Below are 115,343 nucleotides of genomic sequence, written 5' to 3'. Positions count from 1 at the left end.
CATGCCACCGGGCTGGGACGGCCTGGAAACCATCGAACAACTGTGGAAGGCCGATCCTCACCTGCAAATCGCATTGTGCACGGCCTATTCCGATTACACCTGGGAAGACATGGCCGAACGGCTGGAGTTCGGTGACCAGTTGCTGGTGCTGAAAAAACCCTTCGACAGCCTGGAAATCCGCCAGATGGCCAGTGCCCTGACCTGGAAATGGCAGATGGCGCAGGACGCAGCGATGAAGGTCCTGAGCCTGGAGCAAACCATTGAGGCGCGGGTCCACGAATTGCTCAAGGTTTCGCACTTGTTGCAGTACGACGTACTGACCGAGCTGCCCAACAGCACGTTGCTCGGTGACCGGCTGAACCAGTCTCTGGCCCTGTCCCGGCGTCATGACAAGCAACTGGCCGTGATGTTTCTGGGCCTCGATCGCTTCAAGCGCATCAACAACGCCCTGGGCCATCCGGCCGGTGACGAGATGCTCAAACAGGTCGGCCGCAATCTGGTGGCGACTATTCGCGAGTCCGATTCGGTATTTCGCTACGGCTCTGACGAATTCGTGGTGATCCTCGCCGATGTCCGCCACCCCCAGCAGACCAAGGGCATCGCCGAAAAACTCTTGAACGCCATCCGCGCGCCCCAGCACATTGCCGGCCACGACCTGAGCGTGACCGCCAGCCTGGGGATCAGCATCTACCCCGAGGACGGCCTCGATGCCATCTCGCTGATCAAGAAAGCCGAAACCGCGATGCGCAACGTCAAGGAAAGCGGCCCGAACGATTACAGTTTTTTTATCGACGACATGAACCAGCGCGCCCGGGATCAGCAAAGCATCGAGTCTGGCATTCGCCTGGCGCTGGAGCGCAACGAATTTGTCCTGCATTACCAGCCCAAGCTGGACCTGGGCAGCGGCCAGGTGGTCGGTGCCGAGGCGCTGATCCGCTGGCAAAAACCGGGGCACGGGCTGGTCTACCCGTCCAAATTTATCGGTGTGGCCGAAGACAGCGGTTTGATCGTGCCGTTGAGCAAATGGGTGCTGGCCGAGGCGTGCCGACAAACCTGCGCCTGGCAAGCCGCTGGGCTGCCGCAAATCTGTATGTCGGTAAATATATCGGCGATTGACTTCCGTCAGCGGGACTTTGTCGACGGCATCGAACAGACACTCAAGCAAACAGGTATGGAACCGACCTTGCTGGAGCTGGAAATCACCGAAGGCGTGTTGATGCAGAACGTCGAAACCACGGTGACCGCGCTGACCCGGCTCAAGGCCATGGGCGTGCGACTGGCCATCGATGACTTCGGTACAGGTTATTCCAGCCTGAGTTACTTGCAGCGTTTTCCCATCGATGTGCTGAAAATCGACCAGTCATTCATTCGCGGTTTAAGCAGCGACAGCAACGACGCTGCCCTCGTCAGCGCCATCATCAGCCTGGGCCGGAGCCTCAAGCTGACCATCATTGCCGAAGGGGTGGAAACCCTCGAACAACTGGATTTCCTCAAGGCCCATCAATGCGAGGAAGGCCAGGGTTACTACTTCAGCAAGGCCGTGGAGCCGGACGCCTTCGTCCGGTATCTGGGGTCGGTGCAGCCCTCTTCATCCGCAGCCACGTGAACGATGCGCAACGACACACAGGCCCCAAGCCAAGGAATCATCAGATGTCGCCTTCCTCCTTTCGCCGTCTGCTGCTGGTGCCACTGTTCGGGTTATGCCTGAGCGCCGGCGCCGCGCCGCTGAATGAACCACTCAAACCACTGCCGGCGGTGCCACAGCAGAATCCGCTGCGGGTTGATCTCGGCCGCCAGTTGTTCAATGAGAAACGCTTGTCGGTCAACGGCAGTCTGTCCTGCGCCAGTTGCCATCGACTGGAACACGGCGGGGCCGACAACAAGGCGTTTTCCATCGGTTTCGCCGGCCTGCCGGTGACGATCAACACCCCCAGTGTGTTCAACGCCAGCCTGAACTTCCGGCAATTCTGGAACGGCCGCGCCGACACCCTGGAAACCCAGATCCACGGAGTGGTGCAGAGCCCCAGTGAAATGGGCAGTAACTGGGAGCATGTAGTGGAGGTGCTGTCCGTTGACCCCACTTATAAGACCTCGTTCAGTCAGGCCTACCCCGACGGCGTGACCATGAACAATGTGCAAAACGCCCTGGCCACCTACGAACGCACGCTGATCAGCGCCAACTCGCGCTTCGACCAATACCTGCTGGGTGATACCGACATTCTCACCCGGGAGGAAAAATACGGTTATCAACGCTTCAAGGATTACGGCTGCATCGCTTGCCATCAAGGGGTGAACATCGGCGGCAACATGTTCCAGAAGTTCGGGGTCATGGGCGACTACTTCAAGAGTCGGGGCAACCCCACCGAAGCCGACATGGGCCGCTATCTGGTCACCCAGGACGAAGAGGACCGCAATGTGTTCAAGGTCCCGAGCCTGCGCAACGTCGCCGTGACCGCGCCGTACTTTCACGATGGTTCGGCCAAGACCCTCGAAGAGGCGGTGGACGTGATGTTCAAGTTCCAGCTCGGTCGTATTCCTTCCGCCGAGGACAAGACCCAAATCATCAAATTCCTCAAGACCCTGACCGGTGAATGGGGAGGCAAGCCCTTATGAAAACAACCAATCGCCGCAACCTGGCGTTGCTCAGCGTCGTGGCCGTGATGCTGGCTTCAGTGCTGCTGTTCCTGTACCTCAAATCCAATTCGAACCAGACGACGACCTACGCCGAATCCCGGGACTTGATCGGACGGATCAAACAACTGAACGCGCAATGGGAAACCGAAATCCTCAAGGCCAGGGTCGCCATCAGTCACAACTACGATCCGTTGGTCGCACCGCTGACCGAGATGACGAACCTGTGGGAGCGGTTCGACACGATGGAGTCGAACCACGGCCGCAACGAGCCACCCATCTGGCGCGCCAGCCACGATGCCTACCTGACCGCCATTCAGGAAAAGACCCGGTTGGTGGAGCAGTTCAAGTCTCACAACGCCGTGCTGCGCAACTCGCTGGCGTTCCTCCCCACCGCCGAGGACGACATTCAGGAACAGCTGGCCCGGGTGGATGGGGACCAACTGCAACTTCATAACATTGCCACCGACACGTATGACTTGCTGCTCAGCAGCCTGGAGTTCGCTCAGGTCACCTCTGATGACAAGGCCGCTGACATTCTGCTCGGGCTGAACAAACTGGGGGTGAACAAACTGCGACTGCCGGTGCCGTTCCACAGCCCGATCGATATTTTGAGCAACCACATCGCGCTGATCCTGCGCGAACAACCCGTGGTCAACCGGTTGCTGGAAAACATCGAAGCCGTTCCCGTGGCCGAACGCCTGGACGATATTACCAACCTGCTCAACACCGATCAGCAGCGGACCGATGCGGTCGACCAGCGCTATCACTTCTACATGCTGTTGTTTTCGGTGCTGCTGGTGTTGCTGCTGGTGTACCTGGCGATTCACCTGATGCGCAGTTTCACCGTGATCAATCGCGTCAACAAAGCCCTGCAAACCGCCAATGAAGACCTGGAACTGCGAGTTGAAGAGCGCACCCGCGAGCTCAGGGATACCCAGAGTGAACTGCTCGACACCGCGCGCCAGGCCGGCATGGCCGAGATCGCCACCAATGTGCTGCACAACGTCGGCAACGTGCTCAACAGCGTGAACATCTCGGCCGACCTGGTGACCCGAAAACTGCGCGGCAGCAAGGCGCAGGGCCTGGGCAAGGCCATGCAGCTGATCAACGAACATCAAGGCGACCTCGGCGACTTTCTGACCGAGGACGCGAAAGGCAAGTTGCTGCCCGGCTACCTGAATCAACTGGTAGAGGCCATTGCCCTTGAACAACAAGGCATGACCGACGAATTGGCCCAGTTGACAAAAAGCGTGGACCACATCAAAGACATCGTCGCCACCCAGCAGTCCTACGCGGGCGCCAACAGCCTGATGGAACCGCTGCACATCAGCGAACTGCTGGAGGACGCCCTGCGCATGAACTCCGGCGCCCTGACCCGACACCACGTCATGGTGGTCAAGGACTACGGCGATGTACCGCAGGTCATGGGCGACAAACACCGGTTGCTGCTGATCCTGATCAACCTGATCAGCAACGCCAAATACGCCATGTCCGACCTCAGCAACCGCCCGCGGCAAATGACCCTGGGGGTCAGAATCATCGAAGACACGACCCTGCAAGTCAGCGTCAAGGATGACGGCGAAGGCATCGCCGAGGAAAACATGACGCGAATCTTTGCCCACGGTTTTACCACCCGCAAGGAAGGTCACGGCTTCGGCCTGCACAGCTGTGCACTGGCCGCCATCGAAATGAACGGCCACCTCACCGCCCATAGCGACGGACCGGGCAAGGGCGCGCTGTTCACGTTGCAGATCCCGCTGAAAGCCGTACCGGTGGAAGCATGAGCGAGCGTTCGAACCGACGCATTCTGCTGATCGACGACACGCCGTCCATTCACGTGGACTTCCGCAAAATTCTCACGCCCATGCCGGAGCAGACTGTCGAACTGGACGAGATGGAGGCCACGCTGTTCGGCAGCGAAGTGAAGTCCGCCAGCGCCCTGTTCGAACTGGATTCGGCCTACGGCGGGCAGGAGGGGCTGGGCAAACTCAAGTGGGCCTTGCAGGAAAACCGCCCCTACGCCCTGGCCTTTGTCGACATGCGCATGCCTGAGGGCTGGGACGGCGCGCAAACCATCGAACATTTGTGGCAAGCAGATCCGCGCCTGCAGGTGGTGGTGTGCACCGCCTATTCCGACTATTCCTGGGATGAATTGCTGAACCGCTTGCAGGCGCATGACCGGCTGCTGATCCTGAAAAAGCCGTTCGACAATATTGAAGTCCAGCAGATGGCCAACACCCTGCTGACCAAATGGGACATGACCGAACGCGCCAGCGTGCAAATGGACCATTTAGGGCAAATGGTCGAACGGCGAACCCGGCAGTTCACAGAGGCCAGCGTTGAATTGCAGCGGGAAATCGACGAGCGCAAACAGCTTGAAACCCAATTGGTGCAATCGGAAAAACTCGCCTCATTGGGGCAACTCGCGGCCGGCGTCGCCCATGAAATCAACAACCCCATCGGCTTCATTTCCTCCAACCTCGGCACCCTGGATGGCTACTTCAAACAGCTGCAGGAAATGCTCGACGCCTATCGCGATGCGGAAGAGGCGATCGGCTCCAGCGAGCTCGTCGAGCGTTTGCACCAACTGCGCGAACGGGTCGAGCTGGAATTCCTGCGCGAGGACATTCCGCTGCTGATCAAGGAATCCAAGGACGGCATCAACCGGGTCGGGCAGATCGTCAAGGACCTGAAAGACTTCTCCCGGGTGGACTCCAATCAGGAATGGCAGTGGGCCAATCTGCAACAGGGCATCGAATCGACCTTGAACATCGTCGCCAACGAACTCAAGTACAAGGCCGATGTCGTGAAGGAGTACCAGGCGCTGCCCGACATCGAATGCCTGCCGTCACAAATCAACCAGGTAATCATGAACCTGATCGTCAATGCCTCTCAGGCTATCGGCCCGGAACGCGGCACCCTCACCCTGCGCACCGGACTTGACGCAGAAACGGTGTGGATCGAAGTCGCAGACACCGGCTCCGGCATTGCGCCGGACTGCCTGCAGAAAATCTTCGACCCGTTCTTCACCACCAAACCGGTGGGCCAGGGGACAGGGCTCGGGTTGTCCCTGTCCTATGGCATCGTGAAAAAACACCGGGGGGATATTACGGTGCGCAGTGAAGTTGGCGTGGGGACCACGTTTCGGGTCCAGTTGCCGATTCACCAATCCAAACCGTTCCCGCCTATGTAGCCTCCTGGAAGTCCATCTCCGGTGGCTGGCGACGGAAGCCGCCGGTCAGCACCGCCAGGTACACCACGCCAATCGCCAACCAGCTCAAGCCCAGATAGATCGCCAGGTGATCGAGGCTGACCATCAGCCACAAATCCGCCACCAGACCGATAAACGGGAATAACAAGAACAACACGAATTCACCCAGCCCTTTGTTCTCACCGCCGATCCAGTAATGAAAGATCACCGACAGGTTCACCAGGCTGAACGCCAGGAACGCGCCGAAGTTGATGAACGAGGTCGAGGTGGTGACATCCAGTTTCAGCGCCAGCAAAGCGATCACGGCGCACAACAGGATGCTGTTGACCGGCGTGCCAAAGCGTTCGTGCAAAGTGCCGAAGAAGGATTTAGGCAGCACGCCGTCACGGCCCATGGCGAACAACAGTCGCGAGCTGCTGGCTTGAGCCGACAGGCCCGACGCGAACTGGCCGACGATCAGACCGATCAGGAAGATCGACACGAACAGGTCACCACCGATGTTGCGGGCAATTTCATAGGCCGCCGAGTCGACGCTGTCGTACTGGAACGACGGATGCGCGATCTGCACGAAGTACGACACACCGACGAAGATCAACCCGCCGATCAGGGTAATCAGCATGATCGCTGGCGGGATGGTGCGGCGCGGGTCGCGGGTTTCTTCGGTCAGGGTGCTGACCGCGTCGAACCCCAGGAATGAATAACAGGCGATGGCTGCACCGCTCATGATCAGCGGCATCTGCATATCGATCAAGCCACTTATCAACCGGCGGACGGCTAATGCCATATCGCCGACTCAATTGGCTCTTGCTGTAACTGCCGCTAATCCAGTCACTGATTAACTTCACTCGCTGATCCATCGGGGACTCTCGATTCCAGGGCATGGTCAATACCTCCTGACCATGATTGATACCTGTAAACCATGTCCCCGGTCTCAAACGTAAAGGATGTAGCCGGTTTTTACCCTCCCCAGCCCTCTCCCCATAGGGGAGAGGGGGAAAGGGGGCAGATCTCCGTTCTTTTCAAATCCTGAGTTAGACCGGGTGTTTCAGATCGCAATATTTCTTGAAGACTCAACGGTCAGTCCCCTCTCCCTCCGGGAGAGGGTTAGGGTGAGGGCTGGTTCAACGCTCAGGAATCAATAACTCCCGAACACCGCCGACCTGCTCCACCACCTCCCCCGGCAACCGCAGCCGCTGATCATCCAGATACCGATAATCCTGCCGCGCCGCCGTCAGCTGATTCAGGTCCAGCTCCACCGCAAACTGTCCTTCCTCCCGCCCGGCCTCGAACAACAAAGTCCCCAGCGGATCCACCAGCGCACTGCCACCCGCAAACACCAACCCGCCATCGCCCTCTTCTACCCGGTTGACCATCAGCGCAAACGCCTGGTTTTCCTGGGCGCGGGCCATGATCGCGGTGCGGTGAGTCGGGCCGTACGGGTCCATGTTGCCGTTGGTGACGATCAGCAGTTCAGCCCCCAATTGCGCCAGGGCACGGGCGGTTTCAGGGAATTCGATGTCGTAGCAAATCAACAGGCCGACCCGCACAGCTACTTTCGTCTGAATGTGGTGGCCGATGAAATCCAGTTCAATTGCCAGCTCGAAGGCGACCGCACGTTGTGCCTGTCACTGGGCAGCAAGCAGCGTTTCAGCGGCCAGCAGATTGCTTTGCTGTCGCTGATCCAGCCCTGGGTGCTCGGCCTGTTGCGCCAGCGCCTGCCCTACGAAATCAACGAAGTCGTGGCCCTCGCACCAGCGCCGATCCAGGGCGACTGGCGGGTGCAGCTGGAAGCCTCGGTGCAGCAACTCAAAGGCACGCAATTGACCGCTCGGGAACTGGATGTCGGGCGGTTGATGCTCAGCGGTTGCTCCAGTAAAGAAATCGCCCGTAAGCTGGAAATCTCTGTCGAAACCGTGAAAGTCCATAAGAAACACATGTACAGCAAACTGGGGATCAAGTCCCAGTCCGAGCTGTTTTCGATATTTCTCCAGGCGCAGCATGCCTGACTGCCCGGTGGGATGCTTTTCGCTTTACTGTGGGAGCGAGCTTGCTCGCGATAGCGGTTTCATGTTCAACATTGATGTTGGCTGACCCGGCGCCATCGCGAGCAAGCTCGCTCCCACAGTGATGTGTGTCAGGTACTCCACAGTGCTGAACACTATTGAGTCCGAACCCAAGGAAACCGTATGAGCCTGTCACTCCTGAGCCGCTACGCCTTCTTTGCCGTCTGTGTGATTTTCACCCTCGCCAGTCTGCCCTTTCTGGAACACGACTGGCTCTGGCCGATCACCGCTGTCACCGGCGTTCTCAGCCTCGTAGGCCTGTTTGATCTGCTGCAAAGCCCTCACGCCGTGCGCCGTAATTACCCGGTCCTCGGCAACATCCGCTACCTGGTAGAAGGCATTCGCCCGGAAATCCGCCAGTACCTGCTCGAATCCGACAGCGACGCCCTGCCCTTCTCCCGGGCCCAGCGTTCGCTGGTCTATTCGCGCGCCAAAAACGAAAGCGCCGACAAACCCTTCGGCACGTTGATCGACGTGTATCAGTCGGGTTTCGAATTCATCGGCCACTCCATGCGCCCGGCGCCGCTGAGCGACCCGAGCAGTTTCCGGGTGATGGTCGGCGGCCCGCAGTGCGCGCAACCGTACTCGGCGTCGGTGTTCAACATCTCGGCCATGAGTTTCGGCTCCCTTAGCGCCAACGCTATTCGGGCGCTGAACCAGGGCGCCAAACTCGGCAATTTCTCCCACGACACCGGCGAAGGCAGCATCAGCGCCTATCACCGAGAAAACGGTGGCGACCTGACCTGGGAACTCGGCAGCGGCTACTTCGGCTGCCGCACCGCCGACGGTCGCTTCGACCCGGAACGCTTCGCGGCACAAGCGCAGACGCCCCAAGTGCGGATGATCGAAATCAAGATGAGCCAGGGCGCCAAGCCCGGTCATGGCGGGATTCTGCCCAAGCACAAAGTCACCAAGGAAATCGCCGAAACCCGCGGCATCCTGATGGGCGAAGACTGCATCTCGCCATCACGGCACAGTGCGTTTTCCACACCGATCGAGCTGATGCACTTCATCGCGCAACTGCGTGAACTGTCCGGCGGCAAACCGGTGGGCTTCAAGTTTTGCCTCGGCCACCCGTGGGAATTCATGGGCATCGCCAAGGCCATGCTGGAAACCGGCATCCTCCCGGACTTCATCGTTGTCGATGGCAAGGAAGGCGGCACCGGTGCGGCGCCGGTGGAGTTCACCGACCACATTGGCGTACCGATGCGCGAAGGCTTGTTGTTCGTGCACAACACTCTGGTCGGCCTGAACCTGCGGGACAAGATCAAGCTCGGCGCCAGCGGCAAGATCGTCAGCGCCTTCGACATCGCCAGCGTGCTGGCCATCGGCGCCGACTGGGCCAACTCGGCACGTGGCTTCATGTTCGCCATCGGCTGCCTCCAGTCGCAAAGCTGCCACACCAACAAATGCCCGACCGGTGTCGCCACCCAGGACACCCTGCGCCAACGCGCACTGGTGGTTCCGGACAAGGCCCAACGCGTCTTCAACTTTCACCGCAATACACTCAAAGCTTTGGCGGAAATGCTCGCCGCTGCGGGACTGGAACATCCTTCGCAGCTATCAGCCAAACATTTGGTACGGCGCATGTCGGCGACCGAGATCAAACTGTTCTCGCAGTTGCATGTGCTCTTGAAACCGGGGGAATTGCTGACCGGTGAAGTGAATGGCGAGTTTTACTCGCGGATGTGGCAGATGGCTCGGGCGGATAGTTTTGAGCCGAACGAAGTCGCGGCGGCCTGAACCCCGCGACCCCTGTCATCACATTTCACCAGCGAAGCGCCTTGATCGGAGCCGGCTCTTTCATGACGATAAAACCGTAATCGCCCAGCAGATAAATCCGGTAGTACGGGTTCTCCACCACCGGTGGATAACCCTGATAACCCACCCGGGTCGCGTTACGTCGCTCCCTCTCCGCAACGACATTGGTGATGCCCACTTTCGGCAGGTTCTCGGCCAGCATGAAAAAGTCGATGTTCAGCAGATAGTGCAACACCGGCATCTGCTTGAACGAGCCCGTCGCCCCCAGCAGCCAGTGATCGGAATAGGTCACTGACATGTAAATTCGCTTGGCTTCGAGCAGCTGTCGATTCGACGCGATGTCGTGCTCAAGACTTAACAACGCGCTGGACGCGAAGGCTTTCTGCACCGTCAGCACCCGCCCATAGGCATACGACAGCGAAAGCATTGCCAACAGCGGAACCGCCAGCAACAGCGGCAGCCGTTCGTGGATTCGTGCCAGCGCCAGATGGTTCAAGTAGAACAACAGCACCAACAGGACCGCGAAGCCCATCAACGTCCTGGCCCCTTCATTGAAGTCCCGAAAAAACAGCGCAACACCCGACACCAGCAGCGTCACGACCGGCAATGTCAGTAAACATACCAAGCCGATCAGGATTTTCTTCAGCCCTGTGTCCTGACGTTCCCGCACGTTCAGCCCCAGCCGGACACTGCCGGCAATGGCACACAGCAGCAGTACGGCGAACACCCAGGTAAATCCGCCGTGAAACAGCAGCACGACTTTTTCCAGCACTCGGTCGATGTTGATTTGAAGTTGCAGCAGGGGCTGCGCCGTCCAGTTCAACAATAAGGTGCGATTTGCATTCATGAACGGATAAGCACTGACGCTGTAAATCAAGCAGCCCAGGATGGCCTGCGATATTTTCCAGCCGATCAGCCCGCACCATTGCGGCCAGGCCAACTTGTCGTTCGCGCTCCTGAGCACCTCCAGGCAACACAGGCCCAGAAACACATTGAGGCTCACCTGATAGAGCCCCAGCGCCAACGCAATCAGGAACGAGGGCACCAGCCACTGCAGAATGCGCGAAGGGTGACGGAAGGTGATCGCGTAGATGACCGCCACCAGGCTCAACGCCATGGCGGGCCCGTCGTATTGATAGGACAGGTTTTGCAGAAAGAACGGGTTGTACCAGAGCGGCAACAGCACCAGGCAGCAAGCAATCGTCGGTTGCGGGTAGTAATGAAACGTCAAGCTCGTCAACGCCGCGGCCATGGCCAGCGTGGTGATCAACAGCGGCAACGGAAAGATGTTCGGCGCGGCATCGCTGAAGGTGAGCAGGTTGTAGAACAGCTCGGTGAATAGCCGCCCCTGCCCCGCCCAGGCTGTACCGGCGGACAGGGATCGCCAGTTGTCATCGATGTACGGATAGTCCGCAAGGATGAGCGGAACGACATACACAAAGGTCGCCAACAGAAAAAACAGCCAGACCTGGCGACGCCCGAGTTCCTTGCTGAAAAAGTCGCTGAACCTGCCCATGCTAAAACCCGAGCCGGTCTTTGCCGCCGACGACGTCTTTGACGATGTAGCGCGGCCGATGCTTGGCTTCGATGTAGATTCGGCCGACGTACTCACCGAGGATGCCGATACCGATCAGCTGTACGCCGCCGAGAAACAAAATCGCGGTCATCAACGATGGGTAACCGGGGACGCTGTTACCGAACAAAACCTTGTCCAGCACCATGTACACCGCGTAGAGCACCGCGAAGATCGAAATACCGCCACCGACGTAAGTCCATAAACGCAACGGCACTGTACTGAACGAAGTCACGCCTTCCAGCGCCAGGTTCCAGAGCTTCCAGCCATTGAACTTGCTGGTGCCCGCCACTCGCCTGGCTCGCTCGTATTCCACGACCACGGTGGTGAACCCGGCCCACGACAGCACGCCTTTCATGAACAATTGGTGCTCGGGGAGCGCACGTATAACGTTGACCACCTTGCGATCCATCAGCCGGAAATCCCCGACGTTTTCTTCGATCCGGGTATAAGCGATACGGTTAAGCACACGGTAGAACAGCGACGCGCTGTGACGTTTCAGGTAACTATCGGCGGTACGATCCCGGCGCTTGGCGAGCACCACATCCGCGCCTTTTTGCCATTGGTCGATCAACCGCGGGATGACACTGATCGGATCCTGCAAATCCACATCCATGGGAATCACCGCATCGCCGGTGGCATATTCCAGGCCGGCGAACAACGCCGGTTCCTTGCCGAAGTTGCGCGAGAAGTTGATCAGCAATACCTGTTCATCGGCTTGCGCCAGGGCCTTGACCTCCTCAGCCGTACGGTCGGAACTACCATCGTTGATAAACACGATCTCGACCTCTGCCTGCTCAAGCCTCAACTCGCGACGCACTGCCTGATAAAACAGGCTGATCGCCTGTTCTTCATTGAATACCGGAACGATCAACGAGACTTTCATGCGTTACGCTCGCGAAAGACCACGTACTTTGAAAACAGAAAGCCAAGGACCAGGCTCAATGCCGAAAACAGGGTCACTGTCAGCAGGCCGTGAAGTCTCCACACGTCGCCGGCATGGCCGACGCCCAGGCTCAGCGCCCCCATGGCTCCCAAGAATAGAAGATAACCGCCGACCGACGCCTTGGCATCGAAGGTATAAAGCGCGTTCATGTAGAAGGAAAACGACGCGGCAACGCAGAAGGCAGCCAGGTTGCTGATAGCCTGACTGAAGCCGGCCCCCACGCTCAGCAGGAAAAAAATTTGCCAGTGGATCAGCGTGTTGGCGACCCCGACCACCGTGTAGCTGGAAAATCCTTTCCACAAGAGCCTCATGGTGACTCTCCCGTTTCACGTCATAAAACTTTGAACCTGTCTACTGTCAGAAATCACAGATCTGACGGCCTTTCAGACCAGCGGTTCTTGGTGACCAGCGGTTAAGGCCACCGCCATGCCAGGAGACATCCCGTAATATCCCGGTTTTGCAATTACCAGCGAATCACGCCACCCTGCGCGCCGCCAATGTGCAGCGCGCAACCTTTGGCGCCTTCGGCTACTCCTTATCTCAACATCCGTTCACGAGCCCGCCGTCATGACGTTTGAGCGCGATCACCGAATCGACTTTTTTCGCGGCCTGGCACTGATCTTCATTTTTTGGGATCACGTGCCTCACAACCCCCTTGGCCAAATCACCCTGCGTAACGTCGGTTTCAGCGATGCCGCAGAAATATTCGTGTTTCTCGCCGGCTACGCGGCCGTTCTGGCCTACGGCAAAATTCTTGCGCGCGATGGTTACCTGATCGCCTGCGTGAAGATTCTGCGGCGCGCCTGGGTGCTCTACGTGGTCCACATTTTCCTGCTGGCAATGCTGATGGGCATCGTGTTCTTCGCCAACAGCCATGTGGAAACCCGCGATCTGGTGGAGGAAATGGGCCTGCATCATTTCATCACCAACCCCCAGCAAGCGTTGACGGATGAGTTACTGCTGCGCTTCAAGCCAAACCTGATGGACCCACTGCCGCTGTACATTGTGCTGCTGGCGGGATTGCCGCTGGTCCTGCCGTTGCTGGTGCGCAAGCCGTGGGCGGTCGTAGCGGTGTCATTGGCGGTGTACCTGCTTGCACCGCGGTTTGGCTGGAACCTTGCGGCAATCAAGGACGGTGTGTGGTACTTCAACCCCGTCACCTGGCAACTGTTGTTTGTCCTCGGCGGCTTTGCGGCGGTTCACGGGCTGCGGCCACGGTTGCCCGACACTCGCCCGCTGTTGCGCCAGCCCTTGTTTGTCAGCGCGGCGGTGTACGTGGTGGTGACCGGCGTGATGACTGTCTCCTGGCGCTGGCCGGAAATACACGATGCCGTGATGCCAGCCAGCCTGAGCAACCTGCTGTACCCGATCAGCAAGACCGATCTGTCGCCGGTCCGGCTGCTGCACTTCCTGGCGCTGGCCTATGTCACCGCCAGGCTCTTGCCCGGCAACGGCTGGACGCAAAACTGGCTGGCGCAGCAATGCTGCCGCATGGGGCGCTACTCACTGGAAGTTTTCTGCCTCGGCGTGCTGCTGGCGCCCTTGGCGGACATGCTCAACGCTCTGACCGACGATGCGTTTGCCATGCAGGTTTTCACGGCGTTGGTGGGTGCCGGGGTGATGGCGTTGCTGGGGGCGTGGCTGGACTTCAATAAACGCCTGAATCGATCAGTGCAAACCGCGACAGCCTGAAATGCAAAAGCCCCGGCCAAAATGGACCGGGGCTTTTTTGTTTCAGGCGTTACGCCTTACGAAGCCGAATGCACCGCACCTTGCGACACATTGGTCGGTTGCAGCTTGAACACGTAGAACAACACCGTCAGCAATACCAGGAACGCAGGGCCTACATACAGCGCCACGCGGGTTTCCGGGAAGTAGGCCATCAGGCCGACCACCAGCACCAAAAACGCCAGCGCCAGGTACGAGCTGACCGGGTACAGCCACATCTTGTATTTCAGGCCGGCACGTTCGCTGGCGCTCAGGCCTTTGCGGAACTTGAGCTGGGCCAGCAGGATCATCACCCAGGTCCAGATCGCACCGAAGGTGGCAATCGCCGTCACCCAGACGAAGACTTTTTCAGGCACCAGGTAGTTGAGCAGCACACCCAGCAACAAGGCGCCGATCGACAGCAGCAAGGCGCGACGTGGCACGCCGTTGTTCGAGGTCTTGGCGAAGCCGGCCGGGGCCTGGCCATTCTGCGCCAGACTGTAGAGCATGCGACCGGTGCTGAAAATGCCGCCGTTGCAGGACGACAGTGCGGCAGTGATCACCACGAAGTTGATGATGCCGGCGGCGGTCTTGATGCCCAGACGCTCGAAGGTCATCACGAACGGACTGCCCTGAGTGCCGATTTCATTCCACGGGTAGATCGACAGAATCACGAACAGCGCGCCAACGTAGAACAACAGGATCCGCCAGAACACCGAGCCGATCGCATTGGGAATGGTCTTCTGCGGATTCTTCGCTTCACCGGCGGTCAGGCCGATCATTTCGACACCGAGGTAGGCGAACATCACCATTTGCAGGGACATCAACACGCCTTGCACGCCGTTGGGCATGAAGCCCCCGTGAGCCCAGAGATTGGAAATCCCCAGCGCCACGCCGTCGTTGCCGAAGCCGAACGCGATCACGCCGATGCCGCCGACCACCATCGCAATGATGGTGACGATCTTGATCAGGGCGAACCAGAACTCGAACTCACCGAAGGCTTTCACCGCGATCAAATTGATCGAGCCCATGCTGACCAATGCCGCCAGCGCCCAGATCCAGCGCGGCACATCGGGGAACCAGACGCCCATGTACACTGCCACCGCGGTGATTTCCGCAACGCAAGTCACCAGCCACAGGAACCAGTAGTTCCATCCGGTCAGGAAGCCCGCCAATGGGCCGAGATAGTCTTGAGCATAACGGCTGAAGGAGCCTGCGACGGGGTTGTGCACCGCCATCTCGCCGAGGGCGCGCATGATCACCAGGATCGCCAGACCGCCAATGATGTAGGAAAGCATGATTGCCGGGCCGGCCATCTCGATGGCCTTGGCCGAACCGAGGAACAGGCCGACGCCGATACAGGCACCGAGCGCCATCAGGCGAATATGCCGTTCGCCGAGTTCGCGTTTGAGCGGGCCGCCTTGAGCGGTCTCGCCGTGGGGCAGGTGATTGCCGACTGGCATAGGGGTACAACCTCATCTTGTTATTGGATATGACCACCGAGTAACAAAGCGCTGACTGGTAAGTCATTGCTTATGAGAAACCGGGCCTGCTTCGTGGGCAAACCCGTCTTGTAGGACAAAACCTGCAAGATCAGCGGGGCGTGCAGTATAAAAAGCTTCCTTCAGGGCTTTTCACTCTATAAACCACAACATTCAGCGAGAACTCTCGGGAAAAGCGCGGTTTACGGAGGGGCATTACCTGGCTTATGCAGGATTATTCGTCACTGAAACGGCGCGGAGTATTGCACGGTAATGGTGCGTCGTCATGCCCAGCCCCAGGCCTTTTTTATCGTTCGACGTGTCTAACTCAGCCATTTCAGCCCTTGCGATGTATGAGCTGTTGTGCTGAGAGGATTTATCCCCTCGCCACAAAAGCCTCATCGCTAAATCCTTCGCAAGAATCAGAAATTTCATTCAACAGTCTCAGCGTCGATACAGATCACTGCCTACTAGCCTGAAAGCGTCACTTAACTGTCTTGCAAGGAAGCAATGAATTCCCTATTCAACCTAACTCTCATCGTCTGCGCTTGGGCCGACATTCTGAAACCGGTCGTGCCTATCTCATCACCGCAGTAATCCATGATCGCCAATCCATTTTCTCTGACTGGCAATTAGGTCGCCTGCTTGTCGCAGAAATGCGACGGGTTCACGACTCCGGGCTGGTGAATTCAATCGCCTGGGTTGTCATGCCCGATCACTTTCATTGGCTGATGCAATTGCAAGACGGCAATTTAGGGAATGTCATCGGTGCCACCAAAGCACGATGCACCCAGGCAGTGAACAAAATGACCGGCCGAAGTGGCTCTTTGTGGCAATCCGGCTATCACGACCGAACCATTCGTGATGGCGAAGAGCTTCTGCCGTTCGCTCGTTACATCGTTGCAAACCCGTTGAGAGCAGGGCTCGTAGACAAAATCGGCAATTACCCCCTCTGGGATGTGTGCTGGCTGTAACGTCACTCCCCTTCTGTGGCGAGGGGATTTATCCCCGTTGGGTGGCGTAGCCGCCCCAAACCGGTCACCTGTGCCCATTCAGAAAGACCGCATTCACCAGACTGACGGCTGCTGCGCAACCGAACGGGGATAAATCCCCTCGCCACAGGTCAAAGTGGATCCACGATACTTGTGTGCTCACAATTTTTTCGCCATCGCCAACCACCGTCTAAGCTTCAGACAAGCCCGATCAATTTGCGTGAATGGATCAGTCGACTATGGGCGTTTTATGGCAAACCGATTCGAGTAAAAATGTGGTCCCGACTGAACGTGTGGATGAAGCGCCTTTACCTGAAAAACCTCGTCGTTCCCGGCACGGCTGGGGGGCTTTCTGGTTGTTGTTGCTGATTATTCTGATTGTCCTGGGTCTGGCTGCCGCCAAGGAAATGCGCACCTCGAAATTTCAATCCCGGGAAGTCAGCCAATTTGCCGCCTCCCTGACCTATGACATGCAACGCGGCCCCAGCGACGCCATTCGCTATCCGGGCGCCGGGCCTTTCGACCTGCGTCTGGGCTACAGTTCCCTGGATGAATTCCTGCCGCGCCTGATCAAGCGCGATTACGTTATTGCGTCACAAACCCGGTTCTCCCAAAAGCTGATGGACTACACCGACAAGGGCCTTTTCGTGCCCTACGCGGAGAAAATTCAGGCTGGACTGTCGATCACGGATTGCCGAGCGGCACCGCTCTACCAGTACAAATACCCACAACAACTTTATTCAAGCTTTGCGGCTATCCCTCCCGTGGTGGTCAACAGTTTGCTGTTCATCGAAAACCGCTTTCTGCTCGACCCGCGTCAGCCCCAGGCCAACCCTGCAGTGGATTGGCCACGGTTCGGCATGGCGGCATGGTCCCAGGTCGCCAAGTTGTTGCACCTGCCAGGCCAGTCGGCGGGCGGCAGTACCCTGGCCACGCAACTTGAGAAGTACCGGCATTCGCCCGATGGCCTGACCGTGTCGGGCGCGGAAAAAATCCGCCAGATGATTTCCGCCAGCGTGCGCGCCTATCAGGTTGGACCGCAGACCCTCGAAGCCCGGCAGAATGTGGTTCGCGATTACCTCAACAGCGTGCCCCTGTCGGCCGTACCGGGCCACGGTGAAGTGCATGGCATGGCCGAGGGTTTGCGCGTTTGGTACGGCGCCGATTTCAACAAGGCCAACGAACGGCTGGCCAGCAACGCGACAGATCCGAAAAGCATGTCGGAAAAAGGCCTGGCGCTTCGTGAAATGCTCTCGTTGATGATTGCCCAGCGCCGCCCTTCCCATTACCTGACCAAGGGTCACGAGGAGCTGGCCGGCCTCACCGACAGCCACATTCGCCTGCTGGCACAGAACGGCGTGATCGATGCGCCCCTCGCCGCAGCGGCATTGGCCAGCAAAGTGACCTATCGCGACTGGCAAACCCAGCCCACCATCCAGCCAATCGAAACCAACAAGGGCATCAGCGTGGCGCGCAGCCGCCTGGGCGGGTTGCTCAATCGACCGCTGTACGACCTCGATCGCCTCGATCTCTCGGCCACCAGCACGCTGCAAGGCGATCTGCAAACCCAGGCCACCGAATACCTCAAGCATTTGGCCGACCCGGTTTTTGCCACACAAATTGGCCTGATGGGCGAACGCCTGCTGACGCCCACCAGCACCACTCAAGTGCGCTACAGCTTCACCCTGTTCGAACTGACCCCGGACGGCTCGCGGGTGCGAGTACAGACCGACAGCACCGATCAGCCGTTCGATATCAATGAAGGCAGCAAGCTGGAACTGGGCTCCACCGCGAAAATGCGCGTGCTGACGACCTATCTGCAAATCATCGCCGAGCTGCACGAAAAGTACGCTGAGATGACCGTACCGGAATTGAAGAAAGTCGACGTCCCGGATCAGGATCGCCTGAGCCGCTGGGCCGTCGATTACCTGATCCAGAATAAAGACCACAACCTGCCGGCAATGCTTGGTGCCGCGCTGGACCGCAAATACTCCGCCAGCCCCGGCGAAGCCTTTTTTACCGGCGGTGGATTACACACATTCGTGAACTTCCGCAAAGAAGACAACGGCCGTTTACCCACTCTGCGCGATGCGATACGTGAGTCGATCAACCTCCCATTCATTCGGCTGATGCGTGATCTGGTGCGCTACACCACCTACTCCGGCCCCAACAGCAGTGCCGAATTGCTCAAGGACGACCGCGACCCTCGGCGTCAGGAATACCTGGCCTCGTTCGCCGACCGCGAGGGCACGTCGTTCTTGCTGAAGTTCTGGAAGAGGTACAAAAACAAGGACACCCAGGCACGGCTCGAAACCTTCCTCGACAGCATGCGCCCGACGCCGATTCGCATGGCCGCCGTGCATCGTTATCTGTTGCCACAGGCCAGTCAGGAAAGCTTCAACACCTTCGTGCGTTCACACCTCAAAGGCGCCAAGCTCACTGAAAAACTCACGGACGAACGTCTCGAACGGCTCTACGAAAATTACAGCCCCGGCGCCTACGACTTGCCGGATCAAGGCTTCATCGCCAAAGTTCACCCACTGGATCTGTGGCTGATGGGCTACCTGCTGAACAACCCGGATGCCAAGTGGAGCCAGATCGTCAAAGCCAGCCACTTCGAACGTCAGGAAGTCTACAGTTGGTTGTTCAAAAGCCGTCACAAAGGTGCACGCGACAGCCGCATTCGCACCATGCTGGAGATCGAAGCGTTCCTCGACATTCACCAGCGCTGGCAAAAAGTCGGCTATCCGTTCGACCACCTGGTGCCGTCGCTGGCCACCGCCATTGGCAGCTCCGGCGACCGTCCGGCGGCATTGGCGGAACTGATCGGCACCATTCTCAATGACGGCGTGCGCATGCCGACCCTGCGTATCGACAGCCTGCACTTCGCGGCGAACACGCCGTACGAAACCAAACTGATCAACGACCCGGACGTCGGTAAACGGGTGATGCCTTCCGAGGTCGCCACGGCCATGCGCGAAGCCTTGTCGCAAGTGGTGGATGCCGGTACGGCCAAACGTGTTTCTGGCAGTTTCATAACGCCGGATGGCAAACCGTTGGCCATGGGCGGCAAAACCGGGACCGGGGATAACCGCATTGAAGCCATCGGTTCGGGCGGACGGATTCTCAGCTCGAAATCGATCAACCGGACAGCAACTTTCGTGTTCTTCATCGGCGATAGCCATTTCGGCACCTTGACCGCGTTCGTGCCGGGGCGCACGGCGGAGGCCTTCAAGTTCACTTCGGCGTTGCCGGTCCAGGTGCTCAAGGGCATGGCGCCGATTCTGACGCCGTATCTGCAACCGGGTACTCATACGCAATGCCTGCCGGTCGAGGTAGCTCGCCGCGGATAAAAAAAGGGCGGTAATTAATTATTTTCGGCATTGATAATTCCAATGCGTTGCAAAGACGAACGCTTATAAAACAGCGGCAATTCAGGCTTTTAGTTTGAGCCGAGGGCGTTAGGCTGATGCCTCCTATCAATGCCCAAGGTTTAACAACAGCATGCCTGACTTACAAGGAAGTACGTCTGAACTGTCGGCCGACAATAAAGGTCGTCATTATGCGTTCATCGAGAGCCGAATTCACTCCACATTCAAGAACGCTCCGTTGCGAAGCGTCAGAGAACTGGCCCTAACGAAAACAACGCCTGCACCATGGATCAAGACAGCCACGGACCGCGATCACGCGCACTTGCAAAATGCCAACCTCGAACTCTGGTCCTCTCGCAACAAGATCGACCATTTCCTCGACAAGTTGCAAAACGTTTACCAGTTCGCCGAGCCGTTGCTTACCGACGCGCTGAAGAAACAATTCGGTGTTGAGGTCGATGTAAGAACTACTTACTTGTATCTTTATTTACCCAAAAAAAATCCTTGGTACATCATCGATTCGAACGACGGGTTCGTCACGCGAACCGTATCGCTGCTCGATGCCGCGCTGCACAACTTCGCCCGAAACGAAAATTGTGAACCGGACTCGGAATTCATCAGCCAGCCCGATTCCCGTGGGCACTTCGCGGTGTTACCGATCAAACGCAAGATGTCTATCCCCGGGTTTCAGAATTTGTGCCGCGAACTGGACATCGGCGCGCACTACAGCCAATACCTGGAAGAACAGCTGCGGCCCAAGGATGGCGTTGCGCAGTATGTGTTGCAGCGCTGGATCACTGATACCGAAAAAGCGGCTTTCAAGGCGGCAGCTCAACAGGCGGTGATGACCGGAGATATCGACTTCGGCGCCCGCGTCCTGATCCTCAGCATGCTCGACGGCCAGCGCAAGCTGCTGCGCAACGGCAGGGCGATGCAATTCGCTGAACTGTACATTCTGGACAGCCGGCTGACAGGCATCGTGCTGATCGCCCCGGATCTGGAGCAGCATCGCGGTGTCGTGCCAGTCATCGCTTACGTGCCGCAAGACCCGGAGCACCCGCTCAAGGAATACCCCTCGACCAGCGCTTTCATGAGCGAACTGGCCAGGCAACTGCGTGACAATGCCGTCATCTCTTCCACCGGTATGAGCTATCGCCAGTACTTCAGCCGGTTCGTCGATCAAACGCAACGGGGGCATTTTTTCGGCGAACTGCAACAACGCCTGTTCGATGTGAAATGGCATTACAGAACTGCGCTGGACCCGCTTCCGAACTGGCGCGAAATCCCGAAAACCGCTGTCAATCTGCAATTCAGCGTAACGCCGATCAGAGGCGATCTTTATGAACACCTGTACCAGGCAAAACTGAACAAACTTCTCAACGACGCCCAACACATTGCCGTGTCAACTGCAGATACCGACCGCAATGCACGTTGGGCGTGGTGGGACAACTTCAAGAAAATAGTCTCGGACATCTTCAATGTGGCGTTGTTGGTCGCCACACCGTTCGTCCCCGGCGTGGGGGAATTGATGATGGTCTACACCGCGTATCAGATCACCAGCGACGTTATCGAAGGCATTGTCGACCTGGCCGAAGGACTGCGGATTGAAGCCGCCGAGCATGTCGTCGGCGTGGTCACGGACATCATTCAATTGGCCCTGTTCGCCGCAGGCGCGAAGCTCGGAGAGATTGCCAAGCTGAAACTGTCGCCGTTAGTCGAAGGCATGAAACCGGTGAAACTGCCCAATGGTGAGCCACGGCTGTGGCATCCCGATCTTAAAGCTTACGAACTATCACGTCTGACCTTGGCGACCGATTCCAGACCCGACAAACTCGGCCTGCATGCCCACGAAGGGCAATCAATTCTGCCGCTGGATGACAAACATTTCGCCGTGCACAAAGATGCACAAACCGGCGACTACCGCATCACCCATCCGCAACGCCCGTATGCCTATAGGCCCGAGTTGCAACACAACAGCCTCGGCGCCTGGACCCACGAAGCGGAGAACCCGCGGACCTGGGAAAGACCGACACTGATGCGGCGTCTGGGCCACAGTGTCGATGCTTTCAACGACACTGAGCTGGAAAACTCGCGCATCGTCAGCGGCATTGAAGACGGCGCATTGCGCAAGATGTACATCGACCACACGGCCCCACCGCCGCTTCTGGAAGACAGCATTGAACGCCTGGAAATCCAGCGGCTGATCGGCGAAACCATTCAACGGATTCGAACAGGTCAGGCGCTCGATCCCTCCTCCTACTGGTTCGAGCCGATGGCGACTTACCTGGATGGCTGGCCTGCGGACAAAGCAATCAAGGTTAATGCTGATCTGACAGGGCCTTTGCGCCAGTACGGCAATGCCACCGCAACCGGCGAGCAAACCCTGTCCACCAGCCTTTCTCACATCTTGAGCGAGCAGTTCGCGCAAAGCCTGGTCGACTTTCTCGATGCCCCGCAGATCGAGGCTTTGCTCGGTGGGACATTCGCCAAACCCGAACAGGTGCAAGCACTGCGCAATCGCCTGGCTGATGAAGCACAACGCCGTCATGCAGATGTCTTCAATTATTTGTATCAAGACGCACAGGTCACCGCCGATCCTCACGTTCGGCTGATTCGCGAAGTCTTTCCCGAGTTGCCTACCCGTGCGGTAACAACCCTGCTGAGCAATGCCGAGGGTGCTGACCTCGAGCGCATGGCCCAGGAGCATTGGCTGCCGTTGAGCATCAAGAGCCGCGCCCGTGAAGCCGCTTTCGAGGCACGAACGAACCATGCCTACGCCGGGTTCGAGGACGCCGTGCAGTGGGTTCCGGAAACGGAAAACCTGATTTTGAACGCGCTGAGACTGCATTCCGATACCTTCCATGAGCTACGGATCGAAGTGCGTGATGCCTCAGACATCGGGCCGCTGCGGTGCAGTGTCGGTTCCCAGGAAGCGTCGACGGTCCGCGTGTTGATCCGGGATGAAAGGGGCCGGTATGAAATAAGGGATGGCGACAATCGCCCACTCAGTCAAGCGCAGGACTTTTACGAAGCGGTACTCCAGGCCTTGCCCGCGGACAAACAGGCGCACTTGGGCTACCGGCCAGGCCAGGGCAATTTTTTGAAGCAATGGGTAATGGCCAAGACCGATACCCCCGTCGAACGCCGTACCGCGCTGGCCGAGCCGCCGATCCGCACGCACCCTGTATTCGAAGACATGCTGTTACTGCGCGGCCCGACCTTGTCCAGATCGGCGACCACGCTCACAGAACGGGTCGAGGATTTGTATCCGCATTTCAACCAGCGCGAGACCCGCACCTTTGTCCGCTCCCTTGGATCGGAAGAACAAGGGCATCAGACACTGACACGACTGGAACGCGAGCTGGATGACCTCAAGGTGCTGCTCAATCAGTGGCGATTCCAGCAACCTGAAGGCTGGGGGCCGGGTAGCCAGTCCTTTCGCGACAAGGGCGGACTGCACATTTCCGATCGACTGATCGAGTGTTTCCAGCGACAGGCGACGGTCTTCGGCGAGCGCAGTATCACTGCCGAGGGCGGGTATGCGCTGGACCTGTCGGTGGAGCTGCTTCCCGTCAGCCTTGAGCGGTGGTGGAAAAAGCTGCCGAATCTCAAACCGTACCTCGATCAGATCGACACCCTGAATCTGGACCGTACACGTTTTTCCGCAAAGGCTTCCGGCCTGCTCAAGGACTTCCCGCATCTACGGCAGCTGAGTGCCAGGGCCTGTGAGTTGAAACAACTGCCCGAAGGCATCGGCCAGATGCACTTCCTTCGAACCCTGCGCCTGATCGACAACCAGATCACGTTGACCGCAGCGGATGTCGAGCGCCTGAAGAATCTGACCCGCATGGAAACCATCAGGCTCGATGACAATCCGCCGTTGGGCCTGCTTCCGAACGTTGAACGCATGCCCAGGCTGAAAGTGCTGTGCTTGAGCAACACGGGCGCCACCACATGGCCCCAGGGCGTCCTCGGGCTCGGGCCATTCAACAAGCCTCGGCCCCGGGGTTTTTTTCTGGATCTGCAGCAAAACCCGATCAGTGAAATCCCGAACGTGGTGCCGGGCTCCCACGATGCCTTGATCGTGGCGCGTACCCGCCTGTACCCATGGGATCTCTCTGACACCAATAAGGTTATGTTCCAGGAATATCGGCGCTCAGTCGGCCTTGCGCCCGAGCAAGCCTATGCCCAGGGGGCCCTGGACGCGATCGCCCAATGGCCCATGAAGGACGACTCCGAATGGTGGAGCAAGGAAGTCTCCGGGCTTGGCACTTTCAGGGAAGAAGCCTGGCACGATCTGATTAGCGAGCCTGGGTCGGAGGGCTTTTTTAAGCTGATCCAGAAACAAACACTCGGCGCCGATTACCGGGCCGGCGGTGAAAGGCGCGACCAGCTCAGCAGTCGGGTCTGGCGGATGATCGAGGCCATTGACCTGGACACCGGGTTGCGCAAGGACCTGTTTGAAATGGCGACCGCACCCACCACCTGCGCCGATGCCGGTGCGCAGGTGTTCAACCACATGGGCATCAAGGTGCTGGTGTCCGAAGCCTATGCCTTTTCGACGTCGACCGAGGACCTTGAAAACAGCTTGGCCACCCTGGCAAAAGGCGCCGCTCGCCTCGCACGGGTAGAAGACATCGCACGCGCAGATTTCGCCAGTCGCGAAGGCAATCCTGATGAAGTGGAGGTATTTCTCGCCTATGAAACCGGCCTCGCCCAACGCCTCGGTTTACCCTGGCAGTCGGAGTCGATGTTGTTCCGCCCGATAGCGGGCGTCAGCGGCAAAACCCTCGATACGGCCTTCGACACGGTGATGTCGATGGAAGTCGGCGATGGCTTGATCAATGACATGATCGAGCTGCCGTTCTGGGAAAAATACCTGCGTGATACGTATCCGAACGAGTTCACACGCAACATCCGGCTGTACGAACAGAAGACAGAACTGCTGGATCAACTGCGCGAAAGCCAACAGGCCTGGGTCAGCGCCAAGGGAGGGTCGACAGCGCACCGGCAAAACCTCAAACGGCACCTTCAAGACCTGGCCAGGCAACTGGATATCGCCGACAGTAGCGTGCTCGTCGATCAAGCGATGGCCGATGAGGTTTATGGCCAATTGCTGAACGACATTGGCTATCAGGAAAAGGAGCTGAGCAGGCGACTGACGCGCGAGGCACTGCAAAAGTCCTCGTCATAACGTTCAACCGCAAACTCCCCTGATGCCTGTGCATCAGGGGTACCCGTTGATGCGGACATTCATGTGCCCGGTGTTTTGGCGTTGAACATCAACAGAACGTTGCCACTGTAATCGCCCGGCCGATAACCCATCCACGGTTTCAGCGGAATGATCTCGAGTAAAACGCGAACACCGGTCGCCGCATCCTCTTGCGACACGACATCCTGCGGAGCAGCGTCGGGTAGCAAAATCACGCCATTGAATATGACCCGTAAATTAAGGTTTTCGCCTGGCCTGCCGTTGGACAGATAGGCCCAGTCTTCCAGGCGCGCCTGGATGGCGCTGGATGCATGCCGCACATCAAAATACTTGCGCACGGTGCTCAGTTCCGAAGTGACTGGGTTCCAATCCAGGCGCTGCAGCTGATGTATCCAGCCGGGTTCCGTCGGCATGATGTAAAACGAGCGGTTCGGGACTTCCAGAAACAGCTGAAAGGTGTGCTGCTCCCGAGCTGCCCACGCTACGGAATCCATCAGCCCGGCAATTGCCGTCAACGCGAAGAACGCGCATTGCTTGATCATATCGATTACCTGCCCTCTGCTTCGCAAAAAGTCGTCATCGGCTCACGATGGTGAGATTTTTCTTCGCACCGCCCTCGATCAGAGCGAAGCGATATTCACGGCCCTTTTCCTTATCGAAGGAGAACGTCTTGCCGGCCAGTACATGATGCTTGGTGGTCGGACCGCAATCGGTTTCCTTGGTCACTGAGCAGCTTTTGAATTCATCGACGATCACCACTGTGTTGCCGTTGTTGCGCAGTTCATAGCGACTGTCGGTATCGTTCACGGCGGTCGCGAATCGGGCGTCCTTGGGCCGCACGAAAAAAATCGTGCCGAACCCGGTCATCAGGTTAACCCCGGCCGACAAGCTCTTTTTGTAGTCATCGCGCTCCTCCTGGGTTCCCACAAAGTCATCTTCCTTTTCCGGCACCACCGGCACGAAACGCACCCGAAAGTAACGTTCGCGATTGCGTTCGCCCATGTACAACAGCCGAGATCCCTGCATGCCCTGGGCCGGCACGATCAGCCGTGCCGGGCTGGCCATCACGCCGTTGCGCGAGGCGCCATCGGCGGCGGTTTCGACCGGCACCTCGCGGGTTGTGCCATCGGCGTCATAGATGATTTCCAGCACATTGATCTTGACGAAAGCGGTGGCGTCACCGCTATTGAACACCCGTTTCAGGTAAGTACTTTTGTCCGCATCCAGGTAGTCATACACCGTCCCGACATTGATCTGCGGCCCGGCCTGCGCAATGCTGCAAAACAAACTGAGCGCCCACAGTAAAAACACACGATTCATCGTTTTCGATCCTCTAAAAATTAATGCGTCCGCACTGAAAAACTCAGACTTCCGAGTCCCAGATGATGGTGATGTCGGTGGAAAGCGAGGCGCTCGTGCCGGGTTCCAGCAACCGCTGGATCGAATCGCTGGGGATTGCGAAGTGCAGCATCCCGATCTGGCGATTCACGTACTGTCCCGGTTGGAATATCCCGCTCCAGACGTTGTGTTGCAGCAAATAGCGGTTCACCGGATAGCCGCCGTTGGTAATCCCGGCCGGCAACGTCATGCGGGTGGTCACATCGGCGGTTTTGCCCCCTCCACTCATCTGGCAGCGGTCGCCGCCCGACGAGCTGGCGCACTGCATCATGACCTTGAAGCGCGACGAGGCTGAGATGTAGAACATCTGATCACGGAAAATGCTGGTGGGCTTGCGACCACCGTCTATCCACTGCTGCCAGCCGCCCGCCGGTTCCAGCGAGACCTTGTTGCCGCCCGGCGGCAGGTCGACTTTCAGGGTGTGTTGAACGTCGAGTACGAAGTCCAGGGTCAGGGCAGCGTCATCCGGGTACATCAAGGACCCGAACATGAAATCCGCTTGAGGGCCGAGGGTGTAGGTCAACGACCCGGTGTACAGCCCGGTCGACATACCCAGCGGATTGGGTGTGCGCAATTCATAGGCGATATCCATGGTGTTCATTGAAATGGCGGGAATGTGGAACTGCGTGGTTTTCGTACACAGCTCTTCTTGCGGCGCTTTCCAGAAAAACCGGAACTGGTCAGCGGTGTAGGCCCCCACGCCGCTGTACTGGCATGGCGGCGACGCATAAACCCATGCACCTTCCTTCCACAACTGCTCATGACCTTTAAGCGCGGTGGTTTCCCCGGTCAACTCGGCGGCAGGGTGACTGAGAACATACTGGGAGCCCAGGCCGATGATGCGTACCTCGACGGTTTCCTGTTCCTGAGTTTGCGCATTGGTGACGGTCAGCTTTCGCCAGTTGGCCGGCGCCCGCAACTGGAGAATTTCACCCCGATTCATGGCGCGCTGGGAATTGAACCGGACCGGGATCTGAATGCTGAACATGCCATTATCAGTGCACTGCGCTGGATAAAGCGCGCAATACCCGGTGTTCGGTGTTTTGTTGATGAACACATTTTTGTTCGGCTGCCCCGGATCCGGCTGAAACAACGCCGTGATTTCCTGACTCGCTGCCAGCGCCGAGGGGGCGCTCAGCGCCGCCAACAGCCCCAGGCACCACAAATACTTTTGCATCATTTGATTCCGCCTATTGATTGCCTGGCCGCTCACGGCGCCTCGGCACTGAAAATCAGCTGGACCGTTGCGTAATAGCTTCCCGGCTGGAAACCGCCGACGGGCGCCATGGGCTGGATCTCCAGCGCAAAACGTCCACCCATCATTGCCTCGGTAGCCGACACCACTTGGCGCGGCGAAAACTGATGACTGAGCACCCGGCCGTTGAAACTGACCTGCAAAGGGATGTTCTGCTCGTCATTGCCGTTGGACAGATACGCCTCGCTTTCCAGCCGGGCACCAATGGCGCTGGTGTCGTGCTTGACGTCGAAATTCTTGCGTAATCCGCCCAGGGTTTTGGTGCTCAGATTCCACGGCAATATTTGATCGCGGTGAATCCAGTCTGGCTCGCTGGGTATTACATAAAAACTCGGGGCGGGGATCTCCACCAAGACTTCGAAGGCATGTTCTTCGCGCATCGCGAACGCCGATGCACTCATCAGCATCAGGACGCCCGCGCCCAAGGCGAGGGCTATTTGCCTGGTCATTTCTGGTTCCTCCATACGCTGGCCATCAGACTTCCGAATCCCAAACCACCACCACGAACCCCGAATAACGCTTGGGCGCCGTGGGGCTGAAAATCGGCTCGAACGCCTCAAGTTCGAAGTGCAACTGGCCCGGCTTGCGGTCCACAAAGTGGCTGGCCTGGAGCATGGCGGGGCTTGCGACAGTGCTCAGCTCTCGACGCTGGACCGGGTTGCCGTGCTCATCGGTCACCCCATGCGGCATGGTCACGCTGACCTTTAACGGAGCAAAGATAAGGCTGCCTGCATCACTTACACCGCAGCCGGTTCCCAGCGTGAATGAACACTCCAGGTACATCTTGAAGCGAGACGAGGCGGATATATTGAAGGTCTGGTCGCGGAACAATCGCACCGGCTTGCGTCCGCTCTGCAGCCAGCTTTGCCAGCCCCCGGGGGGTGCAAGCAGAACCTTGTTGCCGCCCGGGGGAATTTCTACTTTCAGGGTGTGTTGCACATCCAGCACAAAGTCCAGCGTCAGCACATCGTCATCCGGCTGCATATTGGGCCCGAAGTCGAAATCCCCAGGCCAACCAATGGAGTAGGACAACTTGCCGGTATACGTCCCGGAGGACATGCTCAGAGGATTGGGCGTGCGCAACTCATAGGCAAAATCGAACTTGTTGAAGTACATGGCTGGAATGTTGAAGGCAGCCACCTTGATACAGGCCTCCTGCACGGGCGTCTTCCAGAAAAACCGATAACTTCTTGGGCCATAGCTCGCTACACCGCTGTACTGACACGGGGATGGGGGGTAAACCCAGCCATTGCTGGTCCACAGCTTGTCATGAGCGGTGGTTATCACCGGTTCTCCGGTCAGATTGGTGACGGAATCGCTCAGGAAAAACTCGGAACCAATGCCGGTGATGCGTACATCAACAACCTCTGTTTCCTGAGTTTCGGTGTTTGTCACCGTCAGCTGTCGCCAGTTGGCCGGTACCTTTAACGCGATAGCGTAACCGGGAAAAATGAGGCGCTTGGAATCGAAACGCACAGGTATCTGAATACTGAACATGTTGTATTGAGCACACTGCGCTGGGTAAGTCGCGCAGTAGCCACTGTTCGGGGTTTGGTTTGTGAAAACGTTTTTGCTCGGCTGCGATGGATCAGGCGCGAATGACGCCTTGATCTCCTGATTGAAGGCCGCTGCCGAAGGCACTGCCAGCGCCAGGCACAGCCCCAGCAAATTAATGGATTGTTTCATCTCAACCCGCCTTCTGTTCAGTGGTCGTGACGTCGGCCAAAGTGTCCGGAGTGCAGCGCAGGTCCCCGATCATCAACACGTTGTTTTCACTGCGGTGACGGCTCGCATCAAGGCGGAACTGGCAGAGCAGTTGATTACCCTGGCGCACTTCCAGCGTTGGCGAGCCGGCGTTCATTTCCATCGAGAAGAAGCCGTCTACTTCCGTCACCCCGCGACTGGCGTGGTTGATCACGTGGTGGCCCTTGAGCGGCTTCCCTTGCGAGTCGACCAGTCGACCGAGCACGGTCAGGGTTTTCATCACGCGGATCTTGCGGTACTCCACGCCGCCCTTGTTCAAGTGGTAACGGGTGCGCGCCGGTTCGATCGTAGCGGCCGGCACGTGGTTGCCTTCAAAGTCGAAACTCACCGAGCTGTTCTGGTAGGCGGTGATCGGGATGAAATTGCGCCCCGGCCGCAATGCCGCGCTGCCGCCGCTGTAATCGTCGGCGCGCAGGGCGATGTCATCGATGTCCGATTCCACGTCGACAATCAGCCCGGCGCCGCGCATTTCATGCTGGCTGGTCAACACCATTTTCTCGCCACCCATGACCAGAGTGCTGTCCACGTTCAGGCCTCCGGTGAAGTTGCCGTTGTAGGACGAACGCTGGATAAAACCGTCGCCGTTGATGGCGTCGGTGCGCAAGCTGGCCAGGCTGGTCATGCCCAAGCCATAGGTGTCGGTGAGCGCTGTCACCGAGACGTTCTGCAGCACGTGATCCTTCAAATCCTTGCGCCAGCCGATGGAGGCGTTGTTGTCGCGGCCGCCGTCGCGGTCGGTGCGCGAGCCGATGCTGCCGGTAATCTGCTCACCCGGCGTGCCCAGCGCGAGGTTGATGCTCAGATCGACGCCGCGATTGCGCGCATCGCCACTGCTGAAACTGCCCGGCCGATCGAACAACGACAAGCGCCAGTTGGCATCGCTGCCGAACAGCACGGTGCGCTGGTTCCAGCCCAGGTCCAGGCCGACGCCCTCGGTGTTGCCCTCGCTGTGGGAAACCCGGGCATTGATTGAGGCTTTGCTGGTGATCCGATGATTGAGCGCCAGCGATGAGTTGCTGGTCGCGCCGACGAAGACATTGCGTTGCCGTACTCGCGTGCCGTCCGGCAGGGTGTCGTAAATATTGGTGGTGTCGAGCCAGCTGCGGTTGTGGCTGACGACCAGGCTGCCGGTGCCATAGTTGTAGAGGCTTTGCAGGTCCAGGCCGGTGCCATGATCCTGGGTCTGGTAAACGTTGGCGTACAGACTGATCTGGTTGGCCAGCGTCCAGTCGATGGACGTGCCGAACTGCATTTTTTCGCGGATCTGCCGCGCCGACGCGCCGACAATCACCCGCGGGTGCATCAGGTAATTGACCGAAGCCCCCGTCGTCGCACTGCCGCTGGCCTGTTGATCCCAGTTGCTGAGCAGTTTGCTTTCTTCACCGGCAAACAGGTTGTAGCGCCAACGCTCGTCGAGGTTGCGCCAGTTGTTGGGCTTGTACACCAACTCGCGGGTGGTCGACGTGATCTGGCCGTCCTCGATCAAGCGCACTTCCACTTCATAGATCCCGCCCGCCAGCGGCCGGGTGTCGAGCGTCTGCAAACCGGCGGGCACTGACTGAGTGTTGATCAGCAGGCCATCGCGATAGATCTCCACCGAGCCTTGGCGATTGGCGGTGACATAGATCGGATAAACGCTGGGCATCGGCGTGTTGATCGCCAGGCTGTCGGAGCTGCCGTACATGACGCCGACAGCCGTATCGGGACTGGTGCCAAACGTACGCGGTTGGCGGGTCAGCCCTTCGGAATTGGGGGTGAAATAGCCCAAGCGCAGGAAACTGCCTTGCAGCTCGCGCTGGGTGTAAAGCTCGTGCACCGCGTGGTAAAGCTTGTCATCCGGGCCACCGAGGCGGGCCATTTGCATGTTGAACGTCTGGCTCCAGTTCCCCAGGCTGCCACTGGCTTCAAGCCCGAAGCGTCCGCCCAGGTCCTGTTCCTGACCTCCATTGAGATTGAGCTGGTTGCGCACCATCAGGCCGCTGCTGCCGCCCTCGGGTTGCTCGAAATAACGCTTGGCCTCCACGTCGCGCTCAGCGTTTTCGGTGAGGATCGAAACCAGCGAGTTTTCCAGGTTGTAGTGCACGGCCAGCACCTGATCGGGGCAAGAACCGGTGCACCTGCCCAACGGCACGCCGGGTTTGAGATAACCGGCCCACTTTTCCCGCTCGGTCGGGCCGTAACGGTTTTCGCTGGTGTCGGTGAATTCAAGCAGGGTGATGCGATCATCACGGGACAACACCACCATGGCTTCCCCTAGAGGCTGTTGATCGATTTCGACCCGTACAGCCAGAGGCACATCAAAAAAATGCTCCTCGAAATCCGCTGGCAAACCCTTGGCCTGCGCCAACAGACTTCGCGGGGTCGTACCGGCGGAAACAGGAGCCGCCACTGCGCTGGCACAAAACAACAGCGCAAGCGCGGCCGCGATGGGTGTCATCGGGAACATGAACTCGTACTCTGATTACGAACAAGTTGAAGTCCGGCGGACAAGCCGTACAGGTTGTCCGCCGGGTAACGCTACCTGTAGAAGTTAGCGCTTAGTGCCTGATCGTTCGATCAAGGGGTCACAGCATCGAAGATCATTGCCACGGCACCGGTGTAATCGCCCGGCTCGAAGGTAGTACCCAACGCCTTGATATTGAGTGGTGCGCGGAAGTTCACGTCGGATTCGGCCTCACCCACGACCATTTGCGGTGTCGTGGTCAGGACCTTGTTGTTGAACGAGACTTGCAGATCAATCGCTGTGGCACCAGCAATCAGCTTCGGCAGACTTTCCAGGCTGGCGTGAACCGAGCCGTTGTTGTTGCGCACGTCGAAGAAGCCGTTGACTTCGCCCATCTTGCCGGTGCTCGGCAGATAGCTCATATCCTGGTCCTTGTTGACCAGGTCAGGGTCGGTCGGCACCACGTAGAAGCCGTTGGTCGGTACGTGGGCGATGAGGCTGATGGAGTGACGAGCTTCGCCCGCGCCGAAAGCCATGGAAGAACCCAATGCCAGAACAGCCAATGGAGCAGCAATAGCGAATTTCTTGAACATCGTTCAGTACCTGTTTTCTAGAAGAGGATCGGTTCATTAAAAGTTCAAACAACGCGTACCGGTGAGGGGTTGTATTGATTTGGACTTTCAACGCCGGGGCATGATCGACTGTTCGTTCTGGAATGTAAGCAGGCAACTTCCTATGAGCACGTAGTTCAAGAACCTCATGACCGGAAAGAAAAAATAGTGAAAAATTCAAATATAAAACAGTAGCTGTAAGTTCCGCCCTACATACAGTTTCAGCTAAAAAACCATACAGCAATTCCAACTAGCGATCAGGGGACTTTGACGTTTTTTAGAATATAAACTCAATTAAAAATAGAGCAATGACTTTAATTTATCGAGCAGTCTTCCTATGAAAAGAATTTGCTTGGCGCATCCGGAAATCTCATCGTTCAAAGGAACCGCCACTCGTCGACTGAAAGACGAGACCCAAAAAAAGGCCTTGCTCACGCCTTAAGATATATCTTAAGTTGTATCTAAACACGACAGAGGTCAGAAAAATGAGAGACCATCATTCCCCCCACCGCGAGCACGGTGACGGTCGCGACGGCTTCGAGAAACGCCCCGGCCGGGAACGCGGCGGTCGCGGCCCTCGTGTCTTCGCCCCTGGCGATCTGAAATTGCTGTTGCTGGCGCTGATCGCCGAGCAGCCGTGCCACGGCTATGACCTGATCCGCCAGATCGAAAGCATGTTCGACGGCGCCTACAGCCCCAGCCCCGGCGTGATCTACCCGACCCTGACCTTTCTTGAAGAAAGCGAAATGATTCGGGGCGACGCCGAGGGCGGGAAAAAACGCTACAGCATCACCGACGCCGGACGTCTGTCGTTGACCGATCAGGCCATTGCGCTGGACGGCGTGCGAATGCGCATCGAGGTCAGCAAGCGCTCATTGCGTGGCCATGATCGTCCAGCCGAGATCCACGAGGCTGTGCACAACTTGCGTCACGCCTTGCAGATGCATCACGGCCGCTGGAGCCCGGAAGAAATCCTGCGGGTGCGCGACCTGCTCAACAACACCGCCAAAGCCATCGTCGATGGCCCTGTCGTTCACCCCGTTCAGGAGCAAGCCGAATGACTGAAGTGATCGTGCAATCCATTCACCGTGTCATGCATGAAATCAAACGCCGTCGTCTGGAAGTGTTGCGGGTGGTCGATCTGTCTCCGCGCATGCGCCGCATCACGCTGGGCGGTCCTGAACTGGCCGGCTTCGTCAGCCTCGGTACGGACGACCACGTCAAACTCCTTTTCCCACAAAACGCGGCGGAACAAGCAGCCTTGGAAACCCTGGTGCTCGGTGCCGGTAAAGACAACGGCCCGATGCCGGCGATGCGTGACTACACGCCGCGCCGTTACGACCTGAACACGCTGGAACTGGACATCGACTTCGTACTGCACGGCGACGGCCCTGCCTCGACGTGGGCAGAGCAGGCCAAGCCCGGCCAGTTCCTGCACATCGGCGGGCCACGCGGCTCGATGATCGTGCCGGACATGTTCGACAGCTACTTGCTGATCGGCGACGAAACCGCCCTGCCCGCCATCGCCCGTCGTCTCGAAGGCCTTGCCGCGAATCGTCGTGCACTGGTGATTGTTGAAGTGGAAAACGGCGCCGAGCAGCAACGTCTGGAAAGCGCCGCGCAGGTCAATGTGATCTGGGTACTGCGCGAGGGTGGCAAGGACAACCTGCTGACGACGGTGAAGCAGTTGCAAGTGCCCAACGGCAATGTGTACGCGTGGGTAGCGACCGAGAGCAAAGTGTCGCGGCAGATACGCCGGGTGTTGCTGGATGAGCATGGGCTTAACGAGCAGTTCGTCAAAGCCGTCGGCTATTGGCGGCTGGATGACAGCGACGAGGATTGATTCAAGGCTTTTGTGGCGAGGGGCCAAGCCCCCTCGCCACAATGAGTGTTCACTTTCGGGCGTGCCATCTATCAAGCGCGATCAACAACAACGCAACCACCACAAACCCCACCAATACCCCCCCGGCATTCACGAACACCTGTGGATAACCCAGCTTGTCGACATCAATGAAAGGATAGGGATAAACCGCCAGCAGGTGCCCGCGCCATAACGCATACGCGAAGTACACCAGTGGATAGATCACCCACGCAGCGATATGCCCCAGTCGCAACGTGCCTTTCGGCACACAGAACCACCAATAAGCCAGAAACAGCAGTGGCATGACGTCATGCATCAGTTCATCGGCCAGCCATTGCCAGCCTTGCGGATGCCATAAATGGCGCAACAACACGTTGTACGCCAGGCCGACCACGGCGATGCTCACGGCTATCCCGCTACTCACCCACGACTGCAAGAACCAGCGTCGCGCCGCCGACTCGCGGGACGTCAGTTCACAGGTCAGCACGGTCGCCACCAGCGTATTGGTCAGCACAGTGAAATAGCTGAAGAAGCTGACCAGTCCACCCAGCAGACTGGCCGCCAGGGTCCAGCGTGAGTAGAGAATCAGGTACAGCTGAATGGCCAGACCGGCCCAGCCCAGCACCGCAGCCACCGCAACAACACGACGCCTCGCGGCAGAACCTGGCGTCGGTGGGTTGACCATATTCAGACCGGGCGCTTGGTGCGCATCAACTTCACGTACAAGTGCTCGACCTTCTCTCGTGCCCACGGGGTTTTGCGCAGGAATGTCAGGCTCGACTTGATGCTCGGGTCACTCTTGAAGCAGCGGATGTCGATGCGCTCGGCCAACCCCGACCATTCGTAGTGTTCAACCAGCGCGTTGAGGATTTGCTCCAGCGTCACGCCGTGCAGTGGGTTGTTGTTCTGTTCGGTCATGCCGGGCCTTCGAGCGTAGAAAGGGTAAAGAAGCCGCGCACCTTAGCCGAGGGCTTCGTTGGTGGAAAGCGATCTGTGTGCTGTCAGTTAAATGTAGGTGAACCCTCAAAGATCGCCTCCCGGCACTGTTACCGAATACGAAAGAATTCATCTCGTTAAAAGCGCTTTCTCTATTTGTAACAGGACATTATCCTTGCGCCCGTCAAGCTGAAACGCTTCCGCTGCCCGCGTCATACCGCCGCTTCAGTTCACTTCCCAGAAAAAGACCCAGAATTATTTCTCCTATGCCTTATTCTAAAACTCCGCGAGACAGCGCTGTCTGCACCGCTATTGCTTGTCGAAAAGCCCTGAACCTGATCGGCGGATTCACCGCGTTGGGCCTCGCCACTTGCACCCAGGCCGCTCCGGCCTTCGATAGCGAGTCGCCGTGGATGCTCGGCGACTGGAACGGCACGCGCACCGAACTTTCGGAAAAAGGCTACGACTTCAAAGTCGATTACACCGGCGAAATGGGCAGCAATCTGCACGGTGGTTACGACCATGACCGCACCGCTCGCTACAGCGACCAGTTCGGCCTCGGCACCCATCTGGACTTGCAGAAGATTCTGGGCTGGGACGACGCCGAGCTTCAGCTGACCATCACCGAACGCAACGGCAACAACATCAGCAACGACCGGGTCAACGACCCGCGGGTCGGCGGTTTCACCTCGGCCCAGGAAGTCTGGGGCCGTGGCCAGACCTGGCGCCTGACGCAGATGTGGTATCAGCAGAAATTTTTCGATCAGAAACTCGACATCAAGGTCGGTCGTTTCGGCGAGGGCGAAGACTTCAACAGCTTCCCCTGCGACTTCCAGAACCTGGCGTTTTGCGGTTCGCAGGTCGGCAACTGGGTCGGTGGCATCTGGTACAACTGGCCGGTCAGTCAGTGGGCGATGCGGGTCAAATATCACCTGACACCGGAACTGTACGCACAGGTTGGCGCCTATGAGCAGAACCCGTCGAATCTCGATCGTGACAATGGCTTCAAGCTCAGCGGTAGCGGCACGCAGGGCGCGATTTTGCCGGTGGAGCTGGTGTGGTCGCCGAAGCTCAATGGCCTGCCGGGTGAATACCGTGCCGGTTATTACTACAGCAACGCGAAGGCCACTGATGCCTATAAAGACAGCAACGGCCAACCGGCAGCGCTGAGTGGCGAGGCGTACCGCAGCGCGTCGAACAAACAGGGCGTGTGGCTCGGTGTGCAGCAGCAGATCACCAGCCGCGCCAGCGACAACTCCCGCGGCCTGAGTGTGTTTGCCAATGGCACGATGCACGACAAAAAGACCAACGCCATCGACAACTACGTCCAGGCAGGCGTCGTCTACAAAGGCCTGTTCGATGCTCGCGCCAAAGACGACATCGGGTTTGCCCTCGCCCGGGTCCACGTCAACCCGGCCTATCGCAAGAACGCCGAGGCGACCAATCAGGCCCGCGCCGTCTTCGACTACAACGATCCTTCCTTCCTGCCACCGCAGGACACCGAATACAGCGCCGAACTCTATTACGGCGTGCACGTCACGAACTGGCTGACCGTGCGCCCGAACCTGCAATACATCCGCCACCCCGGCGGCGTGGACAAGGTCGATGACGCGCTGATTGGCGGTATCAAGATCACCTCGTCCTTTTAAGACAGACACAAAACCTGTGGGAGCGAGCTTGCTCGCGATAGCTGCCTGACATTCAGCACTGATGGCGACTGACACACCGCTATCGCGAGCAAGCTCGCTCCCACAGGGACTGCATCAACCGAACACCTTTTTATCTGAACCATGCCCGCACAGGATCGTCATCTACAGTGAACTTGCGCGGGACTACTTGAAACGTCACGGAGAACCACACTATGAGCACTGATGGTGCTTTGAGTCGAAGCCGTCTGCTGCCGACCTTGCTCGGCATTCTGCTTCTGCTAATGGGCCTGGCCATGCTGGCCGGGGGGATCAAGCTGAGCATGCTCGGCGGCTCGCTGTATTACCTACTGGCCGGTATCGGCCTGGCACTGACCGGCGTGTTACTGATCTTGGCACGCCGCGCTGCGCTGGGCCTTTACGCGCTGGTGCTGTTCGCCAGCACCGTTTGGGCCTTGTGGGAAGTCGGCCTCGATTGGTGGCAACTGGTGCCGCGTCTGGCCATGCTGTTTGCCCTCGGTATCGTCCTGCTGCTGCCGTGGGTCCGCCGCCCGCTGCATCGCGGTGAGTTCAATCCGGTCGGCACGGGTGCGCTGAGCGCTGCCGTGGCGATTGCCGGTGTTGCCGCGTTGGCCAGCCAGTTCACCAACCCCGGTGAAATCAAAGGCCAACTGGACCGTGACAGCGTGCCAGGCATGACCAACACCGCCCCGGCCATGCCCGACGGTGACTGGAATTCCTACGGCCGCAGCGCGCACGGCGATCGTTACTCGCCACTGGCGCAGATCACGCCGCAAAACGTGAACAAACTGGTACCAGCCTGGACCTACCGCACCGGTGATATCCCTGGCCCTAACGACCCGGGCGAAACCACCGCTGAAAACACTCCGCTGAAAGTCAACGGCATGCTCTACGTGTGCACGCCACACAGCCAGGTGATCGCGCTGGACCCGGATACAGGCAAGGAACTCTGGCGTTTCGATCCGAAGCTCTCCACGCAAAACGCGGCGAACTTCAAGGGCTGGGCGCACATGACTTGTCGTGGCGTGACCTATCACGATGACGCCGCCTACGCGTCCGAGCAGAGCCCGACAGGCACCGCCAGCCCTGCACCGGTCAGTACTGTCTGCCCACGCCGGATCTTCCTGCCGACGGCCGACACCCGCCTGATTGCCCTCGACGCCGACACCGGCAAAATGTGCGAAGACTTCGGCAACAAAGGCCAGGTTGACCTCTCCGCCAACATCGGCGGCTTCAACGCCGGTGGTTACTACTCCACCTCGCCTCCAGCCGTCACCAAAGACCTGGTGGTGATCGGGGGCCACGTCACCGATAACGTCTCCACCGACGAGCCAAGCGGTGTCATCCGCGCGTTCGACGTGCACACCGGCAAACTGGTGTGGAACTGGGACAGCGGCAACCCGGACGACACCACGCCGATTGCCGAAGGCAAGGTCTACACCCGCAACTCGCCGAACATGTGGTCCATGTTCGCGGTCGACGAAAAACTCGGCATGCTTTACCTGCCGATGGGCAACCAGACCCCGGACCAGTTCGGTGGCGCTCGCACGCCTGAATCGGAGCTGCACGCCGCCGGCCTGACCGCGCTGGACATCGGCACCGGCAAGGTGCGCTGGCACATGCAGTTGACCCACCATGACCTGTGGGACATGGACGTCGGCGGCCAGCCAACCCTGATGGACCTGAAAACCGCAGACGGCGTGAAGCCAGCGGTACTCGTGTCGACCAAGCAAGGCAGCATCTACGTGCTGGACCGCAGCACCGGCCAGGCGATCGTGCCGATCAACGAAGTGCCAGTGCCACAAGGCGCTGTCGCCGGTGATCACACCTCGCCGACCCAACCGAAATCCGACCTCAACCTCATGCCGCCGCCGTTGAAAGAACGCGACATGTGGGGCGTGACTCCGTTCGACCAACTGATCTGCCGGATTGACTTCAAATCCCTGCGTTACGACGGCCCGTTCACCCCGCCATCGTTGCAAGGTTCGATCGTGTATCCAGGCAACTTCGGCGTGTTCGACTGGGGCGGCATCTCGGTTGACCCGGTGCGTCAGATCGCTTTCATGAACCCGGACTACATGGCGTTCAAATCGAAAATGATCCCGGCCGCCGAAATCGCCGCCCAAGGCCCGCGTAAAAGCGAAACCGAAGGCGTGCAGCCAAACAAAGGCGCGCCATACGGCGTCATCCTCGAACCCCTACTCTCGCCATTGGGCCTGCCGTGCCAGGCACCGGCCTGGGGTTACGTGGCAGCGGTCGACCTGACCACCAGCAAAACCATCTGGATGCACAAAAACGGCACCGTGCGAGACAGCTCTCCGGTTCCGATCCCGCTGAGCATGGGCGTGCCAAGCCTGGGCGGCACCTTCACCACCGCCGGTGGCGTTGGCTTCCTGAGCGGCACCCTCGACCAATACCTGCGCGCCTACGACGTGAAAAACGGCAAGCAGCTGTGGGAAGGTCGCCTGCCAGCCGGCGCGCAAACCACGCCGATGACCTACACCGGCAAGGACGGCAAGCAATACGTGCTCGTCGTTGCGGGTGGTCATGGTTCGCTGGGCACCAAGCAGGGTGACTATGTGATTGCGTACAAACTGTCCGAGTAAGTTTTAGCGGCGGTTAAAGGAAAGGCGACTCCTGTGAGAGGGTCGCCTTTTTTTGTGGCCGCTGGATTTTCCGCCACACCACGCATCCCCTGTGGGAGCGAGCTTGCTCGCGAAATCGGTGTCTCAGGCAGCATTGATGTTGAATGTTAAACAGCCATCGCGAGCAAGCTCGCTCCCACACTTGATCGAGATTAGCCTGAAAAAATTTGCGTACGTCCTACAGATTTGGCTGTTCTGGGGGAGGATTCCGACAACCTCTATCGGTTGTCGCGTCGGAAGGCCGGGAGAAAGGCTTTGCCCGTCGCTGCAAATTCAGCGAACGGGTTTGGTCGCCCAGGTTTAGAATGGCGCACTTTTCGTGCTTGCTTTATGGCGAGCTGTGCGTGGGAGGGCTTCGGCCCTGCCGGGTTCCATTCCCTGGTCGACCAACCTGCGTATGGTTCGCCACCCAACTGCTTGGTCGCAGTCGTGGCGAACTCCCTGTCCTCGAATGGAGCTTCACCATGTTCAAAGAAACACCAAATCCCCCTGAAACCGACGACGTTTCACCCTACGAATCCCTCGATTCAAAAAAACTCAACGAAGCCGCCGAACGGGCCCTCGACTTCCACTTCCCGTCGATTGCCGACATCAAAGCCACGCCGCGCACACCCAGTTCCCTGTTTAGCGTGGACCCAGCCGCCACGACCGAAACCCTGGTGGTTTATTTAGTGGAGACGCTGGTCTCGGTTGATGTGATGGTCCATCACCTGGTGGACCATCTGGACGGTGGGACGCGCAATGCCCTGCTGGGCATTTCAAACAACATCATGCTGGCAGAGATCACGGCGAACCGGATGCTGGATCACATCAACACACCAAAACCTTCGCCACACAGTTAATCCCCCTGTGGGAAGAAGCCTGCTCAGCGGTGTATCAGTCAACATTGATGTTGAATGTTAAATGGCCTTCGTCGGAACGCCGCCCGGAGCAGGCTCGCGCCCACAATGAAACGGTGCACATCAGCGAAATCTTGGTCGGCTGTCAGGCCGCTATCGCGAGCAAGCTCGCTCCCACAGTAAATCGGCTAAACCCACGCCCCTCACCACTCAACAGGCCGAGCGTTAGCTCGCCTGCAGCTCTTGATCTTGATCCACCCGCCCCTTCGGGAGGCTGAGTGGAGGTATTCATCTGGGGGGGCAGGCGCGCAGCGCCGTTCGACGCGGTCGAACACATCGAGAGGAGGTCGAAGCGAAGCCGACCGGAGGCGATGCCCCCAGATGAATGCCGGAGCGAAGGAACGCCGAGCCTAAGCGAGGGGCCGGACGCTCGGGGCGAGCCTTTTTGGGTACTTTTTTGGCGTTCCCGCGTTTGAAAAAAGTGCCTCGCCGTAAGGGTGAAACCGCCAGCAGCCGTTACCGCAGCAACGGATATGTACACCTGTCCCAAACCTGAACACATATCACGAAATACCCGCTGCCATTGAAACCACCCCCCACCTGCCCCATCTAACACCCATACCCAATTGCGCAGGTGCCCCATGAGCGACCAGCAAGAATTCCCCGAAGACCCGAGCGAATACGCCGACCCAGAGAACGCCGAACACCACTCCACCGGCAAAGACCTCGCCCTGCCAGGTCAGAACCTGCCGGACAAGGTCTACATCATCCCGATCCACAACCGCCCGTTCTTCCCGGCCCAAGTGCTGCCGGTCATCGTCAATGAAGAACCGTGGGCTGAAACCCTCGACCTGGTGAGCAAATCCGATCACCACTCCCTGGCCCTGTTCTACATGGACACGCCCCAGGAGGATCCGCGTCATTTCGACACCTCGGCCCTGCCGCTCTACGGCACCCTGGTCAAGGTGCATCACGCCAGTCGCGAAAACGGCAAACTGCAATTCGTCGCTCAAGGCCTGACTCGCGTACGCATTCGCAGCTGGCTCAAACACCATCGCCCGCCGTACCTGGTCGAAGTCGAATACCCGCACCAGCCCACCGAGCCGACCGACGAGGTCAAGGCCTACGGCATGGCGCTGATCAACGCGATCAAGGAACTGCTGCCGCTCAACCCGCTGTACAGCGAAGAGCTGAAGAATTACCTCAACCGCTTCAGCCCCAACGACCCGTCGCCGCTGACCGACTTTGCTGCGGCCCTGACCTCGGCCACCGGCAACGATCTGCAAGAAGTGCTCGACTGCGTGCCGATGCTCAAGCGCATGGAAAAAGTGCTGCCGATGCTGCGCAAGGAAGTTGAAGTCGCGCGCCTGCAAAAAGAAATTTCCGCCGAAGTTAACCGCAAGATCGGCGAGCATCAGCGCGAGTTCTTCCTCAAGGAACAACTCAAGGTCATTCAGCAAGAGCTGGGCCTGACCAAGGACGACCGCAGCGCCGACATCGAGCAATTCGAGCAGCGCCTGGAAGACAAGGTCCTGCCGGCTCAGGCGCAAAAACGCATCGAAGATGAAATGAACAAGCTGTCGATCCTCGAGACCGGTTCGCCGGAGTACGCGGTCACCCGCAACTACCTCGACTGGGCGACATCGGTGCCGTGGGGCGTGTTCGGCGAGGACAAACTCGACCTCAAACACGCACGCAAAGTGTTGGACAAACACCATGCTGGCCTCGACGACATCAAGGACCGCATCCTCGAGTTCCTCGCGGTCGGTGCCTACAAAGGCGAGATCAGCGGTTCCATTGTGCTGCTGGTCGGTCCACCGGGCGTGGGTAAAACCAGTGTCGGCAAATCCATCGCCGAATCCCTCGGCCGGCCGTTCTACCGCTTCAGCCTCGGTGGCATGCGCGACGAAGCCGAGATCAAGGGCCACCGCCGCACCTACATCGGCGCGCAACCGGGCAAACTCGTGCAGGCGTTGAAAGACGTCGAAGTGATGAACCCGGTGATCATGCTCGACGAGATCGACAAAATGGGCCAGAGCTACCAGGGCGATCCGGCCTCGGCGCTGCTGGAAACCCTCGACCCGGAACAGAACGTCGAATTCCTCGACCATTACCTGGACTTGCGCCTGGACCTGTCGAAAGTGCTGTTCATCTGCACCGCCAACACCCTGGATTCGATTCCCGGCCCATTACTGGACCGGATGGAAGTGATTCGCCTGTCGGGTTACATCACCGAAGAAAAAATCGCCATCGCCAAGCGTCATCTGTGGCCCAAGCAACTGGAAAAGGCCGGCGTATCGAAAGGTAGCCTGGCCATCAGCGACACCGCGCTGAAAGCCTTGATCGACGGTTACGCCCGTGAAGCTGGCGTGCGGCAGCTGGAAAAACAGCTGGGCAAACTGGTGCGCAAGGCCGTCGTGAAATTGATCGACGAGCCAAAAGCGGTGATCAAAATCGGCCCGAAAGACCTCGAAGCCTCACTCGGCCATCCGGTATTCCGCAACGAGCAGGTACTGTCCGGCACCGGTGTCATCACCGGCCTGGCCTGGACCAGCATGGGCGGCGCAACCCTGCCGATCGAAGCGACGCGGATTCACACACTCAACCGAGGCTTCAAACTCACCGGGCAATTGGGCGACGTGATGAAAGAGTCGGCGGAAATAGCCTACAGCTACGTCAGTTCCAATCTGAAGTCGTTTGGCGGTGATCCGAAGTTCTTCGACGAAGCCTTCGTTCACTTGCACGTACCGGAAGGCGCCACCCCGAAAGACGGCCCGAGCGCTGGCGTGACCATGGCCAGCGCCCTGCTCTCCCTCGCACGTAATCAAGCGCCGAAAAAAGGTGTGGCCATGACCGGCGAACTGACGCTGACCGGGCATGTACTGCCGATTGGTGGCGTGCGTGAAAAGGTGATTGCAGCGCGGCGGCAGAAGATCTTTGAGTTGATCTTGCCGGAGCCAAACCGTGGGAGTTTTGAAGAACTGCCGGATTATCTGAAGGAAGGGATTACGGTGCACTTTGCCAAGCGTTTTGCGGATGTGGCAAAGATATTGTTCTGATAATCATCTAGCTCCTGGACTAGCGCCTTCGCGGGCAAGCCTCGCTCCTACGGACTGCACAATCTGTAGGAGCGAGGCTTGCCCGCGAAGGCGTCGGCACTCACATCGCCGTCTCCCCGTTGCCGTCACACTTTGTCTCATCTTCAGTTATGCTCGCCGTTCGTCGTGAATGCCGGAGCCACTGACCTTATGTCCCCCACCCGCCTGTTTGTCCCCCTCGCCCTCTCTATGCTGGCCGCTTGCGCCACGCAACCGAAACAGAACGTGACCGTGGAAAAACAAAGCGACTGCCCGGTGAAACTGCACAGCGGGCAAAACCTGATCCTGACCCTGCCAAGCAACCCGACCACGGGTTACCGCTGGGCAATCCAGGATTCGGCCGGTGGCGTATTGCGCGCGCTCAGCCCCGAGGTTTACAGCAACCCGAAAGATGCGGGGATCGTCGGCAGCGCCGGCATCTCGACCTGGCGCTTTCAGTCCTTCACCGCAGGCACGGGACGTTTGCGCCTGACCTACTCACAGCCATGGGCACCGGAAGTACCGGCGGTTGAAAGCTTCGACTGCGCCATCTCGGTTAATTGATCGTGGGCTGGCTGATTCTGGCGCTGATGGGCGCGGTGACCTTTCTCTACGGCGTGAGCGTGCACGCCACGCTGCTCTGCCTGCTGGTCAAACCGCTGCCAGTATTGGCGCTGCTCGGTTGGTTGCACGACGCACCGCCCAGCGAGTATCGACGCTGGATCAGCCTAGGACTGATTTTTTCCCTGCTCGGCGATGTGTTGCTGGCGTGGCCGGGGGATCTGTTTGTGTTTGGCCTTGGGGCGTTTTTGGTCGCCCACTTGGCGTATTTGAAAGCCTACTTGAGCGATTGCCGGCGGTTGGCGTTGTTGCCGCTGATCATCGCTTTGGGCGTCGGCGCGGTATTGCTGGGGATCTTGATTTCCAATGGGCTGGGTCCGTTGCTGATCCCGGTCATCATCTACGGCCTGGCCATCAGCGCCATGCTTTGGCGGGCACTGGCTCGCTTGGGCACCGATGTACCTAAACGTTCGGCGCTGCTGGCGGCGGCAGGCGCGGTGGCGTTTGTGTTTTCTGACAGCGTGATTGGCATCAATCGATTTGTCGCGCCGTTTCATGCCGCACCTTACGTGATAATCCTCAGCTACTGGCTGGGGCAATGGGGGATTACGGCGTCGGCGTTCGGCCCAAAACCGCGCTGAATTTGTGGTGATGGGATTTATCCCCGTTGGACTGCGCAGCAGTCCCTGAACCTTTGACCCTAGGATCAAGGCCTTGCGTCTGCTACGCAGCCGAACGGGGCGGTGCGACGATTCGATAAATCCCCTCACCACGTCAGACAACCCGCGCATCCCCCCGTCAATTTGGCTAAAATGCCGGCCTTTTCCACCAACGCCGCTGGAACCGCCGTGAGCAAAGACCCCGATCGCCTTTTCGCCCAGCCTCTGGCCCAGGTGCCTGACTTCGCCTTTAACGAGGATGTGGTGCGGGTGTTCCCGGACATGATCAAGCGCTCGGTGCCGGGTTATCCGACCATCGTTGAAAACCTTGGCGTGCTCGCCGCGCAATTCGCCCAGCCCAACAGCGTGCTCTACGACCTGGGCTCGTCGCTCGGCGCCGTGACTCAAGCCTTGCGCCGACACGTGCGCACCGACGGCTGCCGGGTGATCGCTGTGGATAACTCTGCGGCGATGGTCGAGCGTTGCCGCGAATACCTCAACGGTCAGGACTCAATGTTCCAGGAGTTGCTACCGGTCGAAGTAATCGAAGGCGACATCCTCGCCCTGCAATTCCAGCCAGCCTCGGTGGTCGCGCTGAACTTCACCCTGCAATTCATCGCCCCGGCGCAGCGCACCGCGTTGCTCTCGCGCATCCGCCAGTCGCTGTTGCCCGGTGGCGCGCTGATCCTGTCGGAGAAGCTGCGCTTCAACGACCTCGAAGAACACGCGCTACTCACCGACCTGCACGTCGCGTTCAAACGCGCGAATGGCTACAGCGAACTGGAGATTGCCCAGAAGCGTAGCGCCATCGAAAACGTCATGAAGCCCGACAGCCTCGAAGAACACCGCGAGCGCCTGTTGGCCGCAGGGTTCTCGAAAGTCGTGCCGTGGTTCCAGTGTCTTAACTTTGCCTCGTTGATTGCCTTGCCATGATTGATCTGTCCCCCCTCGCCCGCCGTCTGGCCGGCACGCCGCTGGCCGACTGGGCCAACACCCTGCAAGCGCAACTCGACAAGAAAATGGAAAAGGGTCATGGCGACCTGGAGCGTTGGCAGAGTGCGCTGGACGCCTTGCCGAAGATCCAGCCCAGCGAAGTCGACTTGCTCAATGGTCTGACGCTGGACACCGATTGCGATGATGAAACCCGCGCGCAAATGCGTACCGCGCTGATGGGCCTGTCGCCGTGGCGCAAAGGGCCGTTCGATTTGTTTGGCGTGCATGTCGACACCGAATGGCGATCGGACTGGAAGTGGTCGCGGGTCGCACCACATCTTGATCTGAAGGGCAAACGCATCCTCGATGTCGGCTGCGGTAATGGTTACTACATGTGGCGCATGCTCGGCGCAGGCGCAGACAGCGTGATTGGTGTCGATCCGAACTGGCTGTTCTTCTGTCAGTTCCAGGCGGTGCAGCGTTATCTGTCCGAACCCAATGCCTGGCACTTGCCGTTCCCGTTCGAAGACCTGCCGCCGAACATGGAAGGCTTCGACACCGTATTTTCAATGGGTGTGTTCTATCACCGCCGCTCGCCGATCGAGCATTTGCTGGCGCTGAAGGATTGCCTGGTCAAGGGCGGCGAACTGGTGCTGGAGACGCTGGTGATTGAAGGCGATCAGCAGCAAGTGCTGGTGCCGGAAGACCGTTATGCGCAGATGCGTAACGTGTGGTTCCTGCCGTCGGTGCCGGCGCTGGAACTGTGGCTGCGTCGCGCCGGGTTCACGGATGTTCGCTGTGTGGACGTGAGCGTGACCACGGTCGAGGAACAGCGCGGGACGGAATGGATGAAGTATCAGTCGCTGAGCGATTTCCTTGATCCAGAAGATCACAGCAAGACGGTTGAAGGACTGCCGGCGCCGATGCGCGCCGTCATCGTCGCCCGCAAGTAAACACCGAACTTCCAAACACCAGAGAAACCTGTGGGAGCGAGCTTGCTCGCGATGAGGGCCTGTCAGACAACGATATTATGAATGACAGTCCGCTATCGCGAGCAAGCTCGCTCCCACAGGGGACGGTGTTTAGTCTGTGGGTTTGGCTCTGCGGGCCTTGAAGAACTCGCTCAGCACCGCCCCGCACTCCTCGGCCAACACCCCGCCTTCGTACAGCACCCGGTGATTCAAAAAGCCTTGGGTAAAAAACTGCCCCTGACTCTGCACAATCCCGGCCTTTGGCTCCAGCGCCCCATACACCACCCGCGCAATCCGCGAATGTACGATCAGCCCGGCGCACATGCTGCACGGTTCAAGCGTCACGTAGAGCGTGCTGCCGGGCAGACGATAGTTGCTGGCCGCCAACGCGGCAGCTCGGATTGCAACCATCTCGGCGTGAGCACTCGGGTCATTGCCGCTGATCGGGCAATTAAAACCCCGGCCGATGATTTCACCGTCCTGCACCAGCACCGCACCCACCGGCACTTCACCCAGCGCCGCGCCTTGAGCGGCGAGCGCCAACGCTTCGCGCATGAAGTCACGATCGCGGCTGCGGTCGATGATTGCGGCGGGACGTATCTGACGCATTACGCCACCTCAATGGCGGCCATCAGGCCGGTTTCCATGTGGTCGATCACATGGCAGTGAAACATCCAGATCCCCGGGTTATCCGCCACCAGCGCCACTTGCGCGCGTTCGTTCTTGCCCAACAGGTAAGTGTCGGTGAAGTACGGAATGACCTTGTGCCGGTTCGAGGCGATGACCTTGAAACTCATACCGTGCAGGTGAATCGGGTGCTGGTATTGAGTCATGTTCTTCAATTCGAAAATGTAGCTCTTGCCCTTCTCGAGCTTGGCAATCGGGCGGTCGGCACAGGTCTTGTCCGTGATGTCCCAGGCCTTGCCGTTGATCTGCCACAGGCTCGGCGGCCTGCCGTTGTCGACGTTCACCGACACCGAGCCTACCCATTCGAAATTGAAGTTGAGTTTCTCGGCATTGGCCAGGTCCGGCTCTGCCACCGGGTTGGCGGGCAGCGCGGGCGGCCACTGGGTCTGTGCACCGGTGTTCGCCACCGAGCGCAATGTGCCCAACCGAACCGGGCCGTTGCGCAGGGACAGCTCTTCGCCGACCGGCGGAGCCTTGATTGCCAGACAAATACGCATGCCCGGGCCGAGCCAGTACTCCTTGCCGAGCGGTCGTGGCTCAATGGGATTGCCATCCAGCGCGTAGATTTGCGCTTCGACGCCGGGGATGTTCAGGCGGTAAGTCAGCGTATTGTCGAGGTTGAGCAAACGTACTCGGGTGATCTGCCCGGCGGGCAAATCGATCACCGCTTGCGAGACCCCGTTGATCGTCGACAGGCGCCCCGCCGTGCCGCCACGCGCGGCTTCGCGCGGAATACTGAACGCGACAAACGCGCCTTCCTCATCCACGTGCCAGCTCTTGAGGCTCAAGGTTTTCTCGTACTTGAACCCAGTGGGTTCGCGCTCTTCGATAATCAATGGGCCGACCAGCCCGCGACCGAGTTCCTCGCTGCTGTTGACGTGCGGGTGATACCAATAGCTTCCAGCGTCGGGCACGCGAAACTTGTAGTCGAAATATTCGCCCGGCAGCACCGGCAGTTGCGAGACGTACGGCACGCCGTCCATCTCCAGCGGCAGGCGGATGCCGTGCCAGTGAATGGTCGTCGCCACCGGCAGGTGATTAATGAACCGCACCCGCAGCCATTCGCCCTGACGCACGCGTAACTCGGTGCCGGGCGCCGACGGGCCGAACGCCCAGGCTTCGGTCTTGTGCCCGGCCACCAGTTCAACGTCCAGCGGTGCGGCGATCAGCTCATAGTCGTGGCCCGCATCGGCGTCGGCCATCTTGCCCAACCAGTACCGCGACGCGCCCCCCGCTCCGACACCAACGACAACAAGACCGGCCAGGCCACCGAGGATTTGGCGACGGGTAAAGGACATGAACTCAACTACCTCACGTATCAGCGACAGGCGCAGGGCCTGTAAAAGGCGAATACGATACACCTGCGGTTGAGAAACAGTAAGGGCAGCGCGGCGGATGGCCGCACCCAGGTCATGGCCCCACAGGAATACCTTATGCTTGAAGGCCAGCGATCAGGTGCACGATCCCATCGTCCAGCATCATGACTCCCGGCACTCCCGCCGCCGTCAACGCCTGCGGATCCATCCGCGCCACATCCCGCAATTCCACCCGCACCCGCGTCAACGCCACGGGCTGCTGCGACTTAAGGTTATCCACACCGCCCAGCGCGGATACGACATCCGGGGCCAGGCCAGAAACAGGCCGAACAACCACCTTCGGCTCATCCGCTATCAGATCCGGGGTCAACGCTTTCCAGAACGCTCGCTGCATTTTCTCGAACATGCTCAGTTCTCCAGTACCCGTGAAGTATCGACCGTCGCCTCGTGATACAGCCGCAACGCCTCGCGCACTTGCTCGGCGCTTTCCAGGCCCAGCACTTGCTGGGCGATGGCCTGGCAGTCCAGCAGATCCACTTCGCGAACCGCCGCTTTGATCGCCGGAATCAGCGGCACACTCACCGACAGTTCATCCACGCCAAGCCCCAGCAGCAACGGTATAGCCAACGTCTCTGAAGCCATGGCGCCGCACACACCGACCCATTTGCCATGGGCGTGGGCGGCCTTCACGGTGCTGGCAATCAAACGCAGCACCGACGGATGAAAGCTGTCGGCCTGACTGGCCAGGCGCGGATGATCGCGGTCCATGGCCAGGGTGTATTGGGTCAGGTCGTTGGTGCCGATCGAGAAGAAATCCACCTCGGGCGCAAACAGATCCGCCATCAGTGCCGCTGCCGGCACTTCGATCATGATCCCCAGTTTCGGTAGTTCAGTGAGGCCCAATCCCAGCGCCTCTTCCTCTAGCAGCTGCCGGGCCAGTCGCAACTCCGACAGCTGCGTGACCATGGGCAGCATGATATGCAGACGGGCCAGCCCGGCGCAGCTCAGGATTGCCTTGAACTGATCGCGCAACAGCTGCGGGCGCTCCAGACACAAACGAATCCCGCGCATGCCCAGGAATGGATTGGTTTCGCTGGCCATCGGTACATAGGCCAGGGGTTTGTCGCCGCCGACGTCCAGGGTGCGCACCACCAGATTACGCGCCGGCCCGAGCGTTCTGGCGATGGCGCTATAGGTTGATGTTTGCTCGTCATGGCTCGGCGCATGATTGCGATCCAGATAAAGAAACTCCGAACGCAGCAATCCGACGCCCGCACCTCCCAGTGCCATGGCCTGCTCCGCTTCAGCGAGCGAGGCGATGTTGGCCGTCACTTCAAAGTGGTGTCCATCGCGGGTACACGCCGCCAGCGCAGCGTGCGTCAGCTCATGTTGATGGCGCTTCTGTTGATGCTGACGATTGGTTTGCAGCTGCTCGATGGCCGCCAGATTCGGGTGCAGGTGTAGCTCGCCCTTGTCGGCGTCGAGCAACACTTGAGTGCCGTTGGCCAGCGCCAGCACCTGAACGGGCAGCCCGCAGATCGCCGGCAAACCGAACGCCCGCGCGAGGATCGCGACGTGGCTGGTAGCGCCGCCACCGACCGTGGCGAAACCCAGCACCTTGCGCGTATCGAGCCCGGCGGTCTGTGACGGCGTCAGTTGTTCAGCGATCAGGATCGACCCTTCAGGCAGCTCCATCGCCTGATCCTGTACGCCGAGGATCAGCTTGAGCACCCGCTGGCCGACATCGGCCAGATCCGCCGCCCGCTCCGCCAGCAAGGCATTGCCCAGGCTTTTGAACAAGGTTGAAGTCGACTCAGTTGCTGCGCGCCAGGCGAAGCCGGCACTTTTGCCTTCGATGATCAGCGCCTCGGCCTGATCCAGCAGACTCGGGTCTTCAAGCAGTTCCTGGTGCGCTTTGAAAATCTCTGCCTGGGCATCACCGGTGGCGTTGTCGCGCAACTGCTGCAAGGCCAGCACCGCTTCGGCCAAGGCCCGAGACAGATGCTCTCGTTCAACCTGCGGACCGACGCCGAACTCGCTTACGTCAAGCGTCTGCTCGGCGATCTGCATAACCTGGCCAAACGCCGAACCCGCCGAGGCACAGACTCCGCGCAAAACGCTCAGCGATGACGCTTCAATCGTCTCAACCTCTGCCATCACGGTGACCATCTCGCCACACCCGGCGATCAGCAATTCGGCCAGTGCCTTGATCGCCGCTTCAGCGTCCGGGCCGGCCGCGCTGACTTGCACAACGTCACCGTGAGCCGTCTGCAACGCCATGATTGCCACCAAGGATTTCGCGTTAGCACTCGCCTGCTGTTTATGCAGGTAAATGCTCGCCGAAAATCCTTTCGCCGCCTGGGCGAACATCGCTGCCGGACGAGCGTGCAGGCCGTTCGGGTTGGCCAATGTCACCGGTTTGGAAAACAGTGCTTCGCCCTCTTCCGACACCGGTTCATCTGTTGTCTGCTTGATCGGTTTCAAACTCAGTAGTGGCTGGCCACTTTCTACCAAACCCGTTTCCGGTGTCAGCCAAGTAAACGGCTCACCGCTGACCACCAGCATCAACGTCAGCAGGCTGCGGGCATTCAATGCGACAAAATCGGCATCAAACTCGATCAGGGCCTGTCCCGCCTCAACCCGTTGGCCTTCCTCCACCAACCGGGTGAAGCCCTGGCCGGCCAGGTTCACGGTGTCGAGGCCGATGTGCATCAACACCTGCAGGCCGTGGTCGTCGGTGATGCTGACGGCATGCCCACTGACCTGCACATTGCTGACAACCCCGGCCAGCGGTGCGCACAGGGTTTGCGTGGTCGGATCGATGCACAGACCATCGCCGATCACCCGGCTGGAGAACACCGGGTCCGGCACCTGATCCAGCGGCATCAGCACGCCGGACAAAGGAGCCAGCAGTTGCAATTGTTGAGATGTGGCCATGACGTCACCTGCTGTTTTGTTCTTTGAAGTGCCGATGGAGCGCGAGGCTCCGACAGCATCGCTTATTTCCACCAGTACTCGACCTGCAATCCGACGTTCGCACCGTGGCGCGCCGTGCCGAAGGCGCCGGTGTCGGACAATGCCGACCCCTTCGCCAGTTCATTGGCGGCCCGTTTGGCCGCCTCGTTCCAGCTCGCATAGGTGTAATACAGACGCACCTCGGGGCGTTTCCAGAACTCAGGGCCCTTGGGCGACCAGGTCGGGGCGAAAGTGAATTTGCTCAGCTTGCGCGTGCCGCCTGGGGCTTCGACCTGATCGTGACCCAGTTCGGTCACCAGTTTGAACTGCTCGGTGATCGCATAAGCCGGGCGAACGCCCAGGGAAATCCAGTTCTGATCGGTGCCGTCCGGGCGAATGTCTTTCTGGTAAACCGCCTCGACTTGCCCGCCAAATCGCGGCGTCACTTGCCAGTCGAAGAATTCCACCACCCGGTAACTTTTGTTGCTGTCGTCGAGATTCACGTTACCGGTATAGCCCAACCCGGTGCCGGGACCTTCGCCGTACTGGAAGGCCAGTTTGTTCTTGCCGCCCAGAAAGCCTTTTTGCACATGCTGGGTGGTGATCGCCCAGCCACGATGAGCCTCTTGGCTGTCGGGCTTGTCGATGTAGCTCAGGCCGAACTCCAGCGCACCGCCGGGGTTGGTATTGAATCCGGCAACGTTGAAATCGTGTCGGTTGATGTAGTCCTTCTGGTACAGGTTGTCCTTGCGCGAGAAGGCGTAGCTGTATTTCAGATCGCCGATCAGCACATCTTCGATACCGCCGCCGGTGGCGCTTTGGTTCCAGTAGTAGAAGTCGGAAATATGGATGTCGTTCCTCTTGTAGTAACGCCGACCGGCCCACAGCGAACCGCCGTTGAGGCCGGGCATGTTCGACCATTGCGCGTACAGTTGCGGCAGGCGCACCGAACCGTTGTCACCGTTGAAGGTCAGGTCCTTGTCGTACTGGTTGTACAACGAAGCCATGCCGTCGACGCTCAGCACCGAACCATCGTCCAGGGTGTACAGATCCTGGCGCAGCTCCAGTTCCCCGTATTGCTCGCATTCGTTGCCCAAGCGGTATTTGGTCTGCGCGCCCGGCAGCTGGAAACACTGCTGTTTACCGCTGTTGACCGAGGTGCCGACGCCGCTACGCAAGTACCCCCCAAACTCCAGGGCTTGTGCCGACAGTGGCAACGCCAGGCATACGCTTGCGGCCGCAAGGCTGCGATTTATTGTTGTTTTCAAGAGCTACCCCATTATTTTTATTGTGTGCAGCGGAAAAATCGGCGCGCAAAACTCCCCCGCGCAGCGTTCTGCGTGTTTTTTAAGTCGGTGTTTTTTTGCGGTCGGTCAGTCGGTCATATGCAGCACGAATGACTCATAGGGCCGTAAGAGAACCTGCCGATTTCGCGCCGGACAGTCCGGGTAATTGCTGATGACCAGACGTTGGGCCATCGCTTCGCTGATCACTTCATCCGGCAGGTCGACTTCACATGGCGTGCCGTAAAAGTTGTTCAGCACCAACAACCGTTCGCCACTGCCCTCACGCACGTACGCCCAGATTTGTGTGTGCTCCGGCAACAATTGCCGATAGACACCATCGGACATCAGCGCCTCAGTGCGACGCAGCGCGATCAACTGACGGTAGTGATGCAACACGGAATCCGGGTCGTCGAGTTGGGTGGCGACGTTGATCTGCGCGGCGTTGGCTGGCACCCCGATCCATGGCTCGACCGAACTGAAACCGGCGTTCGGCTCGGCGTTCCAGTGCATGGGCGTGCGACCGTTGTCCCGGGACTTCTGCATGATCGCCGCCATGTTGTCGACGTCACTCGCACCGGCCTCGCGCTTGAGCCGAAAGATGTTCAGGGTTTCGACATCGCGGTACTGATCAATGTGATCGAACCCCGGATTGGTCATGCCCAGTTCTTCACCTTGATATACGAACGGCGTGCCCTGCAGAAAATGCAGCGCCGTACCGAGCATCTTCGCCGACACCACCCGATGCTCGCCGTCATGACCAAACCGCGAGACCACCCGTGGCTGATCGTGGTTACACCAGAACAGCGCGTTCCAGCCACCGCCGGCCTGCATGCCGGTTTGCCAATCGGAGAAGATGCGCTTGAGTTCGAGGAAATCGAAATCGGCACGAATCCACTTCTGCAGGTTCGGGTAATCAACCTTTAGATGATGGAAGTTGAAGGTCATCGAGAGCTCTTTCGACTCCGGCCGCGAGTAGCGAATGCAGTGTTCCAAGTTGGTTGACGACATCTCGCCGACGTTGATCAGGTCATGACCCTCGAACACTTCACGGTGCATCTGCTGCAAATATTCGTGGACGTTCGGGCCGTCGGTGTAGAAACGTCGACCGTCGGTGTTGTCCTCGGGGAAGTCCGCCGGTTTGGAGATCAGGTTGATCACGTCCAGGCGGAACCCGCCTACGCCCTTGTCGCGCCAGAACCGCATCATCTTGAACACTTCGGCGCGCACCTTCGGGTTGTCCCAGTTCAGGTCGGCCTGTGTGTGGTCGAACAAGTGCAGGTAATACTGACCGGTCTGCGCTTCATACTCCCAGGCCGAACCGCCGAACTTGGATTCCCAGTTGTTCGGCTGATCGCGCCAGATGTAGAAATCGCGGTAAGGATTGTCGAGGCTGCTGCGGGCCTGCTGGAACCAGGTGTGCTCGATAGAGGTGTGGTTGACCACGATATCGAGCATCAGCTTGATCCCGCGCTTACCGGCCTCGGCGATCAGCAATTCGCAATCGGCCATGGTCCCGTAGCTCGGGTCGATGGCGTAGTAATCGCTGATGTCGTAACCGTTGTCGCGCTGGGGCGAACGCAGGAACGGCGTGATCCACAGGCAATCGACACCCAACCAATGCAGGTAATCGAGCTTGGCCACAACGCCAAGCAAATCACCCGTGGGATTGCCGGCGTGGCTGTGAAAACTCTTCGGGTAGATCTGGTAGATCACCGAACGTTGCCAGTCTTGCATGGCACTATTCCTTCAATTGATTTTGCATTGGCAGGTCCGGCCTCTTCGCGGGCAAGCCTCGCTCCTACAGGGTTACGCATTCCAATGTGGGAGCGAGCTTGCTCGCGATAGCGATCTGTCAGGCAACCCGATACCCGGGCCGAACTATCTTCATGCTCAACCCGCAGGTCAGAACAAACGGCACGACCATGGCAATGACCATCCCGATCACGAACATCGGAATGAACGGCGGAATGATCGAGATGAAACCGGGCAAGCCGCCGACTCCGATTGCCGAGGCCTGGACTTTGTTCAGTGACAGGAAAATGCAGCCCAGGGCCGAGCCGATCAGGGCCGCGTAGAACGGGAATTTGTAGCGCAGGTTGACCCCGAACATGGCCGGCTCGGTGATGCCGAAGTACGCAGAAATCGCCGAGGTCGAGGCCATGCTTTTATCCCGCACATTACGGGTCATGTAGAACACCGCCAGTGCCGCGCTGCCCTGGGCGAGGTTGGACATGACGATCATCGGCCAGATAAAGGTGCCGCCCTGGGTGGAGATCAGTTGCAAGTCGACCGCGAGGAACATGTGATGCATGCCGGTGATCACCAACGGTGCATAGAGCAAACCGAAGATCGCGCCGCCGACCATCGGTGCCAGGTCGAACAGCATGACCACGCCTTCGGTAATCAGAATCCCCAGATGCCGGGTCACCGGGCCAATCACCGCCAGCGCCAACACGCCGGTGACGACGATGGTGGTGATCGGCACCACCAGCAATTGCACCGCGTTCGGCACCCGCGCCCGCAGCCATTTCTCGATGACGCTCATCACGTAGGCCGCCATCAGGATCGGCAGTATCTGCCCTTGGTAACCCACCTTCTCGATCTGGAACAACCCGAGGATGTCGAAGTACGGCAGGCTCTGTCCGTCCAGCCCGGCGACCGCTTTGCCGTAGTTCCAGGCGTTGAGCAGGTCCGGATGCACCAGCATCAGGCCGAGCACGATGCCGAGAATTTCGCTGCCGCCAAACCGTTTGGCTGCCGACCAGCCCACCAAAGCAGGGAGGAACACAAACGAGGTGTTGGCCATGAGGTTGATCAGGCTCCAGAGCCCGTCAAGTTTCGGGTAGGCGTCCAACAGGGTCTTGCCCTCGATGAACATGCCCTTGGCGCCGATCAGGTTGTTGATACCCATCAGCAGGCCGGCAATGATCAGCGCCGGGAGGATGGGCATGAAGACGTCGGAAAACACCCGCACCAGACGCTGCATGGCGTTGATCTTGTCGGTGCTTTTTTGTTTAACGTCGGCGATGGTTGAAGCCGCGAGACCGGTTTGACGGCGCAGTTCTGCGTAGACCTTTTCGACTTCACCAGGGCCGATAACGACCTGGAACAGGCCGCCGGTGAAGAACGAGCCTTTGACCAGATCGATCTGGTTCAGCGTGGAGCTATCGACCAGGCTCGGGTCCTTGAGGGCCAGGCGCAGCCGTGTGACACAGTGCGCGGCCTGCTCGAGGTTGTCGCTGCCACCGAGGCTGTGCAGCAGCTCAGAGGCGATATTCGGATAGTCGTGGCTCATGCTTGATCTTCCGCTGTAGTTTTTTGTTATTGGCAGCACGCCGAAGCGAAAAGTACTCGTCTGTACGAGTTAAAGCAACAACTCGTACAGACGAGTTTGATTTTGTTGACTCTGAACCCGACCGGCGGCGACATTTCCTACCTTTGAAGCCGATGAAACCCAAAGCCACATGGACAAACCCCTACCCTGCCCTTAAGGTTCGAAACCTTGAGCACATCGCGGCACAGAGCCATCCCATGAGTAAATACAACCAGATCTACAGCGATCTGCTTGCCAGCATCACGACCGAACGTCTGGAACGCGGCGCACGATTGCCCTCCGAAACCGAATTGATGGACAGCTACCAGGCCAGTCGCGGCACCGTGCGCAAAGCCATCGAGCAACTTCAGGAGCGCGGTTTCGCCCAGAAAGTCCACGGTAAAGGCACCTTCGTGCTGTCGACCAACCCGATCGAATTCCAGCTGGGCGGCATCGTCAGCTTCCAGGAGACTTACCCGCGACTGGGCAACGACGTCAGCACCGAGGTGGTCGAATTCACCCAGATACCCCTCGAAGGCCCGCTGCTCGAACACATCAAGGCTGAAGAAGGCAGCCTGATCACGCGGATCAAGCGCGTGCGGCGGATCGACGGCAAACGCGTGATCCTCGACATCAACCATTTCGTCAGCGACGTGATTCCCGGCCTCTCCAGCGACATCGCCGAGCACTCGATCTACGCCTTCATCGAGCAGACCCTGCAGCTGCAAATCGCCTATGCCCAGCGCACTATCGAAGCGGTGCCGCGGAGCAAGGATGACCAGCAACACCTGGACCTCGACGGCCAGAGCCATGTGATCGTGGTCAGCAATCAGACTTTCCTGCAGGACGGCCGCCAGTTCGAATACACCGAATCGCGGCATACCCTGGACAAGTTCTACTTTTCGGACGTGGCCCGGCGGTGACACTACACGGTACTGAATCGCAAATAGGCATAACTATGTAGTGCACATTCCTTGAGTGAACGGCTCATCCTCGACGCCCATTTCTCAAGGATAGAGAGCATGAACCCACCCCAAACCCGTCCACTGCCCAATGCCGCCGACAAGGCAGCACTCAGGGCGATTGCAACCACCGTTATCCAGACGTGCCCCAGCCTGCAAGACACGGCCCACGAAGTTGCCAGTGACCTGCTGAAAAAATACGGCATCGTCGGCCTCGATCCGGATCGGCTGTACTTCCATCGCTTCACGGCGGTCCAAAGCAGCTCGAAAGCCTTCACCGGTTGGGAGCATGTCGATGACACGCCGACCTCCTCCATGACCCTGACACAGTTGGTGATCCACCGCTTTCGCGCCACCGACCAGGACAACGCTGACTTGCTCGACCTGTACGGGGGCTTCTATAGCGTCGGCCCAAATGCCGGAACCTTCGATGAAACCAACGAAGTGCGCCTGCATGGCAACGAGGTGCTGAAAGACTTCTGGAGCATTGATTTCAGTTCGCTCTATCGCCAGCGACTGAGCGAATTCTGGAATAACAGTTCCAACGATTTCCGCACGTTGGCCAAATGCAACTTCCTGATTAACGCCGTGCAGGCACGGGACAAACGCCAGCTGAGCGACGAAGATTTCAACCTCGCGGTAAATGCCGTCATGGGGCCGATCACCTGGCCGATCAGCCTGCAACAGTTGCAATCGGAACACCCCGATACGCAATTGCGCGTCCGCGCCTTGGACATCGATGGCTATGTCGCTACTAATGTTCTGCGGATCGTCGCCCCAAAAGGTCGGCAGATCGTTTACCTGCCCGGCGAAACCAATGCCTTCCAGGTGCTGGAAACCATCACAGACATGCACTTCTGGATGTTTCAAAGGATGAACACAGAGGATGCACGTCAGACTTTCATGACCCACTTCCCCCTGGCCGATCGGCAGAAGATCGCCGAAAACCTCTCCGATATCATGAATCGGTTGGTCAGAACGTGGGGCAAGTACGACCATCACATGATCAACCAGAAAAACCAGGTCGTTCAGGGTGATGCATTCAGTTGGTTGCGCGACGCCACCAAAGAGGCAATGTTCACCGAGGCCGAGCTGTCGTTGACCTCTAATGGCGATCTGCGCAAAAAACTCTGGATCGGTTACCTCAGCGCCGGCATCAAAGTGTTCGGTCCGATGGCTGTCGTCGGCTGGCCAATCGCTCTGCCCCTGGTCGGCGCCAGCATTGCCAACATGGGCTTGAACATCGACCAGGCGGTCAATGCAAAAACTGCCGAAGAGCGCAAGGCGGGCATCCTGGGCGCTGTACTCAGTGGCATTGATTTGCTGTTCAACCTGCTCGTCCTGAAAGGCCCCGGTACGCTGGCAGAAGTCGGCCCCGAGGTCGACGCTGCCGAAGCGGCGGAAATGGCCGACCTGATTGAGTCGACGCAATCGGCCAAAGGGACTGGCCCGGCGACCGACCTCGAGGTTGCGGAACCACGCACTACGCCATCAAGCGCGAAGGTGCCCAAGGCCTGGGTAATCGATGAGCCACTCAGCGAAGATGCTCTGGAGCATGAACCGGGTAAATTTCAAGGCACCTACCGGCTCGCGTCCAATCCTTCAAGGGCAATCAAACTCAACGACACCGCCTATAACGTGCGCTTTGAAAACGATCCCAACGGGCGTGGTCATTGGGCAATCATCGATCCGGCCAACCCTGATGCCTTCTCAGGGTCGGTTCCCGTACGTTTAAGCGAAGGAAAATGGGAGATAGTTCCCAGGTTGGGTCTGAGGGGTGGCATGGAAGTACCGCCTGTTACTGCCGGTGGTGCGACAACTGAAACTGTCGTCGAGGAATGGGCGCGATTGCCCGGCGTTCATGTCCCCGGGCTGGAAGCCTCTGAAATGAGGGAATTGGCACTCGGAGGGGCAGACTTGCGCGGTGGCGAAACAGACGCGTTGCGCGAGTTGGAATGGGCTCACCGGGAACCTCGCACAATTCTGGTTCGCGACGCCAGGGCTTGGTACGAACTTCATCCACCGGCTCCCCGAATGCCGGTATCGGCCGCCCAGTTGATCGAAACACCGGCCGAGCTGCTTGATTCGGCATTCGCGAGTAAGCCGGGGCTGGTCATCGGCGAAAGCTACGGGAGTATCGGCAGCAAACAGTTCCTGATCGAAAACATGCCCGCCCTCGCGCAACGCGGAGTGAAGACATTGTATTTGCAGGAATTACTGGCAAACCTTAATCAGCTTGATCTGGACGCCTTCGCACGAACCGGCGAAATGCCTGAAGAGCTGGAAAATTACCTGAAGAAACTCGACATCAAAGCGGGCAATGATCCCGCTGGCAAATCCAATCTGCTGGCGCTAGTAAAAGCCGCCAATGCCCAGCGTATCCGGGTTCAAGCCATCGATATGTCGATGACTTACAACATCGGTAGGGACCCTTTTTCCCGGCCGCCTGATGACCAGATGGCGCGTAGTTTTTTCGCCAGCGAAGTCATCCACGCCAGTGAAAGTTTCAAGGGGCCGGCGAAATGGGTAGCCTTGGTCAATCAGGAAAACATGACGACCTTCAGAGGCTATCGGGGCATCAGCGAACAGACTGACGCGCTGAGCATTCGTATCGACGACGTGACGCCGGGTCAGGCACAACCCATCAGCGTCGACCCGGGACTCGCGGTGGAGTATGCGGATTATCCGGACTCTCCTGTCGATGAGGCGGTAGGACTGACTGATCCCGACAGCGTCCAGGCGCTGATCAAAGGCGACTGGCGCGTGCAGATGCAAACACCTTGGGCCTACAGATCCTCGCAGGAGTTGAAATCGCTATTACCGGAACCGGGGATGTTTACCTTTCAGCGTTACAGAAGCAGCGTTTTGGTGGTTTATCGCAACGCCAATCATCAAATGGCTGACAGCGTCATCCGGTCGACACCCGGTGGCAGGCTCAATCTTGATACCCCTTTAGCGCCCGCCTACGAGTCCATGACTGTGGATAACCTCAATGCACTCAAACAGCGATTAATCGCCAGGGGCATGAGGCCAATGGGCTGGTCTGAATTGGCTGACGAACTCGCCCCCACCCTGCCACAGACTCCACAAGGCCCCACGGTGCCGGACAACTGGCAAGCCAACGAACTGCTCGAAGGACTCACGCCCGTCAGCGAGACCGGAAACCACCAAGGCATTTACCGACTCGACTCCGAACCTTCCACTGCCATCATGATGAACGACGCCGCGTACTACGTGCGCTTCGAGGGCGATATCAACGGTGAAGGACACTGGATGATCATCAATCCAGAGTTTCCCAACAGATTCCCGGGATCGATTCCCGTACGCCTGAACGCGCGAGGTGAATGGGAAACCATGCCACGCAGCGGCCTCAAGGGCGGCGGAAAGACGCCTGAGCTGACAGTGCCGCCAGTGGCAGGTCTGCCCGCCTCGCCCTATGAGGTTCCACCGACGCAGAGAGCGGCCCTGAAGGCGGGCGCCGACGGGCATGAAACCTATGCGCTGCGAGATGAGTACGACAGCCTCAAGGAAAATGATCCCTTCCGGGATTTCAAAGCCAGCAGAAAACGCCTTTATCGGGATGCAGCGCGGTTTTACGACAATCTTGAACTGCCCCCGCGCCCGCCCATTCCACAACTCGCCCCCGATGCCTCGGCGCAAGAAATCATCGAGGCCACGCTGGAGCATGCGCGGGGGCTGGTCATTGGCGAAAGCCATAGCGATATCGGCAGCAAGCAATTCCTGATCAACAACATGGAACTGCTGGCCCGAAACAAAGTGAAGACGCTTTACATGGAACATTTGCTGACCGACTTTCACCAAGCGGATCTGGATACCTTTGCCGAAACCCAAGTGCTATCCGCAGAGCTTGAGAAATACCTGAAAAATCTCGACATCGGCCACATGAGCGATCCCCTTCGCCGCTACACGTTTCTCGCACTGGTCAAGCAGGCTGGAAAGTACGGCATCCGGGTTCAGGCACTCGATTCCATGGCGAGTTACCGGATCGACGGCTTGGTGGTGCGCGACACGCAAGGTCAGACCATTGCCGACGGGGTGCGCCAGAAAATGATGAACTACTTCGCCAGAACCATCATCCGTTCCGATCAGGCGGTGCGAGGTGCTCACAAGTGGGTGGCGCTGGTGGGCAACACCCACTCCAACAGCTACAAGGGGATTGCCGGTATCTGCGAACTGGAGGAAGCCATCGGGCTGCGCACTGAGGATGTTGCTGAAGGCAGCGCAACCGGTATCGATATCGATCCGGGGGCAAGCATGCTTATCGAAAACACTCCGGGCAGTGCAAGTGCCACGGTAAAGGGCGACTTGCGGCTGCGAGTGGCAGTCCCCTGGATGTCACAAACGATGCCCAAAATCGAGCAACTGCTGTCACGTGCGGGAATGTATACCCTGAAGCGGGATCCGCTCTCGACCTATGTAGTGCACCGCAGTCGCACGAATGAACTGGTATTCACCCGCATCAATGCTGATGGAGACCAGTTCTATATCGAACGTGCGCAGTGGGTTTCAGTGAGTGGCAAGCACTATGGCAGCATCAAAGAACTGTTACGGGCACTCGACACTACGGGCATGAGGCTGGCGGGCTGGTCGAAACCGCTGTAATCGGCAAAAAAAAACCGTGTAAAATCGAATTCACACGGTTTTTTTCTAGCTCAAGCCATCACGGCCTGCATGGGATCATTCCCACTCAATGGTCGCTGGCGGCTTGCTCGACACGTCGTACGTGACGCGGGAGATGCCTTCGATTTCATTGATGATGCGGCCGCTGACGGTTTCCAGCAGTTCGTAAGGCAGGTGTGCCCAACGCGCGGTCATGAAGTCGATGGTTTCCACGGCACGCAGGGCCACGACCCAGGCGTAACGACGGCCATCGCCCACGACGCCAACCGACTTCACCGGCTGGAACACCACGAATGCCTGGCTGACCTTGTGGTACCAGTCGGCTTTACGCAGTTCTTCGATGAAGATGTGGTCGGCGCGACGCAGCAGGTCGGCGTATTCCTTCTTCACTTCACCGAGGATCCGCACGCCCAGGCCCGGGCCCGGGAACGGGTGACGGTAGACCATGTCGTACGGCAGACCCAGTTCCAGGCCCAGACGACGAACTTCGTCCTTGAACAACTCGCGCAGGGGCTCGACCAGCTTGAGGTTCATTTCTTCCGGCAGGCCGCCCACGTTGTGGTGCGACTTGATCACGTGGGCCTTGCCGCTTTTGGCGCCAGCCGACTCGATCACGTCCGGGTAGATGGTGCCTTGGGCCAGGTACTTGATGTTGTCCAGCTTGCAGGATTCGGCGTCAAACACGTCGATGAACGTACGGCCGATGATCTTGCGCTTCTTCTCGGGGTCCGACTCGCCTGCCAAGTTATCGAGGAACTGGTCGGCAGCATTGGCGCGGATCACCTTAACGCCCATGTTCTCAGCGAACATGGCCATCACTTGCTCGCCTTCGTGCAGACGCAGCAGGCCGTTGTCGACGAAGACGCAGGTCAGTTGGTTGCCAATGGCTTTGTGCAGGAGCGCGGCAACTACTGAGGAATCAACGCCGCCGGACAGGCCGAGCAATACGTTGTCGGTACCGACCTGGGCGCGAATGTTGGCGATGGCGTCTTCAGCGATTTTCGAAGGCGTCCACAGGGCTTCGCAGCCGCAGATGTCAAGGATGAAGCGCGACAGGATGCGACCGCCCTGCTTGGTGTGAGTCACTTCCGGGTGGAACTGCACGCCGTAGTAGCCGCGAGCGTCGTCGAACATGCCGGCAATCGGGCAGCTCGGGGTGCTGGCCAGGATGTGGAATTCCTGCGGCATCTTGGTGACTTTGTCACCGTGGCTCATCCACACGTCGAGGCCGAACAGGCCGTCGGCGTCGATGTGGTCTTCGATGCCGTCGAGCAGGCGGCTCTTGCCGACCACGTCGACACGGGCGTAACCGAACTCACGCAGCTCGGAACCTTCCACCTTGCCGCCCAGTTGCTCGGCCATGGTCTGCATGCCGTAGCAGATACCGAAGACCGGAACACCCAGGTCGAACACGGCTTGCGGTGCGCGCGGGCTGTCGGCGACGTGTACGGACTCGGGGCCGCCGGCGAGGATGATCCCTTTCGGCGCGAATTCGCGAATCGCTTCGTCGTCCATGTCGAACGGATGCAGTTCGCAGTACACGCCGATTTCACGCACGCGGCGGGCAATCAGCTGGGTGTACTGGGAACCGAAGTCGAGGATCAGGATGCGGTGAGCGTGAATGTCGAGGGCCATGGAGTCAGTCTCGTCTATGCAATTCGAATAAAGAGAATCAGAAACAACTCGGGGCTGAAAACAGCCCCGGTTACTTAACTTATTGCTGGAAGCCTCAACCTACGCGGTAGTTTGGCGCTTCTTTAGTGATTTGTACGTCGTGAACGTGGGATTCGGCCATGCCAGCACCGGTGATCCGCACGAACTCTGGCTTGGTGCGCATTTCTTCGATGTCGGCGCTGCCGGTGTAACCCATCGAGGAACGCAGGCCGCCCATCAGTTGATGGATGATGGCGCTCAGGGTGCCCTTGTAAGGAACACGCCCTTCAATACCTTCCGGAACCAGTTTCTCAGCGCCTGCCGAGGAGTCCTGGAAGTAACGGTCGGAGGAGCCTTGAGCCTGGGACATGGCGCCCAGCGAACCCATGCCGCGGTAAGCCTTGTACGAACGACCCTGGAACAGTTCGATCTCGCCCGGTGCTTCTTCAGTACCGGCGAACATCGAGCCCATCATCACGCAGGAAGCACCGGCAACGATGGCCTTGGACAGGTCACCGGAGAAACGGATGCCGCCGTCGGCGATCAACGGAACGCCAGTGCCTTCAAGGGCAGCGGCGACGTTGGCGATGGCGCTGATTTGCGGGACGCCGACACCGGCGACGATGCGGGTGGTGCAGATCGAGCCTGGGCCGATACCGACCTTGACTGCATCGGCGCCTGCTTCGGCCAGAGCCTTGGCGGCAGCGCCGGTGGCGATGTTGCCGCCGATGACCTGCACTTCAGGGAAGTTCTGCTTGACCCAGCGAACGCGGTCGATCACACCTTTGGAATGACCGTGAGCGGTGTCGACCACCACCACGTCAACGCCGGCATTGACCAGGGCAGCGACGCGATCACCGGTGTCTTTACCGGTACCGACTGCAGCGCCAACACGCAGACGACCTTGATCGTCCTTGCTGGCCAGCGGGTAAGCCTTGGCTTTTTCGATGTCGTTGACGGTCATCATGCCTTTGAGGGCAAATTTGTCGTCGACGATCAGCACGCGTTCAATGCGGTTTTTGTGCAACAACTCGCGGACGTCGTTCTTGTCGGCGCCTTCCTTGACCGTGACCAGACGCTCTTTAGGCGTCATCACTTCACGGACAGTGGCTTCCAGACGGTTTTCGAAACGCACGTCACGGGAAGTGACGATACCGACCAGGTCGCCATCGTGCAGCACGGGAACGCCGGAAATGTTGTGCAGGCGGGTCAGTTCGAACAGTTCACGAACCGTGGCGTCAGCCTCGATGGTGATCGGGTCCTTGACCACGCCGGCTTCGTAACGCTTGACCTTGCGCACTTCGGCAGCTTGCTGCTCGATGGTCATGTTCTTGTGGATGATGCCGATGCCACCTTCCTGAGCCATGGCGATTGCCAGACGGGCTTCAGTGACGGTGTCCATGGCGGCAGAAACCAGAGGAATATTCAGCTCGATGCCACGGGTTAGGCGGGTCTTGAGACTGACTTCGTTAGGAAGCACCTCGGAATAACCGGGCACTAGGAGAATGTCGTCGAATGTCAGAGCTTCTTGGCTGATACGCAGCATCGCGGGGGCTCCCGAGCGGGAAAATGGAAGCGCGCCATTATAGTCAGACACCCCCTCGGGTTCAATGTAAAACTCTGTCTATTATTAGCATTACTGATATACGGGGATTGTCGCGTCCTACAGCTCGACTTTCACCCAACTGACAGGCTGATCAAGCCAATCGGCAAACTCGTCGATAAAGCTCTGCTTGAATCCGGCCTCTGCCCAATTGTTGAAGATAAAACCCAAGTTGGAAAAGCCGCATTCCTGCAGGAAAAGAAAGCCGTTGATGTCATCTTCATGTCCGCATTCCGGGCAGGTGAAGTTATCGGTACGCCCCGGCATCCACTCTTCCAGGCTGTCGAACAGCGCTTCGCCGACTTCCTTGCGGCACTCGGCGCAGCCCGCCTCTTCAAGGAAACCCTTGGCCGGCGTATAGATGCAGCGCTTGGTGATGATCTCCAGGCCATTGATCGGCTCGCCGAACGGCAGCGCTTCAGGATGCAGCACTACAGCGCGGGCACCGTCGCCGATGGCATGAGCCATGCGGTTGCCGGTGCGGCCGCAGGTGGTCAGCTCTTCCTTGATGATGTTCTTGCGCACCAGCCAACGCACGACCGCCCGGGCCCGGGGTTCGTGCACCGGCAGTGTGGAGATTTTCGGGACGATGATGCTTTGCGAATTCATGGTGCGGCCTGCTGCGAACGCTTTAAAGAAGCCCGGCAGCTTAAGCACCCGGCTTCAGAGGTCAAGTACTCAAATAACGCCCGATCAAGGCAATTCCGCTGACCAGCACCAACCAGGTCACCAGCCGCACGAACGCCTCGCGAGACAATCTCATGGTCAACCGCCGACCGATCCACAGGCCTAATGCCATGGCCGGCAACAAACACAACGCCAATACCAACAAGGGTAGCTCGGCATACACACCTGCGATGGCGAACAGGCTCAAACGCACCACTGTGCTGCAACTGATCAGCGCACTTTGGGTCGCCCGCGCCGCCTCTTTGGGTAACCGACTGTTCAAATAGATCGCATATAAAAAGCCGCCACTGCCAAACAGTGCCCCGAACATCCCGCCGACCGTGCCCATCGGCACTGCCCAGCCGGCAGACAATTGCGTCGGACGGGTTTTGACCCACAAGCTGTAAATCGCGTAGGTGCTGATAAACAGCCCCATCAACAGCAACAACACATCGGACTTCAGATTCAGTAGAAAAATAACCCCTAGCGTGCAGCCCACAGCCATGCACGGCAGCAGCCGCAACAACTCAGGCTTCGCCACATCCTGCCGCGACGGCAGCAGATTGCCGAACGCCGCGACGAAATCCAGCAGCACCAGCAGCGGCACGATCTTCGACAGCGGCATGAACAGGATCAGAATTGGCCCCGCTACCAATGCCGTGCCAAACCCGGCGATACCGAACACGATGTAGGCCAGGGCGATGCCCAACCCGATCATCAGCCAATCCGTAGCGCCGAATGGCCATTGGCTCAACAGTTCAAACAAATTCATCTGCACGTCTTCCTTGAATACAGGTGATGACTTTAAACCTGTGGGAGCGAGCTTGCTCGCGATAGCAGTCCAACATTCAACATCAATGTCGACTGACACACCGCGATCGCGAGCAAGCTCGCTCCCACAGGGGATTTACGCTGGATCATGGAGATTCAGCGTCGAATGCCTTTAAACTGCGCCCCATGATTAAAGATCCCTTTGCAAGACTCGGCCTGGACCGTGAAGTCCTGACTGTCAGCCAGCTCAACGGCCGCGCGCGGGTGTTGCTCGAAGACGTGTTCAGCAACATCTGGGTTGAAGGCGAAATCTCCAACCTCGCCCGTCCGGCGTCCGGTCATGTGTATTTCACCCTCAAGGACAGCGGCGCCCAAGTGCGTTGCGCACTGTTCCGGCAGAACGCGGCGCGGGTTCGTCAGGCGTTGAAGGATGGCCTGGCGGTCAAGGTCCGCGGCAAGGTTTCGCTGTTCGAGGGCCGCGGCGACTATCAGTTGATCCTCGATACCGTGGAGCCGGCCGGTGACGGTGCGCTGCGTCTGGCCTTCGATGCGTTGAAGGAAAAACTCAGCGCCGAAGGCCTGTTCAGTGCCGAGCGCAAAGTACCGCTGCCGGCGCATCCGCAACGCATCGGCATCATCAGCTCGCCCACCGGCGCGGTGATCCGCGACATCATCAGCGTATTCCGCCGCCGCGCGCCGCAAGTGCAGCTGACGCTGATCCCCACTGCCGTGCAGGGTCGCGAAGCCACCGCGCAGATTGTCCGCGCACTGAAACTGGCGGACGCCCGCGGTTTCGACGCGCTGATTCTGGCCCGCGGCGGTGGTTCACTGGAAGACCTCTGGTGCTTCAACGAAGAAGCCGTGGCCCGCGCCGTGGATGCTTGCGTGACGCCGATTGTCAGCGCCGTCGGCCATGAAACCGACGTGTCTATCAGCGACTTCGTGGCCGACGTCCGCGCCCCGACGCCTTCCGCCGCCGCCGAACTGCTCGCGCCGGATTCCAGCGATCTAGTCCGTCGGGTCGAAAGCCTGCATCGTCGCCTAGTGATGCGCATCCGCGACCGTTTGATGCGTGATCGACTGCGCCTGGAAGGCATGTCTCGTCGCCTTCGTCATCCCGGCGAACGTCTGCGCCAGCAAGCGCAACGCCTTGATGACCTGGACATGCGCATGCGCCGCGCGTTCGAACGCAGCCTCAATACCCGCCGCGAACGGCTGATCCGTCTGGAAACCCGCCTCGCCGGGCAACATCCCGGTCGGCAACTGGCGATGCTTCGTCAGCGCCTCGACAACTTTGCCGAACGCCTGCCCCGCGCCATGCGCGAAGGTCTGAAATCCCGTCGCCTGCAACTGCAAAGCCAGATGCAGACGCTGCATGTGGTCAGCCCTCTTGCAACCCTTGCCCGTGGCTACAGCATTCTGTTGGATGAACGCGGCAACGCGATTCGCAGCGCCGAGCAAACCCACACGGGTCAGCGCCTGAAAGCCAAACTCGGCAACGGCGAGCTGCAAGTGCGGGTCGAAGACAATCACCTGACGCCTGTCACCCTTTCTTTACTGGATTGATCCATGCCGCGTTTTTTAGCTCCGTTGCTGTTGCTGTGCCTGACCTTCAACGCCCACGCCGACAGTTACATCACCCGCCTGTTGAACAAACCGGTGCCGGGCGGCGTGGCCGTGGTGGATCTGGGTGCCTCTGCGCAGGCGCCGAAGGCCAGTTATCAAGGCAAGCCTGTGCTGGTGGTCAAGGAACAGAACAACTGGCTGGCAATTGTCGGTGTGCCGCTGACGGTTAAACCGGGCACTCAGCAGGTCAGCAGTGGCGGGCGGAATCTGAGTTTCACGGTCGGCAACAAGAAATACCCGGAACAGCACATCACGCTGAAGAACACGCAGCAGGTCAATCCGAACCCGGAGAATCTCAAGCGCATCGAAGGCGAACTGGCCGAGCAGATTCAGGCCTACCGCACCTTCAGCCCGAACACCCCGAGCAACCTGCTGCTGGACAAACCGGTCAACGGGCCGCTGTCGAGCAAGTTCGGTGTGCGCCGCTTCTTTAATGGTGAGGAGCGCAATCCGCATGCAGGGCTGGACTTCGCTGTGCCTGCCGGCACGCCGATCAAGACGCCAGCCGCTGGCAAAGTGATCCTGATCGGTAACTACTTCTTCAACGGCAACACGGTGTTTGTCGATCACGGACAGGGCTTTATCAGCATGTTCTGCCACATGTCGAAAATCGACGTGAAGGTTGGCCAGCCATTGGCCCGTGGTGGAGTGGTCGGGAAAGTCGGTTCCACCGGGCGCGCGACCGGGCCGCATATGCACTGGAACGTCAGCCTGAATGATGCGCGGGTTGATCCAGCCATCTTTATAGGTGCATTTCAACCTTAGTCGTTGAGCAAGGCTACTGGCCTCATCGCGAGCAAGCTCACTCCCACATCGGATTGTCGGCGCACACTGGATCTGTGTTCACACCGATCAACTGTGGGAGCGAGCTTGCTCGCGATAGGGCCGTCACTGACGCCGTTTATTCCGCATCAAGGTCCTCGATCCCATGGACCTCCCGGTCCGCCAGACAGTGTTTGATCCAGCCCTGGGTGTCCTCTGAGAAGCCGGTCAATTCCTCAGACGTAATCAACTCTCGGGCACACAGCCCGAGCAAGTGAGAGCGGGCCTCATGTCGTGAGAACCTGAAAACACCAAACGCCCAATACAGCTCTTTCTGCCCGGCCTTCAGCAGTTCTTCGCTGGCTTCTATCCGCTCATAAGGCACCAGACTTTTATCCAGCACCGTACGCTCGACCTCCTCCATGATGCGGATACACATGCGCTCATGGGCCAACGGACGCAACGCGCTATAAAGCTTCCAATCTGACTCGTTCATCACCGACTCCTGCCTGCCAGTAGTCCTGTTGAGTGTTTAAGAATAGCCGCCCTGACCGAGCTGCGGCCGCCAACTTTCAATTGCGCATCGTTCAAACCTCGCGCAACCATAAAAACAATCACCACCCTTCACCGCAATTAAATCTCGATAAAGAAGACTTTTAGAGGATTCCTCTCAATTTTTTTCGACCGCTTGCCATCCTTCACCCTCGCGGTTAGGGTTGAAGGCATGAAAACCTCTCACACCCTCATTCAGCTTCGCCAGCACCGCAGCCTGTGCCTTGTCAGTGCACGACTGCCAGGCTGAATCGCGGTGCCTCGTCCTACGCTTTATCCCCAGACCATTTGATCCACCGGCAGGCCGCCTTTTTTCGGCCCACACAATAAGGATTTCCCGATGAGCATGCTCAAAGACCCGTCTTCGAAATACCGTGCGTTCCCGACCATCGACATCCCGGATCGCACCTGGCCGTCGAAGACCATTACCGCCGCGCCGATCTGGTGCAGCTCCGACCTTCGTGACGGTAACCAGTCGCTGATCGAGCCAATGGACGCGGTCAAGAAGCTGCGTTTCTGGAAAACCCTGGTGCAGGTCGGCGTAAAAGAAATCGAAGCGTCGTTCCCGGCGGCTTCGCAAACCGACTTCGACTTCGTGCGTACTTTGATCGAAGGCAATCACATCCCGGACGACACCACCATTCAGGTGCTGACCCAGGGCCGTGAAGATTTGATCGAGCGCACCTTCGAATCCCTGCGCGGAGCGAAGAAAGCCATCGTTCACCTGTACAACGCCACCTCCCCGTCCTTCCGCCGCATTGTCTTCAATCAGGACAAGGACGGGATCAAGGAAATCGCCGTGAGCGCGGCCAAGCTGTTCGTCAAATACGCCGCGCAGCAGCCGAACACCGAGTGGACCTTCGAGTACTCGCCAGAAACCTTCAGCGCCACCGAACTGGAATTCGCCAAGGAAGTCTGCGACGCGGTGATCGAAGTCTGGAACCCGACACCTGAGCACAAGGTGATCCTCAACCTGCCGGCCACCGTCGAATGCGCGACCCCGAACATCTATGCTGACCAGATCGAATGGTTCGGCCGTCACATCAACCGTCGTGACAGCGTGATCATCAGCCTGCACACCCACAACGACCGTGGCACTGGCGTTGCCGCTACCGAGCTGGGCCTGATGGCCGGCGCCGACCGTGTCGAAGGCTGCCTGTTCGGCAACGGCGAGCGCACTGGTAACGTCGACCTGGTGACCGTGGCCCTGAACCTCTACACCCAGGGCATTCACCCTGAACTGGACTTCTCCGACATCGACGGCGTGCGTAAAGTCGTCGAAGAATGCAACCAGATCCAAGTGCACCCACGTCACCCGTACGTCGGCGACCTGGTTCACACTGCGTTCTCCGGCTCCCACCAGGACGCCATCCGCAAGGGCTTCGCCCAGCAGAAACCGGACGCGCTGTGGGAAGTACCGTACCTGCCGATCGACCCGGCCGATATCGGCCGCAGCTACGAGGCGGTGATCCGCGTCAACAGCCAGTCGGGCAAGGGCGGTATCGCCTACCTGCTGGAACAGGAATACGGCATCAGCTTGCCGCGTCGCATGCAGATCGAGTTCAGCCAGGTGGTGCAGCGTGAAACCGATCGCCTTGGCCTGGAGATGACCGCCAAGCAGATCCACGCGTTGCTGCACAGCGAGTACTTGCAGGCCAACACGCCGTACGCGCTGGTCAGCCATCGCCTGCAGGAAGAAAACGGTCATAGCGCCGTGGAAGTGGAAGTCTCCAGCAAAGGTCAGGGTGAAACCAACCTGCACTGGCGTGGCAAGGGCAACGGTGCCCTGGAAGCGCTGGTGGCCGGTCTGCCAATTCCGGTTGAAATCATGGACTACAACGAACACGCCATCGGTTCGGGCACCAATGCCAAGGCTGCGGCCTACATTGAACTGCGCGTGAACGGGGAACGTGCGGTGCATGGCGTCGGTATCGATGAAAACATCACCACTGCCAGCTTCAAGGCCCTGTTCAGCGCGCTGAACCGCTCGCTGAGCCAGCCGGAAGCGAAAGCGGCGTAAGCCTTCGCTGAAACGCAAAAGGCCCCGGGGTGAGAACCTCGGGGCCTTTTTATTTGCCTGCAAATTATGCAGTGGCCGTCATGGCCTCATCGTCGGAACGCCGCCCGGAGCAAGCTCGCTCCCACAATTGAATGGTGTAAACACGGACAATGTGGGAGCGAGCTTGCTCGCGATGACGGCAGACCAGACAACGAAGGCTTCAGGTGAACTCGAAGGTATCAGCATCCAGATTCGCCGGAAAGCGCGTGCGATAGGCCGCCAGATCCGCAGCGCTCAGAACGACCTGGAACACCCCATCCGCTTCGCCTGCGCTGAGCAGTGTCTCACCCTGAAAATCCAATACCTGACTGTCACCGGTATACGCGAAGCCTTTACCGTCAGTGCCGATCCGATTCACCGCCGCCACGTAGCAGAGGTTTTCGATCGCCCGCGCTGGCAGCAAACGGTTCCAGTGCTGACGCCGTGCACCGGGCCAGTTGGCGGTGTACAGCAGCAGGTCGGTGTCCTGAGCGTCGCGGCTCCAGACCGGGAAGCGCAGGTCGTAGCAAATCAGCGGTCGCACTCGCCAGCCCTTGAGCTCGAACTGCACCTGACGCTCGCCGGGCGTGTAGTGATTGTGTTCACCGGCCATGCGAAACAGATGGCGCTTGTCGTAGTGCCACACCTCCCCGTCCGGCCGCGCCCACAACAGGCGATTGCGATGGCTGCCGTCAGCCGCCTGGACGATCACGCTGCCGGTGATCACCGCATCCAGTTTCGCTGCCTGAACCCGCAGCCATTTGCTGGTCGGACCATTTTCCGGCTCGGCGAGCGTTTCCGACTCCATGGAAAAACCGGTGGTAAACATCTCCGGCAGAATGATCAGGTCAGCGCCGCGAGCCTGTTCCAGCAACTGCTCGAAATGCTCCAGATTGGCCTGACGATCATGCCAGGCCAGGGTGGTCTGGATCAGTGCAATGTTCAGATTGGGTAGCGCGCTCAGATCACGCATAGTTTTTCCGCTGCTTCACGCAGGGTCTCCTCACGTTTGGCGAAGCACAGGCGCACCAGGCGCTGGCCTTTGGGCGGTGTCTGGTAGAACACCGAGATCGGGATGCTCGCCACGCCATGCTCGCGGGTCATCCACAACGCCATCTCGACATCGTCGAGGTCCGGACGGATCTGCGAGTAATCGACTAACTGGAAATAAGTACCGGCCACTCGGGTGAAGCTGAAGCGCGACGGCGTCAGCAGATCGCAGAACAAGTCGCGCTTGGCCTGATAGAACGCCGGCAGTTCCTCGACGTGTTCCGGGTGCTCGGCCATGTAGTCAGCCAAGGCATATTGCAGCGGCGTCACGCCGCAGAAACTGACGTATTGGTGAACCTTGCGCAGCTCGGCGGTGAGAGCCGGCGGCGCGACCACGTAGCCGGTTTTCCAGCCAGTGACGTGGTATGTCTTGCCGAAAGAACTGACTACGAAGGCGCGTTGATACAGCTCTTCGTGATTCAGCACGCTGACGTGAGGCACGCCGTCGAAGACCAGGTGTTCGTAGACTTCGTCGCTGACGATGTAGATGTCGCGATCGCGAATCAACGCCGCCAGCTGATCTAGCTCGGCACGACTGATCAGCGCGCCGCTTGGGTTATGCGGCGAGTTGAGAACGATCATCCGCGTGCGCGGCGTAATCGCTTCGGCAAGCTTCTGGAAGTCGATGGCAAAGTCATTCAAACCGAGTTGCACATGCACGCAACGACCTCCGGCCAGCTCAACCGAGGGTTCATAACTGTCGTAGGCCGGATCGAAGACAATTACTTCTTCACCGCTGTGGATAACCGCCTGAATGGCGCAGAAGATCGCTTGGGTTGCGCCGGGAGTGACGGTCACTTCATGGTCGGCATCCACATTGACGCCGTAGCTGCGCGCGATCTTCATCGAAATCTGCTGGCGCAGCGCCGACAGTCCCGTCATCGGTGAATATTGGTTGTGGCCACTGGCAATATGCCGACCGACCGCATCACACAGGGCTTGCGGGGCATCGAAATCGGGAAAACCCTGGGACAGATTCAGCGCCCCGGTTTGCGCCGCGAGCTGAGACATCTGAGTGAAGATAGTGATGCCGACATTCGGCAGCTTACTGGTGATCATCGGTGATTCCCTGCTCTAACACCCGGCTCTAACGGCGGCGCGGGAGAGTCCGAGAATAGCCCAAACCATAGGCATGAAAAAGGGCGCCACTGGCGCCCTCTCTACTTCACCGACTTGGACGCAGAGCGTCCGAGGCTGCATTCCCACGCAGAGCGTGGGAACGATCACTGAATCAGCGCTTGTCTCTACGCTTCTTGTCGGCTTTTTTGTGGTGCGACATCATGCGACGCTTCTTGTTGACCTGACGGTCGGTGAGCGAGTTCTTGTTGCCTTCGTACGGGTTCTCGCCGCCCTTGAACTCGATGCGGATCGGCGTACCGACCAGCTTCAAGACACGACGGTAAGTGTTTTCCAAATAACGCACGTAAGACTTCGGCACCTTCTCGATCTGGTTACCGTGAATCACGATGATCGGCGGGTTCGCGCCACCCAAGTGGGCATAACGCAGCTTGATCCGGCGATTGTTGACCATCGGTGGCGCGTGCTCACCAACCGCATCTTCCAGAATCGTGGTCAGGCGGTTGGTTGGCCAGCGGGTGACCGCAGACTTGAACGAGTTCTGTACGGAAGCGTAGAGGTTTCCCACGCCCGTGCCGTGCAGGGCCGAGATGAAGTGAATGTCGGCGTAGTCAACGAAGAACAGTCGACGTTGCAGCTCGACCTTCACGAAGTCGCGCTCGCTCGGCGTCATGCCGTCCCACTTGTTGATCGCGATCACCAGCGCACGACCCGACTCAATGGCGAAGCCCAGCAGGTTGAGATCGTGATCGACCACACCTTCGCGGGCGTCCATCACAAAGATCACCACGTTGGCGTCTTTGATCGCTTGCAGGGTCTTGACCACGGAGAACTTTTCAACTTCTTCGTGGATCTTGCCGCGCTTGCGCACACCGGCGGTGTCGATCAGCGTGTACTTCTCGTCGTTACGCTCAAACGGGATGTAGATACTGTCGCGTGTGGTGCCGGGTTCGTCATAGACGATGACACGGTCTTCACCGAGCATGCGGTTGACCAAGGTCGACTTGCCGACGTTCGGACGGCCGATGATCGCGATCTTGATCCCGTCTTTTTCACTTGGGCCAGGAATGCGCTTGGCTTCCTCGCCTTCGGCAACGATCTCTTCTTCGCCATCTTCCGGCTCTTCGTCGTCTTTCGGGAAGTCGCTCAGGGCGATTTCCAGCATCTGGGTGATGCCACGACCATGAGCACCGGCGATCGGGATCGCGTGGCCCATGCCCAACGGGGCGAATTCAGCGCGGGCCATTTCAGGGTCGATGTTGTCGACCTTGTTGGCAACCACGTAGGAACGCTTGTTACGTTTGCGCAAATGCTCGGCGATCATCTGGTCGGCGGCGGTAAAGCCAGCCTTGGCATCTACCAGGAACAGAACGACATCCGCTTCTTCAATGGCCAGCAGCGACTGCTCGGCCATTTTTTCGTCCATACCGTGCTCGTCACCGGAGATACCGCCGGTGTCGACCAGAATGTAGGAACGCCCTTGCCACTTGGCCTCACCGTATTGGCGATCACGGGTCAGACCGGACAAGTCGCCGACGATGGCGTCGCGAGTCCTGGTCAGGCGGTTGAACAAGGTGGACTTGCCGACGTTCGGTCGGCCCACCAGGGCGATTACGGGAACCATGCGGCTCTCCACTTCGTTATTTCAGAAAATACAAAAGCCGCTGCGAGGCAGCGGCTGGTGCTCGGGGCAGCGCCTGTGAGCGCTGCGAGCCCCGCAGAACGGGGCCGCTTGGGGAACTAACCCCAAGCATAGTCAAACCTTTACTTAATGGTCAGGGCTTCCAGTTTGCCGCTGTTGCCATACAGATAAATCGTGTCACCCACTACCAGCGGACGGGCACGCAGGCCGTCGCTGTCAATGCGCTCGCGGCCGACGAAACGACCGTCAACCTGACTCAGCAGATGCAGGTAACCTTCCATATCACCGACTGCAACATAGCTGGAGAACACTTCCGGAGCCGACAGTTGACGACGGGCCAGCGAATCGTTGCTCCACAAGGCTGTGGTGGAACGTTCGTCGACGCCTTCAACGGTGCCCGAAGACAGGCTCACGTAAACGCTGCCAAAACCCTGGGCGACACCGGCATAGCTGGAAGCATCACGCTGCCAGAGCTGACGACCGCTTTCCAGATCCAGTGCCGCAACGCGACCCTGATAGCTGGCGACATACAGCGTACCGCCGGACAGCAGCAAGCCACCGTCGATATCGACAACGCGCTCCAGTTCCGAACGACCTTGTGGAATCGCTACACGTTGTTCCCATACCGGCACGCCGTTGGAGATATCGAGAGCGACCACTTTACCGGTCGACAGGCCAGCCACCGCGAGGCGGTTGGTAACGATCGGCGCACTGGTGCCGCGCAGGGTCAATACTGCCGGAGTGCTGTCATACAACCAGCGCTGGTTGCCTGTAGCGGCATCCAGACCGATCAGACGGTCATCCTGAGTCTGAACCACCACCACGTCACCGTTGCTGACCGGCGGCGCGAGGACTTCACTGGACACGCGAGCGCGCCATTTCTCTTCACCGCTGCTGGCGTCAAGGGCAACGATTTCGCCCTTGATCGTACCGATCATGAGCAGACCGTAACTCACGCCAACGGCGCCGGAAACAGGCAGCTCGAGATCTTTCTTCCATTTGACGTCGCCATTGCTGCGATCCATCGCCATCACCACACCGGTGACGTCGGCGGCATAGATGGTATCGCCATCGATCGCCGGAACCAGCATGTTGTACGTTTCGCCCTGACCGTCACCGATCGAACGACTCCACTGCTTTTGCAAAACCACTTCTTCTTTGAAGTCGGTCAACTCGGCCGGTGGCAGTTCTTTTTTGCTGTTGCTGCTGCAACCCGCGGCCAAAATGGCCAGAGCCAGCAATGCTGCATGTTTCCAACGGATCACGTCACGCATCCCCTTTGGCCAGGTCGTCCAGCTTGATTTGTAGGCCACCGACCGCCGCTTCATCCGACAGTGCCGCCTTGGCTTTTTGATACGCCGTGTTCGCTTCGTCGGTACGACCCAATTGCACCAACAGGTCGCCTTTGAGCTCTTCGCGAGTGGCCAGGAATGCTTTGTCGGCATCGCCTTCGAGCAGTTTCAGGGCTTCATCAGCCTTGTTCTGCGCGGCCAGCACCTGCGCCAGGCGCTGACGGGCGATTTCGCCCAATGCCGGGTTGGCCGGTTTGGCGGTAATGGCCTTTAGCTCGCTGGCTGCGTCATCCAGCTTGCCGCTGTCGACCGCGACTTTCGCCACGAACAGGCTGCCGTATTGCGCGTAAGCGGTGCCGCCGAACTCGCTGTTGAGCTTGCCGGCCAAGTCCGAAACACGGGCGGCATCAGGCTTGCCGTCAGGCGTCAGCGTGGTTTCCAGCAATTGCTGATAGAGCATCGAGGCGCCTTGCGACTGATTGCTCTGATACTTTTGAAAAGCCTGCCAGCCGAACACGATGACCAGCGCCAACAGGCCGCCAGTGACCAGGGGCTTGCCATTGCGTGTCCACCAGTCCTTCAAATCCGACAGCTGTTCGTCTTCGGTACTCGACACCCCAATACTCCTTAATCGCTAAATCGGCTGTTTGACAGCTTCAACCCTGCACGACGCAGGTGGCCAGGTGTGCAGCAAGCGCATCCCAGGCAATGCTTTGTTGTTCGCCCTGGCCACGCAGGGGTTTGAAACCTACCACTTGCTGGGCCATTTCGTCGTCACCGAGGATCAGCGCGTACAGCGCACCGCTCTTGTCGGCCTTCTTGAACTGGCTTTTGAAGCTGCCGGCGCCGGCATTGACTTGCAGGCGCAGGTTGGGCAATTGATCACGAACACGTTCGCTCAGCGCCAGACCGGCCAGCTCGGCAGCTTCGCCGAAGGCGCAGAGATAGACGTCGACCTGACGGGAAATTTCTTCCGGGATCTGCTCCAGGGTTTCAAGCAGCAGCACCAAGCGTTCGATACCCATGGCGAAACCTACGCCGGGGGTCGGCTTGCCGCCCATCTGCTCGACCAGACCGTCGTAACGACCACCGGCACACACGGTGCCTTGGGCGCCCAGCTTGTCGGTGACCCATTCGAAAACGGTCTTGCTGTAGTAATCCAGCCCGCGAACCAGCTTCGGGTTAATCACGTAAGGAATGCCGGCGGCGTCCAGACGAGCCTTGAGGCCCTCGAAGTGCACGCGGGATTCTTCGTCGAGGTAATCGGCCATTTTTGGCGCGTCGGCCAACGCCGCTTGAGTGTCGGGGTTCTTGGTATCCAGAACCCGCAGCGGGTTGGTCTTCAGACGGCGCTGGCTGTCTTCGTCCAGTTGATCCAGGCGAGCGGACAGGTATTCGACCAGTGCTTCACGATAACGACCACGGGACTCGGCAGTGCCGAGGCTGTTGAGTTCGAGCTTGACCGCATCACGGATGCCCAGCTCGCCCCACAGGCGCCAGGTCAGCACGATCAGCTCAGCATCGATGTCCGGACCATCGAGGTTGAAGACTTCGCAACCGATCTGGTGGAACTGGCGATAACGGCCTTTCTGCGGACGTTCGTGGCGGAACATCGGACCGATGTACCAGAGTTTCTGCACCTGGCCACCGCCGGTGATGCCGTGCTCAAGCACTGCACGCACGCAGGCCGCTGTGCCTTCAGGGCGTAAGGTCAGGGAGTCGCCATTGCGGTCGTCGAAGGTGTACATCTCTTTTTCGACGATGTCGGTTACTTCACCGATTGAGCGCTTGAACAGCTCGGTGAACTCGACGATCGGCATGCGGATCTGCTTGTAACCGTAGTTATCCAGCAAACGCGAGACGGTGCTCTCGAAATGACGCCACAGGGGAGTCTGCTCGGGCAGGATGTCGTTCATGCCACGTATGGCTTGCAGGGACTTGCTCACTTAAAATCCTTAAATTCGTTCGGCTCTTTAGTCAGGCTCAGCCACGCACAATGACTGCTGCGTCAGCTTCGACCTTTTCGGCCGCTTTCTGACGGATCAAGCGTTCAAGCTCATCCACCAGATTGTCATTCGTCAGTTTCTGCGACGGCTTGCCGTCGATGTAAATCAGGTTTGGCGTGCCGCCGGTCAAGCCGATATGGGCTTCCTTGGCTTCACCCGGCCCGTTGACCACGCAACCGATGACCGCGACATCCAGCGGCACCAGCAGGTCTTCGAGGCGCCCTTCCAGCTCGTTCATGGTTTTGACCACATCGAAGTTCTGCCGCGAGCAACTCGGGCAGGCGATGAAGTTGATGCCACGGGAACGCAGGTGCAGGGATTTGAGAATGTCGTAGCCGACTTTCACTTCCTCGACCGGGTCGGCCGCCAACGAGATGCGAATAGTATCGCCAATCCCTTCGGCGAGCAGCATACCGAGGCCCACGGCGGATTTCACCGTGCCTGAACGCAAACCACCGGCTTCGGTGATGCCCAGGTGCAGCGGCTGAACGATTTCCTTGGCCAGCAAGCGGTAAGCGGCGACGGCCATGAACACATCGGAGGCTTTGACGCTGACCTTGAAGTCCTGGAAGTTCAGGCGCTCAAGGTGCTCGACGTGACGCAGGGCGGATTCAACCAGCGCCGCCGGGGTCGGCTCGCCGTATTTCTTTTGCAGGTCTTTTTCCAGGGAACCGGCGTTCACGCCGATGCGGATCGGAATCCCGCGATCACGGGCGGCATCGACTACCGCACGCACGCGGTCTTCGCGACCGATGTTGCCCGGATTGATGCGTAGGCAGTCAACACCCAGTTCGGCTACGCGCAGAGCGATCTTGTAGTCGAAGTGGATGTCGGCAACCAAAGGTACTTTGACCAGCTTCTTGATCTTGCCGAAGGCTTCGGCGGCATCCATGTCGGGCACGGAAATTCGCACGATATCGACGCCAGCCGCTTCCAGACGATTGATCTGGGCCACGGTGGCAGCGACGTCATTGGTGTCGCTGTTGGTCATGCTCTGCACAGCGATAGGCGCATCGCCGCCAACGGGCACGTTACCGACCCAGATCTTGCGAGATTCGCGACGTTTGATTGGAGATTCGCCGTGCATGACTTATTGACCCAACTTCAGGCGAGCAGTCTCGCCACTGGTGAACGGAGCGACATCAACCACCTGCCCGTTGTAGCTGACCTGCGCGCCACGGGCGAAGCCCAGACGCACGGAAAACGGTGGCTTGCCGCTCACGGAAACGTTTTCGCCTTTGCGCTTGAGACCGCTCAACAACACCTTGCCGGTGCCATCGGTCACTTGCGTCCAGCAATCGGCAGTGAATTGCAGTTGAACCTGGCCTTGGCCGGCAACCGGAGCCGCCGCTGCTGGAGCGGGAATGGTCGGAGTAACCGAAGCGCTCGCAGGCGGGGTTGATACAACAGGAGCAGTCGGGGCTGGCGCGACTGGAGTCGCGACAACTGGAGCGGTGCTGTGGGCAGGTGCAACAGGTGTTGGCGCTTGTGCAACCGGTGCAGCAGGCGCAGTTGCTTCAGCTTCGGTCGACGCATCAGTCGACGTTTCGGCTTGCGGCAACGCAAGCGCGGTTTCGCCTTCAACCTGACCTTGCGCGACGGCCTGGTCTTCCGGCTCGTCCAGCGGATGGATCTGGGTGGTGCCGTCAGCGCCTTCGACTTCAACGTGTTCCGGGCTCAGGCTGATCAGGTCTTTGGTGCGCAGCGAGGTTTGATCCTGCCACCAGAAAAAACCACCGCCAATGACCGCGATCAGCAACAGCAGGCTGACAATTCGCAAAATGGTGTGGGATACCCGAACCGGCTCTTCGATACGCCCCAGGCTATGAACGTTGCTGCCCTGGGAGTCGGTGCCGGTGGAGTGGTCGAACTGCTGGACCAGAACGGTCTGGTCCATACCAAGCAATTTGGCGTACGCGCGAATATAACCACGGGCAAAGGTATGCCCAGGCAGCTTGTCGAAAGCGCCGGCTTCCAGATTGCTCAGGGAATTGACGGTGAGGTTGAGCTTGAGGGCCACTTCAGCCAGCGACCAGCCATTGCTTTCGCGGGCCTGGCGCAAGGTTTCACCGGGGTTAACGCGATTCGCTGCTACAACTTCGGGATGCGCCGCTTTCATCATTGCTCCGACAGGTATTGCTGATATTCCGGCGTACCGGGATAGAGTCGTTTTAGTTGCAGGCCAAAACTGGCGGCCTTGTCGCGATCTTCAAACACTTTTGCCAGCCGAACGCCGAGCAATAGACTACGTGCATTTTGCTCGGTGAGCAGGCTAAAACGATCGTAATAGTCACGCGCGGGCACATAATGCCTGTCTTCGAAGGACAACTCAGCCATTTCCAGCAATGCACGTGGCTGTTGGCGATTCAAACGCAGGGCTTTTTCCAGCTGCTGCTGCGCCAGATCGCGCTGGCCCAGCTTGGAAGCGGTCATGCCGAGGTTCTCGAACACCCGCGAACGCTCGGGATACATGGTATCGGCGGCAGCCTGTTCAAAGCGCTCGTACGCCTCTTTGTACCGTTTCTCTTCGAAAAGGAAGCTTCCGTAGTTGTTCAGGATTCGCGCATCGTTGGGGCGCGAAGCCAGCGCCTTGCGAAAATGCTCGTCCGCCAGCTCCGGCTCCATCTCGGCTTGAAACACCAGACCCAGCGCAGCATTGGCGTCTGGATCCGAGTCATTCAGATCCAACGCTTTCTTCAACGGTACTTTCGCCCGTTCGGTCATGCCTTGTTGCAAGTAGCCCAAGCCCAGCTGTACATAGGCGGCACGCGCTTCATCGCGGCCCTTGCTGGTCTTCATCGGGTTGAAATCGCCCGACAGGACACAACCAGCACACAGGCTGGCCAACAGCAATAGCAGCGCGAAGCGCAGGGACATAGAGATCCTCTCTTAATTATTGTTCGCAGCGTTCTGCGCGATATCGTTTTCGGCGCTTAACTCGCGCACGGCGATATAACGTTCGCTGCGACGGGTGCGATCCAGCACCTGCCCTACCAATTGGCCACACGCGGCATCGATGTCTTCACCGCGGGTGGTGCGTACGGTGACATTGAAGCCGGCATGGTGAAGCTGATCCTGAAAACGACGAATCGCGTTGTTGCTCGGGCGCTCATAACCGGAATGCGGGAATGGGTTGAACGGAATCAGATTGATCTTGCACGGAACGTTCTTGAGCAACTCGATCATTTCGACCGCGTGCTCAACCTTGTCGTTGATGTCCTTGAGCAACGTGTACTCAATGGTCAACACGCGCTTCTCGCCCAGGGACGACATGTAGCGCTGGCACGACTCAAGCAGCATCTTAAGCGGATACTTCTTGTTGATCGGTACCAATTGGTTACGCAATGCGTCGTTCGGTGCGTGCAGCGACAACGCCAGGGAGACGTCGATGTGTTTGGACAGCTCATCGATCATCGGCACCACACCCGATGTAGACAGGGTTACGCGGCGCTTGGAGATCCCGTAGCCCAGGTCATCCATCATCAGATGCATGGCGGCCACGACGTTGTCGAAGTTCAGCAGCGGCTCACCCATGCCCATCATCACCACGTTGGTGATGGCACGGTCGGCGGTCGCCGGGATGCTGCCGAACGATTTATTGGCAATCCACACCTGGCCGATGACTTCGGCGGCAGTGAGGTTGCTGTTGAATCCTTGCTTGCCGGTGGAGCAGAAACTGCAATCCAGGGCACAGCCTGCCTGGGACGAAACGCACAAAGTGCCACGTTTGCCCTGGGGGATGTACACGGTCTCGACGCAGCTACCGGACGCCACGCGCACCACCCATTTACGGGTGCCGTCGGTGGAAATGTCCTCGCTGACCACTTCGGGGCCGCGGACTTCAGCAATGGCCTTGAGCTTGTCGCGCAAGGCTTTGCTGACGTTCGTCATGGCGTCGAAATCATCGACGCCAAGGTGGTGAATCCATTTCATTACCTGACCGGCACGGAAACGCTTCTCCCCGATTGAGTCGAAGAATTTTTCCATTTCCAGCTGAGTCAGACCCAGCAGGTTGGTTTTTACAGTCGATGTAGTCATGGATTCACCTTCACTCTTAAGCCAATGCTTAGCGAGTGGTTACTTCAGTAGCTGCGAAGAAGTACGAGATTTCGCGAGCAGCAGCGGCTTCGGAGTCCGAACCGTGCACAGCGTTGGCATCGATGGAATCAGCGAAGTCAGCACGGATGGTGCCGGCAGCAGCTTCTTTAGGGTTGGTAGCGCCCATCAGCTCACGGTTCAGAGCGATAGCGTTTTCGCCTTCCAGAACCTGAACAACAACCGGACCGGAGATCATGAAAGCAACCAGATCGCCGAAGAAACCACGAGCGCTGTGCTCAGCGTAGAAGCCTTCAGCTTCGGCTTTGGACAGTTGCTTCAGTTTCGAAGCTACAACGCGCAGGCCAGCTTTTTCGAAACGAGTGGTGATCTCGCCGATAACGTTTTTTGCAACAGCGTCAGGCTTGATGATGGAGAAAGTACGTTGAACAGCCATGGTGTAACTCCAGAAACGGTAATTTGTGAAAAATTAAACCCGCGAATTATACGCGGGTTCTTTGGTATTGCCTAACTGCGTACGGCGCAGACTCAGTCTGCTTCTTCGATCCAGGCGGCCTGAATGGCTTCAAGCACCTTCTCGCCACCGCGGGTCGGATCATCGCTGAACTCCGGCAATGCCAGCACCCATTTGTGCAAATCGACGAAGTTCACGTAACGCGGGTCCGTATCCGGCTTGGATTCAGCCAGCTGGATCGCGATTTCCAGCACATCAACCCATTTCAGACTCATGTCAGTTCCTTGAATCAGTGCGCCGCTTCGGCCGCATGGTTGAGCGAGTATTTCGGAATTTCGACAGTCAGGTCTTCAGTCCCGACGACCGCCTGACAGCCTAGACGCGATTGCGCCTCCAGACCCCAGGCCCGATCAAGAAAGTCTTCTTCCAGCTCGTCCGCCTCTTCCAGCGAGTCAAAACCTTCGCGAATGATGCAGTGGCAGGTGGTGCAGGCGCAAACGCCGCCGCAGGCACTCTCCATCTCGATATGGTGCTCATGAGCCAGCTCGAGGATGGATATACCGGGTTCAGCTTCCACAACCATGCCGTCCGGGCAAAACTTATCGTGTGGCAGAAAAATGACCTGCGGCATCGTTATTCCTCAATCTCATTCAGGTTGCGCCCCGCCAGCGCGGCTTTCACCGTCGAGTCCAGGCGGCGGGCAGCAAAGGCATCGGTCACTTGCGACAGACGCTTGGTCTGCTGCTCGATGGCGTAACCATCGGTACCTTTCATCAGTTCGGTCAGTTCCTGCATCTGCAACTCGATAACCATGCGCTCTTCAGCGTCGAGCAGGCGTTCGCCGTCGACATCGAGGGCGCCTTGCACCGCCTCGATCAGGCGCTGGGCATCGACTTGCTGCTCACGCAGAACACGGGCAACTTTGTCGTCGCTGGCGTGCTGGAACGAATCCTTGAGCATTTTGGCGATTTCGCCGTCGGTCAGGCCGTAGGACGGCTTGACCTGGATGCTGGCCTCGACGCCCGAACCCAGCTCGCGAGCGGAGACACTGAGCAGACCGTCGGCATCGACCTGGAACGTCACGCGAATCTTCGCCGCACCCGCCACCATCGCCGGAATACCGCGCAATTCGAAGCGTGCCAGGGAGCGGCAGTCGCTGATCAGCTCCCGCTCGCCCTGCAACACATGGATCGCCATGGCCGACTGGCCATCTTTGTAAGTCGTGAAGTCCTGGGCGCGGGCGACGGGGATGGTGGTATTGCGTGGAATCACCTTCTCCATCAGGCCGCCCATGGTTTCCAACCCCAGGGACAACGGAATCACGTCAAGCAACAGCAGTTCATCGCCATCGCGCTTGTTGCCAGCCAGGGTATCGGCCTGGATCGCGGCACCAATGGCCACCACTTGATCCGGATCAATTTCGGTCAACGGTTCGCGACCGAAGGCTTCAGCGACGGCTTCGCGGACGCGAGGCACGCGTGTCGAACCGCCGACCATGACCACCGCGTGCACTTCTTCCAGTTCGATACCGGAATCACGCACAGCGCGGCGGCAGGCTTTCAGGCTGCGCGCAACCATCGGCTCGATCAGCGCATTGAAGGCTTCACGGGTCAGCTCGGCTTTCCAGTCGCCATAAGCGACTTCAACGGTCGAGGCATTGGTCAGGGCTTCTTTGGCCGCACAAGCGGTTTGCAGCAGATTGCGTTGCGCACCCGGATCGAGGTCGGCGGACAGACCGGCGCTCTCGATGATCCAGCCAGCAATAGCGTGGTCGAAGTCATCGCCGCCCAGAGCGCTGTCGCCGCCGGTAGCCAAAACCTCAAACACACCGCCGGTCAGGCGCAGAATCGAAATATCGAAGGTGCCACCACCCAGGTCATAAATAGCAACCAGGCCTTCGGCATGCTGGTCCAGACCGTAAGCCACAGCGGCAGCAGTCGGCTCATTGAGCAACCGCAGCACGTTCAGACCGGCCAGCTTGGCCGCATCCTTGGTGGCTTGACGCTGAGCGTCATCGAAATAGGCTGGAACCGTGATCACCGCGCCAACCAATTCGCCACCCAACGTGGCCTCGGCGCGCTGACGCAGCACCTTGAGGATATCGGCGGAGACTTCGACGGGGCTTTTCGGGCCCTGAATAGTGTCGATGAACGGCATGTGCGATTCGCCACCGACAAAGCGGTACGGCAGTTGATCGCCCAATTGCTTGACGTCGGACAGACCACGACCCATCAAGCGCTTGACCGACAGCACGGTGTTCAAAGGATCGGTGGCGGCAGCCAGTTTGGCCGCCTCGCCGACCTCGACACGATCGGCGTGGTAGCGCACGGCAGACGGCAGGATGACCTGCCCGTCAGCGTCAGCCAGAGGTTCGGAAAGACCACTGCGCAATGCAGCGACCAGCGAATTGGTAGTGCCCAAGTCGATCCCCACAGCCAGACGACGCTGGTGCGGTTGAGGACTTTGGCCGGGTTCGGCGATCTGCAGTAGGGCCATCGTTATCAGGACTTATCTGTATATCAGGCGTGCGACCGGAGCGGCACTGGGTTAATCGTCGAGGCGCTCTTCTAACTGGCGCACTTCGTAGGTGAGCTTGTCGAGGAACTGCATGCGTCGCATCAGGCGTTCGGCCTGTTCACGTTGCGCTGCATTATTCCAACAGGCTGCGAAGCTTTCGTTCAGTTCATCCTGAGCCGTCTTCAGGCGACGCTTGAACACTGCAACACCCGCCAGGTCGGCGCTGTCTTGCAGGTCTTCGAGCTCTTCACGCAGCTCCATTTGCTGCAGAAGAAATTCCGGATCATGCACCGTGACCTCCAGCGGCAGCTCGTGACCACCCAAAGCGAGCAGATATCGCGCGCGCTTGGGAGGATTTTTGAGCGTCTGGTAGGCCTCGTTGAGGCTCGCGGATTGCTCTAGCGCCAGCCGCTGCTCTCGCTCGGAAGCGTCTGCAAAGCGGTCCGGATGAACGCTGCGCGCCAACTCGCGGTAGCGCGTAGCCAGCTGGTCGAGATCCAGTTCGAAGCTCGGTTGCAGCTCAAATAAAGCGAAATGACAAGGAGTACCCACGAGTAGCCTCAGATATTGAAGCTTTCGCCGCAGCCACATTCACCGCGTACGTTGGGGTTGTTGAACTTGAAGCCTTCGTTCAACCCTTCCTTGACGAAATCGAGTTCGGTGCCGTCCAGGTAGGCCAGGCTTTTCGGGTCGATGATCACTTTCTCGCCGTGACTTTCGAACACCTGATCCTCTGCAACTACCTCGTCGACAAACTCCAGCACGTAGGCAAGGCCGGAACAGCCCGTGGTGCGAACACCCAGACGAATCCCTTCACCTTTGCCGCGCCCGTTGAGGGAGCGTCGCACGTGTTGAGCAGCCGCTTCTGTCATGCTGATAGCCATCGGTGACTCCTTACTCGTCGCCAAATCTTGAAAGTCAGATCAAGCCTTTCTTCTGCTTGTAGTCGCGAACGGCCGCTTTGATAGCGTCTTCAGCAAGTACAGAGCAGTGAATTTTTACTGGCGGCAAAGCCAGTTCTTCGGCCAGCTGAGTGTTCTTGATGGTCTCTGCTTCATCCAGAGTCTTGCCTTTCATCCACTCGGTCGCCAGGGAGCTGGAGGCGATAGCCGAACCGCAACCGTAGGTCTTGAACTTGGCGTCTTCGATGATGCCTTGCTCGTTAACCTTGATCTGCAGACGCATCACGTCACCGCACGCCGGAGCACCAACCATGCCGGTGCCGACATCAGGGTCTTCCGCGTCCATCTTGCCGACGTTTCGCGGGTTCTCGTAGTGGTCAATGACCTTTTCGCTGTAAGCCATGATTCTTAATCCTCACTCATCAGAGAGTCGCTCTTAAGCCCTGCGAACCGAAATCCTGCAGGGCTGGTTTGCGGCGACTTGAAATCAGTGTGCCGCCCACTCGATTTTCGAAATGTCGACACCGTCTTTGTACATGTCCCACAGCGGCGACAGAGTGCGCAGCTTGGTAACGGCCTCGCAGACTTTCTGCGCGGCGTAATCGATTTCTTCTTCGGTGGTGAAACGGCCGAAGGTGAAGCGAATCGAGCTATGGGCCAGTTCGTCGTTGCGGCCCAGGGCGCGCAGAACATACGAGGGCTCAAGCGATGCCGAGGTGCAGGCCGAACCGGACGAAACCGCCAGATCCTTGAGCGCCATGATCAGCGACTCGCCTTCAACGTAGTTGAAGCTCAGGTTCAGGTTGTGCGGAACGCGAGCGGTCATGCTGCCGTTGATGTACAGCTCTTCGAGGTCTTCGACCTGCTTGAAGAAACGGTCGCTCAGGGCCTTGATGCGGAGGTTCTCGGCAGCCATATCTTCTTTGGCTACGCGGAAAGCTTCACCCATGCCGACGATCTGGTGGGTCGCCAGGGTACCGGAACGCATGCCACGCTCGTGACCGCCGCCGTGCATGGTCGCTTCGATGCGAACACGCGGCTTGCGGCTCACGTACAGTGCGCCGATGCCTTTAGGGCCGTAGGTTTTGTGGGCAGAGAACGACATCATGTCGACTTTCAGCTTCGACAGGTCGATCTCGACCTTGCCAGTGGACTGAGCGGCGTCGACGTGGAACAGAATACCCTTGGAACGGGTCAGTTCGCCGATGGCCTCGATGTCGTTGATGGTGCCGATTTCGTTGTTCACGTGCATGACCGAGACCAGGATGGTGTCGTCGCGCAGGGCGGCTTCGATCATCTCTGGCGTAACCAGACCATCAGTGCGCGGCTCGAGGTAGGTCACTTCGAAGCCTTCACGCTCCAGTTGGCGCATGGTGTCGAGGACAGCCTTGTGCTCAATCTTGGTGGTGATCAGGTGTTTGCCTTTGGTGGCATAGAAATGCGCCGCACCCTTGATTGCCAGGTTGTCGGATTCGGTGGCACCGGAGGTCCAGACGATTTCACGCGGGTCGGCGTTGACCAGGTCAGCGACCTGACGACGAGCGTTTTCGACGGACTCTTCAGCTTTCCAGCCGAACACGTGAGAACGGGACGCCGGGTTACCGAAGTTTCCGTCGACCAGCAGGCATTCACTCATTTTTTGCGCTACACGCGGATCAACCGGGGTGGTCGCAGAGTAATCAAGGTAAATCGGCAATTTCATGGACTATCTCCTAAATCAGGCTGGCTGGCGTGCCGCTAGCTCTTTGGCTGTCATTCGACGGCGGACGCTTCAATCTTGTCCAGGCGTGGCGTCTTGCTGTTGCAACGACGCTGATCCTGACGCTGGGCTACTTCTTGTACCTCACGGCGAGTGACAAGGTCAGCCAAGCTGATACCGCTCAGAAATTCGTGAATCTGCAGGCTCAGATCGCACCACAAGTGGTGGGTCAGACAGGTGTCGCCTTGATGGCAATCACCCTGGCCCTGGCATTTGGTTGCATCGACCGATTCGTTCACCGCATCGATCACCTGGGCGACCTGGATGCCCTGCATGTCGCGGGACAGCTGATAGCCGCCGCCTGGACCACGGACGCTGGACACCAGATTGCTGCGGCGCAATTTGGCGAAGAGCTGTTCGAGGTAGGACAGGGAGATGCCTTGGCGCTCGGAGATATCGGCCAGGGACACCGGCCCGTGCTGCGCGTGCAACGCCAGGTCAAGCATGGCAGTCACGGCGTATCGGCCTTTTGTAGTCAGTCGCATGGACAATTACCACGGAGTTCAGAATGGGGCGAGTATGCAATTCCCGAGTATTTAAGTCAACTATAAGACCTAGTACTTTAGTCAGGATTACCCGCAAAAGAGCGGGCGCATCATAGCAAAGGCTGGCGGCGTACAGCCAGCAATTGCTCGAGAAAGGGCCAGCCCGGATTTAGCTGGCCTTGCTTTCATCTTTATCCTTCACGCAGGCGAAGTCTTCTTCGCGCAACTCAGGCAGATCCTTGGCGCAATAGTTGCTGCCCAGGTCCTTCAACGCACCGCACATACCCTCCAGACGGCCATCAACCGCCTGCAAATGATCGAGCAACTGATTGATGGCTCGCGCCACCGGGTCCGGCATGTCTTCGCCAACACCGTAGGCATCGAAACCGATCTTCTCGGCCATGGCCTTGCGCTTGGCGTCCTGCTCTTCATCGGATTTGACGATGATCCGCCCCGGAATACCGACCACTGTCGCCCCGGCCGGCACAGCCTTGGTCACCACGGCATTGGAACCAACCTTGGCCCCGGCGCCGACCGTGAACGGGCCAAGCACCTTGGCGCCCGCCCCTACCACTACGCCATCTTCCAGAGTCGGGTGACGCTTGCCCTTGTTCCAACTGGTGCCGCCAAGCGTCACGCCCTGATAAAGGGTGACGTCATTGCCGATCTCAGCGGTTTCACCGATGACGATGCCCATGCCATGGTCGATAAAGAATCGACGACCGACCTTGGCGCCCGGATGGATTTCAATCCCGGTCAACCAGCGACCGAAGTTCGACACCAGTCGCGCCAGCCACTTCCAGCCCATCCCCCACAGGGCCGACGACAGGCGGTGGATCCAGATGGCGTGCATGCCCGGGTAGCACGTCAGAACTTCAAAGGCGTTGCGCGCTGCCGGATCACGATGGAAAACACTCTGGATATCTTCACGCAAACGCTCGAACATTTTTAATCCTTCCGCTTAAGAAGCTCGCCACGGGCCGCTTTCTGGGTTTCCGTGAGGATGCCACGCAATATATTCATTTCCGCCCGGCTGACCGAGCTACGTCCGTACAACCGGCGCAGGCGCGCCATCAAGTGCCGTGGTTTTTCCGGATCGAGGAACTCGATGGCCACCAGGGTTTGCTCCAGGTGCTCATAGAATCGCTCCAGTTCATCCATGGTCGCCAGCTCACCACTTTTGGTGGACGCCACTTCATCCTTCTCGACCTTACTCGGCTGACCTTGGGCCGCGAGCCAGGACATCCGTACTTCATAGCTCAACACCTGCACCGCTGCCCCAAGGTTCAGCGAACTGAACTCAGGGTCTGATGGGATGTGCACGTGATAATGACATCGCTGCAGCTCTTCATTGGTCAGGCCGGAATCTTCACGACCAAACACCAAGGCAATCTCGGCGCCCTGCCCGGCTTCCTCGACCACTTTCACGCCGCACTCGCGGGGATCGAGCAACGGCCAGGGGATGCGCCGGTCGCGAGCGCTGGTGCCGAGCACCAGATTGCAGCCGACCAAGGCATCCTCCAAGGTGGCGACGACTTGCGCGTTTTCAAGGATGTCCCCCGCGCCGGAGGCACGAGCATCAGCCTCGTGGTGCGGGAACAACCGCGGTTCGACCAGCACCAGCCGCGACAGGCCCATGTTCTTCATGGCACGCGCAGCCCCGCCGATGTTGCCGGGATGGCTGGTATTGACCAGGACGACACGAATGTTATGCAGCAAGGGAGGCGCTCTCGAACACGTTAATGGGGAGCAGAATCTTACAGCTCAACCTACCGTTAAGCTATGAAAGCGAACACTGACCTTCACCTGTAGAAACTTTCTGATAGAATGCCCGGCTTTCTTTAACAACCTTAGGTGACACATCCATGCAGCCCATGCTGAATATCGCGCTGCGCGCCGCCCGCAGCGCCAGTGAATTGATCTTCCGCTCCATCGAGCGCCTGGATACCATCAAGGTCGACGAAAAAGACGCCAAGGATTACGTATCCGAGGTGGATCGCGCTGCCGAACAGAAAATCATCGACGCGCTGCGCAAGGCCTACCCTACCCACGGCATTCTCGGCGAAGAAACCGGCATGCACCCGGGTAGCGGCGAAGGCGAAGAATACCTTTGGATCATTGACCCACTGGACGGCACCACCAACTTCCTGCGCGGCATTCCTCACTTCGCTGTCAGCATCGCCTGCAAATACCGCGGTCGCCTGGAACACGCTGTTGTTCTGGACCCGGTTCGCCAGGAAGAATTCACCGCCAGCCGTGGCCGTGGCGCTCAACTGAACGGTCGTCGTCTGCGCGTCAGCGGCCGCACCAGCCTGGACGGCGCTCTGTTGGGTACCGGCTTCCCGTTCCGCGATGACCAGATGGACAACCTCGAGAACTACCTGGGCATGTTCCGCGCCCTGGTTGGCCAGACTGCCGGCATCCGCCGCGCTGGCTCGGCGAGCCTGGACCTGGCCTATGTGGCTGCTGGCCGTTTCGACGCCTTCTGGGAATCGGGCCTGTCCGAGTGGGACATGGCTGCAGGCGCACTGCTGATCCAGGAAGCAGGCGGTCTGGTGAGCGACTTCACCGGCGGTCACGATTTCCTTGAGAAAGGCCACGTCGTTGCCGGCAACACCAAGTGCTTCAAAGCAGTATTGACGGCCATCCAGCCGCACCTGCCGGCTTCGCTTAAGCGCTAAGCGCCCGGCCACAAAAAAGCACCCTTCAGGGTGCTTTTTTTATGCCTGGAATTTGACCCGCGGACACCACAAAACCAATGTGGGAGCGAGCTTGCTCCGGGCGGCGATCCGACGATAGCTATTTATCCGCCACCATCAATGTTGAATGCGAGTCCATCATCGCGAGCAAGCTCGCTCCCACAAGGGATTGGCGGAAATCATAAAATCCACGCCAAAAAAAGCACCCAACCGGGTGCTTCTTTTTGAATCTGAAACTCAGCTATTTATTGAGCCGGCTCATTCTGCGACAGAACCAACTTACCTTCCTTGTCGACCGGAATCTGGTTGCCCGGATCGCGATCCATCCGCACCTTGCCTTCCTTGCCGTCGAGCGAATAACGAACGTCGTAGCCTACAACCTTGTCGCTGATGTCATTCACCGTGTTACAGCGAGTTTGAGTCGTGGTGTAGGTGTCACGCTCCTGCATGCCCTCCTGCACCTTGTTGCCCGCATAACCGCCGCCGACCGCACCGGCCACTGTGGCGATCTTCTTACCTGTACCGCCGCCGATCTGGTTGCCCAATAGGCCACCCGCCAGCGCACCCACCACCGTACCGGCGATCTGATGTTGATCTTTCACCGGCGCCTGCCGGGTTACTGCAACGTCCTTGCACACTTCACGTGGCGTCTTGATTTGTGTCTTGACCGGTTCAACGGCTAGAACTTGCGCATACTCAGGGCCGCTTTTAACCAGGCTGTAGGTGGCAACAGCACCCCCGGCAGTCACACCGACAGCACCCAATACCGCACCAACCAGCAACGACTTGTTCACATGAACCTCCTGACCATCACATGCGGGACACGCCCGCGCTTCTCCCAGCCTTGGAGCATAAAAAAAGGCGCGAGTTCAACTCGCGCCTTTTTTGGCAGACAACTGGAAGGCGATAGCCGTTATGGGCGGTCGTCGACTTCCTTATCGGTAGCCACTGCAGGAATCAGATCCTCGGTGCTCAGGTTCAGCCAGATCAGCACGACGTTGGCGATGTAGATCGACGAGTAAGTACCCGCCAGAACACCGATGAACAGCGCGATGGAGAAGCCGAACAGATTGTCGCCACCGAAGAACAACAGGGCCGCGATCGCCAGCAAGGTGGAGATAGAAGTCGCCATGGTCCGCAGCAAGGTTTGCGTGGTCGAGATGTTGATGTTCTCGATCAGGCTGGCCTTGCGCAGGACCCGGAAGTTCTCACGAACCCGGTCGAATACCACGATGGTGTCGTTGAGCGAGTAACCGATGATCGCCAGCACCGCCGCCAGCACCGTCAGGTCGAAGGTGATCTGGAAGAACGACAGGATACCGATGGTCACGATCACGTCGTGGATCAGCGAGACAATGGCACCGATCGCAAACTTCCACTGAAAGCGGAAAGCCAGGTAGATCAGAATACCGCCGAGCGCCATCAGCATGCCGAGGCCGCCCTGGTCGCGCAGCTCTTCACCCACCTGGGGGCCAACGAACTCGACGCGCTTGACCACGGCCGGGTTGTCGCCACCGACCTTCTGCAGCGCTTCCGCCACTTGATGGCCCAGCTGCGGATCTTCACCCGGCATGCGCACCAGCAGATCGGTAGTCGCACCAAAGCTCTGCACGATCGCCTCGTGATAACCCGAAGTGGCCAGCTGCTCTCGCACCTTGGTGACATCGGCCGGACGTTCGTAGGTCAGCTCGATGAGCGTACCGCCAGTAAAGTCCAGCCCCCAGTTCATGCCCTTGGTGGCAACACTGAACAATGCCAGCACAGTAAGGAACAATGTGACGCCGAACGCAACGTTGCGAACGCCCATGAAGTTGATTGTACGTAACATGGCAGCCCCTTAAATCCACAACTTCTTGAAGTCACGACCGCCGAAGATCAGGTTGACCATCGCGCGGGTCACCATGATGGCCGTGAACATCGAGGTAAAGATCCCGAGGGACATGGTCACTGCGAAGCCTTTGACCGGGCCTGTGCCCATCGCAAAGAGAATCCCGCCGACCAACAGAGTGGTCAGGTTGGCGTCGAGAATCGCGGTGAATGCCCGGCCGAAGCCTTCGTTGATTGCCCGCTGTACGGTCATGCCCGCCGCGATCTCTTCGCGTATCCGCGAGAAGATCAGAACGTTGGCGTCGACCGCCATACCCATGGTCAACACGATACCGGCGATACCCGGCAGGGTCAGCGTTGCACCCAGCAGCGACATCAGGGCCAGCAGCATCACCATGTTCACGGTCAGCGCGACGGTGGCAATGATGCCGAAGAAGCGGTAGATGGCGATGATAAACAGCGAGACAAACAGCATGCCCCACAGCGATGCATCGACACCCTTGACGATGTTGTCGGCACCCAGGCTTGGGCCAATGGTGCGCTCTTCAGCGAAGTACATCGGTGCAGCCAGACCACCGGCGCGCAGCAGCAGCGCCAGTTCGGACGACTCGCCCTGGCCGTTCAGGCCAGTGATACGGAATTGAGCACCCAGCGGCGACTGGATGGTCGCCAGGCTGATGATCTTCTTCTCTTCCTTGAAGGTTTGAACCGGCACGTCTTTCTCGACGCCGTTAACCATTTTCTTGACGTAAGTGGTGACCGGGCGTTGCTCGATGAAGATCACCGCCATGCTGCGACCGACGTTGCTGCGGGTCGCACGACTCATCAGCTCGCCACCATGGCCATCCAGACGGATGTTCACTTCAGGCGTGCCTTGCTCGCCGAAGCCAGCCTTGGCATCGGTGACCTGGTCACCAGTGATGATCAAGCCGCGCTCGATTTGCGCTGGCGGACGATTGCCTTCACGGAATTCGAAGCTTTCAGAAGTGGCTTTCGATGCACCAGGCTCAGCGGCCAGACGGAACTCAAGGTTGGCCGTCTTGCCGAGGATACGCTTGGCTTCGGCGGTGTCTTGCACGCCCGGCAGCTCAACCACGATGCGGTTGGCGCCCTGACGCTGAACGATTGGTTCGGCAACACCCAGCTCGTTGACGCGGTTACGTACCGTGGTCAAGTTCTGCTTGATGGAGTATTCGCGGATTTCCGCCAGCTTGGCCGGGGTCATCGCCAGACGCAGCACCGCCTGACCATTGAGGTCGGCCGGAACAATGTCGAAATCGCTGAAGTTCTTGCGGATCAGTGCTCGGGCCTGTTCGCGGGACGCTTCATCACTGAAACCCAGCTGAATGGCACCATCGAGTTGTGGCAGGCTGCGATAGCGCAGTTTCTCTCTACGCAACAGGCTCTTGACGTCGCCTTCGTAGACTTTCAAGCGCGCGTCGAGGGCTTTGTCCATGTCCACTTCGAGCAGGAAGTGCACACCACCGGACAAGTCCAGACCCAGCTTCATCGGGTGCGCGCCAAAGCTGCGCAGCCATTGCGGGGTGGTTTGTGCCAGGTTCAGTGCAACGACGTAGTCATCACCCAATGCCTTGCGCACGACGTCTTTGGCAGGCAGCTGGTCTTCAGCCTTGGTCAGACGAATCAGACCGCCCTTGCCGTTCGCTGCCAGGGTGGCAGCCTTGACGTTGATCCCGGATTCCTTGAGCGCTGTGCCCACACGATCCAGATCAGCCTGAGTCACTTGCAGCGCAGTGCTTGCACCGCCGACCTGAATAGCCGGGTCATCAGGATATAGATTGGGAGCGGAATAAACCAGACCGACCGCCAGCACCGCCAGGATCAGAATGTATTTCCACAGAGGGTATTTGTTCAGCATCACGCCGCCCGCTTATGACGCGGGGCGCCTTGCGCGCCCCGTCGATTGAGTAGAAGTTGAAACTTAGATCGCTTTTAGCGTGCCTTTGGGCAGCGTGGCCGCGATGGCGCCTTTCTGAAACTTCATTTCGATGGTGTCGGAAACTTCCAGAACAACGAAATCGTCAGCCACTTTAGTGATCTTGCCGGCGATACCACCGGTGGTCACCACTTCGTCGCCTTTCTGCAGGCTGCCCAGCAGGGTCTTCTGCTCTTTGGCGCGCTTGGCCTGTGGACGCCAGATCATCAGGTAGAAGATGACCAGGAAACCGACCAGGAAAATCCACTCAAAACCACCACCCATTGGGCCTGCCGCAGGTGCAGCAGCGTCAGCCATGGCATTAGAGATAAAAAAGCTCATTTAGCACTCCAGTTGCAAATGTTGAATCTTGGGGTCAGGAAACTCAGTCCAAAGGCGGAACAGCAAGCCCGCGTTTGGCGTAGAAGGCATCGACAAAGGCGGCCAATGTACCCTGTTGAATAGCCTCGCGCAAACCAGCCATAAGCACCTGGTAATGGCGCAAATTGTGGATTGTATTCAACATGCTACCCAGCATTTCGCCGCACTTGTCCAGATGGTGCAGATAAGCACGGGAGAAGTTCTGGCAGGTGTAGCAATCGCAGGTCGGATCCAGCGGCGAATCATCATGGCGATGGAACGCGTTACGGATCTTCAGCACGCCTGTATCAATGAACAGATGCCCATTGCGGGCATTACGGGTTGGCATCACGCAATCGAACATGTCCACACCGCGGCGCACACCCTCAACCAGATCTTCCGGTTTGCCAACGCCCATAAGGTAACGAGGTTTGTCAGCCGGCATCTGACCTGGCAGGTAGTCGAGCACCTTGATCATCTCGTGTTTCGGCTCGCCCACCGACAGACCACCGATGGCCAGGCCATCAAAGCCGATATTGTCGAGACCTTCCAGGGAGCGCATGCGCAGATCCTGGTGCATGCCGCCCTGAACAATGCCGAACAGCGCCGCCGTGTTGTCGCCATGGGCTTCTTTAGAACGCTTGGCCCAACGCAACGACAACTCCATCGATACGCGAGCGACGTCTTCGTCAGCCGGGTACGGCGTGCATTCGTCGAAAATCATCACGATGTCCGAGCCCAGATCGCGCTGGACCTGCATCGACTCTTCCGGGCCCATGAACACTTTGGCGCCATCAACCGGCGAGGCGAAGGTCACGCCCTCTTCCTTGATCTTGCGCATCGCGCCCAGGCTGAACACCTGAAAACCGCCGGAGTCTGTAAGAATCGGGCCTTTCCACTGCATGAAATCGTGCAGGTCGCCGTGCTTCTTGATCACTTCAGTGCCAGGACGCAGCCACAAGTGGAAGGTGTTACCCAGAATGATTTCCGCGCCAGTGGCAGTGATATCCCGCGGCAGCATGCCCTTGACCGTGCCGTACGTGCCCACCGGCATGAAGGCCGGGGTCTCGACGGTACCGCGCGGAAAGGTCAAACGACCACGACGAGCCTTGCCGTCAGTAGCAAGCAACTCAAACGACATACGACTTTGGCGACTCATTCTGTTTCCTCAGGGCCACGTGGCGCGGGGTTACGGGTGATAAACATCGCATCACCGTAGCTGAAAAAGCGGTATTCATGCTCCACGGCGGCTTTATAAGCGGCCATGGCTTCGGGATAACCGGCGAACGCCGAAACCAGCATCAACAGCGTGGATTCGGGCAAATGAAAGTTGGTGACCAGGGCATCGACCACATGGAACGGCCGGCCCGGGTAGATAAAGATGTCGGTGTCGCCACTGAACGGCTTGAGCACGCCATCGCGCGCGGCACTTTCCAGGGAACGCACGCTGGTGGTCCCCACAGCGATCACCCGACCACCGCGAGCGCGACAGGCTTCGACTGCATCCACCACGTCCTGGCCGACTTCCAGCCATTCACTGTGCATGTGGTGGTCTTCGATCTTCTCGACGCGCACCGGTTGGAAGGTGCCAGCGCCGACGTGCAAGGTCACGAACGCAGTCCCGACGCCCTTGGCGGCAATCGCCTCCATCAGCGGCTGATCGAAATGCAGCCCCGCCGTCGGCGCCGCCACCGCGCCCAGGCGCTCGGCGTACACCGTCTGATAACGCTCGCGGTCCGAGCCTTCATCCGGGCGGTCTATATAAGGAGGCAACGGCATGTGCCCGACGCGATCGAGCAGCGGCAACACCTCTTCGGCAAACCCCAACTCGAATAACGCATCGTGACGCGCCAGCATTTCGGCCTCGCCACCGCCGTCGATCAGGATCTTCGATCCCGGCTTCGGCGACTTGCTGGACCGCACATGGGCCAGCACGCGATGACTGTCGAGCACCCTCTCCACCAGGATTTCCAGCTTGCCGCCGGACGCCTTCTGGCCAAACAGCCGCGCCGGAATCACCCGGGTATTGTTGAACACCATCAAATCGCCCGGGCGCAAATGCTCAAGCAAATCAGTGAATTGACGGTGTGCCAGGGCGCCGCTGACCCCATCAAGGGTCAACAGGCGACTATTGCGACGCTCGGCCAAAGGATGGCGGGCAATCAGCGAATCAGGGAGCTCGAAGGTAAAGTCAGCAACGCGCATGATGGGGTTCGTCTAGCAGGGCCGGGAAGTCTAGCGGAAATATCAAAAATTCTCCATGTACCTGATTGACCGACGGTTATCTCATCTCTATACTTCGCCGCCATTGAGCCCTGATGGCGGAATTGGTAGACGCGGCGGATTCAAAATCCGTTTTCGCAAGAAGTGGGAGTTCGAGTCTCCCTCGGGGCACCAAAATTAAGAAAGGTCTTGCTTTGCAAGGCCTTTTTTTTCGTCTGTAGAAAAGTGAGCCCGCCCCGCCACCTCGTAGGAGCCGCCGAAGGCTGCGATCTTTTTGATCTTGCTTTTGAGGCGCTATAACCCAAATCGCTCGGCTAACGAATCAAGGATTCACACAATGGAATTGCCACTGGAAACCGTTGCCCTTTTCGCCCTCAAGCTGGCTTATGAGAGGGAAGGTGAAAGTCCGATTTTGCGGGATGATCCGATCATGAGCGATTACGAGCGGGAGGTATTTGGCTTGCTGGTGCGCCGGGGTGATGTCGAGGGTATTCAGTTTCGAGTGGCGCACTGTGTAAGTTTGGCGCTGGACGCTATAGGCGGGGCTGATACGCCGTTAGGGCGAGAGCTGCAACGGTTGTCAGCTGATTTCAGCAGTGCACGGACAATGGAGCAGCTTAATGCGCCGCTCATTGCGCTTAAGGATTACTTGAAAGATATTCAGTGAATGATCGGGTTAGGGCAAGTTTGGCGCCCCTTTTACACCCACTGGTACTGGGTACGGCTTTGGCAGATGTGGAAATAAATCTGTCCACTTTTCCATTGCGCCAGCAGACACAATGAAAGACTTTTCAGCATCACAAGGACGTATCAATGCGGCAAATCGCCCTCAGCAACAAGCCACTCAGAGGCATTCCCCGCCGCCTTCGCGCTTTGGAACGCTGGGCCTCCAGTTTTCGCGACGAGTTTCACCCGCGATCCGGGCACATGGAGTGCTACACACATTGGAAGATCCCGGTGCACGCGGCCTTGGTTCAAGGCCCTCGAGCCAGGATCGAAGTTCAGGCCTTCTGCATTCAGCAACTGCTCGAAGCCGCTAGCCACCTGTCCAACGCTGCTGACCACTCACAGGGTTACTACCGCGTCGCTTGCCTGCTGGTATGGCCATGGGTTCATCAGAGCGAGATCACCCTCTTCTATGACCGGGACTATTATCTGGGTTTTCTCGGTGAGACTAACGCTCTCATGCCAGAGCGGATCAGTCATGCTCTTGCGTTGCACACACCAGCGAATTTCATCGAGCACGGGCATGACGTAACTCAACCTGACGATGACGTCGCAGTACAGTGGTGGTGCATCGGAGAACCGGCCTGACGGCTTTCGCGAGCAGGCTCGCTCCCACCGGGATTGTGGTGAGCTGACAGGCATCGTTTGGCCCGAGTGCGTAAATAATAAATACTTCCTCTTTTCCGGCGGTCGAGGCTGTTGATGATCTTTGTAGATACTCTGTTCACGGTCAAGCTTTCGCGAGATGTTTTTCGCTTGCGAGCTCGCTCCTTGTAGGGTTGCGGTGAATTGACAGCTGCTGTCAGCCCCGGATTTTTTCGGGGCTTTTGATACTGAGCTCGGCGCGAAGCTCGCTCATGAGGTTAAGGCTTCAGGTCCGAATTTAGACGCGAGAGACGGCTGCCAATTTCCTTCCAGATATACCCGTAGTGATAACTCAGCCAGCGAACGAGCAGCTTATCGAACTGCCTGCGGAACCAATTGTTTTCCCTGGCTGCAAGCCTTTCCTCAATCACGGCGTTGAGCGAGTCAGGATCGAAACCTGTCCAAACCGATGGGACGGCCGATTCAATATTGGTAAAGCACACAGGTGCTACTTCTGAATAGAGGATTTCGTATAGCGCCTGACGATCAACACCTTTTACCTGTTCTGCGATGTAGTCGTAATCTACCGGCGAGTCGTTGAACGGATCCGAAAGCGCGGTTCTGATTTTTGTCAGTTCAGACTGACTCAAAAGATATCCAATGCGAAAATTCATCTTGTCCACTGGAACTCGGCTCCCCTTCGCCAGACATACCCCGACGAAAACGGCCCCTTCTCCTCTTTCATGCGCCCCCCTTTTCGGGTAGCGCGGAATGAGGCCGCCGATGAAAAGTTTAAATCGCTCAAGTCTTACAATAATCTATGCATGCAAGACAAATCGCGCTTCAAGCCTGTGCAATAACTCAAACGTATTCAAAAACGGAACGTTAAGCTGCTCGCAAATATTAGGGATGATGAATTTACGTTTCGCGTCGCGATTCAGCACTTCGTGAGTCACTAACGTCGCTCCCGTCGTCATAGCCTTTGCAATTAACCAAGGGTCTGCACCCGCTAAAAACTCTTCCATGGCGCCTGTCTTCATTCTCGGTGCCTGATCTGCCACGAGCCCTGCCACTTGCGCGAAGGCTTGTTGCGTCGCTTGAACGGTGGTGATGTGGAAAAACCCGGAGTTTTCCTTCGCCCAACCAGCCAGTTCGTCATTCCCCTTCGCTAACTCATCCATAACGGGGGCGATGCTGGCTAAGGCCAATGCCTCATTTTTCAGCAACAACCATTGCCAAAAACCAGGACAGATGGTCATGCCGTAGTAACGATTCTTGGCCTCGATCAGCGTGTTTGCGTCGAGCAGATGATTCATTCCGTGATCCTGCTGACCAGAGTCCTTAATTTGGCAGGTTGCACGCCGAGCAAATGTCCCGCCTCGCGTAGCAGCATCCGGCCACTCATTGCTTCAGTTAGCACTGCCTTGCTTAAGCGAGGGCTGTTTTTCGCTGTGGCGTTACGGTAATAGTCGCCCGCTCCACCTTTTTCATCCTGAAAGGCCTTGAGGATCATTCGATAGTAAGCGCTGTATTGGGCCTGGTTTATATATCCAAGATCCAATGCGCGGCGACCGATCGCCAATTTACTGATGTGAAACCGAGTGGCCAGCGGAGCCAGGTTGTCTTCCCAGTTAACATCGGCGTTCCACAGGGCGCGGAATTGGGCTTCGGGAGCCAGAAACTCGCCTGCAACTGCATTGCAGAAACGTTCCTCGTCTCGACCACTTGCGGTATTTCCATCAGACACCCCGCTACTACCAATCCAGATATGGGCCAGTTCGTGAAGTAAGGTAAACAGCCGGGCGGTAGGTGCGTCGGAACTGTTGACGAATACAGCGGGGGCGTAGGCATTACTGATGGCAAAACCCCGAAACTCGCTAACTTCAAGTTTTCGATGAGTATTCCCTAGAGCAATGCCACTGCGCATAACCAAAATGCCAGCCGCTTCTGCGGCCTCGATCAAGGCACGACTGTATTTGTCGTAATCCCATCGAGCAGCGTCAGGGTTTACGCCGAGGGTCTGGCGGATATCGTCCACCACCTCTGCGACTGGAGATCGGCTATTGAAACGACCGACAAATGCCAGCGGCTGATGCTCCTGGTGTTGCAGGTACTCCAGGTACCAGTCCTGCTTACGTATGGAATCCCTGACGGTGTCCAACAGTTCCAGACTGGGACGCGGAGGCGCAATCCCACCGACGGTCCGCAGATCAGGTAAAGGCAGTTGTTCGACGGGCGGCTGCTGAAGAAACAGGAAGCCAAACGGAATGTGAGCGAGGCTCGCCCACTTTTGAGCCTGAAGGAATGTGGGTTTGGTCTCGCCAGACTCCCATTCCTGTACTCGATCAGGTTTTACCGGCAGCTTTTTAGCGACCTGCGCGGTGGAGAGGCCTGCGCGCTCCCGAGACCAGGTCAGCAGGCTAGGGTTGACTAAGGCGGCTTGGCTCATAGGGTCGCAGGCAAGTCAGATGGGGCCAGTAGGCGTCCGAGAGCATCCTTGGCAGATGCCTCCGACTGACGCTGGTTCCAGTTATCTGGCATTGCCTTTCTCCTTGGCTATTAAAAGTCTGGTGGCAGCGACTACAGGTTAGTAGAGAAGCAGAGCTACCGACGGTGGAAGCGCGCGATTATGAGGTAAATCCGCAACGACCCGAAGCGCAAATATGTAACCCGCAGACAGATGGCGCCACTTTGTTTCAATGCGTTTCGTGACGGAAGTGTGCCTAGCCCCGGCCCGCCGCTGCGCCTTTATCACCCAAGTCTGCACGGTGATCGACCAGATTATTACCAAGCGATTTCGAAGGTTGCAGGGACGAGGTCTCCACGATACCCTCCCACCGTCGCTGCCAATTCAGCGACCGGGTGTGAGAGCCCGAAACAATCAAGGCGCAAAACGCCCAAAAACCTGTCGTGGCGTTTTTTTCGTCTGCGATATGGCTTTATGGCGGCTGTGCGTGGGAGACCTTCGGGTCTACCGGTTGCCTTGATTGCCGGTTTCTCACCCCGCGCACGGCTGTCACCCAAGCCCGTGAGAAGGCCCGTGGCAGCTCCTCAAATCAAGGATGTTGACCCAAGACTAGAACAAATCCGTACAAAATTTGGCTTTTCCCTCTACGCAATTCCCAATCGCGTAACGCCCCACCATGCACCCTCCCCCACCGCCTATCCCTCATCGGAGGTGGTAAATGACCGACCAACCCGAACTCACAACCATCGGCCTTACACCTGCCATCTACTGCGCGAATCAAGCCCTGTTCCACGTAACTCGCGGCGTTCCTCTCGGTGATGCGTTGGCCATGGCTTCTGATTTCCTATTCCTAGCCAAGAAGCTGACCGAAGATGCTGCTTACGCCACAGATACCGACCGCCACGCCTGGGCCGCGCATTATTTGACGGCGATGAGTAAGGCGGTGGTGGATGATGCGGTGAAGGTGCTGAATCGGGATCGGGATAATGAGCTGGCGTCTAAGCGGTCGGGGGCGAAGGCTGAGGGGTAGTGGGCGAAGCGCCGGGGTAACTTTTGGGTTCAAAAGTTAGGCGTGATGTTGTGGGGGCGGGTTTGGTTGCGGTGGTTGGGGGCATTCAGCAGGGAATGTGGATGCCTTGCGTTTTTCGCGAACGGGCTCGCTCCTACAAGGGGTTGTGATCACTTCAGGGTTTTGCGTTGGCTGGGCTGACGCTATCGCGAGCAAGCTCGCTCCCACAGGGGTTTTGTGGGGTGATTGGGATTTGGGATTAGCCTCGAGGTTTTTCGGGGCTTTTTATTTTTCGGCTCAGGGTGAATGAGCTTCGGTTTACAGCGGGATAGATCAACGCATCTGCTCCCTGAATTGCCCCGGATCTGACACTCCCGTTTGTTGGTAAACACCACGTCGTCGCGTATGGATTTTCAGGAGTCGATGACTTGCTCCCCCTTCCAGTAGCAACCAAGCATGACTTCACGCCATCGGCTTACCCGACTCTTCCTGCCCCGCCGCCCGCACTGCAATCTCAATCGCCCGAACACTGATCGCCGCAAATATCGCCGTCATCAGCACCCCGTTGAACCCCAGCAAAATCGCCAGAACCCGCGAGACGCCAAGTTTCGGCACGAGCTCTCCATAGCCAATGGTCAAACCGGTCACGAAGCCGAAATAGATGCCGTCAAAAGGATCCCAGCCCTCCAGGTAGCTGATGATGAGGCCGAACAGCACGATAGAAAAAAGCAGTATGGAAAAGATCGGCCAGACAACACGAAAGTAGAACCCGACTGCTTTGTAGAATTCTCGACGGACGTGCGACGCATGAGTGGGCTTCATGTCATGGGCTTCCTGAGGTTTGCCTGAGCGGCAGGCGTATTAACACTCCATCAGCTTGGCACAAGCACTGGAAACTGGTGCATCAGCAGCGGGCCGGGGGTGGTTCAAGCATGATTCTCGATAGCGCTGCACATAGTCCCCGACCATTCAGGGACGACACCTCCGGCCGCACTCTTCTAGACTCAATAGAAGGTCGTAGAAAGAACCGAACACGTCGCTTTGGTGCAGATGAATCAAAAGCAGCGTGGCAAGCTGCCTTAATGCCCTTATAGAGGTGCGGCAAAGACCGCGCCGGGCACTACAAGATGCCCGCTCAGGGTGCCCTGGCCAACGGCCTGAAATTGCCACGATACCGTGACGTGGTGTGAGTGCCGCAGCCGACACTTTCGGACGACCGACAACCATCTGGTTTGTCCGTGACCGTGAGGATTGCTGAATGCCTGATGAGATGTTGCACCTGCCTATGGTCAACAGCCTGCTGGAGCGCCACAAGGGCTCTCCGGGTGCACTGTTGCCCATTCTTCATGATATTCAGGAACGCATCGGTTACATCCCCGATGCCGCCATCCCCGAGATTGCCCACGCGCTAAACCTGAGTCAGGCCGAGGTTCGCGGGGTGATCAGTTTTTACCATGATTTCCGAACTGCGCCGCCGGCCAAGCATATCCTGCGTCTGTGCCGGGCTGAGTCCTGCAAAAGCCGTGGTGCCGAAGAGCTTGCCGCGCAGTTGCGCGAGCGTCTGCAACTGGATGACCACGGCAGTAGCGCCGACGGCAGCATCAGTTTGCGCCCGGTGTATTGCCTCGGCGCCTGCGCCTGCTCGCCCGCTCTGGAGCTGGATGGCCGGGTGCATGCGCGGCTCAGTGCCGAGCGTCTGGATGCCTTGCTCGACGCTTGCCGGGAGGACGCATGATGCCGGCTCTCTATCTGCCCACTGATTCTCTTGCCCGTGCCGTGGGAGCCGATGAGGTGGCGGTGGCCCTTATCACTGCGGCTCAGGAACGCAATCTGCCCCTGGAGTTGCAGCGCACCAGTTCTCGCGGTTTGTATTGGCTGGAACCGCTGCTGGAAGTGGACAGCCCGCAAGGCCGGATTGGCTTCGGCCCGCTGACCGCCGCCGATGTGCCGTCCGTGCTCGAAGCTCTGCAAGGCGAGCCGTCCGAGCATCCACTGGCCTTGGGCCTGGTGGAAGAATTGCCTTATCTGAAGACTCAACAACGCCTGCTGTTTGCCCGCGCCGGTATTACCCGGCCGTTATCGCTGGACGATTACCGGGCCCACGGCGGTTTCGAGGGTTTAACGAGGGCCGTGACCGTTGGCGGTGAGCAAACCGCAACGGAAGTGTTCGATTCGGGTCTGCGTGGTCGTGGCGGCGCGGCGTTCCCGGCCGGGATCAAATGGCGCACGGTGCGCGCCACCCAGGCGGCGCAGAAATACATTGTGTGCAACGCCGACGAAGGCGATTCCGGCACCTTCGCCGATCGCATGTTGATGGAAGGCGACCCCTTCCTGCTGATCGAAGGCATGGCCATTGCCGGCATCACCGTCGGCGCCAGCTACGGCTACATCTATGTGCGCTCGGAATATCCGGATGCCGTGGCCATACTGCGCCAGGCGCTGAACATTGCCCGCGCCGCCGGTTACCTCGGCGCCAATGTCGGCGGCAGCGGCCAGGCTTTCGATATGGAAGTGCGCGTCGGTGCCGGCGCGTACATCTGCGGTGAGGAAACCGCGCTGCTGGACTCCCTCGAAGGCAAGCGCGGGATCGTCCGCGCCAAGCCACCGATCCCTGCGTTGAAGGGCCTGTTTGGCCTGCCGACGCTGGTGCACAACGTGCTGACCCTGGCCTCGGTGCCGCTGATTCTGGCCAAGGGCGCGCAGTTTTATCGCGATTACGGCATGGGCCGCTCCCTCGGCACCATGCCCTTCCAGCTGGCGGGCAATATTCGTCATGGTGGTTTGGTGGAACGGGCCTTTGGCCTGACCCTTCGGGAACTGGTGGAAGACTACGGCGGAGGGACCGCCAGTGGCCGGCCGCTGAAGGCCGCGCAGGTGGGCGGCCCGCTCGGTGCCTGGGTGCCGCCGTCGCAATTCGACACGCCGCTGGATTACGAAGCGTTCGCCGCCATCGGTGCGATGCTCGGTCACGGTGGTGTAGTGGTGGCTGACGACAGTCTGGACATGGCCCACATGGCGCGTTTCGCCATGCAGTTCTGCGCCGAGGAATCCTGTGGCAAATGCACGCCATGTCGCATCGGCTCGACCCGGGGCGTGGAGGTGATCGACCGTCTGTTGGCCGCGCCTGACCAGAGCGGTCGCGATGCGCAGGTGATCATCCTCAAGGACCTGTGCGACACCCTGCAATACGGTTCGCTGTGCGCATTGGGCGGCATGGTCTCCTTTCCGGTCGCCAGCGCCCTCAAGCACTTCCCCGCCGACTTCGGTCTGCAAGCCTCGGAGGCCGAGCAATGATTACTCTCTTCGACCCGAAAACCGATATCGATCTTGGCACCCCGGCCCGCGACAGCGACGTGCAAGTCACCTTGAATATCGACGGCCGCAGCATCAGCGTGCCCGAAGGTACCTCGGTGATGCGCGCCGCCGCGCTGCTGGGCACCACCATTCCGAAACTGTGCGCCACCGACAGCCTGGAAGCCTTCGGCTCCTGCCGCATGTGTCTGGTGGAGATCGATGGCATGCGCGGCTACCCGGCGTCCTGCACCACGCCGGTCACTGAAGGCATGAGCGTGCACACCCAGACGCCGAAGCTCGCGACCTTGCGCCGCAATGTCATGGAGCTGTACATCTCCGATCACCCGCTGGACTGCCTGACCTGTTCGGCCAACGGCAACTGCGAACTGCAAACCGTCGCCGGCCAGGTCGGCCTGCGGGAGGTGCGTTACGGCTATGAAGGCGACAACCATCTGGCCGACGTGAAGGACACCTCCAACCCCTACTTCGATTACGACCCGAGCAAGTGCATCGTCTGCAACCGCTGCGTGCGCGCCTGCGAAGAAACCCAAGGCACGTTTGCCCTGACCATTACGGGGCGTGGTTTCGAATCCCGCGTCGCGGCCGCCGGTGGCGAGAACTTCCTCGACTCGGAATGCGTATCCTGCGGCGCTTGTGTCCAGGCTTGCCCGACCGCGACCTTGATGGAAAAAAGCGTGGTCGAACTGGGTCAGCCCGAACGCAGCGTGATCACCACCTGTGCCTATTGCGGCGTGGGCTGCTCGTTCCGTGCCGAGATGAAAGGCGACAAGCTGGTGCGCATGGTTCCGGACAAGAACGGTCAGGCCAACCACGGCCACTCCTGCGTCAAAGGGCGCTTTGCCTGGGGCTACGCCACCCACCCGGATCGCATCACCAAACCGATGATCCGCAAAAACATCAACGATCCCTGGCAGGAAGTCAGCTGGGATGAAGCGGTGACCTACGCCGCCAGCGAATTCCGCCGGCTGCAGCAAACATACGGCCGCGATTCCATTGGTGGCATCACTTCCAGCCGCTGCACCAACGAAGAAACCTACCTGGTGCAAAAACTGGTGCGCGCCGCGTTCGGCAACAACAACGTCGACACCTGTGCGCGGGTCTGTCACTCGCCGACCGGCTATGGCCTGAAACAAACCCTCGGCGAATCCGCCGGCACCCAGAGTTTCGACTCGGTGATGCAGGCCGACGTGATCCTGGTGATGGGCGCCAACCCCAGCGACGCCCACCCGGTGTTCGCCTCCCAGCTCAAACGCCGCCTGCGTGAAGGCGCGCGACTGATCGTCATCGACCCACGACGGATTGATCTGGTGGACTCGGTGCATGCCCGCGCCGAACTGCACCTGGCCCTGCGCCCGGGCACCAACGTCGCCATGCTCAACGCCCTGGCCCACGTCATCGTCACCGAAGGCTTGCTCAATCAGCCCTTCATCGACGCCCGTTGCGAGGGAACGGATTTCGCCCACTGGAGCGAGTTCGTCAGCCGCGCGGAAAACTCGCCGGAAGTCCTTGGCCCCATCTGCGGCGTAGAACCTGCCGACATCCGTGCCGCCGCCCGCCTGTATGCCACCGGCGGCAATGCAGCGATCTACTACGGCCTGGGTGTCACCGAGCACAGCCAGGGCAGCACCGCGGTCATGGGCATCGCCAACCTGGCCATGGCCACTGGCAACATTGGCCGCGAAGGCGTGGGCGTGAACCCGCTGCGGGGGCAGAACAACGTTCAGGGCTCCTGCGATATGGGTTCCTTCCCCCATGAACTGCCTGGCTACCGCCACATCTCCAACGAGGTGGTACGGACGCAGTTCGAACAGGCCTGGAATGTCACCCTGCAACCCGATCCGGGCCTGCGCATTCCCAACATGTTTGAAGCCGCCCTCAGCGGCAGCTTCAAGGGCCTGTATTGCCAGGGCGAGGACATCGCCCAGAGCGACCCGAATACCCAACACGTCACGGCAGCCCTGTCCGCCATGGAATGCATCGTGGTGCAGGACATTTTCCTCAACGAAACCGCCAAGTTCGCCCACGTGTTCCTGCCGGGCTGCTCGTTCCTGGAAAAAGACGGCACGTTCACCAACGCCGAGCGGCGCATCTCCCGGGTGCGCAAGGTCATGGACCCTCTGGGCGGCAAGGCCGACTGGGAAGGCACCGTGGCCTTGGCCAACGCCCTTGGTTACCCGATGAACTACACGCACCCGTCAGAAATCATGGATGAAATCGCCAGCCTGACGCCGACCTTCACCAACGTAAGCTACACCGAACTGGATCGCCACGGCAGCCTGCAATGGCCGTGCAACGCCGCGGCACCAGACGGCACGCCGACCATGCACATCGACGAATTTGTACGCGGCAAGGGACGCTTCATGCTCACCGGCTACGTGCCCACCGAGGAAAAGGTCAACAATCGCTACCCTCTTCTGCTGACCACCGGGCGCATCCTCAGCCAGTACAACGTCGGCGCCCAGACCCGGCGTACCGACAACGTCGCCTGGCACGACGAAGACCGTCTGGAAATTCACCCGACCGACGCCGAGAGCCGTGGCATCAACGAAGGTGACTGGGTCGGCATCGGCAGCCGCGCCGGCCAGACCGTACTGCGTGCGCGGGTCACCGAACGGGTCGCCCCAGGCGTGGTGTACACCACCTTCCACTTCCCTGAATCGGGGGCCAACGTCATCACCACCGACAACTCCGACTGGGCCACCAACTGTCCGGAGTACAAGGTCACCGCCGTGGAAGTCAGCCGCGTCTACCACCCTTCCGAGTGGCAAAAACGCTATCAGGAGTTCAGCGACAACCAGCACCGTCTGCTCAACGAACGCCGTCAGGCGCGTGGCGCTAAAGCCGAGGTACGCCGATGAGCACTGCCAACCTGATCAAAATGGCCAACCAGATCGCCCAGTACTTCGCCAGCCAACCGGACCAGCAACAGGCCGTGCTCGGCGTGCGTAATCACCTGCAGATGTACTGGACGCCCGGCATGCGCAAGGAGTTGCTGGCCTGGCAGACAGAGCATCAGGGGGCAGAGTTGCACCCTTTGGCGCAGGCGGCGGTCAGTGGGGCGGGCTGGGAGGCTTAGGTTCGCAAGACCTTGAGGTTGACCTGCTGGCTGAAAACCTGTGGGAGCGAGCTTGCTCGCGATAGCGTCAGTTCAGTCAGCACTCACGCTGAATGTACTGCCCTCATCGCGAGCAAGCTCGCTCCCACAGGGGTTATGCGCAGTGGCTTGTATTCGGATGCACCGGCAACACCACCAACGCCTCCAACCCGCCCGTCGACCGATTACGCAGTGTCAGCTCGCCTCCGTGCTCCAGCACAATCGCCCGCGCCGCCGATAACCCCAAACCAACGCCCCCCGTGCTTTTGTTCCGCGAGCCCTCCATTCTGAAGAACGGTGCGAACACTTGTTCAAGGCTGACATCCGGAATACCCGGCCCACGATCCAGTACTTTGATCCTCACCTCCCCAGCTCCGGGGATCAGTTCAATCGCCGGCTCACTGCCGTACTTGATCGCGTTATCCAGCAGATTGGTCATCACCCGCTTAAGCCCCAACGGGCGCCCGAAATACACCCACCGCAGCGGCCCGCTGAACGTAATGTCGACTCCCTGATCCCGATAATCATCAAGCAACGTTTGCAGCAGTTCCGCCAGATCAAACTGGGTCGCCGGCTCAAGCCGGGCGTCATCGCGGAAGAACTCCAGCGCCGAGTTGATCATCGCCTGCATTTCATCCACATCACGAAACAACCGCTGCTGTTGCTCGCTGTCTTCAATGAATTCGCCACGCAAACGCATCCGTGTCAGAGGAGCGCGCAGGTCGTGGGAGATGGCGGCGAGCATTTGCGTGCGGTCGCGGATGAAGTGCTGCAGCTGGGCTTGCATGGCGTTGAACGCGAGGATCGCCTGGCGGATTTCCTGTGGGCCCAGCGGTTCGATGGGCGGTGCGCGGAAGTCCACGCCGAAGCGTCGGGCACCTTCGGCAAAGTGCTGCAAAGGTGTGGCGAGGCGCCGGGTGGCGATCAGTGCGACCAGCGCGGTGGAGATCAGCACCAGCAGGATCACGATCAGGTAGCGTGGCGTTTCGTCGAGGCCCCAACTGCGCGAGGGCGCGGAGAACATCAGCCATGTCGAATCCGATAACTCGATCAGCAGCGCGTAATGCGCGTCCGCCGTGTGCTCCGTCCAGTCGGCCGGTTCATAGGCTTCGATGCGCCGGTCAGGAGCTCTGAGCATTGGCTGCAGGATGGTCGAGCCGATGTCGGACTTCGGATCTTCCACGGTCGGTAGATTGAGGTCGTGCCGGTCAGGGTGCCAACTGACGGTGAAGCCGTTCTCGCTGGCGGCTTGCGCCAATGGGTTGCGCAGGGGCGCCGGAGCGGCCTCGATAACGCGGCTGATGGCGGCGGCTTTTTCAAGCAGGCCGGTTTCGGTCAGCGGCGGACGCGCCCAGACGCCAGCCAGTTGGATAAACAGCCCGTTGAGCGCCAGTGAAATGAGCATGGCCAGGATGATCGTCAACGCGATCCAGCGCGCGACCGTATCCCGACGAATCCGCTTCAGCCAGCTCATCGCCGCGTCACGCAGGGGGTAAACAGGTAACCGCCATTGCGCACGGTGCGAATCATCGCCGGCCGTTTGGTGTCGGACTCGAGTTTGCGCCGCAGGCGGCTGACCTGGACGTCGATGCTGCGATCAAAGGCGTCATGGCAATGCCCGCGCGCCAGGTCCAGCAATTGCTCTCGGGTGAGAATGCGCTGCGGGTGTTCGACGAAGACCAGCAGCAAGTCGAATTCGCCGGCCGACAGCGGAATCATCACGTTGTCCGGCGAGCGAAGTTCGCGGCGCGTGACGTCCAGGTGCCAGTCGGCAAAGTCGATCAGCGGACGAAGCCGGTCCTGCGATACCGGACGGCGCTCGTCCACGCGACGCAACACGGCGCGCACTCTGGCCAGCAGTTCACGGGCGTCGAAGGGTTTGGTCAGGTAATCATCGGCGCCCAGTTCTAACCCGACCACCCGGTCGCTGAGTTCGCCCATGGCGGTCAGCATGATCACCGGAATGGCGTTCCGAATTCGCAGTTGCTGGCACAGGATCAGTCCGCTGTCCCCCGGCAACATCACGTCAAGAATGATCAGGTCTGGCGGCTGTCGCTCGATGGCCGCCCACAGCGACGCGCCGTCGGTGGCGACTTCGACGCTGTAGCCGTGCTGCACGAAGAATTTTTTCAGTAGATCGAGGACTTCAAGGTCGTCGTCCACAATTAAAAGGCTGTTCACCGAAGGTCACTTAAGGGGCGAATGGAACCGCCATCTAAAACCATTCACGGCAGCGCGTCATATATTTCAATCCTGCAATAAAACGTCAGCGTCGCAATAAACCAGACATCTTTGCGCAAGGCTTGGGGCTCAGCATCTCGGCGAATTCCTCCCGAGACTTGCGTCCATGTTGCGTTTCAAATGTGCTCCCTGGCTGGCCCGCAACACCTCGATTGCCGTCCTGGCCGCAGGGTTGGCGGGTTGCAGCAGTCAGCCGCCGTCCACCGATGTGAGTTGCGCCGACATCCTCTATTCAGTGTACGACCCGGCGGAACCGTTCAATCGTGGGGTCTTCGCGTTCAATCGTGTGGTCGATGACTACGCCATGACGCCGGTCGCTCGCGGCTATCGCTACTCGCCGGACTTTTTCCAGACCGGTGTGCATAACTTTGTGGCGAACTTCGGCGAGCCCAAGGTCTTTATCAATGACCTGCTGCAAGGCAACCCGATGCGCTCGGCCAATACACTGGGGCGTTTCGCGCTCAACACCACGGTCGGTGTGGTGGGCTTGATCGATGTCTCCGGCATGGCCGGCATCCCGCGTCACGACGCAGATTTCGGCCAGACGTTCGGCGTGTGGGGCATCGGCAACGGGCCGATCGTCGAACTGCCTTTGCTCGGCACTTCCAACAGCCGCGACGCCGTCGGCCGTCTGCTCGGTTTTGTGGTCGATCCGTTGGGCAGCAACAGCGACACCGTGGACACGCTGTCCACTATCAGCACGGTCGGCGGCATCGTCGATGGCCGCGCAGAAGCCTTACCGCTGACCGACAGCCTGCAAAAACTGCCGGACTACTACAGCGCGTTACGCAACGTAGTCGCCGAGCATCGTGCCGCTTACGTCGCCGATGGCAAACAAGGTTCGGCGCAGACAACCAAACATCAATGCACAGGAGCACCGGCCGATGGTTTCTGAAGGCAATAGCCTGATTCTGCAGCAACGGGTCATCCAGGACGACCCGGCCACTCTGCACTGTCGGGAAATTACCCTGCGCCTTTCAGCGGACTGTCGCCATCTGGTGCTCAGCCGCTACACCGAACACTATGGCCCGGCGCCGGTGCGATGGATTGAGCGTAGCCACACGGTGTCCGTGACGGAGCTGTTTCGCTGGCTCGTGGCCAATGGCGAGACGGATGTAAAGAGGGCGGGCAGCGAGCAGTTGCCTTGACTGTCAGATTCGAGTCACTTGCATTTCATTGACCTCAGCTGCGTTATCATCCCGCGCTTCTCTGTTCCAAAAACCCGGATTTCCATGTCTTTGCCACTGCCTGACGATCATCAATCCCTTCCCCCTGTTCTGGTCGGGCCGTTGTTGCGGCGGCTGGAGCCCACGCGTCTGGTGATGTGGCTGGTGGGGTCGCGGGAGTTGCCGCTGACGTTGCGTCTGCAAGATCGCGACGATATCCACCTCGACGCGAGTCAGTGCACGATCATTGCGGTGGGCACCCAGGCCTTTGTTCATTTGATCAATATATCGCTGGACGTCGCCCTGCCCTGCGACACGTTAATCGAGTACGACCTGCTGATTGACGACGCTGGCGCAGGTATTGCCGATTGGGCCCCGCACTTGCTGTACGGCGACGCCCGTTGCCCAAACTTCGTCCTGCGTAAACGGGTCGATCAACTGCTGCATGGTTCTTGCCGCAAACCTCACCATCCGGCCCCGGACGGTTTGCTGTGTGTCGATCGTTTGCTGGAGGCCGAGCCGGGTGCACACAAACGTCCGGCGCTGCTGATGATGAGCGGCGACCAGGTGTACGCCGACGATGTCGCCGGCCCAATGTTGCGGGCTATCCATGCCTTGATCGCGCGGTTGGGATTGTTCGGCGAATACCTCGAAGGTGCGGTGGTCAGCGACAGCGCCAAGCTCTACGAGGATCCCGCCAGTTACTACCATCGTGCGGATTTGTTACCGGCGCTGAAGAGCAACGAAACCCTGCGCGAGCGATTTTTCGGCGGGGTGCGTAAGCCGATTTTCACCAGCAGCAGTGCTGACAATCATTTGGTGACGTTCGCCGAGGTCATGGCCATGTACCTGCTGGTGTGGTCGCCGACGCCCTGGACGTTGATCGCTCCAAAACCGCCAAAATTGATTCCCGAAAGACGCGAGCGTTATGCGCTTGAGCAAACGTGCATCGATGATTTCAAGGCCGGTCTGGGTGGTGTCGCCCGAGTGTTCGCGCATCTGCCGTGCCTGATGATTTTCGACGATCACGATATTACCGATGACTGGAATCTTTCCGCGCAATGGGAGGAAACGGCCTACGGTCATCCGTTCTCCAAGCGCATCATCGGTAACGCACTGATTGCTTACATGGTGTGCCAGGGCTGGGGCAACAACCCGGATGCTTTCGACGGCGTGCTGGAAAAAACCCGCTTATTGAGTGCCACAGGGCAGGACGATTATCTCGACAGCGACGTGCAGGACGGTTTGATCGATGAGCTGCTGAGGTTTCAGAACTGGCATTACGTGCTGCCCACTAGCCCGGCCATTGTCGTGCTCGACACCCGCACCCGGCGCTGGCGCAGTGAGATGACCCTCAAGCAGCCTTCGGGTTTGCTGGATTGGGAAGCCCTCAGCGAACTGCAACAGGAGCTGCTCGATCACCCGTCGGCGATCATCGTTTCACCGGCGCCGATCTTCGGCGTCAAACTGATCGAAACGATACAGCGGGTCTTCAGCTGGTGTGGTTATCCCCTGCTGGTGGACGCCGAAAACTGGATGGCCCATCGCGGTGCGGCCCAGGTGATCCTGAACATTTTCCGACACTCGCGCACACCCGGTAACTACGTGGTGCTGTCGGGCGATGTGCATTATTCCTTCGTCTACGAAGTATTGATCCGACACCGCAAGGCCGGTCCGAGGATCTGGCAGATCACCAGCAGCGGCATCAAAAACGAATTCCCGCCCGCGCTGCTCGAGTGGTTCGACCGGCTTAACCGCTGGCTCTACTCGCCGCGCTCGCCACTCAACTGGCTGACCAAACGCCGGCGCATGCGTATTGTTCCGCATGTCCCGGAACATGCTGAAGCAGGTGAACGGCTGTGGAATTCGGCGGGGATCGGGCAGGTGTTCTTTAATGAAAAAGGACAGCCGCAGGAAATTTATCAGCACAACTCAAACGGTTCCCCGAAGACGCGGATGGTTGCGCCTGAAAATAGCGAGTGAGTCTGCCCGACCGTGTCGCCTGCTTCGCGAGCAAGCCCGCTCCCACACTGGCTCAGTGTCGAATACAAAACGTGTGGGCAGCGCAGATCAAGTGCGGGCTTGCTCGCGATAGCGCCTTCAACAGCGCAACAAGTACCGGCACCGACACCGGCTCTGAGGATTTTGCCAAAGGTACTCCAGCAAATGACGACCTTGAGCAACCCGCATACCATGAACCTCACCCGAACCCTGATCATCGGCAACTCCGGTTCCGGCAAAAGCTGGCTGGCCGAACGGCTGGCCGAGCACCTGCACATACCATGGGTCGATCTCGATTCGATTCACTGGTTATCCGACGAACACAGCATCCCCCGCCCCCGTGCCGAGGCGTTGGGAATGGCACGGGTGCTGGCCAGTGGAGAGCGCTGGGTGATCGAAGGCGTTTACGGCAGGATCGTTAGCGAACTCTTGCCCCGGGCAACTGCGCTGATCTGGCTGTGTCTTGATGATGAAGAATGTGTCGCCAATGTTCGTCAGCGAGAGGCGCAAAGGGACGAGCATGACGAGTTGTTGATTGCATTGCTGGACTGGGCCCGCAGCTATCGTACGCGCGAAGAGTCCAGTGGATTTGCCGCGCATCAGCGTTTGTTCGATGGGTTTAGCGGTTCGAAACTGCAACTCATGAACCGAGCGCAAACGACCGATTTCATCCATCCCTCATCCCACACCCGGCGCATTTGAGCACAGGGGATGGCGTGTTAATCGGATCGGGATTACATCGATCACGGAAACGTCTCGAAGAATCTTCGGCGATACTCAGTACAAACGTAGATGCATCGTCTGCGTAACGACCACTCGTAGGTATCACCTTGTCATCCTGTACTCATTTCTGTACGTTCTTTGCATCGAGCGAGGACTACAACATGCAAACCATCAACTACACCACAGCACGTGCACACCTTGCCGAAACCATGGATCGGGTCAATGAAGACCGCGCCCCAGTGTTGGTCACTCGCCAGAAAGGCGAACCCGTGGTGATGATGTCTCTGGCGGAGTACAACGCTCTCGAAGAGACTGCCTATCTGCTTCGC

Annotated in this window: 96 protein-coding genes, 1 tRNA gene and 4 pseudogenes (2 of these 101 running past the window's edge); 39 read left to right on the top strand and 62 right to left on the bottom strand. The window is 58.8% G+C overall.

Annotated elements, in window-relative coordinates:
• The 4 genes in view from ACYZT7_RS06825 to ACYZT7_RS06810 are tightly spaced (at most 44 nt apart) and all read left to right on the top strand, a layout consistent with a single transcriptional unit that may run on beyond the window.
• A protein-coding gene (locus ACYZT7_RS06825; RefSeq protein WP_462040436.1) for a putative bifunctional diguanylate cyclase/phosphodiesterase crosses the window boundary here: on the top strand, nucleotides 1-1,606 show its 3' portion. Its footprint begins 269 nt before the window's first position; only the last 1,606 of its 1,875 coding nucleotides appear in the window; the start codon falls outside the window, past its left edge; it ends in the stop codon at nucleotides 1,604-1,606.
• Between the two features lie 44 nt (nucleotides 1,607-1,650).
• The gene (locus ACYZT7_RS06820) at nucleotides 1,651-2,613 is read left to right on the top strand and encodes a cytochrome-c peroxidase (RefSeq protein ID WP_462040435.1); all 963 of its coding nucleotides are present in this window, start codon (nucleotides 1,651-1,653) and stop codon (nucleotides 2,611-2,613) included.
• Complete coding sequence (locus tag ACYZT7_RS06815) at nucleotides 2,610-4,418, top strand: DAHL domain-containing protein (RefSeq protein ID WP_462040434.1); 1,809 nt, start codon at nucleotides 2,610-2,612, stop codon at nucleotides 4,416-4,418. The genes ACYZT7_RS06820 and ACYZT7_RS06815 overlap by 4 nt, the downstream gene beginning before the upstream one ends.
• Nucleotides 4,415-5,827, top strand: a complete 1,413-nt coding sequence (locus ACYZT7_RS06810) for an ATP-binding protein (RefSeq protein WP_462040433.1) — start codon at nucleotides 4,415-4,417, stop codon at nucleotides 5,825-5,827. Before ACYZT7_RS06815 ends, ACYZT7_RS06810 begins: the two co-directional genes overlap by 4 nt.
• On the opposite strand, the pseudogene ACYZT7_RS06805 reads toward ACYZT7_RS06810, so the two are convergent.
• The 3 pseudogenes from ACYZT7_RS06805 to ACYZT7_RS06795 all read right to left on the bottom strand — a co-directional run.
• A pseudogene (locus ACYZT7_RS06805) lies at nucleotides 5,820-6,590 on the bottom strand (APC family permease); the annotation flags it as partial. The gene ACYZT7_RS06810 and the pseudogene ACYZT7_RS06805 overlap by 8 nt on opposite strands.
• A pseudogene (locus tag ACYZT7_RS06800) lies at nucleotides 6,583-6,726 on the bottom strand (IS481 family transposase); the annotation flags it as partial. The pseudogenes ACYZT7_RS06800 and ACYZT7_RS06805, both read right to left, overlap by 8 nt.
• Nucleotides 6,727-6,966: 240 nt before the next feature.
• Nucleotides 6,967-7,392 (bottom strand): annotated as a pseudogene (locus tag ACYZT7_RS06795) (nitrilase-related carbon-nitrogen hydrolase); the annotation flags it as partial.
• A gap of 3 nt (nucleotides 7,393-7,395) precedes the next feature.
• Between ACYZT7_RS06795 and ACYZT7_RS06790 the strand changes: the two are divergent.
• Nucleotides 7,396-7,851, top strand: a pseudogene (locus ACYZT7_RS06790) (helix-turn-helix transcriptional regulator); the annotation flags it as partial.
• A gap of 180 nt (nucleotides 7,852-8,031) precedes the next feature.
• The gene (locus ACYZT7_RS06785; protein WP_462040432.1) at nucleotides 8,032-9,651 is read left to right on the top strand and encodes an FMN-binding glutamate synthase family protein; all 1,620 of its coding nucleotides are present in this window, start codon (nucleotides 8,032-8,034) and stop codon (nucleotides 9,649-9,651) included.
• A gap of 25 nt (nucleotides 9,652-9,676) precedes the next feature.
• On the opposite strand, the gene ACYZT7_RS06780 is transcribed toward ACYZT7_RS06785, so the two are convergent.
• From ACYZT7_RS06780 to ACYZT7_RS06770, 3 genes are read right to left on the bottom strand one after another with little or no spacing between them, the layout of a single operon-like run.
• Nucleotides 9,677-11,185 carry a glucosyltransferase domain-containing protein gene (locus ACYZT7_RS06780; RefSeq protein WP_462040431.1) on the bottom strand — a complete coding sequence of 503 codons (1,509 nt, stop codon included), beginning with the start codon at nucleotides 11,183-11,185 and terminating at the stop codon, nucleotides 9,677-9,679.
• Between the two features lies 1 nt (nucleotide 11,186).
• Entirely contained in the window at nucleotides 11,187-12,128 is a 942-nt protein-coding gene (locus tag ACYZT7_RS06775; RefSeq protein ID WP_462040430.1) for a glycosyltransferase family 2 protein, read from the bottom strand.
• Nucleotides 12,125-12,499, bottom strand: coding sequence for a GtrA family protein (locus ACYZT7_RS06770; RefSeq protein WP_462040429.1), 375 nt, complete (start codon nucleotides 12,497-12,499; stop codon nucleotides 12,125-12,127). Before ACYZT7_RS06770 ends, ACYZT7_RS06775 begins: the two co-directional genes overlap by 4 nt.
• Nucleotides 12,500-12,755: 256 nt before the next feature.
• Here ACYZT7_RS06770 and ACYZT7_RS06765 point away from each other — a divergent pair, with 256 nt between their 5' ends.
• Entirely contained in the window at nucleotides 12,756-13,880 is a 1,125-nt protein-coding gene (locus ACYZT7_RS06765) for an OpgC family protein (RefSeq protein WP_462040428.1), read from the top strand.
• Between the two features lie 56 nt (nucleotides 13,881-13,936).
• Here ACYZT7_RS06765 and ACYZT7_RS06760 read toward each other — a convergent pair whose 3' ends face one another.
• Entirely contained in the window at nucleotides 13,937-15,358 is a 1,422-nt protein-coding gene (locus ACYZT7_RS06760) for an amino acid permease (protein ID WP_462040427.1), read from the bottom strand.
• Between the two features lie 243 nt (nucleotides 15,359-15,601).
• Nucleotides 15,602-15,811: a hypothetical protein gene (locus ACYZT7_RS06755; RefSeq protein WP_462040426.1), complete on the bottom strand. Its 210-nt coding sequence runs from the start codon at nucleotides 15,809-15,811 to the stop codon at nucleotides 15,602-15,604.
• A gap of 62 nt (nucleotides 15,812-15,873) precedes the next feature.
• On the opposite strand from ACYZT7_RS06755, the gene ACYZT7_RS06750 reads away from it, so the two are divergent.
• The 3 genes from ACYZT7_RS06750 to ACYZT7_RS06740 all read left to right on the top strand — a co-directional run bounded on the left by ACYZT7_RS06750 (nucleotide 15,874) and on the right by ACYZT7_RS06740 (nucleotide 24,933).
• A complete protein-coding gene (locus ACYZT7_RS06750; protein WP_462040425.1) occupies nucleotides 15,874-16,350 on the top strand; it encodes an REP-associated tyrosine transposase in 477 nt (158 codons plus the stop codon).
• Nucleotides 16,351-16,607: 257 nt separating this feature from the next.
• Nucleotides 16,608-19,721 (top strand): transglycosylase domain-containing protein, encoded by a 3,114-nt coding sequence (locus ACYZT7_RS06745; RefSeq protein WP_462040424.1) that lies wholly within the window; start codon nucleotides 16,608-16,610, stop codon nucleotides 19,719-19,721.
• A gap of 151 nt (nucleotides 19,722-19,872) precedes the next feature.
• Nucleotides 19,873-24,933, top strand: coding sequence for an NEL-type E3 ubiquitin ligase domain-containing protein (locus ACYZT7_RS06740; protein ID WP_462040423.1), 5,061 nt, complete (start codon nucleotides 19,873-19,875; stop codon nucleotides 24,931-24,933).
• Nucleotides 24,934-24,992: 59 nt separating this feature from the next.
• Here the strand turns inward: ACYZT7_RS06740 and ACYZT7_RS06735 are convergent, their stop codons facing one another.
• From ACYZT7_RS06735 to ACYZT7_RS06705, 7 genes are all read right to left on the bottom strand, one after another.
• Entirely contained in the window at nucleotides 24,993-25,493 is a 501-nt protein-coding gene (locus tag ACYZT7_RS06735) for a CS1 type fimbrial major subunit (protein WP_462040422.1), read from the bottom strand.
• A gap of 34 nt (nucleotides 25,494-25,527) precedes the next feature.
• Nucleotides 25,528-26,271, bottom strand: coding sequence for a molecular chaperone (locus ACYZT7_RS06730; RefSeq protein ID WP_462040421.1), 744 nt, complete (start codon nucleotides 26,269-26,271; stop codon nucleotides 25,528-25,530).
• 43 nt (nucleotides 26,272-26,314) lie between these two features.
• On the bottom strand, nucleotides 26,315-27,526 hold the full coding sequence (locus tag ACYZT7_RS06725) for a hypothetical protein (protein ID WP_462040420.1): 1,212 nt from the start codon (nucleotides 27,524-27,526) through the stop codon (nucleotides 26,315-26,317).
• A 32-nt stretch (nucleotides 27,527-27,558) separates the two neighbouring features.
• Complete coding sequence (locus ACYZT7_RS06720) at nucleotides 27,559-28,053, bottom strand: CS1 type fimbrial major subunit (RefSeq protein WP_462040419.1); 495 nt, start codon at nucleotides 28,051-28,053, stop codon at nucleotides 27,559-27,561.
• Between the two features lie 25 nt (nucleotides 28,054-28,078).
• Complete coding sequence (locus ACYZT7_RS06715; RefSeq protein ID WP_462040418.1) at nucleotides 28,079-29,290, bottom strand: hypothetical protein; 1,212 nt, start codon at nucleotides 29,288-29,290, stop codon at nucleotides 28,079-28,081.
• 1 nt (nucleotide 29,291) lies between these two features.
• Complete coding sequence (locus ACYZT7_RS06710) at nucleotides 29,292-31,814, bottom strand: CS1-pili formation C-terminal domain-containing protein (RefSeq protein ID WP_462040417.1); 2,523 nt, start codon at nucleotides 31,812-31,814, stop codon at nucleotides 29,292-29,294.
• Nucleotides 31,815-31,924: 110 nt separating this feature from the next.
• Nucleotides 31,925-32,404 carry a CS1 type fimbrial major subunit gene (locus tag ACYZT7_RS06705; protein ID WP_462040416.1) on the bottom strand — a complete coding sequence of 160 codons (480 nt, stop codon included), beginning with the start codon at nucleotides 32,402-32,404 and terminating at the stop codon, nucleotides 31,925-31,927.
• Nucleotides 32,405-32,907: 503 nt separating this feature from the next.
• Between ACYZT7_RS06705 and ACYZT7_RS06700 the strand changes: the two genes are divergently transcribed.
• Entirely contained in the window at nucleotides 32,908-33,483 is a 576-nt protein-coding gene (locus ACYZT7_RS06700) for a PadR family transcriptional regulator (RefSeq protein ID WP_462040415.1), read from the top strand.
• Entirely contained in the window at nucleotides 33,480-34,265 is a 786-nt protein-coding gene (locus tag ACYZT7_RS06695; RefSeq protein ID WP_462040414.1) for a siderophore-interacting protein, read from the top strand. Before ACYZT7_RS06700 ends, ACYZT7_RS06695 begins: the two co-directional genes overlap by 4 nt.
• 49 nt (nucleotides 34,266-34,314) lie before the next feature.
• Here the strand turns inward: ACYZT7_RS06695 and ACYZT7_RS06690 are convergent, their stop codons facing one another.
• Both ACYZT7_RS06690 and ACYZT7_RS06685 read right to left on the bottom strand, forming a co-directional pair.
• Entirely contained in the window at nucleotides 34,315-34,968 is a 654-nt protein-coding gene (locus ACYZT7_RS06690) for a Pr6Pr family membrane protein (protein WP_462040413.1), read from the bottom strand.
• 2 nt (nucleotides 34,969-34,970) lie between these two features.
• Nucleotides 34,971-35,201 (bottom strand): VF530 family protein, encoded by a 231-nt coding sequence (locus tag ACYZT7_RS06685; RefSeq protein WP_282375289.1) that lies wholly within the window; start codon nucleotides 35,199-35,201, stop codon nucleotides 34,971-34,973.
• A 284-nt stretch (nucleotides 35,202-35,485) separates the two neighbouring features.
• Between ACYZT7_RS06685 and ACYZT7_RS06680 the strand changes: the two genes are divergently transcribed.
• The 8 genes from ACYZT7_RS06680 to cmoB all read left to right on the top strand — a co-directional run bounded on the left by ACYZT7_RS06680 (nucleotide 35,486) and on the right by cmoB (nucleotide 46,553).
• Nucleotides 35,486-36,868, top strand: coding sequence for a carbohydrate porin (locus ACYZT7_RS06680; RefSeq protein ID WP_462040412.1), 1,383 nt, complete (start codon nucleotides 35,486-35,488; stop codon nucleotides 36,866-36,868).
• Between the two features lie 212 nt (nucleotides 36,869-37,080).
• Nucleotides 37,081-39,492 (top strand): glucose/quinate/shikimate family membrane-bound PQQ-dependent dehydrogenase, encoded by a 2,412-nt coding sequence (locus tag ACYZT7_RS06675; protein ID WP_462040411.1) that lies wholly within the window; start codon nucleotides 37,081-37,083, stop codon nucleotides 39,490-39,492.
• A 503-nt stretch (nucleotides 39,493-39,995) separates the two neighbouring features.
• A complete protein-coding gene (locus ACYZT7_RS06670; protein ID WP_462040410.1) occupies nucleotides 39,996-40,373 on the top strand; it encodes a DUF6124 family protein in 378 nt (125 codons plus the stop codon).
• 638 nt (nucleotides 40,374-41,011) lie between these two features.
• On the top strand, nucleotides 41,012-43,429 hold the full coding sequence (gene lon / locus ACYZT7_RS06665; RefSeq protein ID WP_449644228.1) for an endopeptidase La: 2,418 nt from the start codon (nucleotides 41,012-41,014) through the stop codon (nucleotides 43,427-43,429).
• 189 nt (nucleotides 43,430-43,618) lie between these two features.
• Nucleotides 43,619-44,011 (top strand): protease inhibitor I42 family protein, encoded by a 393-nt coding sequence (locus tag ACYZT7_RS06660; protein ID WP_462040409.1) that lies wholly within the window; start codon nucleotides 43,619-43,621, stop codon nucleotides 44,009-44,011.
• 2 nt (nucleotides 44,012-44,013) lie between these two features.
• Entirely contained in the window at nucleotides 44,014-44,649 is a 636-nt protein-coding gene (locus ACYZT7_RS06655; protein WP_462040408.1) for a lysoplasmalogenase, read from the top strand.
• Nucleotides 44,650-44,820: 171 nt separating this feature from the next.
• Entirely contained in the window at nucleotides 44,821-45,600 is a 780-nt protein-coding gene (gene cmoA / locus ACYZT7_RS06650) for a carboxy-S-adenosyl-L-methionine synthase CmoA (protein WP_462040407.1), read from the top strand.
• Complete coding sequence (cmoB, locus tag ACYZT7_RS06645; RefSeq protein ID WP_046049261.1) at nucleotides 45,597-46,553, top strand: tRNA 5-methoxyuridine(34)/uridine 5-oxyacetic acid(34) synthase CmoB; 957 nt, start codon at nucleotides 45,597-45,599, stop codon at nucleotides 46,551-46,553. The genes cmoA and cmoB overlap by 4 nt, the downstream gene beginning before the upstream one ends.
• A gap of 129 nt (nucleotides 46,554-46,682) precedes the next feature.
• Here the strand turns inward: cmoB and tadA are convergent, their stop codons facing one another.
• From tadA to treP, 7 genes are all read right to left on the bottom strand, one after another.
• Nucleotides 46,683-47,180 (bottom strand): tRNA adenosine(34) deaminase TadA, encoded by a 498-nt coding sequence (gene tadA, locus ACYZT7_RS06640; RefSeq protein ID WP_192420139.1) that lies wholly within the window; start codon nucleotides 47,178-47,180, stop codon nucleotides 46,683-46,685.
• The gene (locus tag ACYZT7_RS06635) at nucleotides 47,180-48,556 is read right to left on the bottom strand and encodes a multicopper oxidase family protein (protein ID WP_462040406.1); all 1,377 of its coding nucleotides are present in this window, start codon (nucleotides 48,554-48,556) and stop codon (nucleotides 47,180-47,182) included. The genes tadA and ACYZT7_RS06635 overlap by 1 nt, the downstream gene beginning before the upstream one ends.
• A 133-nt stretch (nucleotides 48,557-48,689) precedes the next feature.
• A complete protein-coding gene (locus ACYZT7_RS06630; RefSeq protein ID WP_462040405.1) occupies nucleotides 48,690-48,980 on the bottom strand; it encodes a PTS transporter subunit EIIB in 291 nt (96 codons plus the stop codon).
• A 2-nt stretch (nucleotides 48,981-48,982) separates the two neighbouring features.
• On the bottom strand, nucleotides 48,983-51,511 hold the full coding sequence (ptsP, locus tag ACYZT7_RS06625) for a phosphoenolpyruvate--protein phosphotransferase (protein ID WP_462040404.1): 2,529 nt from the start codon (nucleotides 51,509-51,511) through the stop codon (nucleotides 48,983-48,985).
• A 62-nt stretch (nucleotides 51,512-51,573) separates the two neighbouring features.
• Nucleotides 51,574-52,797 (bottom strand): carbohydrate porin, encoded by a 1,224-nt coding sequence (locus ACYZT7_RS06620; RefSeq protein ID WP_462040403.1) that lies wholly within the window; start codon nucleotides 52,795-52,797, stop codon nucleotides 51,574-51,576.
• 105 nt (nucleotides 52,798-52,902) lie between these two features.
• Nucleotides 52,903-54,549 carry an alpha,alpha-phosphotrehalase gene (gene treC, locus ACYZT7_RS06615; RefSeq protein ID WP_462040402.1) on the bottom strand — a complete coding sequence of 549 codons (1,647 nt, stop codon included), beginning with the start codon at nucleotides 54,547-54,549 and terminating at the stop codon, nucleotides 52,903-52,905.
• Nucleotides 54,550-54,667: 118 nt separating this feature from the next.
• The gene (gene treP, locus ACYZT7_RS06610) at nucleotides 54,668-56,110 is read right to left on the bottom strand and encodes a PTS system trehalose-specific EIIBC component (RefSeq protein ID WP_462040401.1); all 1,443 of its coding nucleotides are present in this window, start codon (nucleotides 56,108-56,110) and stop codon (nucleotides 54,668-54,670) included.
• Between the two features lie 236 nt (nucleotides 56,111-56,346).
• Between treP and treR the strand changes: the two genes are divergently transcribed.
• The gene (treR, locus tag ACYZT7_RS06605; protein ID WP_462040400.1) at nucleotides 56,347-57,051 is read left to right on the top strand and encodes a trehalose operon repressor; all 705 of its coding nucleotides are present in this window, start codon (nucleotides 56,347-56,349) and stop codon (nucleotides 57,049-57,051) included.
• A 99-nt stretch (nucleotides 57,052-57,150) separates the two neighbouring features.
• Nucleotides 57,151-61,713 carry a membrane-targeted effector domain-containing toxin gene (locus ACYZT7_RS06600; protein ID WP_462040399.1) on the top strand — a complete coding sequence of 1,521 codons (4,563 nt, stop codon included), beginning with the start codon at nucleotides 57,151-57,153 and terminating at the stop codon, nucleotides 61,711-61,713.
• Between the two features lie 75 nt (nucleotides 61,714-61,788).
• Here the strand turns inward: ACYZT7_RS06600 and guaA are convergent, their stop codons facing one another.
• The 4 genes from guaA to ACYZT7_RS06580 all read right to left on the bottom strand — a co-directional run bounded on the left by guaA (nucleotide 61,789) and on the right by ACYZT7_RS06580 (nucleotide 66,425).
• The gene (gene guaA, locus ACYZT7_RS06595; RefSeq protein ID WP_462040398.1) at nucleotides 61,789-63,366 is read right to left on the bottom strand and encodes a glutamine-hydrolyzing GMP synthase; all 1,578 of its coding nucleotides are present in this window, start codon (nucleotides 63,364-63,366) and stop codon (nucleotides 61,789-61,791) included.
• 94 nt (nucleotides 63,367-63,460) lie between these two features.
• Nucleotides 63,461-64,930, bottom strand: a complete 1,470-nt coding sequence (gene guaB / locus ACYZT7_RS06590) for an IMP dehydrogenase (protein WP_053123503.1) — start codon at nucleotides 64,928-64,930, stop codon at nucleotides 63,461-63,463.
• 117 nt (nucleotides 64,931-65,047) lie between these two features.
• Nucleotides 65,048-65,596 (bottom strand): sugar ABC transporter ATPase, encoded by a 549-nt coding sequence (locus tag ACYZT7_RS06585; protein ID WP_282375273.1) that lies wholly within the window; start codon nucleotides 65,594-65,596, stop codon nucleotides 65,048-65,050.
• Nucleotides 65,597-65,657: 61 nt separating this feature from the next.
• Nucleotides 65,658-66,425, bottom strand: coding sequence for a sulfite exporter TauE/SafE family protein (locus ACYZT7_RS06580; RefSeq protein WP_462040397.1), 768 nt, complete (start codon nucleotides 66,423-66,425; stop codon nucleotides 65,658-65,660).
• 185 nt (nucleotides 66,426-66,610) lie between these two features.
• Here ACYZT7_RS06580 and xseA point away from each other — a divergent pair, with 185 nt between their 5' ends.
• Together xseA and ACYZT7_RS06570 are read left to right on the top strand one after the other, a co-directional pair.
• The gene (gene xseA, locus ACYZT7_RS06575) at nucleotides 66,611-67,990 is read left to right on the top strand and encodes an exodeoxyribonuclease VII large subunit (RefSeq protein ID WP_461968825.1); all 1,380 of its coding nucleotides are present in this window, start codon (nucleotides 66,611-66,613) and stop codon (nucleotides 67,988-67,990) included.
• Between the two features lie 3 nt (nucleotides 67,991-67,993).
• Nucleotides 67,994-68,815, top strand: a complete 822-nt coding sequence (locus ACYZT7_RS06570; RefSeq protein ID WP_462040396.1) for a peptidoglycan DD-metalloendopeptidase family protein — start codon at nucleotides 67,994-67,996, stop codon at nucleotides 68,813-68,815.
• A gap of 136 nt (nucleotides 68,816-68,951) precedes the next feature.
• Here ACYZT7_RS06570 and ACYZT7_RS06565 read toward each other — a convergent pair whose 3' ends face one another.
• On the bottom strand, nucleotides 68,952-69,308 hold the full coding sequence (locus ACYZT7_RS06565; protein ID WP_462040395.1) for a hypothetical protein: 357 nt from the start codon (nucleotides 69,306-69,308) through the stop codon (nucleotides 68,952-68,954).
• A gap of 396 nt (nucleotides 69,309-69,704) precedes the next feature.
• On the opposite strand from ACYZT7_RS06565, the gene leuA reads away from it, so the two are divergent.
• Entirely contained in the window at nucleotides 69,705-71,384 is a 1,680-nt protein-coding gene (gene leuA, locus ACYZT7_RS06560; protein WP_462040394.1) for a 2-isopropylmalate synthase, read from the top strand.
• Between the two features lie 199 nt (nucleotides 71,385-71,583).
• Here the strand turns inward: leuA and ACYZT7_RS06555 are convergent, their stop codons facing one another.
• The 21 genes from ACYZT7_RS06555 to trmJ all read right to left on the bottom strand — a co-directional run bounded on the left by ACYZT7_RS06555 (nucleotide 71,584) and on the right by trmJ (nucleotide 90,361).
• Nucleotides 71,584-72,375: an amidohydrolase gene (locus ACYZT7_RS06555; RefSeq protein WP_462040393.1), complete on the bottom strand. Its 792-nt coding sequence runs from the start codon at nucleotides 72,373-72,375 to the stop codon at nucleotides 71,584-71,586.
• Nucleotides 72,363-73,511: a pyridoxal phosphate-dependent aminotransferase gene (locus tag ACYZT7_RS06550; RefSeq protein ID WP_462040392.1), complete on the bottom strand. Its 1,149-nt coding sequence runs from the start codon at nucleotides 73,509-73,511 to the stop codon at nucleotides 72,363-72,365. The genes ACYZT7_RS06555 and ACYZT7_RS06550 overlap by 13 nt, the downstream gene beginning before the upstream one ends.
• 172 nt (nucleotides 73,512-73,683) lie before the next feature.
• Entirely contained in the window at nucleotides 73,684-75,153 is a 1,470-nt protein-coding gene (der, locus tag ACYZT7_RS06545; protein ID WP_462040391.1) for a ribosome biogenesis GTPase Der, read from the bottom strand.
• Between the two features lie 140 nt (nucleotides 75,154-75,293).
• Nucleotides 75,294-76,445: an outer membrane protein assembly factor BamB gene (gene bamB / locus ACYZT7_RS06540; RefSeq protein ID WP_462040390.1), complete on the bottom strand. Its 1,152-nt coding sequence runs from the start codon at nucleotides 76,443-76,445 to the stop codon at nucleotides 75,294-75,296.
• Complete coding sequence (locus tag ACYZT7_RS06535; protein ID WP_462040389.1) at nucleotides 76,438-77,079, bottom strand: tetratricopeptide repeat protein; 642 nt, start codon at nucleotides 77,077-77,079, stop codon at nucleotides 76,438-76,440. The genes bamB and ACYZT7_RS06535 overlap by 8 nt, the downstream gene beginning before the upstream one ends.
• A 40-nt stretch (nucleotides 77,080-77,119) precedes the next feature.
• Nucleotides 77,120-78,409: a histidine--tRNA ligase gene (gene hisS / locus ACYZT7_RS06530; protein ID WP_462040388.1), complete on the bottom strand. Its 1,290-nt coding sequence runs from the start codon at nucleotides 78,407-78,409 to the stop codon at nucleotides 77,120-77,122.
• A gap of 37 nt (nucleotides 78,410-78,446) precedes the next feature.
• Nucleotides 78,447-79,556, bottom strand: coding sequence for a flavodoxin-dependent (E)-4-hydroxy-3-methylbut-2-enyl-diphosphate synthase (gene ispG, locus ACYZT7_RS06525; RefSeq protein ID WP_462040387.1), 1,110 nt, complete (start codon nucleotides 79,554-79,556; stop codon nucleotides 78,447-78,449).
• 3 nt (nucleotides 79,557-79,559) lie between these two features.
• Nucleotides 79,560-80,588: a RodZ domain-containing protein gene (locus ACYZT7_RS06520; protein WP_462040386.1), complete on the bottom strand. Its 1,029-nt coding sequence runs from the start codon at nucleotides 80,586-80,588 to the stop codon at nucleotides 79,560-79,562.
• Nucleotides 80,588-81,346, bottom strand: coding sequence for a type IV pilus biogenesis/stability protein PilW (pilW, locus tag ACYZT7_RS06515; RefSeq protein ID WP_449644202.1), 759 nt, complete (start codon nucleotides 81,344-81,346; stop codon nucleotides 80,588-80,590). The genes ACYZT7_RS06520 and pilW overlap by 1 nt, the downstream gene beginning before the upstream one ends.
• A 12-nt stretch (nucleotides 81,347-81,358) precedes the next feature.
• Nucleotides 81,359-82,507: a dual-specificity RNA methyltransferase RlmN gene (rlmN, locus tag ACYZT7_RS06510; protein ID WP_449644201.1), complete on the bottom strand. Its 1,149-nt coding sequence runs from the start codon at nucleotides 82,505-82,507 to the stop codon at nucleotides 81,359-81,361.
• A 28-nt stretch (nucleotides 82,508-82,535) separates the two neighbouring features.
• On the bottom strand, nucleotides 82,536-82,961 hold the full coding sequence (ndk, locus tag ACYZT7_RS06505) for a nucleoside-diphosphate kinase (protein WP_007916882.1): 426 nt from the start codon (nucleotides 82,959-82,961) through the stop codon (nucleotides 82,536-82,538).
• A 92-nt stretch (nucleotides 82,962-83,053) separates the two neighbouring features.
• Nucleotides 83,054-83,254 carry a Fe-S cluster assembly protein IscX gene (iscX, locus tag ACYZT7_RS06500; protein WP_282375258.1) on the bottom strand — a complete coding sequence of 67 codons (201 nt, stop codon included), beginning with the start codon at nucleotides 83,252-83,254 and terminating at the stop codon, nucleotides 83,054-83,056.
• 14 nt (nucleotides 83,255-83,268) lie between these two features.
• Nucleotides 83,269-83,610: an ISC system 2Fe-2S type ferredoxin gene (fdx, locus tag ACYZT7_RS06495; protein ID WP_462040385.1), complete on the bottom strand. Its 342-nt coding sequence runs from the start codon at nucleotides 83,608-83,610 to the stop codon at nucleotides 83,269-83,271.
• A gap of 2 nt (nucleotides 83,611-83,612) precedes the next feature.
• Nucleotides 83,613-85,475 carry a Fe-S protein assembly chaperone HscA gene (gene hscA / locus ACYZT7_RS06490; RefSeq protein ID WP_462040384.1) on the bottom strand — a complete coding sequence of 621 codons (1,863 nt, stop codon included), beginning with the start codon at nucleotides 85,473-85,475 and terminating at the stop codon, nucleotides 83,613-83,615.
• Between the two features lie 51 nt (nucleotides 85,476-85,526).
• Complete coding sequence (gene hscB / locus ACYZT7_RS06485; RefSeq protein ID WP_461977268.1) at nucleotides 85,527-86,048, bottom strand: co-chaperone HscB; 522 nt, start codon at nucleotides 86,046-86,048, stop codon at nucleotides 85,527-85,529.
• An 8-nt stretch (nucleotides 86,049-86,056) separates the two neighbouring features.
• Nucleotides 86,057-86,380 (bottom strand): iron-sulfur cluster assembly protein IscA, encoded by a 324-nt coding sequence (iscA, locus tag ACYZT7_RS06480; protein ID WP_007903589.1) that lies wholly within the window; start codon nucleotides 86,378-86,380, stop codon nucleotides 86,057-86,059.
• A gap of 34 nt (nucleotides 86,381-86,414) precedes the next feature.
• Nucleotides 86,415-86,801: a Fe-S cluster assembly scaffold IscU gene (gene iscU / locus ACYZT7_RS06475; RefSeq protein ID WP_003443374.1), complete on the bottom strand. Its 387-nt coding sequence runs from the start codon at nucleotides 86,799-86,801 to the stop codon at nucleotides 86,415-86,417.
• Nucleotides 86,802-86,885: 84 nt separating this feature from the next.
• Nucleotides 86,886-88,100, bottom strand: coding sequence for an IscS subfamily cysteine desulfurase (locus ACYZT7_RS06470; RefSeq protein WP_449644198.1), 1,215 nt, complete (start codon nucleotides 88,098-88,100; stop codon nucleotides 86,886-86,888).
• A gap of 50 nt (nucleotides 88,101-88,150) precedes the next feature.
• Nucleotides 88,151-88,642 (bottom strand): Fe-S cluster assembly transcriptional regulator IscR, encoded by a 492-nt coding sequence (gene iscR, locus ACYZT7_RS06465; protein ID WP_008042436.1) that lies wholly within the window; start codon nucleotides 88,640-88,642, stop codon nucleotides 88,151-88,153.
• A gap of 169 nt (nucleotides 88,643-88,811) precedes the next feature.
• On the bottom strand, nucleotides 88,812-89,588 hold the full coding sequence (cysE, locus tag ACYZT7_RS06460) for a serine O-acetyltransferase (protein WP_046054696.1): 777 nt from the start codon (nucleotides 89,586-89,588) through the stop codon (nucleotides 88,812-88,814).
• A 2-nt stretch (nucleotides 89,589-89,590) separates the two neighbouring features.
• Entirely contained in the window at nucleotides 89,591-90,361 is a 771-nt protein-coding gene (gene trmJ, locus ACYZT7_RS06455) for a tRNA (cytosine(32)/uridine(32)-2'-O)-methyltransferase TrmJ (RefSeq protein ID WP_461977264.1), read from the bottom strand.
• Between the two features lie 146 nt (nucleotides 90,362-90,507).
• Here trmJ and suhB point away from each other — a divergent pair, with 146 nt between their 5' ends.
• Nucleotides 90,508-91,323: a type III secretion system regulator SuhB gene (gene suhB / locus ACYZT7_RS06450; RefSeq protein WP_282375252.1), complete on the top strand. Its 816-nt coding sequence runs from the start codon at nucleotides 90,508-90,510 to the stop codon at nucleotides 91,321-91,323.
• 263 nt (nucleotides 91,324-91,586) lie between these two features.
• Here the strand turns inward: suhB and ACYZT7_RS06445 are convergent, their stop codons facing one another.
• The 6 genes from ACYZT7_RS06445 to queA form a co-directional block, all read right to left on the bottom strand.
• Complete coding sequence (locus tag ACYZT7_RS06445) at nucleotides 91,587-92,135, bottom strand: glycine zipper 2TM domain-containing protein (protein WP_282375251.1); 549 nt, start codon at nucleotides 92,133-92,135, stop codon at nucleotides 91,587-91,589.
• 119 nt (nucleotides 92,136-92,254) lie between these two features.
• A complete protein-coding gene (secF, locus tag ACYZT7_RS06440; RefSeq protein ID WP_462040383.1) occupies nucleotides 92,255-93,169 on the bottom strand; it encodes a protein translocase subunit SecF in 915 nt (304 codons plus the stop codon).
• Between the two features lie 9 nt (nucleotides 93,170-93,178).
• The gene (gene secD, locus ACYZT7_RS06435; RefSeq protein ID WP_462040382.1) at nucleotides 93,179-95,047 is read right to left on the bottom strand and encodes a protein translocase subunit SecD; all 1,869 of its coding nucleotides are present in this window, start codon (nucleotides 95,045-95,047) and stop codon (nucleotides 93,179-93,181) included.
• 63 nt (nucleotides 95,048-95,110) lie between these two features.
• Nucleotides 95,111-95,446, bottom strand: a complete 336-nt coding sequence (yajC, locus tag ACYZT7_RS06430; RefSeq protein ID WP_462040381.1) for a preprotein translocase subunit YajC — start codon at nucleotides 95,444-95,446, stop codon at nucleotides 95,111-95,113.
• A gap of 43 nt (nucleotides 95,447-95,489) precedes the next feature.
• A complete protein-coding gene (gene tgt / locus ACYZT7_RS06425; protein ID WP_462041753.1) occupies nucleotides 95,490-96,605 on the bottom strand; it encodes a tRNA guanosine(34) transglycosylase Tgt in 1,116 nt (371 codons plus the stop codon).
• A gap of 14 nt (nucleotides 96,606-96,619) precedes the next feature.
• On the bottom strand, nucleotides 96,620-97,669 hold the full coding sequence (gene queA, locus ACYZT7_RS06420; protein ID WP_462040380.1) for a tRNA preQ1(34) S-adenosylmethionine ribosyltransferase-isomerase QueA: 1,050 nt from the start codon (nucleotides 97,667-97,669) through the stop codon (nucleotides 96,620-96,622).
• Between the two features lie 107 nt (nucleotides 97,670-97,776).
• Between queA and ACYZT7_RS06415 the strand changes: the two genes are divergently transcribed.
• The 3 genes from ACYZT7_RS06415 to ACYZT7_RS06405 all read left to right on the top strand — a co-directional run bounded on the left by ACYZT7_RS06415 (nucleotide 97,777) and on the right by ACYZT7_RS06405 (nucleotide 99,001).
• Nucleotides 97,777-97,861 (top strand) — tRNA-Leu (locus ACYZT7_RS06415).
• Between the two features lie 163 nt (nucleotides 97,862-98,024).
• Nucleotides 98,025-98,354 carry a hypothetical protein gene (locus ACYZT7_RS06410; RefSeq protein WP_462040379.1) on the top strand — a complete coding sequence of 110 codons (330 nt, stop codon included), beginning with the start codon at nucleotides 98,025-98,027 and terminating at the stop codon, nucleotides 98,352-98,354.
• A gap of 146 nt (nucleotides 98,355-98,500) precedes the next feature.
• The gene (locus ACYZT7_RS06405; RefSeq protein WP_462040378.1) at nucleotides 98,501-99,001 is read left to right on the top strand and encodes a DUF3916 domain-containing protein; all 501 of its coding nucleotides are present in this window, start codon (nucleotides 98,501-98,503) and stop codon (nucleotides 98,999-99,001) included.
• A 275-nt stretch (nucleotides 99,002-99,276) separates the two neighbouring features.
• Here the strand turns inward: ACYZT7_RS06405 and ACYZT7_RS06400 are convergent, their stop codons facing one another.
• The 3 genes from ACYZT7_RS06400 to ACYZT7_RS06390 all read right to left on the bottom strand — a co-directional run bounded on the left by ACYZT7_RS06400 (nucleotide 99,277) and on the right by ACYZT7_RS06390 (nucleotide 101,447).
• Nucleotides 99,277-99,672 carry a DUF7079 family protein gene (locus ACYZT7_RS06400; RefSeq protein WP_462041752.1) on the bottom strand — a complete coding sequence of 132 codons (396 nt, stop codon included), beginning with the start codon at nucleotides 99,670-99,672 and terminating at the stop codon, nucleotides 99,277-99,279.
• A gap of 144 nt (nucleotides 99,673-99,816) precedes the next feature.
• A complete protein-coding gene (locus tag ACYZT7_RS06395; protein WP_462040377.1) occupies nucleotides 99,817-100,314 on the bottom strand; it encodes a DUF4411 family protein in 498 nt (165 codons plus the stop codon).
• Nucleotides 100,311-101,447, bottom strand: a complete 1,137-nt coding sequence (locus ACYZT7_RS06390) for an ImmA/IrrE family metallo-endopeptidase (RefSeq protein ID WP_462040376.1) — start codon at nucleotides 101,445-101,447, stop codon at nucleotides 100,311-100,313. Before ACYZT7_RS06390 ends, ACYZT7_RS06395 begins: the two co-directional genes overlap by 4 nt.
• A 736-nt stretch (nucleotides 101,448-102,183) precedes the next feature.
• Between ACYZT7_RS06390 and ACYZT7_RS06385 the strand changes: the two genes are divergently transcribed.
• Complete coding sequence (locus ACYZT7_RS06385) at nucleotides 102,184-102,495, top strand: DUF3077 domain-containing protein (RefSeq protein WP_462040375.1); 312 nt, start codon at nucleotides 102,184-102,186, stop codon at nucleotides 102,493-102,495.
• 441 nt (nucleotides 102,496-102,936) lie between these two features.
• Here the strand turns inward: ACYZT7_RS06385 and ACYZT7_RS06380 are convergent, their stop codons facing one another.
• Nucleotides 102,937-103,296 (bottom strand): potassium channel family protein, encoded by a 360-nt coding sequence (locus tag ACYZT7_RS06380; RefSeq protein ID WP_462040374.1) that lies wholly within the window; start codon nucleotides 103,294-103,296, stop codon nucleotides 102,937-102,939.
• Nucleotides 103,297-103,732: 436 nt separating this feature from the next.
• Between ACYZT7_RS06380 and ACYZT7_RS06375 the strand changes: the two genes are divergently transcribed.
• The 4 genes from ACYZT7_RS06375 to ACYZT7_RS06360 are packed head-to-tail and all read left to right on the top strand — an operon-like array spanning nucleotide 103,733 to nucleotide 108,865.
• Nucleotides 103,733-104,209 (top strand): formate dehydrogenase subunit gamma, encoded by a 477-nt coding sequence (locus tag ACYZT7_RS06375; protein ID WP_462040373.1) that lies wholly within the window; start codon nucleotides 103,733-103,735, stop codon nucleotides 104,207-104,209.
• Nucleotides 104,206-105,768, top strand: coding sequence for a formate dehydrogenase beta subunit (locus ACYZT7_RS06370; RefSeq protein WP_462040372.1), 1,563 nt, complete (start codon nucleotides 104,206-104,208; stop codon nucleotides 105,766-105,768). The genes ACYZT7_RS06375 and ACYZT7_RS06370 overlap by 4 nt, the downstream gene beginning before the upstream one ends.
• A complete protein-coding gene (gene fdhF / locus ACYZT7_RS06365) occupies nucleotides 105,765-108,647 on the top strand; it encodes a formate dehydrogenase subunit alpha (RefSeq protein WP_462040371.1) in 2,883 nt (960 codons plus the stop codon). Before ACYZT7_RS06370 ends, fdhF begins: the two co-directional genes overlap by 4 nt.
• Complete coding sequence (locus ACYZT7_RS06360; protein ID WP_462040370.1) at nucleotides 108,644-108,865, top strand: formate dehydrogenase subunit delta; 222 nt, start codon at nucleotides 108,644-108,646, stop codon at nucleotides 108,863-108,865. The genes fdhF and ACYZT7_RS06360 overlap by 4 nt, the downstream gene beginning before the upstream one ends.
• 133 nt (nucleotides 108,866-108,998) lie before the next feature.
• On the opposite strand, the gene ACYZT7_RS06355 is transcribed toward ACYZT7_RS06360, so the two are convergent.
• Nucleotides 108,999-110,357 carry a sensor histidine kinase gene (locus ACYZT7_RS06355; protein ID WP_462040369.1) on the bottom strand — a complete coding sequence of 453 codons (1,359 nt, stop codon included), beginning with the start codon at nucleotides 110,355-110,357 and terminating at the stop codon, nucleotides 108,999-109,001.
• A complete protein-coding gene (locus tag ACYZT7_RS06350) occupies nucleotides 110,354-111,064 on the bottom strand; it encodes a response regulator (protein ID WP_462040368.1) in 711 nt (236 codons plus the stop codon). The genes ACYZT7_RS06355 and ACYZT7_RS06350 overlap by 4 nt, the downstream gene beginning before the upstream one ends.
• 166 nt (nucleotides 111,065-111,230) lie before the next feature.
• Here ACYZT7_RS06350 and ACYZT7_RS06345 point away from each other — a divergent pair, with 166 nt between their 5' ends.
• The 5 genes from ACYZT7_RS06345 to ACYZT7_RS06325 all read left to right on the top strand — a co-directional run.
• Nucleotides 111,231-112,019: an MlaA family lipoprotein gene (locus ACYZT7_RS06345; RefSeq protein ID WP_462040367.1), complete on the top strand. Its 789-nt coding sequence runs from the start codon at nucleotides 111,231-111,233 to the stop codon at nucleotides 112,017-112,019.
• Nucleotides 112,009-112,272: a hypothetical protein gene (locus ACYZT7_RS06340; protein WP_462040366.1), complete on the top strand. Its 264-nt coding sequence runs from the start codon at nucleotides 112,009-112,011 to the stop codon at nucleotides 112,270-112,272. Before ACYZT7_RS06345 ends, ACYZT7_RS06340 begins: the two co-directional genes overlap by 11 nt.
• Nucleotides 112,273-112,356: 84 nt before the next feature.
• Nucleotides 112,357-114,273, top strand: coding sequence for an alkaline phosphatase D family protein (locus ACYZT7_RS06335; protein WP_462040365.1), 1,917 nt, complete (start codon nucleotides 112,357-112,359; stop codon nucleotides 114,271-114,273).
• 210 nt (nucleotides 114,274-114,483) lie between these two features.
• Nucleotides 114,484-114,993 carry a P-loop NTPase family protein gene (locus tag ACYZT7_RS06330; RefSeq protein ID WP_462041751.1) on the top strand — a complete coding sequence of 170 codons (510 nt, stop codon included), beginning with the start codon at nucleotides 114,484-114,486 and terminating at the stop codon, nucleotides 114,991-114,993.
• Nucleotides 114,994-115,175: 182 nt separating this feature from the next.
• On the top strand, nucleotides 115,176-115,343 hold the 5' portion of the coding sequence (locus ACYZT7_RS06325) for a type II toxin-antitoxin system prevent-host-death family antitoxin (protein ID WP_462040364.1). 87 nt of this gene lie beyond the right edge of the window; the window shows 168 of its 255 coding nt (coding positions 1-168); the start codon lies at nucleotides 115,176-115,178; its stop codon lies beyond the right edge, outside the window.

Source organism: Pseudomonas sp. RT4P38, assembly GCF_054897765.1.
Note: the sequence above shows the minus strand (reverse complement) of the source record. Positions and strands in the feature narration are given on the sequence as shown.

Excerpts from the sequence above, each read along its gene's own strand:
- ACYZT7_RS06820 (WP_462040435.1), top strand. The coding sequence starts at position 1,651 with ATGTCGCCTTCCTCCTTTCGCCGTCTGCTGCTGGTGCCACTGTTCGGG.
- ACYZT7_RS06815 (WP_462040434.1), top strand. The coding sequence starts at position 2,610 with ATGAAAACAACCAATCGCCGCAACCTGGCGTTGCTCAGCGTCGTGGCC.
- ACYZT7_RS06810 (WP_462040433.1), top strand. The coding sequence starts at position 4,415 with ATGAGCGAGCGTTCGAACCGACGCATTCTGCTGATCGACGACACGCCG.
- ACYZT7_RS06785 (WP_462040432.1), top strand. The coding sequence starts at position 8,032 with ATGAGCCTGTCACTCCTGAGCCGCTACGCCTTCTTTGCCGTCTGTGTG.
- ACYZT7_RS06780 (WP_462040431.1), bottom strand. The coding sequence starts at position 11,185 with ATGGGCAGGTTCAGCGACTTTTTCAGCAAGGAACTCGGGCGTCGCCAG.
- ACYZT7_RS06775 (WP_462040430.1), bottom strand. The coding sequence starts at position 12,128 with ATGAAAGTCTCGTTGATCGTTCCGGTATTCAATGAAGAACAGGCGATC.
- ACYZT7_RS06770 (WP_462040429.1), bottom strand. The coding sequence starts at position 12,499 with ATGAGGCTCTTGTGGAAAGGATTTTCCAGCTACACGGTGGTCGGGGTC.
- ACYZT7_RS06765 (WP_462040428.1), top strand. The coding sequence starts at position 12,756 with ATGACGTTTGAGCGCGATCACCGAATCGACTTTTTTCGCGGCCTGGCA.
- ACYZT7_RS06760 (WP_462040427.1), bottom strand. The coding sequence starts at position 15,358 with ATGCCAGTCGGCAATCACCTGCCCCACGGCGAGACCGCTCAAGGCGGC.
- ACYZT7_RS06755 (WP_462040426.1), bottom strand. The coding sequence starts at position 15,811 with ATGAAATTTCTGATTCTTGCGAAGGATTTAGCGATGAGGCTTTTGTGG.
- ACYZT7_RS06745 (WP_462040424.1), top strand. The coding sequence starts at position 16,608 with ATGGGCGTTTTATGGCAAACCGATTCGAGTAAAAATGTGGTCCCGACT.
- ACYZT7_RS06740 (WP_462040423.1), top strand. The coding sequence starts at position 19,873 with ATGCCTGACTTACAAGGAAGTACGTCTGAACTGTCGGCCGACAATAAA.
- ACYZT7_RS06735 (WP_462040422.1), bottom strand. The coding sequence starts at position 25,493 with ATGATCAAGCAATGCGCGTTCTTCGCGTTGACGGCAATTGCCGGGCTG.
- ACYZT7_RS06730 (WP_462040421.1), bottom strand. The coding sequence starts at position 26,271 with ATGAATCGTGTGTTTTTACTGTGGGCGCTCAGTTTGTTTTGCAGCATT.
- ACYZT7_RS06725 (WP_462040420.1), bottom strand. The coding sequence starts at position 27,526 with ATGCAAAAGTATTTGTGGTGCCTGGGGCTGTTGGCGGCGCTGAGCGCC.
- ACYZT7_RS06720 (WP_462040419.1), bottom strand. The coding sequence starts at position 28,053 with ATGACCAGGCAAATAGCCCTCGCCTTGGGCGCGGGCGTCCTGATGCTG.
- ACYZT7_RS06715 (WP_462040418.1), bottom strand. The coding sequence starts at position 29,290 with ATGAAACAATCCATTAATTTGCTGGGGCTGTGCCTGGCGCTGGCAGTG.
- ACYZT7_RS06710 (WP_462040417.1), bottom strand. The coding sequence starts at position 31,814 with ATGTTCCCGATGACACCCATCGCGGCCGCGCTTGCGCTGTTGTTTTGT.
- ACYZT7_RS06705 (WP_462040416.1), bottom strand. The coding sequence starts at position 32,404 with ATGTTCAAGAAATTCGCTATTGCTGCTCCATTGGCTGTTCTGGCATTG.
- ACYZT7_RS06700 (WP_462040415.1), top strand. The coding sequence starts at position 32,908 with ATGAGAGACCATCATTCCCCCCACCGCGAGCACGGTGACGGTCGCGAC.
- ACYZT7_RS06695 (WP_462040414.1), top strand. The coding sequence starts at position 33,480 with ATGACTGAAGTGATCGTGCAATCCATTCACCGTGTCATGCATGAAATC.
- ACYZT7_RS06690 (WP_462040413.1), bottom strand. The coding sequence starts at position 34,968 with ATGGTCAACCCACCGACGCCAGGTTCTGCCGCGAGGCGTCGTGTTGTT.
- ACYZT7_RS06685 (WP_282375289.1), bottom strand. The coding sequence starts at position 35,201 with ATGACCGAACAGAACAACAACCCACTGCACGGCGTGACGCTGGAGCAA.
- ACYZT7_RS06680 (WP_462040412.1), top strand. The coding sequence starts at position 35,486 with ATGCCTTATTCTAAAACTCCGCGAGACAGCGCTGTCTGCACCGCTATT.
- ACYZT7_RS06675 (WP_462040411.1), top strand. The coding sequence starts at position 37,081 with ATGAGCACTGATGGTGCTTTGAGTCGAAGCCGTCTGCTGCCGACCTTG.
- ACYZT7_RS06670 (WP_462040410.1), top strand. The coding sequence starts at position 39,996 with ATGTTCAAAGAAACACCAAATCCCCCTGAAACCGACGACGTTTCACCC.
- lon (WP_449644228.1), top strand. The coding sequence starts at position 41,012 with ATGAGCGACCAGCAAGAATTCCCCGAAGACCCGAGCGAATACGCCGAC.
- ACYZT7_RS06660 (WP_462040409.1), top strand. The coding sequence starts at position 43,619 with ATGTCCCCCACCCGCCTGTTTGTCCCCCTCGCCCTCTCTATGCTGGCC.
- cmoA (WP_462040407.1), top strand. The coding sequence starts at position 44,821 with ATGCCGGCCTTTTCCACCAACGCCGCTGGAACCGCCGTGAGCAAAGAC.
- cmoB (WP_046049261.1), top strand. The coding sequence starts at position 45,597 with ATGATTGATCTGTCCCCCCTCGCCCGCCGTCTGGCCGGCACGCCGCTG.
- tadA (WP_192420139.1), bottom strand. The coding sequence starts at position 47,180 with ATGCGTCAGATACGTCCCGCCGCAATCATCGACCGCAGCCGCGATCGT.
- ACYZT7_RS06635 (WP_462040406.1), bottom strand. The coding sequence starts at position 48,556 with ATGTCCTTTACCCGTCGCCAAATCCTCGGTGGCCTGGCCGGTCTTGTT.
- ACYZT7_RS06630 (WP_462040405.1), bottom strand. The coding sequence starts at position 48,980 with ATGTTCGAGAAAATGCAGCGAGCGTTCTGGAAAGCGTTGACCCCGGAT.
- ptsP (WP_462040404.1), bottom strand. The coding sequence starts at position 51,511 with ATGGCCACATCTCAACAATTGCAACTGCTGGCTCCTTTGTCCGGCGTG.
- treC (WP_462040402.1), bottom strand. The coding sequence starts at position 54,549 with ATGCAAGACTGGCAACGTTCGGTGATCTACCAGATCTACCCGAAGAGT.
- treP (WP_462040401.1), bottom strand. The coding sequence starts at position 56,110 with ATGAGCCACGACTATCCGAATATCGCCTCTGAGCTGCTGCACAGCCTC.
- treR (WP_462040400.1), top strand. The coding sequence starts at position 56,347 with ATGAGTAAATACAACCAGATCTACAGCGATCTGCTTGCCAGCATCACG.
- ACYZT7_RS06600 (WP_462040399.1), top strand. The coding sequence starts at position 57,151 with ATGAACCCACCCCAAACCCGTCCACTGCCCAATGCCGCCGACAAGGCA.
- guaA (WP_462040398.1), bottom strand. The coding sequence starts at position 63,366 with ATGGCCCTCGACATTCACGCTCACCGCATCCTGATCCTCGACTTCGGT.
- guaB (WP_053123503.1), bottom strand. The coding sequence starts at position 64,930 with ATGCTGCGTATCAGCCAAGAAGCTCTGACATTCGACGACATTCTCCTA.
- ACYZT7_RS06585 (WP_282375273.1), bottom strand. The coding sequence starts at position 65,596 with ATGAATTCGCAAAGCATCATCGTCCCGAAAATCTCCACACTGCCGGTG.
- ACYZT7_RS06580 (WP_462040397.1), bottom strand. The coding sequence starts at position 66,425 with ATGAATTTGTTTGAACTGTTGAGCCAATGGCCATTCGGCGCTACGGAT.
- xseA (WP_461968825.1), top strand. The coding sequence starts at position 66,611 with ATGATTAAAGATCCCTTTGCAAGACTCGGCCTGGACCGTGAAGTCCTG.
- ACYZT7_RS06570 (WP_462040396.1), top strand. The coding sequence starts at position 67,994 with ATGCCGCGTTTTTTAGCTCCGTTGCTGTTGCTGTGCCTGACCTTCAAC.
- ACYZT7_RS06565 (WP_462040395.1), bottom strand. The coding sequence starts at position 69,308 with ATGAACGAGTCAGATTGGAAGCTTTATAGCGCGTTGCGTCCGTTGGCC.
- leuA (WP_462040394.1), top strand. The coding sequence starts at position 69,705 with ATGAGCATGCTCAAAGACCCGTCTTCGAAATACCGTGCGTTCCCGACC.
- ACYZT7_RS06555 (WP_462040393.1), bottom strand. The coding sequence starts at position 72,375 with ATGCGTGATCTGAGCGCGCTACCCAATCTGAACATTGCACTGATCCAG.
- ACYZT7_RS06550 (WP_462040392.1), bottom strand. The coding sequence starts at position 73,511 with ATGATCACCAGTAAGCTGCCGAATGTCGGCATCACTATCTTCACTCAG.
- der (WP_462040391.1), bottom strand. The coding sequence starts at position 75,153 with ATGGTTCCCGTAATCGCCCTGGTGGGCCGACCGAACGTCGGCAAGTCC.
- bamB (WP_462040390.1), bottom strand. The coding sequence starts at position 76,445 with ATGCGTGACGTGATCCGTTGGAAACATGCAGCATTGCTGGCTCTGGCC.
- ispG (WP_462040387.1), bottom strand. The coding sequence starts at position 79,556 with ATGCACGGCGAATCTCCAATCAAACGTCGCGAATCTCGCAAGATCTGG.
- ACYZT7_RS06520 (WP_462040386.1), bottom strand. The coding sequence starts at position 80,588 with ATGAAAGCGGCGCATCCCGAAGTTGTAGCAGCGAATCGCGTTAACCCC.
- pilW (WP_449644202.1), bottom strand. The coding sequence starts at position 81,346 with ATGTCCCTGCGCTTCGCGCTGCTATTGCTGTTGGCCAGCCTGTGTGCT.
- rlmN (WP_449644201.1), bottom strand. The coding sequence starts at position 82,507 with ATGACTACATCGACTGTAAAAACCAACCTGCTGGGTCTGACTCAGCTG.
- ndk (WP_007916882.1), bottom strand. The coding sequence starts at position 82,961 with ATGGCTGTTCAACGTACTTTCTCCATCATCAAGCCTGACGCTGTTGCA.
- iscX (WP_282375258.1), bottom strand. The coding sequence starts at position 83,254 with ATGAGTCTGAAATGGGTTGATGTGCTGGAAATCGCGATCCAGCTGGCT.
- fdx (WP_462040385.1), bottom strand. The coding sequence starts at position 83,610 with ATGCCGCAGGTCATTTTTCTGCCACACGATAAGTTTTGCCCGGACGGC.
- hscA (WP_462040384.1), bottom strand. The coding sequence starts at position 85,475 with ATGGCCCTACTGCAGATCGCCGAACCCGGCCAAAGTCCTCAACCGCAC.
- iscA (WP_007903589.1), bottom strand. The coding sequence starts at position 86,380 with ATGGCTATCAGCATGACAGAAGCGGCTGCTCAACACGTGCGACGCTCC.
- iscU (WP_003443374.1), bottom strand. The coding sequence starts at position 86,801 with ATGGCTTACAGCGAAAAGGTCATTGACCACTACGAGAACCCGCGAAAC.
- ACYZT7_RS06470 (WP_449644198.1), bottom strand. The coding sequence starts at position 88,100 with ATGAAATTGCCGATTTACCTTGATTACTCTGCGACCACCCCGGTTGAT.
- iscR (WP_008042436.1), bottom strand. The coding sequence starts at position 88,642 with ATGCGACTGACTACAAAAGGCCGATACGCCGTGACTGCCATGCTTGAC.
- cysE (WP_046054696.1), bottom strand. The coding sequence starts at position 89,588 with ATGTTCGAGCGTTTGCGTGAAGATATCCAGAGTGTTTTCCATCGTGAT.
- suhB (WP_282375252.1), top strand. The coding sequence starts at position 90,508 with ATGCAGCCCATGCTGAATATCGCGCTGCGCGCCGCCCGCAGCGCCAGT.
- secF (WP_462040383.1), bottom strand. The coding sequence starts at position 93,169 with ATGTTACGTACAATCAACTTCATGGGCGTTCGCAACGTTGCGTTCGGC.
- secD (WP_462040382.1), bottom strand. The coding sequence starts at position 95,047 with ATGCTGAACAAATACCCTCTGTGGAAATACATTCTGATCCTGGCGGTG.
- yajC (WP_462040381.1), bottom strand. The coding sequence starts at position 95,446 with ATGAGCTTTTTTATCTCTAATGCCATGGCTGACGCTGCTGCACCTGCG.
- tgt (WP_462041753.1), bottom strand. The coding sequence starts at position 96,605 with ATGTCGTTTGAGTTGCTTGCTACTGACGGCAAGGCTCGTCGTGGTCGT.
- queA (WP_462040380.1), bottom strand. The coding sequence starts at position 97,669 with ATGCGCGTTGCTGACTTTACCTTCGAGCTCCCTGATTCGCTGATTGCC.
- ACYZT7_RS06410 (WP_462040379.1), top strand. The coding sequence starts at position 98,025 with ATGGAATTGCCACTGGAAACCGTTGCCCTTTTCGCCCTCAAGCTGGCT.
- ACYZT7_RS06405 (WP_462040378.1), top strand. The coding sequence starts at position 98,501 with ATGCGGCAAATCGCCCTCAGCAACAAGCCACTCAGAGGCATTCCCCGC.
- ACYZT7_RS06400 (WP_462041752.1), bottom strand. The coding sequence starts at position 99,672 with ATGAATTTTCGCATTGGATATCTTTTGAGTCAGTCTGAACTGACAAAA.
- ACYZT7_RS06395 (WP_462040377.1), bottom strand. The coding sequence starts at position 100,314 with ATGAATCATCTGCTCGACGCAAACACGCTGATCGAGGCCAAGAATCGT.
- ACYZT7_RS06390 (WP_462040376.1), bottom strand. The coding sequence starts at position 101,447 with ATGAGCCAAGCCGCCTTAGTCAACCCTAGCCTGCTGACCTGGTCTCGG.
- ACYZT7_RS06385 (WP_462040375.1), top strand. The coding sequence starts at position 102,184 with ATGACCGACCAACCCGAACTCACAACCATCGGCCTTACACCTGCCATC.
- ACYZT7_RS06380 (WP_462040374.1), bottom strand. The coding sequence starts at position 103,296 with ATGAAGCCCACTCATGCGTCGCACGTCCGTCGAGAATTCTACAAAGCA.
- ACYZT7_RS06375 (WP_462040373.1), top strand. The coding sequence starts at position 103,733 with ATGCCTGATGAGATGTTGCACCTGCCTATGGTCAACAGCCTGCTGGAG.
- ACYZT7_RS06370 (WP_462040372.1), top strand. The coding sequence starts at position 104,206 with ATGATGCCGGCTCTCTATCTGCCCACTGATTCTCTTGCCCGTGCCGTG.
- fdhF (WP_462040371.1), top strand. The coding sequence starts at position 105,765 with ATGATTACTCTCTTCGACCCGAAAACCGATATCGATCTTGGCACCCCG.
- ACYZT7_RS06360 (WP_462040370.1), top strand. The coding sequence starts at position 108,644 with ATGAGCACTGCCAACCTGATCAAAATGGCCAACCAGATCGCCCAGTAC.
- ACYZT7_RS06355 (WP_462040369.1), bottom strand. The coding sequence starts at position 110,357 with ATGAGCTGGCTGAAGCGGATTCGTCGGGATACGGTCGCGCGCTGGATC.
- ACYZT7_RS06345 (WP_462040367.1), top strand. The coding sequence starts at position 111,231 with ATGTTGCGTTTCAAATGTGCTCCCTGGCTGGCCCGCAACACCTCGATT.
- ACYZT7_RS06340 (WP_462040366.1), top strand. The coding sequence starts at position 112,009 with ATGGTTTCTGAAGGCAATAGCCTGATTCTGCAGCAACGGGTCATCCAG.
- ACYZT7_RS06335 (WP_462040365.1), top strand. The coding sequence starts at position 112,357 with ATGTCTTTGCCACTGCCTGACGATCATCAATCCCTTCCCCCTGTTCTG.
- ACYZT7_RS06330 (WP_462041751.1), top strand. The coding sequence starts at position 114,484 with ATGAACCTCACCCGAACCCTGATCATCGGCAACTCCGGTTCCGGCAAA.